This is a genomic window from Sphingomonas sp. 3-13AW (assembly GCF_049311085.1).
In the GTDB taxonomy this organism is placed as follows: domain Bacteria; phylum Pseudomonadota; class Alphaproteobacteria; order Sphingomonadales; family Sphingomonadaceae; genus Sphingomonas.
Window position 1 is genome coordinate 57672 of sequence record NZ_JASNVZ010000009.1, and the last position, 92639, is coordinate 150310.

105 protein-coding genes, 1 tRNA gene and 1 pseudogene (1 of these 107 only partly in view) are annotated in these 92639 nt (G+C 67.2%); 61 read left to right on the plus strand and 46 right to left on the minus strand.

The features are described from left to right. The 4 genes in view from QP045_RS11390 to QP045_RS11405 are tightly spaced (at most 45 nt apart) and all read left to right on the plus strand, a layout consistent with a single transcriptional unit that may run on beyond the window. Positions 1–366, plus strand: the 3' portion of a protein-coding gene (locus QP045_RS11390; protein WP_422515102.1) for an FAD binding domain-containing protein. It extends 612 nt beyond the left edge of the window; the window shows 366 of its 978 coding nt (coding positions 613–978); its start codon lies off the left edge, out of view; the stop codon is at positions 364–366. After that, positions 363–2585 (plus strand): xanthine dehydrogenase family protein molybdopterin-binding subunit, encoded by a 2223-nt coding sequence (locus QP045_RS11395; protein WP_422515103.1) that lies wholly within the window; start codon positions 363–365, stop codon positions 2583–2585. The genes QP045_RS11390 and QP045_RS11395 overlap by 4 nt, the downstream gene beginning before the upstream one ends. 45 nt (positions 2586–2630) lie before the next feature. Beyond that, the gene (locus QP045_RS11400; RefSeq protein WP_422515104.1) at positions 2631–3554 is read left to right on the plus strand and encodes an XdhC family protein; all 924 of its coding nucleotides are present in this window, start codon (positions 2631–2633) and stop codon (positions 3552–3554) included. Next, positions 3541–4167, plus strand: coding sequence for a nucleotidyltransferase family protein (locus QP045_RS11405; protein ID WP_422515105.1), 627 nt, complete (start codon positions 3541–3543; stop codon positions 4165–4167). Before QP045_RS11400 ends, QP045_RS11405 begins: the two co-directional genes overlap by 14 nt. On the opposite strand, the gene QP045_RS11410 is transcribed toward QP045_RS11405, so the two are convergent. The 5 genes from QP045_RS11410 to QP045_RS11430 all read right to left on the minus strand — a co-directional run bounded on the left by QP045_RS11410 (position 4136) and on the right by QP045_RS11430 (position 10737). Further along, the gene (locus QP045_RS11410; RefSeq protein WP_422515106.1) at positions 4136–5344 is read right to left on the minus strand and encodes an ABC transporter permease; all 1209 of its coding nucleotides are present in this window, start codon (positions 5342–5344) and stop codon (positions 4136–4138) included. The genes QP045_RS11405 and QP045_RS11410 overlap by 32 nt on opposite strands. Further along, positions 5344–6069, minus strand: a complete 726-nt coding sequence (locus QP045_RS11415; protein WP_422515107.1) for an ABC transporter ATP-binding protein — start codon at positions 6067–6069, stop codon at positions 5344–5346. The genes QP045_RS11410 and QP045_RS11415 overlap by 1 nt, the downstream gene beginning before the upstream one ends. Continuing rightward, positions 6059–7438: an efflux RND transporter periplasmic adaptor subunit gene (locus QP045_RS11420; RefSeq protein ID WP_422515108.1), complete on the minus strand. Its 1380-nt coding sequence runs from the start codon at positions 7436–7438 to the stop codon at positions 6059–6061. The genes QP045_RS11415 and QP045_RS11420 overlap by 11 nt, the downstream gene beginning before the upstream one ends. Beyond that, complete coding sequence (locus QP045_RS11425; protein WP_422515109.1) at positions 7438–8958, minus strand: efflux transporter outer membrane subunit; 1521 nt, start codon at positions 8956–8958, stop codon at positions 7438–7440. Before QP045_RS11425 ends, QP045_RS11420 begins: the two co-directional genes overlap by 1 nt. A 132-nt stretch (positions 8959–9090) precedes the next feature. Continuing rightward, a complete protein-coding gene (locus QP045_RS11430) occupies positions 9091–10737 on the minus strand; it encodes a peptide MFS transporter (RefSeq protein ID WP_422515110.1) in 1647 nt (548 codons plus the stop codon). Between the two features lie 111 nt (positions 10738–10848). Here QP045_RS11430 and QP045_RS11435 point away from each other — a divergent pair, with 111 nt between their 5' ends. From QP045_RS11435 to QP045_RS11450, 4 genes are all read left to right on the plus strand, one after another. Further along, the gene (locus QP045_RS11435; RefSeq protein ID WP_422515111.1) at positions 10849–11430 is read left to right on the plus strand and encodes a nitroreductase family protein; all 582 of its coding nucleotides are present in this window, start codon (positions 10849–10851) and stop codon (positions 11428–11430) included. Between the two features lie 38 nt (positions 11431–11468). After that, the gene (locus QP045_RS11440) at positions 11469–11819 is read left to right on the plus strand and encodes a GntR family transcriptional regulator (protein WP_422515112.1); all 351 of its coding nucleotides are present in this window, start codon (positions 11469–11471) and stop codon (positions 11817–11819) included. Positions 11820–11880: 61 nt separating this feature from the next. Beyond that, a complete protein-coding gene (locus QP045_RS11445) occupies positions 11881–12105 on the plus strand; it encodes a hypothetical protein (RefSeq protein WP_422515113.1) in 225 nt (74 codons plus the stop codon). 55 nt (positions 12106–12160) lie between these two features. Beyond that, positions 12161–13111 (plus strand): L-threonylcarbamoyladenylate synthase, encoded by a 951-nt coding sequence (locus tag QP045_RS11450; protein WP_422515114.1) that lies wholly within the window; start codon positions 12161–12163, stop codon positions 13109–13111. A gap of 29 nt (positions 13112–13140) precedes the next feature. Here QP045_RS11450 and msrA read toward each other — a convergent pair whose 3' ends face one another. After that, positions 13141–13689 (minus strand): peptide-methionine (S)-S-oxide reductase MsrA, encoded by a 549-nt coding sequence (gene msrA, locus QP045_RS11455; RefSeq protein ID WP_422515115.1) that lies wholly within the window; start codon positions 13687–13689, stop codon positions 13141–13143. A gap of 168 nt (positions 13690–13857) precedes the next feature. Between msrA and galE the strand changes: the two genes are divergently transcribed. Further along, positions 13858–14859, plus strand: a complete 1002-nt coding sequence (gene galE, locus QP045_RS11460; protein ID WP_422515116.1) for a UDP-glucose 4-epimerase GalE — start codon at positions 13858–13860, stop codon at positions 14857–14859. On the opposite strand, the gene QP045_RS11465 is transcribed toward galE, so the two are convergent. The 3 genes from QP045_RS11465 to folK all read right to left on the minus strand — a co-directional run bounded on the left by QP045_RS11465 (position 14836) and on the right by folK (position 16285). Next, positions 14836–15570 carry a phosphatase PAP2 family protein gene (locus tag QP045_RS11465; protein WP_422515117.1) on the minus strand — a complete coding sequence of 245 codons (735 nt, stop codon included), beginning with the start codon at positions 15568–15570 and terminating at the stop codon, positions 14836–14838. The two genes, galE and QP045_RS11465, sit on opposite strands and share 24 nt — an antisense overlap. A gap of 82 nt (positions 15571–15652) precedes the next feature. Continuing rightward, positions 15653–15728: transfer RNA gene (locus QP045_RS11470), tRNA-Lys, on the minus strand. Between the two features lie 62 nt (positions 15729–15790). Next, entirely contained in the window at positions 15791–16285 is a 495-nt protein-coding gene (gene folK, locus QP045_RS11475; RefSeq protein WP_422515118.1) for a 2-amino-4-hydroxy-6-hydroxymethyldihydropteridine diphosphokinase, read from the minus strand. Positions 16286–16308: 23 nt separating this feature from the next. On the opposite strand from folK, the gene QP045_RS11480 reads away from it, so the two are divergent. Further along, the gene (locus tag QP045_RS11480; protein WP_422515119.1) at positions 16309–16971 is read left to right on the plus strand and encodes a uracil-DNA glycosylase; all 663 of its coding nucleotides are present in this window, start codon (positions 16309–16311) and stop codon (positions 16969–16971) included. A 10-nt stretch (positions 16972–16981) separates the two neighbouring features. Here the strand turns inward: QP045_RS11480 and aguB are convergent, their stop codons facing one another. The 5 genes from aguB to rpsD all read right to left on the minus strand — a co-directional run bounded on the left by aguB (position 16982) and on the right by rpsD (position 21747). Next, positions 16982–17830: an N-carbamoylputrescine amidase gene (gene aguB / locus QP045_RS11485; protein WP_422515120.1), complete on the minus strand. Its 849-nt coding sequence runs from the start codon at positions 17828–17830 to the stop codon at positions 16982–16984. 79 nt (positions 17831–17909) lie between these two features. Beyond that, on the minus strand, positions 17910–18884 hold the full coding sequence (locus QP045_RS11490) for an agmatine deiminase family protein (protein WP_422515121.1): 975 nt from the start codon (positions 18882–18884) through the stop codon (positions 17910–17912). Between the two features lie 42 nt (positions 18885–18926). After that, positions 18927–19331 (minus strand): NUDIX hydrolase, encoded by a 405-nt coding sequence (locus QP045_RS11495; protein ID WP_422515122.1) that lies wholly within the window; start codon positions 19329–19331, stop codon positions 18927–18929. An 8-nt stretch (positions 19332–19339) separates the two neighbouring features. Continuing rightward, positions 19340–20977 (minus strand): M28 family metallopeptidase, encoded by a 1638-nt coding sequence (locus QP045_RS11500; RefSeq protein ID WP_422515123.1) that lies wholly within the window; start codon positions 20975–20977, stop codon positions 19340–19342. A 155-nt stretch (positions 20978–21132) separates the two neighbouring features. Further along, a complete protein-coding gene (rpsD, locus tag QP045_RS11505) occupies positions 21133–21747 on the minus strand; it encodes a 30S ribosomal protein S4 (protein WP_422515124.1) in 615 nt (204 codons plus the stop codon). A 204-nt stretch (positions 21748–21951) separates the two neighbouring features. Between rpsD and QP045_RS11510 the strand changes: the two genes are divergently transcribed. Further along, the gene (locus QP045_RS11510) at positions 21952–22251 is read left to right on the plus strand and encodes a chorismate mutase (protein ID WP_422515125.1); all 300 of its coding nucleotides are present in this window, start codon (positions 21952–21954) and stop codon (positions 22249–22251) included. Between the two features lie 23 nt (positions 22252–22274). On the opposite strand, the gene QP045_RS11515 is transcribed toward QP045_RS11510, so the two are convergent. From QP045_RS11515 to rpiB, 5 genes are all read right to left on the minus strand, one after another. Next, entirely contained in the window at positions 22275–22994 is a 720-nt protein-coding gene (locus tag QP045_RS11515) for an RNA methyltransferase (RefSeq protein ID WP_422515126.1), read from the minus strand. 57 nt (positions 22995–23051) lie between these two features. Continuing rightward, positions 23052–23513 carry a transcriptional regulator NrdR gene (nrdR, locus tag QP045_RS11520; RefSeq protein ID WP_422515127.1) on the minus strand — a complete coding sequence of 154 codons (462 nt, stop codon included), beginning with the start codon at positions 23511–23513 and terminating at the stop codon, positions 23052–23054. After that, positions 23514–23681, minus strand: a complete 168-nt coding sequence (locus QP045_RS11525; RefSeq protein ID WP_422515128.1) for a hypothetical protein — start codon at positions 23679–23681, stop codon at positions 23514–23516. Position 23682: 1 nt separating this feature from the next. After that, positions 23683–24993 carry a serine hydroxymethyltransferase gene (gene glyA / locus QP045_RS11530; protein ID WP_422515129.1) on the minus strand — a complete coding sequence of 437 codons (1311 nt, stop codon included), beginning with the start codon at positions 24991–24993 and terminating at the stop codon, positions 23683–23685. Positions 24994–25088: 95 nt separating this feature from the next. Beyond that, positions 25089–25535, minus strand: a complete 447-nt coding sequence (gene rpiB, locus QP045_RS11535; RefSeq protein ID WP_422515130.1) for a ribose 5-phosphate isomerase B — start codon at positions 25533–25535, stop codon at positions 25089–25091. 90 nt (positions 25536–25625) lie between these two features. Between rpiB and QP045_RS11540 the strand changes: the two genes are divergently transcribed. The 4 genes from QP045_RS11540 to QP045_RS11555 all read left to right on the plus strand — a co-directional run bounded on the left by QP045_RS11540 (position 25626) and on the right by QP045_RS11555 (position 29974). Further along, the gene (locus QP045_RS11540) at positions 25626–26099 is read left to right on the plus strand and encodes a hypothetical protein (RefSeq protein WP_422515131.1); all 474 of its coding nucleotides are present in this window, start codon (positions 25626–25628) and stop codon (positions 26097–26099) included. Between the two features lie 83 nt (positions 26100–26182). Beyond that, complete coding sequence (ileS, locus tag QP045_RS11545) at positions 26183–29056, plus strand: isoleucine--tRNA ligase (protein ID WP_422515132.1); 2874 nt, start codon at positions 26183–26185, stop codon at positions 29054–29056. Between the two features lie 2 nt (positions 29057–29058). Then, positions 29059–29574 (plus strand): signal peptidase II, encoded by a 516-nt coding sequence (gene lspA, locus QP045_RS11550; RefSeq protein ID WP_422515205.1) that lies wholly within the window; start codon positions 29059–29061, stop codon positions 29572–29574. Beyond that, complete coding sequence (locus QP045_RS11555; RefSeq protein WP_422515133.1) at positions 29567–29974, plus strand: DUF3035 domain-containing protein; 408 nt, start codon at positions 29567–29569, stop codon at positions 29972–29974. Before lspA ends, QP045_RS11555 begins: the two co-directional genes overlap by 8 nt. Before the next feature lie 105 nt (positions 29975–30079). Here the strand turns inward: QP045_RS11555 and QP045_RS11560 are convergent, their stop codons facing one another. The 4 genes from QP045_RS11560 to QP045_RS11575 form a co-directional block, all read right to left on the minus strand. Beyond that, positions 30080–30892 carry a TorF family putative porin gene (locus QP045_RS11560; RefSeq protein ID WP_422515134.1) on the minus strand — a complete coding sequence of 271 codons (813 nt, stop codon included), beginning with the start codon at positions 30890–30892 and terminating at the stop codon, positions 30080–30082. Between the two features lie 167 nt (positions 30893–31059). Continuing rightward, the gene (locus tag QP045_RS11565; protein ID WP_422515135.1) at positions 31060–31521 is read right to left on the minus strand and encodes a RidA family protein; all 462 of its coding nucleotides are present in this window, start codon (positions 31519–31521) and stop codon (positions 31060–31062) included. A 32-nt stretch (positions 31522–31553) separates the two neighbouring features. Further along, a complete protein-coding gene (locus tag QP045_RS11570; RefSeq protein ID WP_422515136.1) occupies positions 31554–32180 on the minus strand; it encodes an HAD family hydrolase in 627 nt (208 codons plus the stop codon). Further along, positions 32177–32452: a DUF3572 family protein gene (locus tag QP045_RS11575; protein WP_422515137.1), complete on the minus strand. Its 276-nt coding sequence runs from the start codon at positions 32450–32452 to the stop codon at positions 32177–32179. Before QP045_RS11575 ends, QP045_RS11570 begins: the two co-directional genes overlap by 4 nt. Before the next feature lie 38 nt (positions 32453–32490). On the opposite strand from QP045_RS11575, the gene QP045_RS11580 reads away from it, so the two are divergent. Continuing rightward, entirely contained in the window at positions 32491–32895 is a 405-nt protein-coding gene (locus QP045_RS11580) for a response regulator (RefSeq protein ID WP_422515138.1), read from the plus strand. 30 nt (positions 32896–32925) lie between these two features. Here the strand turns inward: QP045_RS11580 and rpmG are convergent, their stop codons facing one another. Beyond that, the gene (rpmG, locus tag QP045_RS11585) at positions 32926–33093 is read right to left on the minus strand and encodes a 50S ribosomal protein L33 (protein WP_019516727.1); all 168 of its coding nucleotides are present in this window, start codon (positions 33091–33093) and stop codon (positions 32926–32928) included. Here rpmG and QP045_RS11590 point away from each other — a divergent pair. The 5 genes from QP045_RS11590 (at position 33092) to QP045_RS11610 (ending at position 36821) form a co-directional block, all read left to right on the plus strand. After that, a complete protein-coding gene (locus tag QP045_RS11590) occupies positions 33092–33619 on the plus strand; it encodes a hypothetical protein (RefSeq protein ID WP_422515139.1) in 528 nt (175 codons plus the stop codon). The genes rpmG and QP045_RS11590 overlap by 2 nt on opposite strands. A gap of 12 nt (positions 33620–33631) precedes the next feature. Next, positions 33632–34198, plus strand: coding sequence for a TMEM165/GDT1 family protein (locus tag QP045_RS11595; protein ID WP_422515140.1), 567 nt, complete (start codon positions 33632–33634; stop codon positions 34196–34198). Between the two features lie 85 nt (positions 34199–34283). Continuing rightward, positions 34284–34781, plus strand: a complete 498-nt coding sequence (locus QP045_RS11600) for a Dps family protein (protein WP_422515141.1) — start codon at positions 34284–34286, stop codon at positions 34779–34781. Positions 34782–34858: 77 nt separating this feature from the next. Beyond that, positions 34859–35044 (plus strand): DUF1328 domain-containing protein, encoded by a 186-nt coding sequence (locus tag QP045_RS11605; protein WP_422515142.1) that lies wholly within the window; start codon positions 34859–34861, stop codon positions 35042–35044. A 160-nt stretch (positions 35045–35204) separates the two neighbouring features. After that, positions 35205–36821, plus strand: a complete 1617-nt coding sequence (locus QP045_RS11610; RefSeq protein ID WP_422515143.1) for a cisplatin damage response ATP-dependent DNA ligase — start codon at positions 35205–35207, stop codon at positions 36819–36821. Positions 36822–36834: 13 nt separating this feature from the next. Here the strand turns inward: QP045_RS11610 and QP045_RS11615 are convergent, their stop codons facing one another. Together QP045_RS11615 and QP045_RS11620 are read right to left on the minus strand one after the other, a co-directional pair. After that, positions 36835–37638: a glutaminyl-peptide cyclotransferase gene (locus QP045_RS11615; RefSeq protein ID WP_422515144.1), complete on the minus strand. Its 804-nt coding sequence runs from the start codon at positions 37636–37638 to the stop codon at positions 36835–36837. Between the two features lie 57 nt (positions 37639–37695). Further along, positions 37696–38529, minus strand: a complete 834-nt coding sequence (locus QP045_RS11620) for a cold-shock protein (RefSeq protein ID WP_422515145.1) — start codon at positions 38527–38529, stop codon at positions 37696–37698. 362 nt (positions 38530–38891) lie between these two features. Between QP045_RS11620 and QP045_RS11625 the strand changes: the two genes are divergently transcribed. From QP045_RS11625 to rpoN, 5 genes are all read left to right on the plus strand, one after another. Continuing rightward, the gene (locus tag QP045_RS11625) at positions 38892–39512 is read left to right on the plus strand and encodes a ribonuclease D (protein WP_422515146.1); all 621 of its coding nucleotides are present in this window, start codon (positions 38892–38894) and stop codon (positions 39510–39512) included. A 6-nt stretch (positions 39513–39518) separates the two neighbouring features. Further along, entirely contained in the window at positions 39519–40157 is a 639-nt protein-coding gene (gene lptC / locus QP045_RS11630; RefSeq protein WP_422515147.1) for an LPS export ABC transporter periplasmic protein LptC, read from the plus strand. A 5-nt stretch (positions 40158–40162) separates the two neighbouring features. Then, positions 40163–40705, plus strand: coding sequence for an LptA/OstA family protein (locus tag QP045_RS11635; protein WP_422515148.1), 543 nt, complete (start codon positions 40163–40165; stop codon positions 40703–40705). A 135-nt stretch (positions 40706–40840) separates the two neighbouring features. Next, positions 40841–41623: an LPS export ABC transporter ATP-binding protein gene (lptB, locus tag QP045_RS11640; RefSeq protein WP_422515149.1), complete on the plus strand. Its 783-nt coding sequence runs from the start codon at positions 40841–40843 to the stop codon at positions 41621–41623. 77 nt (positions 41624–41700) lie between these two features. Further along, positions 41701–43200, plus strand: a complete 1500-nt coding sequence (gene rpoN / locus QP045_RS11645) for an RNA polymerase factor sigma-54 (protein ID WP_422515150.1) — start codon at positions 41701–41703, stop codon at positions 43198–43200. Positions 43201–43207: 7 nt separating this feature from the next. Here rpoN and QP045_RS11650 read toward each other — a convergent pair whose 3' ends face one another. Next, on the minus strand, positions 43208–44206 hold the full coding sequence (locus QP045_RS11650) for a ligase-associated DNA damage response exonuclease (RefSeq protein WP_422515151.1): 999 nt from the start codon (positions 44204–44206) through the stop codon (positions 43208–43210). Between the two features lie 131 nt (positions 44207–44337). Here QP045_RS11650 and QP045_RS11655 point away from each other — a divergent pair, with 131 nt between their 5' ends. Genes QP045_RS11655 through pdeM form a run of 3 tightly spaced genes read left to right on the plus strand, consistent with a single transcriptional unit; the run spans position 44338 to position 47692 of the window. Further along, positions 44338–44523 (plus strand): hypothetical protein, encoded by a 186-nt coding sequence (locus QP045_RS11655; protein WP_422515152.1) that lies wholly within the window; start codon positions 44338–44340, stop codon positions 44521–44523. A 35-nt stretch (positions 44524–44558) separates the two neighbouring features. Beyond that, positions 44559–46988 (plus strand): ligase-associated DNA damage response DEXH box helicase, encoded by a 2430-nt coding sequence (locus QP045_RS11660; RefSeq protein ID WP_422515153.1) that lies wholly within the window; start codon positions 44559–44561, stop codon positions 46986–46988. 41 nt (positions 46989–47029) lie between these two features. Beyond that, positions 47030–47692 carry a ligase-associated DNA damage response endonuclease PdeM gene (gene pdeM / locus QP045_RS11665; RefSeq protein ID WP_422515154.1) on the plus strand — a complete coding sequence of 221 codons (663 nt, stop codon included), beginning with the start codon at positions 47030–47032 and terminating at the stop codon, positions 47690–47692. Between the two features lie 3 nt (positions 47693–47695). On the opposite strand, the gene QP045_RS11670 is transcribed toward pdeM, so the two are convergent. The 7 genes from QP045_RS11670 to QP045_RS11700 all read right to left on the minus strand — a co-directional run bounded on the left by QP045_RS11670 (position 47696) and on the right by QP045_RS11700 (position 54035). Then, positions 47696–48382 carry a head GIN domain-containing protein gene (locus tag QP045_RS11670; RefSeq protein ID WP_422515155.1) on the minus strand — a complete coding sequence of 229 codons (687 nt, stop codon included), beginning with the start codon at positions 48380–48382 and terminating at the stop codon, positions 47696–47698. A 49-nt stretch (positions 48383–48431) separates the two neighbouring features. Further along, a complete protein-coding gene (locus QP045_RS11675; protein WP_422515156.1) occupies positions 48432–49136 on the minus strand; it encodes a GIN domain-containing protein in 705 nt (234 codons plus the stop codon). Positions 49137–49247: 111 nt separating this feature from the next. Then, positions 49248–49781 carry a CarD family transcriptional regulator gene (locus tag QP045_RS11680; protein ID WP_125959091.1) on the minus strand — a complete coding sequence of 178 codons (534 nt, stop codon included), beginning with the start codon at positions 49779–49781 and terminating at the stop codon, positions 49248–49250. 248 nt (positions 49782–50029) lie between these two features. Beyond that, complete coding sequence (fdxA, locus tag QP045_RS11685; protein ID WP_422515157.1) at positions 50030–50371, minus strand: ferredoxin FdxA; 342 nt, start codon at positions 50369–50371, stop codon at positions 50030–50032. 45 nt (positions 50372–50416) lie between these two features. After that, positions 50417–50698, minus strand: a complete 282-nt coding sequence (locus tag QP045_RS11690; RefSeq protein WP_422515206.1) for a S4 domain-containing protein — start codon at positions 50696–50698, stop codon at positions 50417–50419. Positions 50699–50723: 25 nt separating this feature from the next. Continuing rightward, positions 50724–53231, minus strand: coding sequence for a helicase-related protein (locus QP045_RS11695; RefSeq protein ID WP_422515158.1), 2508 nt, complete (start codon positions 53229–53231; stop codon positions 50724–50726). 363 nt (positions 53232–53594) lie between these two features. Then, positions 53595–54035, minus strand: coding sequence for a hypothetical protein (locus QP045_RS11700; RefSeq protein WP_422515159.1), 441 nt, complete (start codon positions 54033–54035; stop codon positions 53595–53597). 395 nt (positions 54036–54430) lie between these two features. On the opposite strand from QP045_RS11700, the gene QP045_RS11705 reads away from it, so the two are divergent. Beyond that, a complete protein-coding gene (locus QP045_RS11705) occupies positions 54431–55837 on the plus strand; it encodes a M23 family metallopeptidase (protein WP_422515160.1) in 1407 nt (468 codons plus the stop codon). A 37-nt stretch (positions 55838–55874) separates the two neighbouring features. Here QP045_RS11705 and QP045_RS11710 read toward each other — a convergent pair whose 3' ends face one another. The 5 genes and pseudogenes from QP045_RS11710 to QP045_RS11730 form a co-directional block, all read right to left on the minus strand. Then, the gene (locus tag QP045_RS11710) at positions 55875–57527 is read right to left on the minus strand and encodes an ATP-binding protein (protein ID WP_422515161.1); all 1653 of its coding nucleotides are present in this window, start codon (positions 57525–57527) and stop codon (positions 55875–55877) included. Positions 57528–57608: 81 nt separating this feature from the next. Further along, positions 57609–58376, minus strand: coding sequence for a TIGR02186 family protein (locus QP045_RS11715; RefSeq protein WP_422515162.1), 768 nt, complete (start codon positions 58374–58376; stop codon positions 57609–57611). Beyond that, positions 58373–59287 carry a sulfite exporter TauE/SafE family protein gene (locus QP045_RS11720; protein ID WP_422515163.1) on the minus strand — a complete coding sequence of 305 codons (915 nt, stop codon included), beginning with the start codon at positions 59285–59287 and terminating at the stop codon, positions 58373–58375. Before QP045_RS11720 ends, QP045_RS11715 begins: the two co-directional genes overlap by 4 nt. A 40-nt stretch (positions 59288–59327) precedes the next feature. Continuing rightward, positions 59328–60368, minus strand: coding sequence for a hypothetical protein (locus QP045_RS11725; protein ID WP_422515164.1), 1041 nt, complete (start codon positions 60366–60368; stop codon positions 59328–59330). Next, positions 60365–61114: pseudogene (locus QP045_RS11730) on the minus strand (glycosyltransferase family 2 protein); the annotation flags it as partial. The gene QP045_RS11725 and the pseudogene QP045_RS11730, both read right to left, overlap by 4 nt. 189 nt (positions 61115–61303) lie before the next feature. On the opposite strand from QP045_RS11730, the gene QP045_RS11735 reads away from it, so the two are divergent. Beyond that, positions 61304–61576, plus strand: coding sequence for a hypothetical protein (locus QP045_RS11735; protein ID WP_422515165.1), 273 nt, complete (start codon positions 61304–61306; stop codon positions 61574–61576). 19 nt (positions 61577–61595) lie between these two features. On the opposite strand, the gene QP045_RS11740 is transcribed toward QP045_RS11735, so the two are convergent. The 5 genes from QP045_RS11740 to QP045_RS11760 all read right to left on the minus strand — a co-directional run bounded on the left by QP045_RS11740 (position 61596) and on the right by QP045_RS11760 (position 65303). Next, positions 61596–63170, minus strand: coding sequence for a recombinase family protein (locus QP045_RS11740; RefSeq protein ID WP_422515166.1), 1575 nt, complete (start codon positions 63168–63170; stop codon positions 61596–61598). Between the two features lie 129 nt (positions 63171–63299). Further along, positions 63300–63815 carry a hypothetical protein gene (locus QP045_RS11745; RefSeq protein WP_422515167.1) on the minus strand — a complete coding sequence of 172 codons (516 nt, stop codon included), beginning with the start codon at positions 63813–63815 and terminating at the stop codon, positions 63300–63302. Positions 63816–63950: 135 nt separating this feature from the next. Further along, entirely contained in the window at positions 63951–64103 is a 153-nt protein-coding gene (locus QP045_RS11750; RefSeq protein ID WP_422515168.1) for a hypothetical protein, read from the minus strand. 112 nt (positions 64104–64215) lie between these two features. Continuing rightward, positions 64216–64494: a hypothetical protein gene (locus tag QP045_RS11755; protein ID WP_422515169.1), complete on the minus strand. Its 279-nt coding sequence runs from the start codon at positions 64492–64494 to the stop codon at positions 64216–64218. Positions 64495–64598: 104 nt separating this feature from the next. Further along, positions 64599–65303, minus strand: a complete 705-nt coding sequence (locus tag QP045_RS11760; RefSeq protein ID WP_422515170.1) for an XRE family transcriptional regulator — start codon at positions 65301–65303, stop codon at positions 64599–64601. 72 nt (positions 65304–65375) lie between these two features. Between QP045_RS11760 and QP045_RS11765 the strand changes: the two genes are divergently transcribed. Next, the gene (locus QP045_RS11765) at positions 65376–65639 is read left to right on the plus strand and encodes a carph-isopro domain-containing protein (RefSeq protein ID WP_422515171.1); all 264 of its coding nucleotides are present in this window, start codon (positions 65376–65378) and stop codon (positions 65637–65639) included. Between the two features lie 182 nt (positions 65640–65821). On the opposite strand, the gene QP045_RS11770 is transcribed toward QP045_RS11765, so the two are convergent. Next, the gene (locus QP045_RS11770; protein WP_422515172.1) at positions 65822–66058 is read right to left on the minus strand and encodes a hypothetical protein; all 237 of its coding nucleotides are present in this window, start codon (positions 66056–66058) and stop codon (positions 65822–65824) included. A gap of 98 nt (positions 66059–66156) precedes the next feature. On the opposite strand from QP045_RS11770, the gene QP045_RS11775 reads away from it, so the two are divergent. The 23 genes from QP045_RS11775 to QP045_RS11885 all read left to right on the plus strand — a co-directional run bounded on the left by QP045_RS11775 (position 66157) and on the right by QP045_RS11885 (position 83582). Further along, on the plus strand, positions 66157–66603 hold the full coding sequence (locus tag QP045_RS11775) for a hypothetical protein (RefSeq protein ID WP_422515173.1): 447 nt from the start codon (positions 66157–66159) through the stop codon (positions 66601–66603). Next, on the plus strand, positions 66600–66872 hold the full coding sequence (locus QP045_RS11780; protein ID WP_422515174.1) for a hypothetical protein: 273 nt from the start codon (positions 66600–66602) through the stop codon (positions 66870–66872). The genes QP045_RS11775 and QP045_RS11780 overlap by 4 nt, the downstream gene beginning before the upstream one ends. Next, the gene (locus QP045_RS11785) at positions 66872–67426 is read left to right on the plus strand and encodes a hypothetical protein (protein WP_422515175.1); all 555 of its coding nucleotides are present in this window, start codon (positions 66872–66874) and stop codon (positions 67424–67426) included. Before QP045_RS11780 ends, QP045_RS11785 begins: the two co-directional genes overlap by 1 nt. Further along, positions 67408–68541: a DNA polymerase III subunit beta gene (gene dnaN, locus QP045_RS11790; RefSeq protein WP_422515176.1), complete on the plus strand. Its 1134-nt coding sequence runs from the start codon at positions 67408–67410 to the stop codon at positions 68539–68541. Before QP045_RS11785 ends, dnaN begins: the two co-directional genes overlap by 19 nt. A 54-nt stretch (positions 68542–68595) precedes the next feature. Then, positions 68596–69048 carry a DUF2312 domain-containing protein gene (locus tag QP045_RS11795; RefSeq protein ID WP_422515177.1) on the plus strand — a complete coding sequence of 151 codons (453 nt, stop codon included), beginning with the start codon at positions 68596–68598 and terminating at the stop codon, positions 69046–69048. Beyond that, the gene (locus tag QP045_RS11800; protein ID WP_422515178.1) at positions 69045–69662 is read left to right on the plus strand and encodes a hypothetical protein; all 618 of its coding nucleotides are present in this window, start codon (positions 69045–69047) and stop codon (positions 69660–69662) included. Before QP045_RS11795 ends, QP045_RS11800 begins: the two co-directional genes overlap by 4 nt. Continuing rightward, a complete protein-coding gene (ssb, locus tag QP045_RS11805; protein ID WP_422515179.1) occupies positions 69659–70123 on the plus strand; it encodes a single-stranded DNA-binding protein in 465 nt (154 codons plus the stop codon). Before QP045_RS11800 ends, ssb begins: the two co-directional genes overlap by 4 nt. A gap of 72 nt (positions 70124–70195) precedes the next feature. Further along, entirely contained in the window at positions 70196–72988 is a 2793-nt protein-coding gene (locus tag QP045_RS11810) for a phage/plasmid primase, P4 family (protein WP_422515207.1), read from the plus strand. Positions 72989–73230: 242 nt separating this feature from the next. Then, positions 73231–73740, plus strand: a complete 510-nt coding sequence (locus QP045_RS11815) for a hypothetical protein (protein ID WP_422515180.1) — start codon at positions 73231–73233, stop codon at positions 73738–73740. Positions 73741–73910: 170 nt separating this feature from the next. Next, complete coding sequence (locus QP045_RS11820) at positions 73911–74261, plus strand: HNH endonuclease (protein ID WP_422515181.1); 351 nt, start codon at positions 73911–73913, stop codon at positions 74259–74261. A gap of 74 nt (positions 74262–74335) precedes the next feature. Continuing rightward, positions 74336–74791, plus strand: a complete 456-nt coding sequence (locus tag QP045_RS11825; protein WP_422515182.1) for a hypothetical protein — start codon at positions 74336–74338, stop codon at positions 74789–74791. A gap of 92 nt (positions 74792–74883) precedes the next feature. Further along, complete coding sequence (locus QP045_RS11830) at positions 74884–76524, plus strand: terminase large subunit (RefSeq protein ID WP_422515183.1); 1641 nt, start codon at positions 74884–74886, stop codon at positions 76522–76524. An 8-nt stretch (positions 76525–76532) separates the two neighbouring features. Continuing rightward, a complete protein-coding gene (locus tag QP045_RS11835; RefSeq protein WP_422515184.1) occupies positions 76533–77846 on the plus strand; it encodes a phage portal protein in 1314 nt (437 codons plus the stop codon). Further along, complete coding sequence (locus tag QP045_RS11840) at positions 77843–78742, plus strand: S49 family peptidase (RefSeq protein WP_422515185.1); 900 nt, start codon at positions 77843–77845, stop codon at positions 78740–78742. Before QP045_RS11835 ends, QP045_RS11840 begins: the two co-directional genes overlap by 4 nt. Positions 78743–78833: 91 nt before the next feature. Next, the gene (locus tag QP045_RS11845; protein ID WP_422515186.1) at positions 78834–80141 is read left to right on the plus strand and encodes a phage major capsid protein; all 1308 of its coding nucleotides are present in this window, start codon (positions 78834–78836) and stop codon (positions 80139–80141) included. Positions 80142–80198: 57 nt separating this feature from the next. After that, positions 80199–80651 (plus strand): hypothetical protein, encoded by a 453-nt coding sequence (locus QP045_RS11850; RefSeq protein WP_422515187.1) that lies wholly within the window; start codon positions 80199–80201, stop codon positions 80649–80651. Positions 80652–80654: 3 nt separating this feature from the next. Continuing rightward, the gene (locus QP045_RS11855; protein ID WP_422515188.1) at positions 80655–81224 is read left to right on the plus strand and encodes a head-tail connector protein; all 570 of its coding nucleotides are present in this window, start codon (positions 80655–80657) and stop codon (positions 81222–81224) included. Continuing rightward, positions 81224–81589: a head-tail adaptor protein gene (locus tag QP045_RS11860; protein ID WP_422515189.1), complete on the plus strand. Its 366-nt coding sequence runs from the start codon at positions 81224–81226 to the stop codon at positions 81587–81589. The genes QP045_RS11855 and QP045_RS11860 overlap by 1 nt, the downstream gene beginning before the upstream one ends. After that, complete coding sequence (locus QP045_RS11865; RefSeq protein ID WP_422515190.1) at positions 81589–81999, plus strand: HK97-gp10 family putative phage morphogenesis protein; 411 nt, start codon at positions 81589–81591, stop codon at positions 81997–81999. Before QP045_RS11860 ends, QP045_RS11865 begins: the two co-directional genes overlap by 1 nt. Next, on the plus strand, positions 81996–82388 hold the full coding sequence (gene gp17, locus QP045_RS11870; protein ID WP_422515191.1) for a tail completion protein gp17: 393 nt from the start codon (positions 81996–81998) through the stop codon (positions 82386–82388). Before QP045_RS11865 ends, gp17 begins: the two co-directional genes overlap by 4 nt. 14 nt (positions 82389–82402) lie before the next feature. Next, positions 82403–82861 carry a phage tail tube protein gene (locus QP045_RS11875; RefSeq protein ID WP_422515192.1) on the plus strand — a complete coding sequence of 153 codons (459 nt, stop codon included), beginning with the start codon at positions 82403–82405 and terminating at the stop codon, positions 82859–82861. Then, positions 82861–83283 carry a hypothetical protein gene (locus tag QP045_RS11880; protein WP_422515193.1) on the plus strand — a complete coding sequence of 141 codons (423 nt, stop codon included), beginning with the start codon at positions 82861–82863 and terminating at the stop codon, positions 83281–83283. The genes QP045_RS11875 and QP045_RS11880 overlap by 1 nt, the downstream gene beginning before the upstream one ends. A gap of 80 nt (positions 83284–83363) precedes the next feature. Beyond that, entirely contained in the window at positions 83364–83582 is a 219-nt protein-coding gene (locus QP045_RS11885) for a hypothetical protein (RefSeq protein ID WP_422515194.1), read from the plus strand. Here QP045_RS11885 and QP045_RS11890 read toward each other — a convergent pair. Then, positions 83566–83985 (minus strand): DUF4429 domain-containing protein, encoded by a 420-nt coding sequence (locus QP045_RS11890; RefSeq protein WP_422515195.1) that lies wholly within the window; start codon positions 83983–83985, stop codon positions 83566–83568. The genes QP045_RS11885 and QP045_RS11890 overlap by 17 nt on opposite strands. A 50-nt stretch (positions 83986–84035) precedes the next feature. Here QP045_RS11890 and QP045_RS11895 point away from each other — a divergent pair, with 50 nt between their 5' ends. From QP045_RS11895 to QP045_RS11920, 6 genes are all read left to right on the plus strand, one after another. After that, on the plus strand, positions 84036–87206 hold the full coding sequence (locus QP045_RS11895) for a phage tail tape measure protein (RefSeq protein WP_422515196.1): 3171 nt from the start codon (positions 84036–84038) through the stop codon (positions 87204–87206). Continuing rightward, the gene (locus QP045_RS11900) at positions 87206–87796 is read left to right on the plus strand and encodes a hypothetical protein (RefSeq protein ID WP_422515197.1); all 591 of its coding nucleotides are present in this window, start codon (positions 87206–87208) and stop codon (positions 87794–87796) included. Before QP045_RS11895 ends, QP045_RS11900 begins: the two co-directional genes overlap by 1 nt. A gap of 1 nt (position 87797) precedes the next feature. Then, positions 87798–88352, plus strand: a complete 555-nt coding sequence (locus QP045_RS11905; RefSeq protein WP_422515198.1) for a hypothetical protein — start codon at positions 87798–87800, stop codon at positions 88350–88352. Next, a complete protein-coding gene (locus QP045_RS11910; RefSeq protein WP_422515199.1) occupies positions 88352–88780 on the plus strand; it encodes a DUF6950 family protein in 429 nt (142 codons plus the stop codon). Before QP045_RS11905 ends, QP045_RS11910 begins: the two co-directional genes overlap by 1 nt. After that, on the plus strand, positions 88777–90768 hold the full coding sequence (locus tag QP045_RS11915) for a phage tail protein (RefSeq protein WP_422515200.1): 1992 nt from the start codon (positions 88777–88779) through the stop codon (positions 90766–90768). Before QP045_RS11910 ends, QP045_RS11915 begins: the two co-directional genes overlap by 4 nt. Before the next feature lie 88 nt (positions 90769–90856). Then, positions 90857–92639: hypothetical protein (locus tag QP045_RS11920; protein WP_422515201.1), on the plus strand; the 1783-nt coding region annotated here is incomplete at its 3' end.

The following is a 92639-nucleotide window of genomic DNA, read 5'->3' on the forward strand; positions in this document are numbered from 1 at the left end:
GTGCTGCATGCCGGCGAACTCATCACCCACATCGAGCTGCCGCCCCCTCCACCGGGTCGCCAGCTGTACCGGAAGGTCCGCGACCGGGCGTCCTATGCCTTTGCGCTCGTCTCCGTCGCGGCGGCGATACAGGTCGAGGACGGGCGGATCGCTGTTGCGCGCCTCGCGTTCGGGGGCCTCGCGCACATGCCGTGGCGAGATCCGGCCGTGGAGGAGGCGCTGGTCGGCCAGCCGCCGTCTGACGCGCTGTTCGCCGCCGCAGCCGATACGCTGCTGCGCGACGCCAAGGGCCATGGCCACAACGACTTCAAGATCCCGCTCGCGCGCCGGGTGCTGATCGCGACCCTGAAGGAGCTCACCGCATGAGCGACAGTATCGTGCTCAAAATGGACACGCCCGTGCCTTCCAGCCTGCTCGACACCGGTGCGCAGGGGCTGATCGGGCGGCCGCTGGACCGGATCGACGGTCCGCTCAAGGTCGCCGGCCGCGCCACCTATGCGGCCGAATATGCACTGCCCGACCTCGCCTATGGCTTTCTGGTCCAGGCAAAGGTCGGGTGCGGGCGCATCACCGACATCGACACTGCGGAGGCGCTGGCGATGCCCGGCGTCCTGGATGTCGTCGTCGACCTCGAAACCTTCATCCGGAACCCGCAGCAGGGCGGCTCCAAGAAGGCTCCGACCCAGGGTGTCGAGGAAGTCGCGTACTTCGGGGAGATCATCGCGATCGTCGTGGCGGAGCAGTTCGAGCAGGCGCGCGATGCGGCGGCGCGGGTCCGCGTGTCCTATGAACTGAAGGACGGACTGTTCGATTTCGACGGACGGCTCGATGACAGCCGCAAGCCAAAGGGCGGTTCGACCGAGCCGCATGTCGCGACCGGTGACGTCGACGCGGCGCTGGCGGAGGCGCCGGTGACGCTCGACGGCGTGTGGACCACCCCCAGCCAGAACAGCGCGGCGATGGAGCCGCACGCCTCCACGGCGGTGTGGGAGGACGATGCCCTCACCATCTACGGCTCCTACCAGATGCCGGCGAGCGACAAGCAGCAGCTCGCAAAGACGCTGGGGCTCAAGCCGGACAAGGTGCGGATCCTTTCCGCCTATGTCGGCGGCGGCTTCGGCTCGAAGCTCGGCATTTCGGCAGAGGCGGTCGCCGCAGCCATCGCCGCGCGCAAGCTCGGACGCCCGGTCAAGGCGGTGATGAGCCGCCAGCAGGTATTCGACGCCACCGTGCGCCGCTCCAACACCCATCAGCGGATCCGGCTGGGCGCCGGCCGGGATGGGCGCATCACCGCGATCGCGCATGAGACGCTGTGCAGCAACATCGATGGCGAGCAGTATTTCGAGCCGGCCGGGGTCTCGACGCACTTCCTCTACGCTGGGGAAAACCGCCTCATCACGCACGACCTGGTGTCGATGAACTGGCTGTTGTCGGGGTCGATGCGCGCGCCGGGTGAGGCCGCGGGGATGCTCGCCCTTGAAGGGGCGATGGACGAGCTGGCCGAGAGGCTGGGCATGGACCCGGTGGAACTACGCAAGATCAACGACCCCGAAGTCGACCCGCTGAAGGGGGTGCCCTTCTCCACCCGCCAGCTGACGCGCTGCCTGGACGAGGGCGCGGCCGCGTTCGGCTGGAGCGACCGCAGCCCGACGCCGGCTGCCCGGCGGGAGGGCGAATGGCTGATCGGGCATGGCATGGCGGCGTCGGCCCGGTCCAACCAGCTGCAGGAATCGCAGGCGCGGGTGTCGATCGGATCGGATGGCCGGGCCGTCGTCGAAACGGACATGACGGACATCGGAACCGGCACGTACACCATCCTCGCCCAGATCGCGGGAGAGTTGCTGGGGTTGCGCCCTGAATCGATCGACGTCCGCCTGGGCGACACGAACGCGCCGCCGGGCGCCGGCTCGGGCGGCTCCTGGGGCGCCAGCAGCAGCGGCTCTTCGGTCTATCTTGCGTGCGAGGCGCTACGTGCGAAGATCGCCGAGGCGATGGGCTGCACGGTCGAGGAACTCACGCTGAAAGACGGGCGCGCGATCGCACAGAATCGTACCGCCCTGCTGACCGAACTGGTCGGCGACGGCTTGTCGGCAGAGGGCACGATCAAGCCCGGCAAGCTGGAGGATGAGCGCCGTCAGGCATCCTATGGCGCGCACTTCTGCGAGGTACGGGTCAATGCCGTGACCGGAGAGGTGCGCGTGAAGCGGTTCGTCTCGACCTTTGCCGCGGGGCGCATCCTCAACGAGAAGACGGCGCGGTCGCAGTGCATCGGGGGCATCGTCTTCGGCATCGGCGCGGCCTTGACCGAGGAACTGGTGCACGATCCGCGCTCCGGCCGGGTCGTGAACCACGATCTTGCGGAATATCATGTCCCGGTGAACGCGGACGTGCCGCACATCGAGGTGCATTTTCTTCCCGAGCGCGACCAGTTCGCCAATCCCCTCCAGTCCAAGGGGCTGGGGGAGCTCGGCATTTCGGGCGCGGGCGCAGCGATCGCCAACGCGATCTACAATGCCACCGGCGTGCGTGTGCGCGATTTCCCGCTCACGCTTGACAAGCTGCTGGCGGGGTTGCCGGCGGTATGACGGACAGGCGTTGCACCGGCGGCGTCGATCTGCGAGCCATTGCACATGGCCGATAACGACAGCGTCCTTTCCGCCGCGCGCGCCTGGCAGGGCGACTCGCTGGCGCTCGCGACCGTCATCTCCACCTGGGGTTCCGCGCCGCGCCCGCGCGGCAGCCATATGCTGGTGCATGGCGACGGCCGGTTCGAAGGATCGGTTTCCGGCGGGTGCGTGGAAAGCGACATCCTCGCCACGGCCGCGGAGGTGATCGCGGGCGCCCCGTTCCAGCGCAAGCGCTATGGCGTCGCCGACGCTGCTGCCTGGGAAGTGGGGCTGCCCTGCGGTGGCGAGATCGAGGTGATGGTGCAGCCGGTCTCCGCGACCGGGTTCGACCCCGAGCTGTTCGATCGCATTGCCGAAGCGCGCGCCGAGGGCAGGTCGCTGACCGTGGAGACCAATCTTGAGACCGGGCACAGTACGCTCAGGGATGAGGGATCGGCCGAGGTATTTCGCAACCGCTATGATCCGCCGCGGCGACTGCTGATCGTGGGAGCGGTGCAGATCGCCCAGTCGCTCGCGGCACTTGCTACCACCCTGGGGATCGCGACGGTCGTGATCGATCCACGGGCGCGCTTCCTCACCGAAGAACGCTTTCCCGGCGTCACGCTCGATGACCGGTGGCCTGACGAGGCGGTCGCCGCGCTGCGCCCGGACCCTGCAACCGCCGTCGTCACGCTCAGCCATGACATCAAGATCGATGATCCGGCGTTGATCGCCGCGCTCGCCAGTCCCGCGCCCTATGTGGGAGCGCTGGGATCGAAGCGGAGCCATGCCGCCCGGCTGGAGCGGCTGGCGGCGGCGGGCGTCCCCCCTGATGCTTTGGCCCGCATCGATGGTCCGGTGGGGTTGTCGATCGGTGCGATCGGCCCCGGAGAGATTGCCCTGTCGATCGCAGCGGCAATGGTGCAGGCGTTCCATGATCCGCGCTGAGGACACCGGCCTCGTGCTGCTCGCAGCGGGCCGTTCCCGCAGGTTCGGCGGCGTGGACAAGCTTGCCGAGCGCTTTCTGGACAAGCCGCTCGCCTTCCATGTGGTGACGGCGTTGGAGGCAGTGCCGTTTCACTGCAGGATCGCGGTCGTTTGCGACACGAGCCTGGACTTTGCCGCGCGGGGCTACACCGTAGTGGAAAATCCGGGTGCGGCAGACGGGCAGGGCGGTTCGCTGCGGCTGGGGGTGCAGGCAGCGATGGATGCGGGTGCGTCGGCGGTGCTGATCGCACTGGCGGACATGCCGCGGGTTACCGCCGCGCACATCTACCGCCTGCTGGACTATGCCGATGGCCCGGATGCGGTGATCGCGTCGAGCAACGGCGTTCATCCGACGCCCCCCGCGCTCTTCGGGTCGAACCACTTTCCCGAGCTGCTCCGCTGCTCCGGGGACGAGGGCGCCCGCGCGCTCGTGCGTGGCGGGCACCATGTCATCACGCGCGCAGACGAGCTGATCGACATCGATACGCCGGCGGACCTGGCGGCCCTGCGCGCCGCCTATGGCCTCAAGCCGGAGGTCGCGGCTATTCGTGCCGCAGCGCGTCGATCGGATTGAGCGACGCCGCGCGCCGCGCCGGGAAATAGCCGAACACCACGCCGATCAGCGCCGCGATGCCGAACGCGACCAGGTTGATCTGCGGCTCGAACAGATAGGGCACCTGCATCAGCGGGGCGAGTATCAGCACCGCCAGCTGCGCTACGACCAGCCCGACGAGCCCGCCCAGGCAGGAAAGCGCGATCGCCTCGACCAGGAACTGCATCAGCACCTCGCGCGCGACCGCGCCGATCGCCAGGCGGATGCCGATTTCGCGGGTGCGCTCGGTCACCGACACCAGCATGATGTTCATGATGCCGATGCCGCCCACCACCAGGCTGATCGCGGCGACGGCCGTGACGATGCCCGTCAACAACGTCGTCGTGCCGGTCAATGTGGCGGAGATCTGCGCGGTGTCGAAGATGTTGAAGTCGTCTTCCTTGCCGCCCCGGATGTTGCGCCGCTCGCGCAGCAGGTCGGTGATCGACGCCTGGACGTTGCTGGCGTCATAGGCCGAATCGACGCCCACCAGGATCAGCCGGACGTCGCGGTTCCCCGTGAAGCGGCGCTGCACCGTCTTGATCGGCATGATGACCACATCGTCCTGGTCGCCGCCGAAGCCCGCCTGGCCGCGGGTCGAGAGCGTACCCACCACGTCGCAGGAGACATTGCCGATGCGGAAGCGGTGACCCACCGCCTCGCCGCCGCGAAACAGGTTCTGGCGCACGGTATTGCCGATGATGCACACCGCCTTGCCCGCCTGTTCCTCCGCCGGAAGGAAGGTGCGTCCCGACGTCAGCGTCCAGGGCTGGACGCGAAAGAAGTCGTTGGTGGTGCCGTTGATCGTCGTCGACCAGTTGGCGCCATTGTAGATCGCGGTGGCGGTCGCCTGCGCCTGCGGCGCGACGGCGGTGACGCCCGCGACCTGCTTGCGGATCGCCTCGACATCGGCTTCGTCGAAGTCGGCGGGGCGGGGCCCGCCGCCACCGCGACCAAAGCCTTGGCCCGGCCGGATCTGCAGGATGTTGGTGCCAAGTGCCGCGATCTGCGACTGGACTGCCGCAGTCGTCGCCTTGCCCAGCGTCACCATGGTGACGACGGCCGCGACGCCGATGATGATGCCCAGCGTCGTCAGGAACGAGCGCAGCTTGTGGCGCAGGATGGACCGAACCGCGAGGAGGATGGTGGTACCGAGCATCAGGTGACCGTTTCGCCCTGGTGATGGTTGCGGTCGATGCGTTCGACCAGCCCATCCCTGAAGTGGACGACGGTATGCGCGAACGCCGCCATCTCGGGTTCGTGGGTGACCATCAGGACCGTGATCCCGCTGTTCGCGTTGAGGTCGGTCAGCAATTCCATGATTTCCACGGAGCGCTCGGAATCAAGGTTGCCGGTCGGCTCGTCGGCGAGCAGCACGTCGGGCTGCGTGACGATTGCGCGCGCGATCGCGACGCGCTGCTGCTGGCCGCCCGAGAGTTCGGCCGGGGTATGGTCCCACCACTCCTCAAGCCCGACCTTGGCGAGCGCGGCCATCGCGGCTTCGCGGCGCTGGGCCTTCGCGTCGCCGCGATAGAGCAGCGGCAGCTCGACATTCTCGAGCGCGCTGGTGCGGGCGAGCAGGTTGAACCCCTGAAAGACGAAGCCCAGGTAGCGCCGCCGCAGCAATGCGCGCTCGTCGCGGCCCAGCGTCTCGACATGGTGGCCGCGGAACAGGAAGGTCCCCGCCGTCGGCACGTCCAGGCAGCCCAGGATGTTCATGGTCGTGGACTTGCCCGACCCCGACGGGCCCATCACGGCGACAAAGTCGCCGGCCTCGATATCCAGGTTGATGCCCTTCAGCGCCTGGAACTGGGTCGCCCCCTCACCATAGACCTTGGTGACGTTGCGCAGGCGGATGATCGGTTCAGCCGTTTCACTTGCCACGCGCGCCTCCACCGCCACCGCGCGGCCCGCCCGCGATCGCCTTTTCGCCCGCCGCCAGCTGCCCGGTGATGACCTTCATTCCCGGCTTCAACGCACCGCCGACCACTTCGGTCACCTGGCCGTTGGTGTCGCCCGTCGTGATCTGCACGGGCTGCGGCTTTCCATCCTCGCCCAGGATATAGACGGTCTGCTGGCCGCCGCGGGCCTGGGTCGCGCTCTTCTTCGCACCGCCGCGCCCGCGACGGGGGCCCGGCAGCAGCGCGCCGGCAATGCCGCTGCGCCCGCCGCTGCTGGCGCCCGCAGTGTCATCGGACGGGGTGAAGCGCAGCGCCGCATTCGGCACCAGCAGCACCTGCGGCCGCTCGACGGTCACGATCTCCGCCGTGGCCGTCATGCCGGGACGCAGCCGCAGCTCCGGGTTCTCGACGCTGAGGATCGCGGCATAGGAGACGACCTGGCCGGTCGTGCTGGTCGTGGTCGTCGACGAGGTGGAGCTGGTCGTCAGGTTCGACCCCAGGTCGACCCGGATGATCCGGGCCGGGAAGGTCGCGCCGGGGAATGCGTCGACGGTAAAGTCGGCGCGCTGGCCTTCCTTCACCTGGCCCACGTCCGCTTCGTCGATCGCGACTTCCAGCTGCATCGACGACAGGTCCTGTGCGATCACGAACAGGGTCGGCGTGTTGAACGAGGAGGCGACCGTCTGGCCCGGTTCGATCTGGCGGGCCAGCACCACGCCGTCCACGGGCGAGCGGATAATGGCCCGGGCACGCTGGGTCTGGTCCGAGCTCAGCTGCGCGCGGGCCGAGTTGACGTTTGCTTCGGCCGCACGGACAGACGCAGTCGCGCGGGCTGCGGCGGCGCGTGCCGTCTCCAGTTCGGTCTTGGCGGGCACGCGACCGCCCGAGAGACGGCTGACTTCCTCCAGCCGCGCCAGCTGAGCCCGTGCTTCCTGCTGGGTGGCCTTGGCCGTCGCCACGTCGGCGAGACGCGCGTTCACCGCCGCCTGGCTCTGCTTGATCGCGTCGTCGAGCCGCTGGGGATCGATCAGCGCGAGCGCCTGTCCGGCGGTGACGCGGTCGTTCACGTCTACCACCACCTTGGTGATCAGGCCCGACAGTTCCGAGCCGACCTCGATCTGGTTGGTCGGCGCGAGCTTGCCGGTTGCCGACACCGTGACCGTCAGCGCCCCCCGCTCGACCGGTTCGGTCGAATAGGACACGCCCTCGGGCCCGCGGAAGCAGCGCGAGAGCGCAAAGATCAGCAGCAGCAGGACGACTGCGACGACGACCCACTTGAGCCGCTGACGCCAGCGGGGCACCGGCTTGGCGCCCAGAAAGTCGTTGAGTTCGGTGGGGGTCGGTTCGGCCATCAGCGTTCCTGCGGGTTCTGGTCGATCGGGGCGACGGCGGGGAAGCTGCCGGTGATGCGGGGGGCGTCACGCGTGTCGCCGCTGGGAATGGCACCGGCATCCCAGGCGCCGCCAAGCGCCGTGAAAAGCTGCACCAGCGCGCTCGCCTGATCGGCCTGTGCCTGGACCAGGCCGTTGTTGGCGGAAAGCAGCGACGCTTCGGTCTGGTTGAGCGTCGTGATGTCGGTCAGGCCGGCGCGATACTGGCTGCGCGACAGAATCGCGCTGTTGCGGGAGGCATCTAGCGCTACCGCGAACTCCTGCGCGCGGCGTTGCGCTGCGCCGAGCGCGACAATCGCGTTCTCGACATCCTCCAGCGCGGCCAGGATGGTCCCGCGATAGCTGATGAGCGCACCCTCGGCCGCGGCCTCCTGCGACCGGACCTGCGAGCGCAGTCGGCCGCCATCAAAGATCGTCTGGGCGATGCCGGCGAACAGGCGGCCGGTGATCACATCCGCCAGGTCGCGAAACGCGGTGGCATTGCTGTTGATGCTGCCGCTGATCGAGAGCGAGGGATAGAGCTGCGCGCGCGCCACGCCGATCTGGGCGGTAGCAGCCGCTAGGCTGCGCTCCGCTGCCAGCACGTCCGGGCGTTGCCGCAGCGTATCGGCGGGGATGCCGACGCCGATGGGAGCGTTGGCGGCCGGGATCGGGCGCGTGGCGGCCATCACGTCCTTCAGCGCGCCTGGCGCGCGGCCGGTCAGCACTGCGAGCCGCGACACCGCCGAATTATAATTGGCCTCAATGTTCGGGATGGTGGCGGCGGTCTGGGCTCGCTGCGCGCGTGCCGACTCTTCGTCGAGCGAAGACACCAGCCCCGCCTGCACGCGGAAGCCCGCGATCTCGCGATTGTCTTCCTGCAGCGCCAGCGAGCTGCGGGCGTTGGCGAGCTGCGCCTGTGCAAGCCGCGCCAGGACATAGTTGCGGGCGATCTCCGCCTGCTGGGCGATCAGCACCGTCGCATAGTCGAAGCCGGCGGCTTCCTCGTTCGCGCGGCTCGCCTCGATGGAGCGGCGGACGCCGCCGAACACATCGGCCTGATAGCTCGCATCGGCACCTAGCGAGAAGTTGTCGCCCGTGCCCCGGCTGATGTTGGTGACGGTTCCGTCCGGCAGCGTCACGGGGGCGTTCCCGCCGCGCAAATTGGCGTTGCGCGAATAGCCGCCCGACGCCGAGATGCTGGGGAACAGGCTGGAGCGGGTCTGGACCAGCGATTCCCGCGCCTGGCGCAGGCGGATCACGGCCTGCGCGACATCCAGGTTGGTAGTCGCGGTCTCTGCCACCAGCTGCGACAGCAGCGGGTCGTCGAACCGCTCCCACCAGCGCGTGAGGTCTTCGCGCCGGCCCTGGTCCGAGGCCACGGAGTAGCGGTCGGGCACCCCAAGGTCGGTCGAAGAGGCGGGGCGATAGTCCGGCCCCGCCGCGCACGCGGACAGAACGACAGGGGCGGCGAGCAGTACGGAGAGACGCCGGATCGACATGGCGCCGACAAGAGCCGGGGAAGGCGGCTCCGTCCACTATTTTCTTGTCGCGATTTGTAACGAGCTCGCAATGGTCGCTCGCAACGGCCCCGCTAAAGGGACGGGGGCGCCTGTTGTGGCGCCCCGGTTGGATCAGCGCGTTTCGCTGGAGGTGTTGAACCCGGCGGCCTTGGGCTCGCCGATTTCCTTCTCGCCGGCGAGCGCATGGTCGACGTCGTCGCCCAGCGTGTCGAGGTGCATCAGCCGCTTCACGAATGGCGCCACCAGCAGTACCAAAACGCCGATGCCGATCGTCCACCAGCCGATCGTGTTGTAGACGGCCAGCGTCCCTTCCTTGGTCATGACGCCGCCTTCGCCGCCGGTGGCTTCACCGATCTTGCCGGCGACGAACTGGCCGACCGCGGTCATGTAGAACCAGGCGCCCATGATGAGGCTCGCCAGCGTCTTGGGCGCCAGCCGGTTCATGGCCGACAGGCCGACCGGGGAAAGGCAGAGCTCACCCGAGGTCTGGAACAGGTAGACCAGGAACACGAACAGCACCGGCGTCGCGACGCCCGGGCCGACCGAGTTGGCGCCCCAGACGAACACCAGGAAGGCGAAGCCGACCTGCAGCAGCGCCAGGCCGAACTTGGCCGGGGTCGAGGGCTCGAGCCCGCGCTTACCGAGCCACACCCACATCCACGCAAAGATCGGGCCCAGCAGCACGATGTAGATCGGATTGATCGACTGGAAGATCGATGCCGGCACGCCGCCGCGGTCGACGTAGCGGTCGGTGTAGAGGTTGAGCGAACCGCCCGCCTGCTCGAACAGGCCCCAGAAGACGGGGTTGAGGGCGATCAGGAACAGGATCACCCACAGGCGGTGCCGGGCTTCCCGATCGACCTTGAACGACTGGTAGAGCACATAGCCGAGCAGGGCGAAGCCGCTGACGGCCAGCAGGACTTCGATCACGCCGCGATACTGGATCAGCGCCCAGGCGACTGCGATCGATGCCAGGCCGAGTCCGTAGAGCACATGCTCGAAGCGGATGCCGGCGAACTTGCGGGCGAGCGCGGCCGGGTTCGGAGATTCGCCATGACCCATCAGCAGCGGCTTGAAACCGACGAAGACGATGAGGCCCAGCAGCATGCCGACGCCCGCGGCGCCGAAGCCATAGCTCCAGCCATAGGTCTCCCCCAACCAGCCGGCCAGGATCGTGCCCAGCGTCGCGCCGGTGTTAATGCCGATGTAGAAGATCGTATAGGCGCCGTCGCGACGCACGTCGGTGCGCGGATAAAGCTGGCCGACGATCACCGAGATGTTCGCCTTCAGGAAGCCGGTGCCGACGATGATGAAGGCGAGCGCCAGCCAGAAGATGTTGATGGCGCCATCGCTGTTGCCGCTGCCGTCGCCTTCGAAGCCCATCATCCCGTGGCCGATCGTCAGCAGGATCGCACCGAACAGCACCGCCTTGCGCTGGCCCAGGTAGCGATCCGCCAGATAGCCGCCGAGCACCGGGGTGACGTACACCAGGCTGTTGTAGGCGCCATAGATCAGGTTGGCTTCGCCATCGCTGAACAGCCAGTGCTTGGTGAGGTAGAACACCAGCAGCGCGCGCATGCCGTAGTAGGAGAAACGCTCCCACATCTCGGCGAAGAACAGGACGTACAGGCCCTTGGGATGACCTGCGAATTCGGGCTTGCTGCTCATCGCGATGGACGCGCCACCGATGAGCAGAACCAACAGAAAGGCAACGGCGATTGCCGGAATGACAGCCACAAAAATCCCCTTTGAAGCCATGGCGGCGCTCCGGGGAACCGGGCGCCAGGCGTGCATGGCGCGCGAGACTAGCGCAGAATCGCGGCGTGCCAAGCAGTTGTTGCCTCTACCAAGCGCCGCTAGGGCTTGAACATGACCTTCAACGATCGCTCGACGCCGCTCTCGCTGCTCGCCACCCGCCGCTCGGGAAAGCCGCGCGAGATGGTGGCACCCGGGCCGACCCCGGAACAGATCGACGCCATGCTGGCCCTTGCCGCGCGCACGCCGGACCATGGCAAGCTTGCGCCGTGGCGGTTCGTCGTGGTGCCCGCAGAAGCGCGCAACGCCTTCAACGCGATGCTGGTCGACGCCTATCGCGCCGAAAAGCCGGATGCCGGCCGGCTGGAGCTGGAGGCGATGGCAGGCTTTGGCGCTCCTGCGCCCGCGCTCGTCGTGGTGCTGTCTTCGCCGCGGACCGACAGTCATATCCCCTTGTGGGAGCAGCAGATGTCGGCAGGGGCGGCGACCATGAACCTGTTGCATGCGGCGCATGCGATGGGCTTCGTGGCCAGCTGGATCACGGGGTGGCCGAGCACTTCGCCAACCGTCCGCGACGCCCTGGGCGCGGAGCCCGAGCGGATCGTCGGCTTCGTGTTCATCGGCTCGCCCGGCAAGCCGCTGGAGGAGCGGCCGCGGCCGAATGTCGAAGCGCTGGTCACCCGCTGGCACGGCTGAGGGGTGGACGCAGCGCTCATCTGGTGTATTAAGTCAGCATGGCAGTGATCGAGAGCGACGACAGCCCCGTCTACCTGAAATTGCGTGCGATCGTGGCCGCGGCGATCCTTCGCGGTGAGTATCGCGCAGGCGATCAACTCCCCTCGGTTCGTGCCTTTGCCGCCGAACAGGGCGCCAATCCGCTCACCGTCGCCAAGGCCTATCAGACGTTCCAGGACGACGGCTATGTCGAGGTCCGCCGTGGTGTCGGCATGTTCGTCCTGCCGGGCGCTGCGGAGCGGCTGCGGCTCGCCGAGCGGGAGCGTTTCCTGTCGGGGACCTGGCCGCGCGTTCGGGAGCAGATCACGCTCCTCGGCCTCGACCTTCACGATCTGGTCGAACACGCGTAACGCCTGATCGGGAACTTGGCTCGTCTCACCGACGTTCTCCCCTGTTAACAAGGGGAATACCATGCGGCAGAGTAGCAGTATCGCAGCCGCGCGATCCGAGCATCGCGCCATGTACCGGTTGTCGGAGATCAACCACTGCCCGGGATGTGGCCAAAGCCAGTGGTTCGTCGGCCGCATGTCGGCTGAGTGCGCCTTCTGCCACACCGCGCTTCCCATCAGCGGCATTCACGCCATCGGCAATGTGGTGACGCGTACGTCGCCCCGTCCACCACTGCTCGCTGCCTGATCCCTCGTCGCGATCGGGCCTTGTAGGCGGGTGCGCCGCGCGATAGCGCCGCAGTGTGTCCCCGCCCGTCGCCCCGTCCGCACCCCGCTGCCTGCCCTATGGGCCTGAAGCGATTGCGGAGGCTGCGCGCGCCATCGCAACTGGCCAGTGCGTGGCGATCCCGACCGAGACGGTCTACGGCCTTGCCGCCGATGCGACGGACCCGGTCGCGGTAGCAGCCATCTATGCCGCCAAGGGGCGACCGAGTTTCAACCCACTGATCGTCCATCTTCCCGATCTCGCCGCGGCTGAGGCTCTGGCGACGTTCGATGATGCGGCGCGCCGGCTTGCGAAAGCGTTCTGGCCCGGCCCGATGACGCTCGTGCTTCCGCTGCGGGAAGGCTCGGGTGTCGCCTCACTGGTGACTGCCGGGCTTTCCACGGTGGCGCTGCGGGTGCCTGCGCATCGCGCGATGCAGGCGTTGCTGGCAGCTACCGGAAAACCGCTCGCGGCGCCCTCCGCCAATGCCAGCGGCGGCATCAGCCCGACTCGGGCCGCGCATGTCGTGGCGAGCCTGGCAGGCCGCATCCCGCTGGTGATCGACGACGGTCCGACCGAACGGGGCCTCGAATCGACGATCCTGGCATGCACCGACGGGACGGTGCGGCTGCTGCGCCCGGGCCCGATCTCCGCCGAGCAGGTGGCGGCTGTCACGGGCGTGATGCCCGGCCGGGGCGGGAGCGGGATCGAGGCGCCGGGACAACTCGCCAGCCACTACGCTCCGGGAAAGCCGGTGCGGCTTGAAGCGCTGGATGCAGCGCCCGATGAATGGCTGATCGGGTTCGGACCGGTGGTGGGCGACGACACGCTGTCGGCAAGTGGCGACTTGACCGAGGCGGCGGCCCGCCTGTTCGACTGCCTCCACCGCGCCGACGCGACCCGGAAGCCGCGAATCGCCGTCGCGCCGGTGCCGCGCAGCGGGCTGGGCGTGGCAATCAACGACCGGCTGACGCGCGCGGCGGCGTAGCGCGGCGCGGGGTAACCCGCGCCGTCGCGTCAGGCGGCGGCGGGTGCCGCTGCCTTGGACCGGGCGGCAAAGCTCTTGCGCAGCTTCTGCAGCTTGGGCGGAATCACGGCCATGCAGTACGGATTGCGCTGGCCTTCGCCTTCCCAATATTCCTGGTGATAACCCTCGGCCGGGTACCATTCGGTCAGCGGCTCGATGGTAGTGACGATCTTGTCGCCATTCTCGCCCGCACGCTCGATGCCGGCCCGCGCACGCGCCTCCTGGTCCGCATTGTGCGGGAAAATCGCTGAACGATACTGCGTGCCGATGTCGTTGCCCTGGCGGTTGAGCTGCGTCGGGTCATGAGTCGCAAAGAAGATGTCGAGCAGCGCGTCATAGCTGATCTGGTCGGGATCATAGGTGATGCGGATCGCCTCGGCATGGCCGGTGTCGCCGCCGCAAACCTGCTTGTACGTCGGGTTCGGCACCGTGCCGCCGATATAGCCGCTCTCGACCGATTCCACGCCGATCACGTCGCGAAACACCGCCTCGGTGCACCAGAAACAACCGCCCGCGAAGGTAGCGACTTCGGTAGCCATCAAACATCTCCTGAACAAAGCGAGGGCCGCGCGGGAAAGGGAACAGGATCGAAGGCGGTGCTTCCGACCGCATCCCACCGCGCGTTCGTCGCCTTAAGATAGGAAGGCGCTCGCCGGGCACAATCGCCGCTGCTACGCCTGAGAGGTCACGGCGAAGGGAAATTGTACATGCGCGACGGTTCGGTCCTGGTCACGGGTGGGGCGGGGTATATCGGCAGCCACGCGGTGCTGGCGTTGCTCGATGCCGGATGGCGTGTCGTGGTGGTCGACAATCTCGTGACCGGCTTCTCTTGGGCGGTAGACCCGCGCGCGACGCTGGTCGAGGCGGCGATCGAGGACGAGGCGGCCGTCCGCGCTGCCATGCGCGAGCACGGCGTGATCGCGGTGATGCACTTCGCCGGCTCTGTCGTGGTTCCCGAATCGGTTTCCGATCCGCTCAAATATTATCGCAACAACACCGCAGCCAGCCGTTCGCTGATCGAAAGCGCCGTCGCGAGTGGGGTGAAGCACTTCATCTTCTCTTCGACCGCGGCGACCTATGGCATCCCAGACCATGTGCCGATCCGCGAAGACGCCCCCAAGGCGCCGATCAATCCCTATGGCATGTCCAAGCTGATGACGGAGATCATGCTGAAGGACGTCGCCGCCGCGCATCCGATCAACTATTGCGCGCTGCGCTATTTCAACGTGGCGGGCGCCGACCCGCAGGGCCGCTCCGGCCAGTCTACTGCCGGCGCCACCCACCTCATCAAGGTCGCGGTCGAGGCGGCGACCGGCAAGCGCAGCCACGTCTCGGTGTTCGGCACCGACTTTGTGACCGAGGACGGTACCGGCGTGCGCGACTATATCCATGTGTCGGATCTGGCGGCGGCGCACGTCCATGCGCTCGACCTGCTGATCGCACGGCCGGTGGACAGCCACACGCTCAACTGCGGCTATGGCCGGGGCTATTCGGTCAACCAGGTTCTCGATGCGGTCGATCGCGTGACCAACCTGAAGATCGAGCGGCGGATGGAAGGGCGCCGCCCCGGCGACCCCGACGCACTGGTGGCGGACAATTCCGCGATCCTGGCGGCGCTGCCGTGGCGGCCGCAATATGACGACCTCGACCGGATCGTCACCGATGCACTCGCCTGGGAACGCGCCCTAGCCGAGCGCAGGCCCGCCTGACGCTGCGCGGTGCCGGGATCGGGCCATCAGCCCGATCTCCAGGCGCCAGCAGCCGAGCGCCCATAGCGCGCCGAAGATCCAGCCGGCGAGCACGTCGCTCGGCCAGTGCACGCCCAGATAAACGCGGCTGATCCCGATCAGGCCGACGATCGTCATCGTGGCCACGACCACGAACAGCCGCACATGCGCCTCCCGGATCATCGGGAACAACAGGGTCGCGATCGTCAGATAGACGATCGCGCTGTTGGCGCTGTGCCCGGACGGGAAGCTTGACGACGTCTCCCGCATCAGATGCTCGACCAGGTCGGGCCGCGCGCGCGCGAACAGCTGCTTGAGTAGCGACACCATGCTGGCGCCTCCGATCGTCGCGACAAGCGTCAGCGCGGCCGTCCGCCACATCCGCCGCATCAGCAGCAGCGCCGTTGCCAGCGTGACCACGAGCGTCAGCACGGTGCCGCTCCCAAGCGCGGTGATATCGCGCGCGATCGAGGGCAGCTTGGCGGGGCCGATCGGGATGTCCGGGTGGCCGGGCACCCGCATCGCCAGGATCAGGGTCCGGTCGAACGCCAGGGCGTTGCCGCGCGCGATCACGGAAGCCAGGAACAGGAGGGCAAGGAGCGCGATCGCCACGACTACGCCCGCGATCAGCACCCACGGCCGGCGGCCCGATGCCCGCGTTTCCTTGTCCATCGATACGAGAGTGGAATCCATGTCCGGCGTCTCGCAGCCTGAGGCGACAGAGGCAATGGCGGAGCGTCGCAGCCGCCGCGCGGCCCGTGCAACGTATCGGAAGTGGTGGGCTCGCCGGGATTCGAACCCGGGACCTACAGATTAAAAGTCCGTTGCTCTACCAACTGAGCTACGAGCCCGCACCGTTTCCAGCGTGTCGGGGATGAGCGGTTCGATCCGCGCACCACGCCTGCCGCGCGCCCTACGGAGCCGAAGCGATCCGGTCAACCGCCCGAGGCCGTCGAAGGCTGCACGCCAGCTGGCGGATCGTACTCCCGCTCACCGGATCGCGCCAGTCGGGGACCAGCCGGGCGAGCGGTTCCAGCACAAAGTCGCGCGTGCGGAATTCCTTATGGGGCACGATCAATCCGGGGCTCGCCCACGCGCCCTCCGACCAGAGCACCAGGTCCAGATCGATCACGCGCGTGCCCCAGCGGCGCCCTCGGCGTCGGCCGAAGCGGCGCTCGATTGCCTTGCAATGCGCGAGCATTTCCGGAGGCGACAGCGGGCTTTCGATCAACGCGACCGTGTTGGCGTAGCGGCGGAGCGAGGGGCCGAGCGGCGCACTGCGAACGACGGGCCCCACCGCCACGACGCCGCCCAGAGCCTTTAGCGCAGCCGCGACTTCCCGTTCCGGTCGGCCATGCCGCCCCGGGCGATTCGAGCCGATCGCGATCGCATAGCTTGCCCTGGCCATGCCAGCGCGCCTACCGCAGCGCCATGTCTGCTGCCAGCCCGCTTCGCGCCACCGAACCCTCCCACGATTGCCCCTTCTGCCCGCGCCTGGTCGCGTTTCGCGAGGCGTTGCGGCTGGAGTATCCCGACTGGTGGAACGCGCCGGTGCCGGCGTTCGGCGATCCCGATGCCTGGCTGGGCGTCATCGGTCTTGCGCCGGGCAAGCATGGCGCCAACCGCACCGGGCGGCCCTTCACCGGGGATTATGCCGGCGCGCTCCTCTACGACACGCTCGCCAAGTTCGGCTTGTCGGAAGGGGTGTTCGACGCGCGCCCCGACGACGGGCTCGAGCTCAAGGGCGTGATGCTCATCAATGCGGTGCGGTGCCTGCCCCCGGAGAACAAGCCGACGCCCGAGGAAATCCGCACCTGCCGGCCGTTTCTTGAGGCGCCGATTGCGGCGCTGCCGCGGGTGCGCGTTTTCGTGGCACTCGGCCAGATCGCGCACCAGTCGGCGGTGAAGGCGCTGGGCGGCAAGCTGCCCAAGGCGAAGTTCGGCCATCTCGCCGAACATCGCATGCCGGACGGCCGCATCCTCATCGATAGCTATCATTGCTCGCGTTACAACCAGAACACCGGCCGGTTGACCCAGCCGATGTTCGAGGCGGTGTTCGAGCGGGCGCTGCAGCTGCGCGACGGCGTCGCCTGACGCCGCCGCGTCAGATGTCCTGCGTCAGCCGGCCGTAGAGTTCCGGCCGGCGGTCGCGGAAGAAGCCAAAGGCCGCGCGGTGGCGTGCCACGCGGTCGAGGTCGAAGGCCGCGGTGATGACGCCCTCTTCCTCGCGGTCCAGCTCGGCCAGGATGTCGCCGCGCTCATCACAGATGAAGCTGGTGCCGTAGAAGGTCTGCCCGTGCTCGGTACCGACGCGGTTGGCGGCGATGACGGGGACGACGTTCGACACGGCGTGGCCGAGCATGGCGCGCCGCCACAGCCGCGCGGTGTCGAGGCTGGTGTCATGCGGCTCGCTGCCGATCGCGGTCGGATAGAAGAGCAGCTGCGCGCCCATCAGCATCATCGCGCGCGCGGTTTCAGGATACCATTGGTCCCAGCACACGCCGACGCCGAGCTTGGCGGCAGGTCCGTCCCAGACCTTAAATCCGGTGTTGCCGGGGCGGAAGTAGAATTTCTCTTCATAGCCCGGGCCATCCGGGATGTGGCTCTTGCGATAGACGCCCTGGACCTTCCCGTCGGGTCCGACCATCGCGAGCGAATTATAGTAATGCGGGCCGTCGGCCTCGAAGAAGCTGGTCGGGATATGGACCTTGAGCTCGGCGGCGAGCGCCTGCATCGCCAGGACGGCCTTGTGCTCGCCCAGGGGCTTGGCGTTCGCGAACAGCCCCTCATCCTCGACGCGGCAGAAATATTCGCCTTCGAACAATTCCGGGGGCAGGATTACCTGCGCACCCTTCGCGTGCGCCTCCCGCACCAGGCGGCTGACGTTGGCGATGTTGGCGTCGATGTCGTTGGAAAAGGCGAGCTGCAGCGCGGCGACGGTAATTTCGGTCATGCCGGCTATGTAGTCGAACCGCGCCGGGTTGCCAGTGCCGGATTTGGGCGCGGCAGCCACCTGCCGCGCCCCTCGATCCTCAGCGGCTCGGGATCTGCTGGCTGATGCAGTGGAAGCTGCCGCCTCCGGTCAGGATGTGGTCGGCGCGCAGCCCCACGACCTTGCGGTCCGGGAAGATCGCCGAGAGTGCCGCCACCGCGGCGTCGTCGCTCGGCTGGCCATAGACCGGCACCACCACCGCGGCGTTGCCGATGTAGAAGTTCATGTAGCTTGCCGGAATCACCTCGTCTTCCGACTCGACCCGGCCGGGGGAGGGGATGCGGACCAGCTCGACGCCGGCTGCCCGGGCGCGCTCGGCCGCATCGCGATACACGTCGGCATTGGGATCATCCTCGGCCGCTTCCGGGATCGCCAGCCGGTTCGGGCCGACGAAGCGCGCGAGATTGTCGACATGGCCGTCGGTGTGGTCGTTGAGCAGCCCGTCGCCCAGCCACAGGAAACGCGTGAAGCCGAGGTCCGCCCGCAGCAGCGCCTCCGCCTTGTCGCGGGTGAAGCCCTCGCCATTGCGGTTCGGGTTCAGCAGGCACTGCTCGGTGGTGACGACCAGGCCGGTACCGTCGCCGTCGATGGCGCCGCCCTCGATGATCCAGTCATGCGTTTCGGCGGCAATGCCGCGCTGGCGGGCGAGCCCGGCACCGACGCTGTTGTCGCCCGGCAGGTCGTACTTGCCGCCCCAGCCATTGAACGCGAAGTCATGGGCGCGGCCGTCGCCGTCCAGGATCGCGGCCGTGTCGCGCAGCCAGATGTCGCCGAAGGGCTCGACCACCACCTCGGCGGCGTCGCCCGCCATCGCGCGCGCGGCCTCGGCAGCATCCGCGTTCGCCGCGACCAGCAGCACGCGTTCACCGGCGCCATCGGCGTGGACGGCCCGGGCGAAGGCGACGACTTCCTCGCGGGCGGGTTCAAGGTCTTCGAGCCAGAGCTCGGGATGGCTGGGAAAGCCGATCCAGACGGCGTCGTGGCGGGCCCATTCGGCGGGGGGAGGCGTGATCATGGCCGCGTCCTTAGCGTCCGCCGCGCGCCCCGAAAAGGGTGGCTACCCGCGCCGCCGCCACGCATCAACGGCGATCCGCGTGGAAATGGTCAGTTGCTCGGGCAAGGCGTCGAGCGCGAACCATTCCACGCCGTCGTGCTTCTCCGGCTCGCAGTTCTCCGGCGTCCCCTCGAAGGATCGGACCAGGAAAACCGGCGCGATCCAGTGGGTACCGGCCGCGCGATCGATGTGATCGACGACACACAGCAGCGTGTCCGCCGTGATGGTGATGCCGGTCTCCTCCTTCACCTCGCGCTCGGTCGCGGCGGCGGCCGTCTCGAACAGGTCGATCTTGCCGCCGGGAAGGCCCCAATGCCCGATCTCGGGGGGACGCCGCCGCCGCACCAGCAGGATGCGATCGTCCAGGATGATGGCCGCGCCACAGCCGACGCGCGGTTCGGTGAACATCGCCGTTGTTACCGTACGGTGGCGCGGCTGCGGTCGCGGATGGCGCGGAATTCGTCGCCCTCTACCCAGTTCGGCCAGGCGCTGGTCGTCGCAAGCTCGCGGCCGACCTGATAATAGAGCGTCACGTCCTGGACGACGCCGTCCCAGTTCCAGTTCGGATCATATTCGTCCTTGGGCCCGTGGTAGCGGTTGTCGGTGTAGTCCTTGGCGGCAGCGGCGCCGGCGTCGGCGCCACCCTTCACCAGATCCTCGCCCGCCTCCGCATACAGCATCGGCACGCCATATTTGGCGAGGCTGAAGTGATCCGAACGATAGTAATAGCCGTTCTGCGGCGTCGGCTCGGGCGTGGCGACCCGACCCTGTGCGCCAAGCGCACGGTTGAGATAGTCGTCCAGCTCCGACTTGCCCTTGCCCACCACGACGATGTTGCGCGCCGGGCCGGCCATCGACATCGCGTCGATGTTGACGCCACCCACCGTCTTGGCGAGCGGGTAGATCGGGTTTGCACCGTAATAGGCGGAGCCGAGCAGGCCCGATTCTTCGCCGGTCACGGCCAGGAACACCTGCGACCGCGGCGTTGGCCCAGCCTTGGCATTGGCCTCCGCCAGCGCGACCAGCGCCGCCACGCCGTTCGCGTTGTCGACCGCGCCGTTGCAGATGTCATCGCCATCGGGTGCCGCCTCGCAGCGGCCGAGATGGTCCCAATGGCCGGTGTAGAGCACCACTTCGTCGGCACGCTCGGTGCCCGGCAGGATGCCGACCACGTTCTTGGACGCGTGGCGGCGAACCTGGTTGTCGAAGCTGACCGAAGCCTCCACGCCCGTGAGCGGCACCGCCTTGAAGCCCTTGCGCTTGGCAGCGGCCGTCAGCGTGTCGAGGTTCTGGCCGGCACCTGCGAACAGCCGGCGTGCGGCATCGAGCTGCATCCAGCCGATCGCCTTGGACTGGTCCATATGGCCGTTGGCGGCATCCGCCACCTGCTGCGGGCCGGTCCAGCTCGACTGGACGACGTTCCAGCCATAGGCGGCGGGCACCGTGTCATGGACGATGATCGCGGCAGCAGCGCCCTGGCGTGCCGCCTCTTCATATTTGTAGGTCCAGCGGCCGTAATAGGTCATCGCCTTGCCGTTGAACGGTCCAACGAGGCCGGGCGATTCGTAATCCGGGTCGTTCACCAGGATCACCACCGTCTTCCCCTTCACATCGACGCCGGCATAGTCGTTCCAGCCCTTCTCGGGCGCGTTGATGCCATAGCCGACGAACACGACGTCGCTGTTCTTCAGGTCGACGCGCGGGGCGACCTGATAGGTGGCGACCACCATATCGGGGCCGTAGCGCAGTGCGATGGGCTGGCCGGCGCCGGTGAAGGTCAGCGGCGACACGTTGCGCGCAGTGATCTCGACCAGCGGCACGTCCTGGAACCAGCTGCCGCCGTTACCCGGCTTCAGCCCGGCTGCCTGGAACCGTTCCACCAGATAGGCGAGCGTCTTTTCCTCACCCGCAGTCCCGGGTGCGCGTCCTTCGAACGCATCGGAAGAGAGGGTCTGGGTGACCGTCTTGAGCGTCTCGACGGAAACGGGCGTCGAAGGTGTTGAGGCGGAGCAGGCGGCCAGCGGCAGTACCGCGGCGAGCAGAAGTGCGCGCATGAATTCTCCGAAGATCGAACGTCGGGCGCCTTGTGGCACAGCCAGTCCCGGCGGGGCAAACCCGGGGCAGGGCCGAAACGAGAAAGGGCGGCCCGCAAGGGCCGCCCTTCTTGTTCTGGCGATGGTCCGCGGCGAAGGCCGCGGTCCGTACCGGATCAGCGCGAGTAGAACTCGACGACCAGGTTCGGTTCCATCTTCACCGGGTACGGCACCTCGTCGAGGGTCGGCACGCGGGTGAAGGTCACCTTGGCCGCACCGTCGGGAGCGACATATTCCGGGATGTCACGCTCGGAGAGACCCTGCGCTTCGAGCACCAGCGCCATTTCCTGCGCCTTGCTGCCCAGCGTGATCTCGTCGCCCGGACGGACGCGACGCGACGCGATGTTGCACTTCACGCCGTTGACGCGAATGTGGCCGTGGCTGACGATCTGGCGTGCGGCCCAGATGGTCGGCGCGAACTTGGCGCGATAGACCACCATGTCCAGGCGCTGCTCGAGCAGGCCGATCAGGTTCTGGCCGGTGTCGCCCTTCATGCGCGACGCTTCTTCGTAGGTGCGCTTGAACTGCTTCTCGGTCACGTCGCCATAATAGCCCTTGAGCTTCTGCTTGGCGCGCAGCTGGATGCCGTAGTCCGACATCTTGCCCTTGCGGCGCTGACCGTGCTGGCCGGGGCCATATTCACGCTTGTTGACCGGGCTCTTCGGACGGCCCCAGATGTTCTCGCCGAGACGACGGTCGAGCTTGTACTTGGCGCTATGGCGCTTCGACATAATAGATACCTTGCAACTGCAACAACGGTGATCACCCTGGGGCGATCGCGGATCCCGGTATTCGCTCTGCTGGGATCGGAAACCGACCGGCAGGGCTGCCGCTTCACCGGGGTGCGGAGCCAATTGCGAAGGCGCGCGCCTAGCCGAAGGGAGGCGGACGAGTCAAGCTGGACAGCCAAGGGCCCGCTCGCCTAGGCGCGCGGCATGACGATCCTTTCCGGTCCCGATTGCACCACCATGGCCGAAGTCCGCGCCGGCGTTGACCAGCTCGATCGCGAGCTCGTCGCGCTGCTCGCGCGCCGCTTCGCCTATATGGATGCCGCTGCCCGCATCAAGCCGGAGCGCGGCCACGTCCGCGACGAGGGCCGCAAGGCCGAGGTGATTGCCAATGCGCGGGCAGAAGCGGTGCGGCTGGGCGTGCCGGAGGATGTCGTCGGCGATCTGTGGGAACAGCTGGTCGAAGCCTCGATCGCCTATGAGCTTGCGGCGTTCGACCGGCGGTAACACGCCGGTCTGACTTGCGGGCGTTACCGCGCCCGCGGGCGGGCGAGGGTCGAGAGCACGCCGCGGACCGTGCGTACCTCCTGTGCGGACCAGCCGGGCTTCGTGAGCAGCGTCCGCAGCATCCGCCGCGTCGTGGGCGCGCGATCGGGCGGGAAGAAATAGCCGCCCTCCTCCAGCATCTGGTTGAGCTGCACGATCATGCCTTCCAGCTCCTCGTGCGGGGCCGGCGGGTCGATCTCCGTTTCGGGCGGGCTCGCAAGCGCGGCGCCCTTCGACCATTCATAGGCCACCAGGATCACCGCCTGGGCGAGGTTGAGCGAGCCGAACTCCGGGTTGATCGGCACGGTGATGATGGTGCGGGCAAGTGCCACATCGTCGGTTTCGAGCCCCGAGCGTTCCGGCCCGAACAGGATCGCTGCGCGACCGCCGTCGCTGCGGATCGCGCGCGCGGCTTCGTCGGGCGTCACGACCGGCTTGGTGACGCCGCGCTTGCGGACCGTGGTGGCATAGACGTGCGAGCAGTCCGCGACCGCCTCGGCAACGCTGTCGAACACGCGCGCCTGCTCCAGCACCACGTCGGCGCCGCTTGCCGCAGGCCCGGCCTGTGGATTGGGCCAACCGTCGCGCGGCGAGACGAGCCGCATTTCCACCAGTCCGAAATTGAGCATCGCCCGCGCGGCCTTGCCGATGTTCTCGCCCAGCTGCGGGCGGACGAGCACGATGACGGGGGGCGGTGTGGGCACGGTCTTTGTTCTTTCTGGCTTCGGGCTGGCAGGTGCCGCGCATGGGGGCGCTGGGAGCTAGTCCCGTCCCACTTCCGCGACGTTGCCGGCGAACGCCTCGAAGTCGCGGGCTTCCCGGAAATCCTTATAGACGCTGGCGAAGCGGATGTAGGCGACGGAGTCGAGCCCCTTCAACGCGTCCATCACCATCTCGCCGATGCGCTGGGACGGAATTTCGCTGTCGCCGGTCGTCTCGAGCTGCCGCTGGATGCCGGAGACGAGCCGTTCGATCTGCGACTGTTCGACCGGGCGCTTGCGAGTCGCGATCGCGACCGAGCGGAGCAGCTTGTCGCGGTCGAACGCTTCGCGGCGGTTCTCGCTCTTCAACACCCACAGTTCCCGCAGCTGAATGCGTTCAAAGGTGGTGAAGCGCGCGGCACAGGCCTCGCACTGACGGCGCCGGCGGATCGCCGCCCCATCTTCGGTGGGGCGGCTGTCCTTTACTTGGCTGGCATCATGTCCGCAGAATGGGCAGCGCATTCAGGTCCGCTTCTTGCCCTTGAGATAGGCATAGCCGGCGCCCGCCGCGGCGCCGATCACCGGGCCGACGAAGGGCAGGGGGATGGCGATCACGGCGCCGAGCGCACCCCATTTCGCCATGCTCTTGCCGAGCGCCTTCTTCTCCGGGTCCTTCGAGAAATCCGTCATGTCAGCCTCCGTAGATGGGGAACCGAGCACACAACGCGCGAACCCGCTCGCGGACCCCGGCTTCGACCAGCGGATCGCCCGCCTCGCCCTTGGCAGCCAGGCCGTCGAGCACGTCGGCGACCATGTTGCCGATCTCGCGGAATTCGGCGGTGCCGAAGCCCCGCGTCGTTCCGGCCGGGGTGCCGACGCGAATGCCGCTCGTCTTGACCGGGGGCAGCGGATCGAAGGGAATGCCGTTCTTGTTGCAGGTGATGCCCGAACGCTCCAGCGCCTCGTCGGCGTCACGGCCGGTGATGCCCAGCGGGCGCAGGTCGACCAGCGCCAGATGGGTGTCGGTGCCGCCCGCGATGATGTCGCTGCCGCGCTCCTTCAGGGTCGCTGCCAGCACCTTCGCGTTCTCGACGACGGCGGCGATATAGCTCTTGTACTCGGGGCGGAGCGCCTCGCCGAATGCCACTGCCTTGGCGGCGATGACGTGCATCAGCGGACCCCCCTGGAGGCCCGGGAACACCGCCGAGTTGATCTTCTTCGCAATCGCCTCGTCATCGGTCAGCACCATGCCGCCGCGCGGACCGCGCAGGGTCTTGTGGGTGGTGGTGGTGACGACGTGGGCGTGGCCGAACGGGGTCGGGTGGAGCCCCGCGGCGACGATGCCGGCGAAGTGCGCCATGTCGACCATGAACTTCGCGCCCACTTCGTCGGCGATCGCGCGGAAGCGGGCGAAGTCGATGTGGCGCGGGTAAGCGGAGCCGCCGGCGATGATCAGCGTGGGCTTGTGCTCATGGGCGAGGCGCGCGACCTGATCATAGTCGATAAGATGGTCTTCCTCGCGCACGCCATATTGGATGGCGTTGAACCACTTGCCCGACATTGCCGCCTTGGCGCCGTGGGTGAGGTGGCCGCCCGCATCCAGGCTCATGCCCAGGATGGTGTCGCCCGGCTTGGTCAGCGCCAGCATCACTGCGCCGTTCGCCTGCGCGCCCGAATGCGGCTGCACGTTCGCAAAGCCGCAGCCGAACAGCTGCTTGGCGCGCTCGATCGCCAGCGTCTCGACTTCGTCCGACGGGGCGCAGCCCTGGTAGTAGCGCTTGCCCGGATAGCCTTCGGCGTACTTGTTGGTGAATACCGAACCCTGCGCCTCGAGCACCGCCTTCGAGACGATGTTCTCGCTCGCGATCAGCTCGATCTGGGTCTGCTCGCGGTCGAGCTCATGCTCGATGCCGGCGAACACTGCCGGATCGACGTCGGCCAGGCCGCGGGTGAAGAAGCCGTCAGGCTGTACCTGATCGAGGGTCTGCGGGTTGCTGCTCATGGATGCGCCTCCTGGGGCCCGGCTGGCCGTTCGGCCGAGCCTTTAAGCCCCTGCGCCCGGGAAGGCTACCCGTTGCTTCCCAAAATGGGTGCAGCTCAGCCGAGCTGCGGCTGGGTCAGCTTGTCGATGCGGCGCTGATGGCGTTCCCCGCCAAAGGGCGTGGCGAGGAACGTCTCGATGCACGCCTTCGCCATCTCGATGCCGACCAGCCGCGCGCCCATGGCCAGCACGTTGGCATCATTATGTTCCCGGGCCAGCCGCGCCGACAGCGGCTCGCTGACCAGCGCGCAGCGGCAGCCGGTGTGGCGATTGACGGCGATCGAGATGCCGATGCCGGATCCGCACAGCGCAACGCCGAAGTCCGCGTCGCCGCCGCTCACCGTCCGCGCCAGGGCATAGCCATAGTCCGGATAGTCGACGCTCGCCGCGCCCTCTGGTCCCAGGTCGACGACGGCATGACCGGCCTCGCGCAGCCATTCCACAAGCGCGGCCTTCAGCGAAACGGCGGCGTGGTCGGAGGCGATGGCGATGCGATGGGGCATGGAACGGGCCTTGAAAGTCGGGAAGTGCTTGCTGCCTAGCCCTATGGCTTCGTGAAGGCTAGACAGGCTGCCCATGGCGGGAGGAACGCGATGCGCTCTACGATCTGGTTGACGACGCTCTTGGTGCTGACGGCTTGCGGACAGCGCGACGTGCGCCGGGCAGAAGGTGAAGCGGTAGAGCAGGCAGTGCGAAACAGCGGCCACGCCGCGCCCGCGGCCGCCCCTGTGGAAACGCCGACGCCGACGCCGCAGCGCACGACCGCCGCGAACACCGTAGTCACGGATGGCTGGATCGGGCGCTGGCGCGGGGTCGAGGGGCTCAACCTGGTGATCTCCGCGGACCCTGCTGCCGGGCCGGGTCACTATACGCTCGAGATGCAATATTCGCTCGACGACAAGGGCAGCTTTCCCGGAGTCGCCGACGGCGAGGTGATCCGCTTCACGCGTCCCGACGGTCCCCAGATCCTGACCGCCACCGATGGCGAGGCGACCGGGCTGAAGTGGCTGGCCGACAAGAAAGACTGCCTGACGGTGAAGCCGGGCGAGGGATATTGCCGCGATTGAGCGGTGCTTGTCCCGGCTGACGGACGCCGCCGGCCACTTCGCGCTTCACCCCCGGCCCCGCATCCTCTAATCGGCGCGGTTCCATGACCGACGAACCGAACGCGAAGCGCGACTGGCGCGACACCGTCTTCCTGCCGAAGACCGACTTCCCGATGAAGGCGGGCCTTGCCGCCAAGGAGCCTGCGATCCTCGATCGCTGGGCCCGCATCGGGCTGTACGATCGCCTGCGCCGCGAGCGCGCGGGGCGCGAACGCTTCATCCTCCACGACGGCCCGCCCTACGCCAACGGCGACATCCACATGGGCCATGCGATGAACAAGGTCCTGAAGGACATCATCGTCCGCTCGCAAACGCTGATGGGCAAGGACGCGCCCTACGTGCCGGGCTGGGACTGCCACGGCCTGCCGATCGAGTGGAAGATCGAGGAACAGTATCGCGCCAAGAAGCGGTCGAAGGACGAGGTACCCCCGGCCGAGTTCCGCGCTGAGTGCCGCGCCTATGCCGCGCATTGGGTCGAGGTGCAGAAGGGCCAGTTCCAGCGCCTGGGCGTGCTCGGCGATTGGGAAGACCCCTACCTCACCATGAAGTTCGAGGCCGAGGCGACGATCGCGGGCGAGTTGCTCAAGTTCGCCGAATCGGGCCAGCTCTATCGCGGCGCCAAGCCGGTGATGTGGAGCCCGGTCGAAAAGACCGCGCTCGCCGAAGCCGAGGTCGAGTATGAGGACATCACCTCGACCCAGATCGACGTCGCCTTCGAGATCGTCGAGGCGCCCAACGCGCCGGAACTGGTCGGCGCTCATGCGGTGATCTGGACGACCACGCCCTGGACGATCCCGGTCAATCAGGCTTTGGCGTACGGGCCGGAGGTTGAGTACGTTGCGCTGTCGCTAGGCGCGATCACTGCTGACTTCCTCCGGCATGGTCACCGTGCCCCGGTCGTTCTGATCGCACGCTCGTTGATGACGTCGTTCATCGATCGGATTGCGCCTGCATCGGATTTGGGTGTTAGCATCGTCTGGTCGGGCAAGGGCTCCGACCTTGCAGGCGCCGTCGCGCGTCACCCGATGCACGCGCTCGGCGGCTTCTTCGCCAAGCCGCGCCCGATGCTGCCGGGCGATTTCGTCACCACTGACGCGGGTACCGGCCTCGTCCACATGGCACCCGACCATGGCGAAGACGATTTCGCGCTGTGCAAGGCCTATGGCATCGACCCCGTGTTCGCGGTCACCGGCGACGGCAAATACCGCGAGGACTGGGCCTGGCTCGGCGGCCAGGGCAGCGTCATCAACCCCAAGTTCACCGCGTCCGGCAACGGCGGGAAGCTTGAGGAAGGGCCGATCTGTCGCGACCTGCGGGAAGCCGGCGCGCTGCTCGCCGCGTCGGACGACTTCCGCCACAGCTATCCGCACAGCTGGCGCTCCAAGGCCAAGGTGATCTTCCGCGCGACGCCGCAGTGGTTCATCCCGATGGACGCCGCCGCCACCGATGCCGTGGATGAGGGCGCGGAAACCGTCGCTGGCAACGGCGCCACGCTGCGCGAACTCGCCCTCGACGCGATCGAACACACCCGCTTTGTCCCCGAAAAGGGCCGCAACCGCATCGCGTCGATGGTGTCGGGCCGTCCGGACTGGGTGATCAGCCGCCAGCGCGCATGGGGCGTGCCGATCGCGCTCTACGTGCATCGCCAGACCGGTGCCTATCTGCGCGACCCGGCGGTCAACGCCCGCATCCTCGACGCCTTCCGTGCAGGGGGCGCCGATGCCTGGTTCCAGGCCGATCATCAGGCGCTGCTCGGCGCGGACTACGCGCTTGAGGACTATGAAGTCGTCACCGATATCCTCGACGTGTGGTTCGACTCGGGTTCGACTCACGCTTTCGTGGTCGAAGCGCGCTATGGCGCCGGCACCCGCGCCAACCTCTATCTCGAGGGTTCGGACCAGCATCGCGGCTGGTTCCAGTCGTCGCTGCTGGAAAGCTGTGGCACCCGCGGTCGCGCGCCCTATGAGGCGGTGCTGACCCACGGCTTCGCGCTCGACGGCAACGGCCGCAAGATGTCCAAGAGCCTGGGCAATGTCGTCGATCCGCTGAAGGTGATCGGCGAATCGGGCGCCGACATCCTGCGCCTGTGGATCGCGCAGACCGATTATTTCGAGGACGTCCGCATCGGCAAGGAAGTGCTTGCCGGGACCGGCGACGCGTATCGCAAGCTGCGCAACACCTTCCGCTACCTGCTGGGCGCGCTCGACGGCTTCACCGATGCGGAGCGGGTTGCGGTCGCCCACATGCCGGAACTGGAGCGCTATGTGCTCCACCTGCTCGGCAAGCTCGACGTGGAACTGCGTTCGGCGGCCGAGGCATATGAGTTCAACCGCTACGCGCGCGCCCTGATGGATTTCGCCAACGAGGATCTGTCGGCGTTCTTCTTCGATATCCGCAAGGACTCGCTCTACTGCGACGCGGCCGATGATCCCAAGCGCCGCGCGTATCGCACGGTGCTCGACCTGCTGTTCCACGCGCTGGTCCGCTATGCCGCTCCGATTCTCGCCTTCACGGCCGAGGAAGTATGGCAGGCGCGCTATCCCAGCGAGGATGGATCCGTGCATTTGCTCGAATGGCCGGAACTTCCGGCGCTGCCCGGCGATGATGCGGTGTCCACCAACTGGGAGGACGTCCGTCGCCTGCGCGAGCGGGTGACCGAGGCGATCGAGCCGCTGCGTCGCGAAAAGGTCGTGCGCTCCAGCCTTGAGGCGGAAGTCACCGTTCCCACGCTGCCGCTGGACGAGGCTGCCCTTGCCGAGGCGTTCATCGTCGCGTCAGTCGCCAAGGGTAAGACCGATGAGGATGGTGTGGGTGTCACGCGTACCCACAAACTGAAATGCGGCCGTTGCTGGCGCCACCTGCCCGAAGTTGCAGAGGACGATGCGCTGTGCCACCGCTGTGCCGAGGTAGTATCGTGACCATGCAACGTACCCGTCTTTACGGTTTCCTGCTCGCCGGCCTGATCTTCATCGTCGACCAGGTGGTGAAGTTCGTCGTGACCGGCCCGCTGGGCGTTTCCCAGCCGGGGGACGAACTCGTCCTGTTGCCGATCTTCGACCTGCGTTTCGTGCCCAATGTCGGCGTGTCGCTGGGTCTGTTGCCGGCCGACAGCAGCGTGATGCGCTGGGCGCTGGTGCTGCTGACTGCGGCGATCGCCAGCGGCGTCGCCTGGTGGATGCTGCGCGAAAAGAGCCGGCCCGACCTGTTCGCCCTTGGCCTGGTGCTGGGCGGGGCGCTCGGCAACATCCTCGACCGCGTCCGCTTCGGCTATGTCGTCGACTTCCTCGACCTGCACTTCGGAACGTGGCGTCCGTTCCTGATCTTCAATGTCGCCGATGCCGCCATCACCATCGGCGTGCTGATCCTGCTTGTCCGCGCCGTGCTGGTGCGCGACAAGCCTGCCGAAACGCCCGCTGGGGAGAAGGTAAATGCGTAAGGTCCATGCCGCCGCGAGCATCGTGCTCGTCGTTGCTCTGGCGGGTTGTGGCTCGTCGGGGCTCAATCGTGCCCGTCCCGATGAATTCGCGGTCGCGCGTCAGGCGCCGCTGATCATCCCGCCCGATTTCGCGCTCATTCCTCCGCAGCCGGGCGCGCCGCGTCCGCAGGAAGCCGGCGCTTCCACCCAGGCGCTGCAGGCGATGTTCGGTGGAGAGGCGCAGCGCAGCGCCGGTGAGCGTGCGGCCGTCAACCAGGCCGGCGGCAACGCCGCCGCCGCGGCGGGCGTCCGCTCCGGCCTCGCCGATCCCGACACGAACGTCGTCGACAAGGGCTCGACCACCCAGGACATCATCGCCGCACCCGAAGGCGACGGTCAGACCGCCCGCACCACGCCGTAAGGCGACACTCGGCGAAGCAAAAAGGGCCGCGACGCGAGTCGCGGCCCTTTTTGCTTGCCTCTCGGGTGCGGCTGCTGCTCCCGCACGCGCGGGAGCAGGGCTGCATCAGAAGGCTGCGGTAAGCGACACCACCACGGTGCTGCCCGCGATCGAACTGCCGTTCGTCGTCTTGCCGAAGCCGGACCCTAGATAGGCCGACTCGCGGCGGGAGATGTTGGTGTCGATATAGGCGACGCCCAGCGTGAGCTGGTTCCAGGTTGCATCGACGCCCAGCAGCCAGTCGAAATACTCGCCCGTCGGCGACAGGCTCGTGCCGTTGGGCCCAAGCCCCTTGTTGCCGTTGGAATAGCCGATGTGCGCCTTCGCGGTGAGCGGGGTGCTCGGAATGCCGACGGTGCCGTCTCCGGACAGGTAGAGGTTGTCGCCGCGATCGCCGTCCGGATGGACGAGGAAGTTGCCGAGCGACGTCTGCTTGGGCGCGTAGAAGACGCCCGCGGTCAGGTTGGCCGGGCCTGCGGTGCCGGAAAGCTTGCCGTAGAGCTCGACCACGTCGCTCTCGTCCGCACCGCCCGGATAGGTGTACCAGGTCACGCCGACGTCATAGGCGGCGTTGCCGGCCTCTCCTTTGAAGCCCGCCACCAGGTCGAGCTCGAGGTTGGCGCCGCCAAAGGTTCCCCACCCCGCGAGGTTGGAGCCCCAGGTCGCGACATAGAAGCCGCTTTCATGTGCAATGGTGATGCCGCCCTGGACCGCCACTTCCTTGTCGCTCTGCGATACACCGCGGAAGCGATAGTCGGAGGTTACCGTCGCGCTGCCGCTGACGGTGATAGGCTGGGGCGGATCGGTTTCCTGTGCCCAGGCAGGTGCAACGCTACCGACGGCGGCGAAGATCGAAAGAAGTAATCTGGAGAAGCGCATCGTGACCCCCTTGAGGTGATGGTTCTCCTCCTGCTTGCGCCCTGGGGTGTCGTCCGCACCCCCTGTGACGCGACACCAACGTGCCGGTCAGAGGGCGCGGATACAATGCTTGTTTCAGCAGCAATAACTTTTGTGACGGAATGTTGCGTCGCAGCAACAATACCGCGTTAACGAAGTTCCAGGATGGCGTCGACTTCGACTACGGCGCCCAGCGGAAGTACGGGCACGCCCACGGCACTGCGGGCATGTTTGCCGGCATCGCCGAATACGGCGACCATTAGCTCGGATGCGCCATTCGCGACCTTTGGCTGGTCGGTGAAGCTGCCCGCGCTGTTCACGAAGACTCCGAGCTTCACGACCCGCGCCACGCGGTCGAGGCTGCCGGCGGCCTTCTGTGCCTGTGCCAGCAGCATCAGCGCACACCGGCGTGCGGCCTCGACGCCGAATTCCAGGTCCCGGTCTTCGCCCAGGCGGCCGGTCATCAGCGCGCCGTCGCGGAACGGCAGCTGACCCGAGATGTGGAGGAGCCCGCCGGCCTCGACCGCGGGGACATAGGCAGCGACCGGCGCTGCTGCTTCGGGAAGGGTAAGGCCGAGTTGGGCCAGCTTTGCGAGGATGTCGGTTGCCATGGCGGAAGTCATCCCGCGCGGCCGGGCGGGGGTCAAGCCTCCGCCGGAACCCCTGCGTCAAAGCGTGCCGCGATCCACGTCTGGGCCACGCGCCAGTCGTCGATGCGGGCATGCGCTGCCGGTGCGGGCGGCACATGCGGCGCCAGGCTCGGCTCCGACACCATGTGCAGCCGGTGGACCCCCGGGGCATGCTGCGCCACCGAATCATGGTGGGTTGCCAGATCGTCGACGAACACGGTCACCGGGTTGCCGTGTTCCGCCGCCAGCCGAGCGACCGGCTCGCCCTTGGGACCCTGGTTGCATTCCACCCGGTGGACGATGCCGTGGCTGGCAAGCTGGCTGATCCGCGACTCGCGGCAATGGTCCCGCAGATTGGTCAGGACGACGATCTCGGCGCGCTCGGCGAGCGCCGCCAGCGCCTCCTGCGCGTGAGGCACCAGCGTCTGCCGCTCCATCTGCGCAGGGAAAAAGCCGTCGATCAGCGACCACATCGTCTCCCGCTTCACGACGTCGCCGCCCGGGCGATGGCGCATCGCTCTTTCAAAGCTGCCTTCCGCCAGGTGCAGCTCGATGTCGTGGTCGGTGTCGAGCCAGTCCCGGAAATGTCGCACCATGTGCAGCAGAACTTCGTCGCAGTCGCAGATCAGCAGTGGCTTCATCGTTGCTCCAGGACGCGGCGCGCGCGGGTAAGTTCCTCAGGTCCGACCTCCAGCGCCTCGGCGCAGGCGATCAGGTCGGGTTCGAAATTCTCGAGGTAGCCGATCATGGCCGCCAGGAACGCGGGCGCATTGGCGCGCGCACGCAGGATGTCAGGGGTGATCCCGGTCACGTCGAGGAACCGGCGGGTTCGCTCTGTATCGGCAAGCATCCAACCCAGTGCGCCGAGCGCCAGCGTGGCCGCTGCTTCGGCGTTTGTTTCGTGGGGCGGCATGCCGTAGTACCTCGGGGATCAACAAGCGGGTCTAGGGCGTGACAAAAAGGGTCGTCGTTGTCGAGGACAACGAACTCAATCTGAAGCTGTTTTGCGACCTGCTGCGGGTGCATGGGTTCGAGACAGAGCCGGTGCGCGACGCGCGGGAAGCGGTGGCGCGGGCACGCGCGTTCGTGCCGGACCTGATCATCACGGACATCCAGCTGCCGCACATGTCCGGGCTGGAGCTGATCGGTCGTCTGAAGCTGGATGCAAAGCTCCGGCACATCCCGATCATGGCGGTGACCGCCTATGTCGGACGCGAGGACGAGGAGCGAATCCGGGCGGCAGGCGCGAACGCCTATGTCACCAAGCCGATCTCGGTGGTGCGATTCGTCGAGGAGGTGCGGGCGCTGCTGCCGCGTCAGGCCGAGGAGACGGCGGACGCGGCGCTGGCCGGCTGAGGCCGCTCCGTCCAGCGGAGCGGCAGCCGCTTACTTGATCTTGGCTTCCTTGAAATCGACGTGCTTGCGCACGACGGGATCATATTTGCGGAAGCTCAGCTTCTCCGTCTGCGTGCGCGGGTTCTTCTTGGTGACATAGAAGAAGCCGGTATCGGCCGAGCTGACGAGCTTGATCTTGACGGTGGTCGGCTTTGCCATGACCCTGAAATCCTTCGGTTCGCAGTACCGGACAGCGTTGAAAAAACGAAAAGCGGCGCGCAAACCGCGGCCGCCCACAGGTTGGGCCGCATGCGTCACCTGCCCGCAGATGTCAAGGCTAACACGTCGCTTGCTGGCCTGCTCCCCATGTTTCATCGTTCCTTCACGCAGGCATGGCACCATGCCGCCGCAAGCCAAGGAGAGGGCCCAAGCGATGATCGAGGCAGTTGTAGGCGGCCCCACCGGATTCGAGGATGGTCTGGCGATTCTGCGCGGCGCCGGTGGGCGCGGCCCGGTCAGTCGGCTCGCTGCGGAGGTTGAGGACATCCGGCGAATGGCCGCGGCGCAGGGGCTGGTGGCGGCCGCACCGGTCATCCGCGCGATCGATGCGGCACTGGCCCGGGGCGAGCGCGGCGCACTGCTGCAGGGATTGGTCACCATCTTGGAAGATGCGCTGGCGCAGCGCGGCCCGGGCGATTCGGGGGCGGTCTATGCGGCGGCGTGCTCGGTGCGCCTGGCAGGCTGACCCGGCCCGCCGATGGAGACACTGGTTCCCGCGTTCGTAGCGGTGCTGCTTGCGCAGATCTTCGATCCACCAGCACGGCTGTCGGCCGTGCTTGCCGACCGATTCGGGCGCCGCGCAGGCGTGACCCTTGGTCTGGCGGTGGCGCACGTCATGGGCTTTGCGCTGGCGGCGGCCGGTGGCGCGGTGCTTGCGCCGGGCATGAGCAGCAATGCGCGCGCGCTGCTGCTGGGCGTGGCGCTGATCGCGGCAGGGGCGGGAGGATTCCCGCGGCCCAGGCTCGCGGATCGGCTCGCGGGCTGGCGGACCGGCAGTGTCACCACCGCCCTGCTGGGCATCTTCATCCTCGCCTTTGGCGATCGCAGCCAGTTCCTGGCGCTCGCCATCGCTGCCTGGGGTGTCGCGCCCGCGCTTGCGGCCGGGGGGGCGGCCGTAGCGGCGATCGCGGTCGGCGCGGTGGCTGTTGTCCTGGGAGAGCGCGCCTGGTGCGGCTGGCCACGGCGCCCCGCCCGACTTGCCGTTTCCGCGCTGTTCCTGATCGCCGGCGCATGGGTCGCCGTCCGGGCGCTTCGTCTCGGCTGAGTTTCCGATTGCTGGAGCGACCGGAACGGGAGCTATTCGGGGCTCACTTCGTTGCATTGCCGAATCAGTAACCCCGGAGGAATTCATGGCTGACACCAACCCGGCGCTCGACACCCCAACCGACCTCAACAGCAACAAGGTCCGCAGCGTTGCGGATGCGCTGAACGGGGCGCTGGCGGATTGCTTCGCGCTGTATCTCAAGACGAAGAACTTTCACTGGCACGTTTCCGGCCCGCATTTCCGTGATTACCACCTGATGCTGGACGATCAGGCTACGCAGATCCTGGGCGTCACCGATGTGATCGCAGAGCGTGTGCGCAAGACCGGCGGGACGACGCTCCGTTCCATCGGAGACATTGCGCGCCGCCAGCAGCTGGCAGACGATGACCGCGACTTCGTGGCGCCTGCCGAGATGCTGAGCATCCTTCGCGACGACAATCTGAAGCTCGTCGAGACGCTCCGTGCGGCGCGGGAAGCGGCCGAGAACGCAGGCGACACCGCGACCAGCAGCCTGGCCGACGAGTGGATCGATGCTGCCGAGGAGCGTGCGTGGTTCCTGTTCGAGGCTGGCCGCAAGGGCTGATACCCATTCGATGACCGGACGGAACGATCCGCCCCGCCGCTCGGTTGATGTCCCATAGCTATTGGAGAGGAAATGCCATGCTGCGTTGGGCCATCATCTTCCTGATCGCCGGGCTTGTACTCGGCGTTCTCGGCTTCGGCGGAATCGGCGGCGCGTTTGTCGACATCGCCAAGATCCTGTTCTTCATCGCGGTCGCGATTTTCGTCGTGCTGCTGGTGTTGGGTCTGATCGCCGGCAAGGGGATCAAGAACGCGATAGACTAGCGCGTCTTCGCGGCCGGTTCGCCGGCCGCGCCCCCTATGCCTGCCGGCTGGGCCGGTCTGTCGGCCGTCGATCCCCTGATCGGCGGCCGTTCTTTTGGCATGCGCCCGGCGGATCGTGACGCCGACGCAACCAAGCACGGCACCGGCGGGTTGATCCGGCATGCGTGCGTTCGCCGACCTGCTCGACCGGTTGATCTACACCCGTTCGCGCAATGCCAAGCTCCGCCTGATCGGCGATTACCTGCGCACGACGCCCGATCCCGACCGGGGATGGGCGATCGCGGCCCTGACGGGCGATCTCGACCTGCCCGCAGTCAAACCCGCCACCGTTCGGGCGATGATCGAGGCGCGGGTCGATCCGGTGCTATTCGGGATGAGCCGCGACTTCGTCGGTGACACGGCCGAGACGGTGGCGCTGCTGTGGCCGGAACCCGTCGCCGGCACCGCTGCCGCCCGTACCGCCGAGCCTCTGCCGCTCGCGCAGGTCGTCGACACCTTGGCGGCGCTGTCGCGCAGCGATGCGCCCGCAGTGCTGGCGGCAATGCTCGACCAGCTGGATTCGGATGAGCGCTTCGCCCTGCTGAAGCTTGCGACCGGCGGTTTACGCGCGGGCGTCTCGGCCCGGCTGGCGAAGACCGCGCTTGCCCAGGCGTTCGGACTGGACGTGGAGGCGGTGGAGGAGGTGTGGCACGGGCTGACACCTCCCTATGCCCCCTTGTTCGCCTGGGCCGAGGGGCATGCGCCGCAACCCGACAGCGCCAACCTGCCGGTGTTCCGCCCGTTCATGCTCGCCCATCCGCTCGAGGATGGGCGCGTCGATCTCGCCGACTATGCCGCCGAGTGGAAGTGGGACGGCATCCGCGTGCAACTGGTGCATGCCGGCGGCGAGACCCGCCTCTATAGCCGGGCGGGCGACGACATCACCGGCAGCTTCCCAGAAGTCGCCGCCGCCTTTGCGAGCGTCGGGGTGCTGGACGGCGAACTCCTGGTGAAGGGCGAGGCGCAGGGCCATGCCCTGGGCGGCGCCGATGGAGCGGCGAGTTTCAACGCGCTTCAGCAACGCCTGGGGCGCAAGACCGTGTCGAAGCGGATGCTCGCCGACTACCCCGCCTTTGTCCGCCTCTACGACATTCTCTTCGACGGCACACAGGACCTGCGTGCGCTCCCCTGGAGTAAGCGGCGCACCGCGCTGGAGCGGTTCACCACCGCGCTCGACCCGGAGCGGTTCGATGTGTCGAAGCTGATCGAGGCTCCCGACTTTACCGCGCTCGAGGCGGTGCGGGAGGGCGCGCGCGGCGCTGCGATCGAGGGCGTCATGCTCAAGCGCCGCGACAGTCCCTATGTGGCGGGCCGGCGCGTCGGCTTGTGGTACAAATGGAAGCGGGATCCGCTCACCGCGGACTGCGTGATGATGTACGCGCAGCGTGGCAACGGAAAGCGCTCGTCCTTCTATTCCGACTATACCTTCGGCTGCTGGACCGGCGATCCGGCCGAGGGCGGTGAACTGCTGCCGGTCGGCAAGGCATATTCGGGGTTTACCGACGAGGAACTCAAGTGGCTCGACCGCTTCGTCCGGACCAACACGGTCCAGCGCTTCGGCCCGGTGCGGGAGGTCGAGAAGACGTTGGTGCTGGAGGTGGCTTTCGACTCGATCCATGCCTCGCGCCGGCACAAGTCGGGGCTGGCGATGCGCTTCCCCCGCATCGCGCGCATCCGCCGCGACAAGCCTGCGGCAGAGGCGGACCGGATCGCGACGCTGCTGGGGATGGCGACCTAGCGCAGTCTCGCGGTCAGCCTGCCGGCTCCAGCGCGATCTCGAACAGCGTCGGCCACAGCTTGCCGGTAACGAACAGCCGGCGCTTCGCGGGATCCCAGGCGATCCCGTTTGCCACTGCCTCCGGGTCGGTTGCGGCGATCTCAGCCACCAGCGGCGAGAGGTCGACCAGCCCGGTTACCGCGCCGCTCTCCGGATCGATGCGAACGAGATAGTTGCGGTGCCAGACGTTCGCGTAAATGGCGCCGTCCACCACCTCGACTTCGTTGAGGTTGCGGACCGGCAGGCCGTTGGCGGTCACCGTCAGTTCCCGCCGCACCTTGAAGCTTTCGGGATCTCGGAATCGCAGCACGGGCGAACCGTCGGATTGCACGAGCATCCGGCCGTCGCTTGCCAAACCCCAGCCTTCGCCGGTGTAGCGAAAGCTGCCCAGGTGCCGAAGGGTCTTGGCATCCCAGCGATGGGCGATCCCCGTCGTCCAGGTGAGGCTGACCAGCGTGCCGTTCCACAGCGCCAGTCCTTCGCCGAACTGGTCGGCAGGCAGGGTCGCGCGGGCGAGCACCTTGCCATCCTCCAGCCGGACGCGGCGGACTTCCGAGCGACCTTCCAGCCCGATGCTCTCGTAGAGAGCGCCGTCGTGCCAGAGCAGCCCCTCGGTAAAGGCCTTGGGATCATGGGGGTAGCGCGCGACGATGCGCGCGGTGATCGGATAGACGAGCGCCGGAGCCGGTGCAGGCGCTGTGGGCGCTGCGACCTGGCTCGCTATGGCAATGCGGGGAGGGGCGCCCGAAACCAGTGTCGCCGCGACGGCAAGGACCATCGCGGCGACACGGTTGCGAAACCGCCGGGCCGTCAAGCGGCCTGACGGCATCCGGGATCAGCCCTTGGGCTGAAGGTTCACGGCGGCGTGCTTGCCGCGGCGATCCACCTCGAGCTCGAACTCGAGCTTGTCGCCCTCGTTGAGCGTCGGCATGCCCGCGCGCTCAACGGCAGAGATGTGAACGAACGCATCGGGCTGGCCGTCGTCGCGCTGAATGAAGCCGAAGCCCTTCATCGCGTTGAAGAACTTGACCGTGCCGGAAGCACGCTCACCAGTCAGCTGACGCTGCGGGCCACCCATGCCGCCACCCGCACGCGGGGCTGCATCACGGTCGCGCGGTGCGCCACCGTCTGTAACCGGCATCGGCTCGCCGTCGATCTTCAGCTCGGTAGCCGAGACGCGACCGCCACGATCCACCAGCGTGAAGCCCAGCGGCTGACCTTCGGCCAGACCGGTCAGGCCTGCCTGCTCGACTGCGGAGATGTGAACGAACACGTCCTCGCCGCCGTCATCGCGTACGATGAAGCCGAAGCCCTTCTGCCCGTTGAAGAACTTGACCACACCCGTGGCCTCGCCAACGACCTGGGGGGGCATGCCGCGACCACCGCCGCCGCCGCCACCGCCACGGAAGCCGCCGCCGCCACCGCCGAAGCGATCGCCGCCACCGCCGCCGCCGTAGCCGCCGCCACCGCCGAAGCGATCGCCGCCGCCACCACCGCCGCCGTAGCCGCCGCCACCGCCGAAGCGATCGCCGCCACCACCGCCGCCGTAGCCGCCGCCGCCACCAAAGCCACGGTCGCTATAACCGCCGTAGCTCTCGTCGCCAAAACTGTCGCGCTTGTCCTTGCCGCGCCCGCCGCGATCACCGCGGCGCCCTCGATCGAAACTCATTGCCCTGTTCGTCTTCCCGGCTCGCCCAAATCCTCACCATCAGAACCCAAGCGTCGGACGAATGACGCAGGTCTCTGGGCGCACAGGCAGATGCGCCACGTCGCCACCATAGCCCAAACGCCAACAGGCGGAAATGTTTTCGACATTTTTGCGGCAGCAGGTGCACGATCACGTCTTAACCGTGGCGAAGACGGCACAGCTTGCGCCTGATTCCGGGGGTTTAGGGGCTTGCAAAGGCATTGGCAGCCACTTCGCAGTTTCACGAAACGCCGCGATTCGGGTGCCGACTCGACCTCCTTCATCGCGCGGCGGGCTGCTCCGGCCCCATTGAGCATGCCTCGTGAAGCGTCTAGGCGTTCACGATGGCTGTTTACCTGCATGAAGAAGATCTGCCCGCCGATGTATTCGCGCCGGGCGCTGACGTCGCCGTGGATACGGAGACCATGGGCCTGCATACCCATCGCGATCGGCTTTGCGTGGTGCAGATCTCCGACGGGGGTGGGGACGAGCATCTTGTCCGTTTCTCCGCCGGCAGCGACTATGCCGCGCCGAACCTGCGCGCCGTCCTGGGCGACCCGGATCGCGTGAAGCTCTACCACTTCGCCCGGTTCGATCTCGCGGCGATCCGCCATTATCTCGATACGGTGGCCGCGCCGGTCTATTGCACGAAGATCGCGTCGCGCCTGATCCGGACGTACACCGACCGCCACGGACTCAAGGAACTGGTGCGCGAGTTGCTCGGGCAGGAGCTTTCGAAGGCTCAGCAGTCGTCCGACTGGGGCGCGCCGGTCCTGAGTGAAGCCCAGAAGGAATATGCTGCGTCCGACGTGCGCTATCTTCACGCGATGCGCGAAGAGCTCGACCGTCGCCTCGCCCGTGAAGGGCGGACTGCGCTCGCACAGGCCTGTTTCGATTTCCTGCCCCACCGTGCCGATCTCGACCTGGCCGGCTGGCCGGAAGTCGACATCTTCGCGCACATGTAAGCCCAGATGTCGGATATCGCCCGCCGCGAACGGACCCAGCGCCAGCGTTGGGCAATGCCCGGAGGTCGCCACGACCGGCTGATCCGCCTGTCGCTGGTGGCGCTGCCGCTGGGGATCGGCGTGCTCGCCGCTTTCCTCGTGCTGGCGCCGCTGTTCATGCGCGGCGACGTCAGCTTCGTGCTGGACAAGAACCGTGTGGAAGTCGCCAAGGAGCGGCTGCGCATCCAGGCGGCGCGCTATACCGGGCAGGATGCCAAGGGCCAGTCGTTCGCCCTCACCGCGGGTTCGGCCGTGCAGAAAAGTTCAGCCGAGCCGATCGTCCAGCTCGACAAGCTTGCGGCCGAGATCCAGCTCAAGGAGGGGCCCGCCCAGCTCGACGCCAATCATGGCCGCTACGATCTCAACACCGAGCAGGTTGCGATCGACGGGCCGATAGCGTTCCGGACGACGGACGGCTACCGTCTCGACACGCGGGATGCGACGCTGGACCTGAAGAGCCGCAAGCTGCAGAGCGCTGGCGCTGCCGAGGGTACGACCCCGCTTGGAACCTTCCGCGGCGACCGGCTTTCGGCGGATCTTGAGGCACGAACCGTGCGACTCGACGGCAATGCCCGCTTGCGCATCATGCCCGGGCAAACGAAGTAGGCTCCATGACACGTGTTTCGCACCTCCTGCTCGCCGCCGCGCCGCTCGGGCTGTTGGCGGCGTATGCTGCCCCAGCGCAGGTACGCCACGATTCGAACGCGCCGATCGATTTCAGCGCGCAGTCAATCGAACTTCAGGATCGCGCCAACCGGGCGATCCTGACGGGCGGGGTGACCATCCGGCAGTCGACGATGACGCTGACGGCAAATCGCGTAACCGTTTTATACACCGGTCAGATCACGTCCGGCTCGCCCCAGGCGTCGCGGCTTGATGCTGCGGGCGACGTCACCGTCACGCGCCCGGACCAGACCGCCAAGTCGAACTTCGCCGTCTATGACGTGAAGCGCAGGGTCGTCACGATGATCGGGAACGTATCCCTTACCCAGGGCACCAACCGGCTGCGCGGCGGGCGTCTCACGATCGACCTCGACACCGGTCGTGCCGTCATCGATGGTTCCGGCGTTGCGAGCAGCAGCGGGTCGGCCGGCGGCGTGCAGCAGCAGGGCGGCCGGGTAAGCGGGACCTTCTCGGTGCCCAAGCGCGACTGACGCACGGCCGGGCGGAGCGGCGGCACGCAAGCGCGCGTGCCCCCTTTCCCTTCCGGCCAGAATCATGCACGAACCTTGCCAGCTGCGAGCGTGTCCCAGGCCGATGCCTCTCGACCCGCCAGCAGGGAGCCCCGGATGGACGATGTGACCACGCTAGCGAGCCCCAATACGGCACCCCATGCGGAGCCGACGATCGCGCACGGCCTCTCCGTGGTGTCGATCGCCAAATCGTACGACAAGCGCGTGGTGCTGTCCGACGTGTCGATGTCGGTGGGCCGCGGCGAAGTGGTGGGCCTGCTGGGCCCCAACGGGGCCGGCAAGACGACCAGCTTCTACTCGGTGATGGGCCTGGTGAAGCCGGATGCCGGCCGGATCATGCTCGACGGCGACGACATCACCGCGCTGCCGATGTATCGCCGCGCGATCCTGGGGCTGGGCTATCTGCCGCAGGAAACCTCGATCTTCCGCGGCCTGACGGTCGAGAAGAACATCCTGGCGGTGCTGGAACTCGCCGAGCCGGACGTAAAGGCGCGCGGTGCCCGTCTGGAGCAGCTGCTCGATGAATTCGGCCTCACGCGGCTGCGCGATGCGCCGGCGATGGCGCTGTCAGGCGGCGAGCGGCGGCGTGCGGAGATCGCGCGTGCGCTGGCGGCGGATCCCTCGATCATGCTGCTCGACGAGCCCTTCGCCGGGATTGACCCGATCTCGATCGCCGACATTCGCGACCTGGTCGGTCAGCTCAAGGAGCGCGGGATCGGGGTTCTGATCACCGACCATAATGTGCGCGAGACCCTCGACATCGTCGACCGCGCCTACATCATCTACGACGGTCGCGTGCTGTTCACCGGATCGCCCGAGGAACTGGTGGCCGACGCCAACGTCCGTCGCCTGTACCTGGGCGAGAGCTTCTCGCTCTGAGCCATGGCACGCGCCGGCCGCCTCCCGCAACGCGAAGAGGTCCGGCAGGATGAGTGTGTTCGGGCGGGGCGGGGCTGATGTCGCTCGCGCCGCGTCTCGACCTCCGCCAGTCGCAATCGCTGGTGATGACTCCGCAGCTGCAGCAGGCGATCCGCCTCCTCGCGCTGTCGAACCTCGAAATCGAAGGCGTCATCGCCGAGGAGGTTGAACGCAACCCGTTGCTGGAATCGGGCGGCAGCGACGACGCTGCGGGTGGTGACGACCCCGGGCCCATCGAGGTCACGCTTACCCGCGATGAGCCCGCCGGCGCCGACGAGCTCGTGCTCATCGGCGAGGCGAGCGGCGAGGCCGTCGACATCGACGTGGCGGATGTCTTCATCGACGACGGTCCCGGCGACGCCATTGGCGGTCTCGACGGCGGGCTCGGAGCCGGGGGTGCGGGCGGATCGGCTCTGCCGGAGGACGGCTTCGACTTCGATGCGGTCGCAGCGGACGGCCCATCGCTGGCCGACCATCTTCTTGCGCAGGCAGGGGCGGCCCTTTCCGGGCCCGCCTTGTTCATTGCGCAGCAGCTGATCGACCAGATCAGCGAGTCCGGCTATTTCACCGGCTCGCTGCTCGATGTCGCGAACAGGCTGGGGGTTTCGCTCGCGGAGGTCGAGGCGGCGCTCGCGACGATCCAGACCTTCGACCCCACCGGGGTCGGCGCGCGCAACCTGGCGGAATGCCTGGCGCTGCAGGCGAAGGAGGCGGATCGCTACGACCCCTGCATGGCGCGGCTGATCGACAATCTCGACCTCGTCGCACGCGGTGCGCTGCCCCAGCTCCGCCGCCTGTGCGAAGTCGATGACGAGGATCTGGCGGACATGATCCGCGAGCTGCGCAGCTATGATCCCAAGCCGGGCTGCCGCTACGGCGGAGAGACGGCGGCCACGGTCGTCCCGGACCTGTTCGTGGCCCGCCGGGGCGGCGGTTGGGCGGTCGAGATCAACAGTGCGACGCTGCCGCGGCTGCTCGTCAATCGCGCCTATTATGTGGAGCTTTCCGGCGGTCGTCAGGACAAGGCCTCGCGCGCGTGGCTGACGGAATGCCTTGCCAGCGCCAACTGGCTGGTGAAGGCGCTGGATCAGCGCCAGCGCACCATCATCAAGGTCGCGGCCGAGATCGTGAAGCAGCAGGAAGGTTTCTTTCGCGAAGGCGTGGCGCATCTTCGCCCGCTGACGCTGCGCCAGGTCGCGGATGCGATCGAGATGCACGAATCGACCGTCAGCCGCGTCACCTCGAACAAGTATCTCAGCTGCGCGCGGGGCCTGTTCGAGCTGAAATATTTCTTCACCTCCGCGATCCAGGCGGCGGACGGGGGCGAGGCTGTCTCGGCCGCCGCGGTCAAGAACGCGATCAAGACGCTGATCGCGGCCGAGGACCCGCGCAAGATCCTGTCCGACGACACCCTCGTCGAGATGCTGAACGGCAAGGGCTTCGATATCGCGCGGAGGACAGTCGCGAAATATCGCGAGGCGCTGGGCATCGGTTCGTCGGTGCAGCGCCGCCGGCAAAAGGCGCTTCAGGGCGCGTAAGCGGCGCCTAGTCGTCCTCATCCTCATAGCCGACCAGGTCGAGCGCGCGGGCGCGGATCTGGCGCATGCTGCACCAGTGGACCAGCGCGTCCTCGCGGCCATGAGTCACCCAGACCTCCTGCGGCGCGATCTCCTCGATCGTGCGGGTAAGCTCGTCCCAATCAGCGTGGTCGGACAGGATCAGCGGCAGTTCGACGTTCCGCTGGCGGGCGCGCTGGCGGACGCGCATCCACCCGGATGCCATCGCCGTGATCGGGTCGGGCAGGCGCCGCGACCAGCGATCGTTGAGCGCGGAAGGGGGGGCGAGGATGATCCGTCCCGCCATCTCCGCCTTGGTCGCGCCGGTGGCGGGGCGAAGCTCACCCAGATCGACCCCGTGCGCGATATAGAGGTCGCACAGCCGCTGTAGCGCACCGTGCACATAGATCGGGTCGTCGAAGCCCATCGCGCGCGCCTCGGCGATCACGCGCTGTGCCTTGCCCAGGGCATAGGCGCCGACCACGACACAGCGCTCCGGCTCGGCATGCAGCGCGGCAAGCAGCTTGTCGATCTCGTCACGCGTTTCGGGATGGCGGAACACCGGCAGGCCAAAGGTCGCCTCGGTGACGAACACGTCGCAGGAAACCGGCTCGAACGGAGCGCAGGTCGGGTCCGACCGTCGCTTATAGTCGCCGGAGACCACCACGCGCTCGCCGCGATGCTCCAGCAGGATCTGCGCCGACCCGAGGACATGTCCGGCCGGGAAATAGGAAACCTCGATGTCGCCCAGCCGGACCGACTCGCCATAGGCGACCGGGCGACCGTTCTGCGCTCCATAGCGCGCGTCCATGATCGCGAGCGTCTCCGGCGTCGCCCACACTGTCTGGTGACCGCCGCGGGCATGGTCGGCATGGCCGTGCGTCACCAGGGCGCGCGGCACCGGTACGGATGGATCAATCCATGCGTCCGCGCGGGGGAGGTAGATGCCCTCGGGCTTGGGTTCGATCCAGTCGGCAAGACGCGGCATGAAGGGCAAACGCACGAACCGCGATTGGGAGCCGCAGCCCTTGCGTTCGGCCAAGTCATGGCGCCCGCGATGGATCGAAGCCGATGTTCCTGTCGTTTACCAGAACGTTCGCAGCAAAGAGGAGGCCAAGCATGATGGATGAAGTGAGCCTGTGGGGCCTGTTGACGATCCTTGGCCCGATCGTGTTGCTTGGCGTGATCATCTGGGTGGTGCTCAACAATCGCGTGTCGCGACAGCGGCATGAACAGAGCGAACGCGCTACTGCTCAGCTCTATGACGAGCAGGACCGCATCGACCGGGAGAAGGATACGCTCTGAACCTCGCCCTTCCCCTTGGCGGGGCGGATCGCCACATGCGCTCCGTGCCTGCCGGTTTTCCTGAACTTCCCCAGCCGATCGCCCGCTGGTTTGCCAGCCGTGGCTGGACGCCGCGTCGTCACCAGTTGGAGATGCTCGCCGCCGCGCGTGCGGGCAATCACGCGCTGCTCGTGGCCCCGACCGGCGCTGGCAAGACGCTGGCCGGTTTCCTCCCCACCCTGGTAGAGCTTGCAGAGGACCCGGGCGAGGGGCTGCACACGCTCTACATCTCGCCGCTCAAGGCGCTGGCGGTCGACGTGCAGCGCAACCTGCTAAATCCGATCGCCGAAATGGGACTCGACATTCGGGTCGAGACGCGGACCGGCGACACTCCTTCGGATCGCAAGGCGCGGCAACGCGTGAAGCCGCCCCACATCCTGCTGACCACTCCCGAGTCGCTGAGCTTGCTGTTGTCCTATCCGGATGCCGACCGCCTGCTCGGAAGCCTCCGGACGGTCGTGATCGACGAAGTCCATGCCTTTGCCGCCGGGAAGCGAGGGGATCTGCTGGCGCTCAGCCTCGCGCGTCTCCAGCGGCTGAACCCCAGCTTGCGACGGGTCGCGCTATCCGCCACCGTCGCCGACCCTGACGATTATCGTGCGTGGCTGGCACCGCATGGCGACATCGACACCGTCGCTGTCGTTCAGGGGGACCCCGGCGCCGAGCCGCAGATCGAGATCCTCTTGCCGCAGGGCCGCATCCCGTGGTCGGGTCATTCCGGGCGCTACGCAGCCCCGCAGGTGATGGCGCAGATCGAGGCGCACGAGACCACCATCGTCTTTTGCAACACGCGCAGCCTCGCCGAGCTGATCTTCCAGGATCTGTGGAAATCCAACGAGCATGGGCTGCCGATCGGCGTCCACCACGGCAGCCTTGCGGTAGAGGCGCGCCGCAAGGTCGAGCAGGCGATGGCCGACGGGCGGCTGCGCGCATTGGTCGCGACTGCCAGCCTCGACCTGGGTGTCGACTGGGGCAACGTCGACTGCGTGATCCAGATGGGCGCGCCCAAAGGATCTTCCCGGCTGCTGCAGCGGATCGGTCGCGCCAATCACCGCCTGGACGAGCCGTCGGAGGCGATCGTCGTTCCCGGCAACCGCTTCGAATATCTGGAGGCACGCGCCGCGCTGGATGCGGTCGAGGCGGGGGAACTCGACGCAGAGCTGTTTCGCCCCGGCGCCCTCGACGTGCTGGCCCAGCATCTGATGGCCTGCGCATGCGCGGAGCCCTTCGATGCTGCAGATATGCTGCAGGAGGTGCGTGCAGCATTGCCCTATTCCGCGCTCGATGCGGAGACCTTCGACCGGGTGCTCCATTATATCGCGGAAGGCGGATATGCGCTGAAGGCCTATGACCGCTTCAAACGCCTGACCCAGGGTGTCGATGGGCTTTGGCGAGTCAGCCATCCCCGCTTTGTGCAGCAGCATCGCTTGAATGCCGGCATCATCGTCGACGCGCCGACCTTGACGGTGCGCTTTCGCAACGGGCGCAGGCTGGGCACGGTCGAGGAGTATTTCGCCTCCACGCTCTCGACCGGCGACACCTTCTTCTTCGCCGGGTTGAGCCTGGAGGTGGAGAAGATCGAGCTGACGGACCTGATCGTCCGCGCCTCCAGCCGGCCCGCACGTATCCCGACCTATGTCGGCACGCGCATGGCGCTGTCGACCAACCTCGCCCAGCGTGTCCGCGCCTTCCTCCACGATCGCACGCAATGGGCGCGCTTCCCGGATGATGTACGCGAGTGGTTGGAAATCCAGGCGCGGCGCTCGCGATTGCCGGAGCCCGGGCAGCTGCTGGTGGAGACCTTCGCGCATGAGGGGCGCCACTATATGGTCGCCTACAGCTTCGAAGGGTGGAACGCGCACCAGTCGCTCGGCATGCTCATCACGCGACGGATGGAGGCGCTGGGCCTGAAGCCGATCGGCTTCGTCTCCAACGATTATGCGCTCGCCTGTTACGGGCTGGAGCCGATCGAGGATCCGCGCGCGCTCTTCTCACCCGATATTCTGGAGCATGAGTTCGTCGAGTGGGTGCAGGGCTCCAACCTGCTCAAGCGCGCCTTCCGCGAGGTCGCGGTGATCGGCGGCCTTGTCGAGCGCCAGCACCCCGGCAAGCGCAAGTCGGGCAAGCAAGTCACCTTCTCGACCGACTTGATCTACGACGTGCTGCGCAAGTACGAGCCGACCCACCTGCTGCTGCAGGCGGCGTGGGAGGATGCGCGGGCGCGCATGACGGACGTGGGCCGGTTGGCCACGCTGCTGGAGACGGCGAATGCGCGGATGCTCCACGTCCAGCTCGATCGCATCAGCCCCCTGGCCGTGCCGGTGATGGTGCTGATCGGGCGCGAGCATGTTCCGCAGGGGAGTGCCGACGATGCCCTTCTGACCGAAGCCGAGGCGATGGCCGCCGAGGCGATGCGGCTCGACTGACCGGGCTTGCAGCGACGACGTGGGCGCTGCATAGCGTTGGCATGGTTCGCTTTTCGTTCTCGGGGCATGAGCTGGTCGCGCTGGCTGCCGGGGCGCTCTACTGGCCCGCGCGCAAGGCGCTGCTGGTCGCCGACCTCCATTTCGAGAAGGCGAGCTGGTTCGCGCAGTTTGGGCAGATGCTGCCGCCCTATGACTCGCTCGCGACGCTTGACGCGCTTGAGGCGCTGACGGCCCGGTTCGGGCCGGAGGAACTCTGGTGCTTGGGCGACAGCTTCCATGATCCCAAGGGCTGCGCGCGGCTGCCGGCTGCGGCGCAGGCACGGCTGCGGGCGCTGACCGGTGGTTGCCGCTGGACCTGGATCACCGGCAACCATGATGCGGGCTTCACGACCTCATGCGGCGGGGCGGTGATGGAGGAGGCGGTGGTCGATGGGCTGGTACTCCGGCATGAAGCCGATCCTGCCGAACACCGACCGGAACTGTCGGGTCACTTCCATCCCAAGCTGCGCGTGACCGTCCGTGGTCGGACCATCGCGCGCCGCTGCTTCGTCGCGACGCCGACGAAGCTGGTGTTGCCGGCGTTCGGCTCGCTGACCGGCGGGCTGGAGCCGCATCATCCAGAGATCGTCCGGGCCGTGGGCCGCGGAGCCGAGGCGCTGGTCGCGCTCGAGGATCGGTTGCTGCGCTTTCCCGTCGCCGCCTGACGCTCAGCGCCCGGCGCCGCAGCGGATGACGGCGGTGCCGCGCACCTGGCATTTGGTCGTTCCCGCTACCTCCACGCTGCCCGCGCCACTGGCGGACACATCCGCGGTCCGTCGCGCGCGGTAGCGACCGTCGCCGGCGCCTTCGCTGCGCAGGATCAGCGCTCCCGCATCCAGCTCGGCGGCGTCGATGCTTCCGGAACCACTCGCGGCAAAGCGCGCGGTCGCAGCCGTGCCGGCGAGCGTAAGCGTCCCGCTGCCCACCAGCGTCCCCTTGAACTGCGAAGCCTTCACGGCCGCGATCGACAGCGTGCCGGTGCCGTTGAGCACCGCTTCCACCTGATCCGCTGCCATGCGGTCGATCTTCACGCGGGCACCGCCGATGACGGTCGCGGCCGTGATCGGCGCGGTGGTGTGAACGCGGATCGTGACCGGGCCGGGGCGGGCGCCAAAGCCGTCCTGGGTGGTTGCCGCCGGGCGGATCGTGAGCATGCCCGATTCGACCTGGACCGAGACTCGCTCGGCAGCGGCGCGATCCCCCTGGATCTCCGCACCGGTGCGGCCGCCGGTCACGACTTCGACCACATAGGGGCCACTGACGCGCAGTCGGTCGAAGCGGGTCAACATCACCGTGCGTGCAGGGGGTGCTGGCGCAGGGACATTCAGCGCGAGGAGAAGCGGCAGGAGCAGCATCTCTCGTGCATCGCACCCGCCCTGCCGGATTGGCAAGCGCGGGTCGGCGTCAGCCGCCGCAGCGGATCGTGCCGGAGCCTTTGTGGGCGCTCGTGCACTGCGCCATGTCGCCCAGGTCGACGCTGCCGGAGCCGGTAAGGCTGACGGTTGCCGGGCCGGCAACGTTCGCCTGGATTGCGCCGGATCCTTGCACCACGACTGCGGCTCGTTCGGCGCGCAACTGGGGGGCGACGATCTTGCCGGCGCCCTTCAGCTCAACGGCGAGCATGTCGACGGCCCCGGCGGCGGCGATGGTGCCGGAGCCGCGGTTGGCGAGGCTCGCCTGGCGTCCCTCCAGCATGCCGATGGTGAGGGCGCCCGAGCCGGTCGCGCGGCCGGCGAAATCCTCAGCGCGATCGAGCGTCAGCATGCCGGAGCCATCGACCGACGCCGCGCGGATGGCCGGCATCTCTACGGTGATCGTGGCAGTGCTGCGCAGCGGCCATTTCCAGCCTTCGACCTTGCGCGCGATCCTGAGGCTAGCGCCGTCGCGCTGTATCTCGAGCGCATCGAGTGCCTTGCGGTCGCCGGTTGCCGTGACGGCAAAATCGCTACCCGTGCGAACCTCGACTTCGTCCGGTCCCTCGAGCACTACCGCGGTGAAGTCCCGCACCGGGAAGGTGCGGCTGGCCGCATCGACAGCCGGATTGGCTGCAGGGCCGCTGCCGGAGCAGGCGGCGAGCGAAAGGGACGCCAGGACTATAAACGAACGCAATTCGAACCCTCAGGTTGTGAACGAGCCGGTGACGGTGCCGACGGGGGAAAGCCGCAACAAAAAAGGGCGGCTGTTAGGCCGCCCTTGTCTGGTGGGTCGAGAACCGGGGGGTCAGGCCGCGGTCTTCTCCTTGTTGTAGATCGCAGCCGAGGCACGGAGGATGTCGAGGATCTTGTCGAGTGCCTTGGGCTCCTCGACCTCTTCCATCGCTGCCAGCTCCCGCGCTAGACGGCTGGCGGCCGCCTCGAAGATCTGGCGTTCGGAATAGCTCTGCTCGGGCTGGTCGTCGGCACGGAACAGGTCGCGGACCACCTCGGCGATCGACACGAGGTCGCCCGAGTTGATCTTGGCTTCATACTCCTGGGCGCGGCGCGACCACATGGTGCGCTTTACCTTGGGCTTGCCCTTCAGGGTGTCGAGCGCCTCGCGCAGCGTCTTGTCGGAAGACAGCTTGCGCATGCCGACGCTCTCGGCCTTGTTGGTAGGAACCCGGAGCGTCATGCGCTCCTTTTCAAAACGAAGCACATACAGCTCCAGCTGCATGCCTGCGATTTCCTGCTTCTGGAGCTCGATGACACGGCCAACGCCATGCTTGGGGTAAACGACATAATCGCCGACATCAAAGGACAGCGCCTTGGCAGCCATTGGTAGCCTTTCGTGTACGGTTCGCCCCAGAAGCGCGCCTGGACGAGGAGGGGTCAGGCCGATCCGCGTCGGGCTGGGGCATTTCGTTAGGGTGCGTCTCCACGCGGCGGGCAACGAAATGCCGCCGTCGCGCAACTATATAGCGCCACTGCAGCAAAAATGCCAGTGGCGAGTTGCCCTTCCCGCGAAATCGCGCGGGAAAACCGCAGTTCTATGGGCGCTGGGCGGCGACGCCGGGCTGCCGGCGCTTAGTCGCCCTTGCCGGGTTCGGGCGAGAAGAACTGGTCATACTTGCCTTCGACACCCTTCATCGCGTCCGCGTCGGGCGGCGTCTGGTCAAGCTTGCGGGTGACGTTGGGCCACTGTGCCGAGAAGGTGTTGTTGAGCTCCAGCCACTTTTCCAGGCCCGGCTCGGTGTCGGGGAGGATCGCCTCGGCCGGGCACTCGGGCTCGCACACGCCGCAGTCGATGCACTCCGACGGGTTGATGACGAGCATGTTCTCGCCCTCATAGAAGCAATCCACCGGACAGACCTCGACGCAGTCCATGTACTTGCAGCGGATGCAGGCGTCGGTGACGACGTAGGTCATTGTGGAAAAGGCTCCAGGGGTTCGGACGGGGACGCGTTATGCGGGCTATCCCGCCCCGTCAACGGCCACGGTTCGGGCAGGTTCCAGCAAGACATAGCTGGCGGCGGCTTCCGCAGGCGGTCCGCGCCGCCTGGGAAGGGCGAGAACGCGCAGCACCAGCACGCGTCCGTCGCGCGGAAAGGCGACCACCACGCCCGGCCGAACCGGGCAGTGCGCGCGCTCGATCCGGCGGCCGTCGATGCGCAACAGCCCGCATTCGGCGAGCGCCTGACCGTCGCTGCGTGTCTTCACCAGCCGCGCGAACCAGAGGAACCGGTCGAGCCGCATCGATTCGGCGCCATGCGGCGTCGGATCAGCCACGGCGCAGGTTCAGCCCGGCGAGCACGGCGAAGGCGTTGCCGGGGCGCGGCACCACCGGTCCGCGCGGGGCGGGCGCACGCGGGCGGCCCCGCCAGGTCCAGCGCGGCTGGTCGCCGTCCGGCTTGGCACTGCGGAAGCCCAGCCGCCCCATGAGTCGCGCGATGGTATCCGGTTGCAGCCCGATCGAGGTCGCAAGCGCCGGATCGGGTGCGAACGGCTTGTTCCCTTCGCGAGCATCATGGGCGGCGCGGGCGATGCGTTCGACGAGGTCGACGCGCACCGCCTGCGTGCCCAGCCGGCGAAAGCCCCAGGCAAGCGTGTCGCCCGGCAGGACGGTGGCGCCCGCCGGCGACAGCGGCTCGACCGGCTGGCCGTCGCGGGCGGCCAGCAGCGCGGCGCGCCAGCGGGCCGCGGCGGGACGGAACAGCCGCGCGTCGAACAGGTCGAGGGTGCCGACGGTGACGCCTGCCTTGCGCAACAGCCGGCGGTCTTCCGGGGCCAGTGCGTCGAGCGCGGGATCGGCGCTTTCACGCGGGCTGATCCCGCCGACCTCGGCAAGCGCTGCCGCGACCGCACGCAGCTGCGCGCTCGCGACCGGATCCCGCGATAGGGCGGCAAGGCGCGCGAGCACCGGCGCCCGGCGCGCGATCTCCGCCTCGACCCATGCCGCGATGCGTTCGCGCACCGCGATCTGCCCGGCGCGGTCGAGGCAGTCCAGGCTGCGGTCGAGCTTCACCAGCGGGCGGTCGAGGGTCGGTCCGCTCGCGAGCGTCGCCACATGAATGCCGTCCCAGCGCACGCCGGGGCGGCCGCCGGTTTCGGCGTCGAGCGCAAAGGCTTCGTCGGCGGCGGCGGCGAGCGCGGCCCCGCGTCGGCGCAGCTCGCCCGCGAGCCCCTTTTCGGCGGCCGAGATCAGCAGCCGCTTGTCGGCCACTCGCGCCTCGGGCGCGACATGGAAGCGGAAGCCGTCGAGCCGGCCGAGCACATGCGCGTCGACGCTGACTTCGCCGTCCTCCGCGACATCGACCGGCAGGTTGCTGGCATCCGCACCGATCCGGCGCAGCAGCACGGTGGTGCGTTGGTCGACGAAGCGCTGGCGCAGCCGGTCATGCAGCGCGTCCGACAGCCGTTCCTCGATCGCGCGGGTGCGGTCGGCCCAATGGGCGGGCTCCTCCAGCCAGTCGGCGCGATGGGCGATATAGGCCCAGCTGCGTGCGGCGGCGATGCGGCCGGCGATCGTCTCGACATCGCCGCCGACATTGTCGAGTCGGGCGATCTCGTCCGCGAACCACTGGTGGGGGAGGTGGCCCTTGCCCTCGCTCAGATGCTGGAAGATGCGGCCGACGAAGCGCGCATGCGGATCGGCACCGAGCTTGCGGAAGTCGGGCAGGCCGCAGGCGGCCCACAGCCGCGCGACCATGCGCGGGTTGCGGGTGCGGGCGCGGACCCAGCCCTCCTCGGCCAGCCGCTTGAGCACGGCGAGGTCGACGGCCTGGGGCGCGGCGCGCAGAGCGGGGTGGCTGGGCTTGCGCTCCAGGCTTTCGATCAGCGCGTCGAGGCTGTCGTAGCTGGGGCTCCCCTCCCGCCAATAGAGCTGTTCGAGCGGCGGCACGGCATGGGCCTCGATCGCCATCACCTCTTCGGGAGTGAAGGCGCTCGGACCTTCCTCGACCAGCCCGCCGAAGGTGCCGTCGCGCTGGTGGCGCCCGGCGCGGCCGGCGATCTGCGCCATTTCAGAGATCATCAGCCGCCGCTGACGCCGCCCGTCGAACTTGCGCAGCGAGGCGAACGCGACATGGGCCACGTCCATGTTGAGGCCCATGCCGATCGCGTCGGTGGCGACGAGATAGTCGACCTCGCCCGACTGGAACATCTGCACCTGGGCATTGCGGGTGCGGGGCGACAGCGCGCCCATCACCACCGCCGCGCCGCCGCGCATCCGGCGGATCGCCTCGGCAACGGCGTAGACCTCCTCGGCCGAGAAGGCGACGATGGCGCAGCGGCGCGGCAGGCGCGAAAGCTTGCGCGCCCCGGCATAGGAGAGGGTGGAGAAGCGCGGGCGGTTGATGATCTCCGCATCGGGCACCAGCGCGCGCACCATCGGGCGCAGCGCCTCCGACCCCAGGATCATCGTCTCCTCGCGTCCGCGCGCGCGCAGCAGCCGGTCGGTAAAGACATGGCCGCGCTCGGGATCTGCGCCGATCTGCGCCTCGTCCAGCGCGACAAAGGCGACGTCGCGGTCGAGCGGCATGCTTTCGGCGGTACACAGGAACCAGCGGGCGCCCGGCGGGACGATCCGCTCCTCGCCGGTGATGAGCGCGACCTGGTGCGCCCCCTTGATCGCCACGACCCGTTCATAGACCTCGCGCGCGAGCAGTCGCAGCGGGAAGCCGATCATGCCAGAGGCATGGCCGCACATCCGCTCGATAGCGAGGTGGGTCTTTCCCGTGTTGGTCGGACCCAGCACGGCGGTGAGCGGACTACGCGCGAACTGGCTCATATCATTCGGAAACATCGGGCCTTGCGCGGCGAAGTGCAAGGGCGCCGTGATGGCGGTCCGCCGCCGCGATCCGCCGGCCCGGGCCGGGGTGGAAGGTCACGCAAGGGTGAGGCCAAAAACACCGGCGCAGGGCCCCGGGCGGCGGCGGAAGGTGAGGCTAAGGTGAGGCCAAGAACAGCGCTGCCGCGACACGCTCCGGCGCGGTTTTCACCCGAGGGTTCAGGATGTCCCCGCCCATGGTTTTCGCCTCCCGCGCCGGTTGGTCCAAGCTTTGACAGGGCGCGCGCGATTAGGACAGCCCGGGCGGAGTGGTGCGCGAGCAGTCGGGGGCGGCGCCGGGGACGGTCGGCGTCCAGGCTCTGGTCAGGGTATGGTGATTGAACCCCATCCCGGCGGAAGCGAACCATTTACGTTATCAATTACGTTAGAGCCGCAGGTCCAGATCTCAAACCGATCCGTCATCAAATCATATTCGCCGGTAGCAAACTTGTAGGGACGGTCGTCGATCATGGGCTGATAAGGCTCGACGAACCGCCAGCGCGATCGGAACTCGTATTTATTCGCTTCGTGGAACGTAAACGCGATGCTCATCGTATCGATGTACCGCATGCGCCCTTCCGCCCAACCCTTTTGATAATAGATCCTGTCCCATTTCGCGAGGGACCCGATGCAAGGATCGGTACCAAGAGCGCGTTCGATTCTCTCTATCACCTCCGCCGACGCCAGATCCTGATCAAAGTGGTTCTGTGATCCGGACAGGCTCAATATGGCTGCGCCGAGTTGCGGCAAGATCAAGAGTCGCATCCTGCGAAGTTTCGCCTGGATTCGTTTTGTGGCAAGTCAGAAGACTTGGGATTCCTGCACATTTTCCTGCGAATACTCGCCTTGCTTCGCGCGCGTTGCGCGAGAAAAGCGCTCACGCCCTGGAACATCACTGTCTGCGGCACTCAGCAGTAGCTGCGGGCCCGGTGCCAGTCTCTCTTTTGCCAGGGTCGCTGCCGCTGGCCGTTTGTGCGCCACAGCCGGTCGCGGGATGGCGCGACTCGGCCGGCGTTCATTTGACTTTAAGCCCTTGGTTGCAGAGGAAAGCGGCTCGGCCGGGTCGGGCGGTCGATACAGGGGGCGCGCTTTTCTTGTTCTTGCGCAGCGATCTTGAACTGCAATTTGCCGGGGGCGCCAATGCGCGCTCGTTCGGCCGCATGGATGCACCTGCGCGGGCAGTAACGCTCGCCGACCGGCTGCACGCCCGTTTCCCGAACTTTGAACTGGCGCCCGACCTGGGCGCGCAGATCGGTTCGCGCGAATGGTGGCGCGGGGCCGCGACCTGCGTTGCGCTGCTTTCGGTCGCCTGGATGCTGTCGCCGGGGATCGGGCGGCCGATCCGTGCCGCGGTGCCGGCCGCGCTCGACGGGCGCGACTGGGAGGAAGCCCGCACGCTGGGCTTCGGCGCGCGGGCGCTGGGCGCCACCAGCGGGATGCGGATGGCGGCGACGTCGAGCGTCCGCCCGCTTGCCGACACGCCGGAGCGCCCGATCATCCAGCTGACGGCGACGCTGGGAAGCGGCACGGCGCTGGCCGGCGTGCTGAAGCGGTCGGGCGTGGGCGCGGACGAGGCGGCGCGCGCGGTCGAACTGATCGGCAGCAAGGTCTCGGCAAAGGAGCTCAACCCGGGCACGCGGCTGGACATCACGCTCGGCCGGCGCGAGAGCAAGGAACAGCCGCGGCCGCTGGAGAAGCTGGCGTTCCGGGCGCGCTTCGACCTGGCGCTGGAGCTGGCGCGCGCGGACGGCGGGCTCGCGCTCAAGACCATTCCGATCGCGATCGACCACACGCCGCTGCGCATCCAGGGCCGGGTCGGCGGCAGCCTCTATCACGCGGCGCGCGCCGCCGGCGCCCCTCCCAAGGCGGTCGAGGCCTATATCAAGTCGCTGTCGTCGCGCGTGCCGATGGGGCAGGTCGGCGGCAACGATCGGTTCGACATCATCGTCGAGCGGCAGCGCGCGGAAACCGGCGAGGTCCAGCTGGGCAAGCTGCTGTACGCCGGGCTGGACCAGGGCAAGCGCAAGGTCGGGCTGCTGCGCTGGGAACAGGGCGGCAAGGTCCAGTGGTACGACCCCAAGGGCGTGGGCGAGCGGCGCGGCGGCATGACCATGCCGATCAACGGGCGGCTGACCTCCAACTTCGGCTGGCGCGTGCACCCGCTGCTGCGCTTCCGCCGGCTGCACAAGGGCCTCGACCTGGCGGCGCCGAGCGGCACGCCGATCCGGGCCGCCGCCGATGGCGTGGTGGCGCGGGCGGGCCGTGCGGGCGGCTATGGCAATTTCGTGAAGCTCAACCACAACGGCGGGCTCGCCACCGGCTATGGCCATATGAGCCGCATCGCGGTGCGGGCGGGCCAGCGCGTCAAGCAGGGCAGCGTGATCGGCTATGTCGGGTCGACCGGCATTTCGACCGGCCCGCACCTCCATTACGAGCTGTGGAAGAACGGGACGGCGGTGAACCCGCGGTCGGTGTCGCTGGCTAGCGTGCAGCAACTGAGCGGCCAGGACCTGCGCCGGTTCAAGGCGCTGTACGCGCAGCTGATGGCGGTGCCCAAGGGCGACTGAGGACGAGCGGTGGGGAGGGAAGCGGGGAAGGCCCCGGTTATTTCCCCGCGCGCCAGCGGTGGATGGTGCGTTCGAGGATGCCGTCCTCGCCCCCGGTTTCGCGCCACAATTCCGAGAAGAGCGGGTCGCTGGAGGCCGGGCGCTGGTGTTCGGCAAGCGCGTCGAAACGGACGCGGACCGGCGTCGTCACGCCTTCGCCCGAGATGATGCACTCGCGATTGCGCAGCGCCGGGATGGTGTCGAGGAAGCCGCGCGCCCCCTCTGGCATGGCGGCGCGCACGAACGCCTGGTCGCGATCGTTGTTGAGGCGCATCGCCAGGATGGTGCCGCATTGCGACAGCACCCCCTCCGCCAGGTCCGACGGTCGCTGGGTGATGAGGCCGAGCGAGACGCCGTATTTACGGCCTTCCTTGGCGATGCGGCTGAGGATGCGGCCGACCGAGGAGCCGTCGGCATTGCGCTCGTTGGGAACGTAGCGGTGCGCTTCCTCGCAGACGAGGAGGATCGGGCGCTGCGGTTCCGTGCGGGACCAGATCGCGAAGTCGAACACCATGCGGCTGAGCACGGCGACCACCACCGAGGTGATCTCGCTCGGCACGCCGGAGACGTCGATGATCGAGATGGGCTTGCCGTCCGAGGGAAGCCGGAAGACACGCGACAGGAACGCCGCCATCGTGTCCGCGACCAGCATGCCCGAGAACATGAAGGAATAGCGCGGGTCGCCCTTGATCTCGTCGATCTTGCTCTTGAGCCGCAGATAGGGCGCGGTGTCGCCGGCACGGTCCATCTTACCCATTTCCTGGGCGAGGATGTTGGTGAGGTCCGACAGCAGATAGGGGATCGGCGCGTCGACCGTGAGCCGGCCGAACTCCTGCGCCAGCCGGTTCTTGGCGCGGGCGGCGAGCAGGCATTTGGCGAGGATGTCGGCATCGACCTGCCGATCGGCGCCGGAGGCGGTGAGCAGCACCTCGCAATGCTCCTCGAAGTTCATCAGCCAATAGGGCATCTGGAGGTTCGAGACGTCGTAGAGCGCGCCGATCCCCGCGAAGGCGGCGGCATATTCGCCGTGCGGGTCGATCATCACGATATGGCCCTGGGGGGCGAGCTCGCAGATGCGGTGGAGGATGAGCGCGGCCGCCGTCGACTTGCCGGTACCGGTTGAGCCCAGCAGCGCGAAATGCTTGCCGAGCATGGCGTCGACCTGCAGCGCAGCGCGGATGTCGGCGGTGGGATAGACGGTGCCGATCTCGATATGGGCGCGATCGCCGGCGGCGTACATCCGGCGCAGGTCCGCGGTGCTGAGCGGATAGACCGGCGTCCCCGGCATCGGATAGCGGGTGACGCCGCGGCGGAAGTCGCGCAAGCCGCCGGTGGCGCGATCCTCCTCCGCCTCGCCCAGGAAATCGATAGTGGCGAGCGCCTGGCGCTCCTCGTCCGGGGCGGCGCACACGGCGCGGACATTGGCGATCAGCCAGTTGCCGCCGGCGCGGATCTTTACCTGGCTGCCGATCTGGCCGGCCGCGGCGATCGCGCTGTCGGGGTCGTTGGTAAGCGCGCTGACCGTTTCCAGGTTGAGCGCCATCTGGCTGCCCGATCCGGACACCTGCGTCACCGCGCCGATCGCGCGGGGCGGGGCAGCGCGGGTGGCGGCGCCATCATGGAAGGATCGCGCGCCCGTCACTTCTGTCACCTGAAAACTCCTCGGCCGTTGGGCGGGGCCATGCACCGGCGAGGGTAAAGAATGCGTTGGCGCCCGCGACGGCGCCGTGCGTCAGAACCGCCGCCAGATCGCGCCGGCGGCCCAGCCGAACAGCACCGACAGCGCCACCGCCACCAGGCCGTAGATCAGCGAGTGATGCTCGGCCGCCTGTTCGACGAAGCGCTCGAACCCGGACTTGCGGATGTCGATGTCGCGCACGGCGGCGGCGAGCACGCGCCCGTCGCGGATCAGGAAGGTCTCGGCCGTGAACCGCCCCACCGGCACGCGCGCGGGGATGTCGACGGCCGCGCGATAGAGCACGCCGTCGGTGATCTCGACCGCGCCCGGCGCCTCGTAATAGAGGCCGCTCCTGCGCTTCAAGTCGACCAGCCCGGCGGCGAAGCGGGCCTGTTCCTCGGTCGTGGCGCCCGAGGCCGGGGAAAGCTGGAGGCTGTCGAGGCCGAGCTCGTAGATGGCGCGGGTGCGGTCGTCGACCAGCTCGTCGATCGGCCGGGACGAGGCGATCGCGTAGAAGGAAGGGGCCGAGCGGAAGCGGGTGCGCGCGGCGTTGACCCAGATGCCGGCGACCTTTTCCTTTTCGCGCATCACGATCGACTGCGAGGGGCCCTTGACCACCACGACGACGTCGGCGGGATGCTTGCTGTCGGGCTCACGGCCGCCGGGATAGAGGATCGCGCCGAACAGCAGCAGCTCGGCGCCGGTGAAGCTGTAGGCGATCTGGATGTCCCGGCGCGAGACGTCGGGGACCAGCACCGGCTTGGCGACGGTCGCGCCCAGCAGCAGCGGGGCGAGCAGGAACAGGGCGAGCGCGCGCTTCACGACGACTGGATCGTGAAGATCTCGTCGGGGCGCCAGCCGAGCCCGAGCGCCATGCGGGATGCCACCGCCAGCACCATCAGCGCCAGGATCAGGCGCAGATATTCGGGTTTCACGGTCTGGGCGAAACGGGCGCCGATCTGCGCGCCGGTGACCGAGCCGAGCAGCAGTAGCACCGCCAGCACGATGTCCACCGCCTTGGTCGTCATCGCATGGACAAGGGTGGCAGAGGCGGTGACGAACAGGATCTGGAACAGCGAGGTGCCGACGACCACGCGCGTCCCCATGCCGAGCAGGTAGAGCATCGCGGGCACGAGGACGAAGCCGCCGCCGACCCCGAGCAGCATCGTCAGGATGCCGACCCCGAAGCCCAGGATCAGCGGCGCGAGCGGCGAGATATAGAGGCCCGAGGCGTAGAAGCGCCACCGCAGCGGCAGCGCGGCGACGAGCGGGTGGTGTCGGCGGCGCGCCGGGGGCGGGGGCTTTGCCCCGCGCAGCACGCGGATGCTGCTGACCGCTTCCTTGAGCATGAGGCCGCCGATCGAGCCGAGCAGCAGCACATAGATGAGCGCGATCACCGTATCGATCTGGCCGCTCGCCTGGAGCAGCCGGAAGATGCCGGCACCGGCGATCGAGCCGAGGACGCCGCCGACCGTCAGCACCGCGCCCATCCGGACGTCGACGCCGCCGCGGCGGAAATGCGCGAACACGCCCGACACGCTCGCGCCGGTCACCTGGCTCGCCGCGGATGCGGCCGCGACCGTGGGCGGGATGCCGTAGAAGATGAGCAGCGGCGTGGTCAGGAACCCGCCGCCGACCCCGAACATGCCCGACAGGAACCCCACGCCGCCGCCCAAGAGGACGATGACGAGCGCGTTGACCGAGAGGTTCGCGACGGGGAGGTAGAGATCCATTGGTTCGTCGATACCCGTTTGGCCGGGCGGGACAAAGCCTTCAGAAGTCGGTGCCGAGCGTCAGCGCCGGGCCCGAGCCCGGGGCGGCATTGCCGGCGACGCGCTGGCGCCATTCGGCGGCGACCCGCAGCGTCGGGCCCCCCGTCGGCACGGTCGCGACCACCGAAGGCCCGACGTCCAGCCGGCTGGCCCCGCGCTGCGCCCCGCCCCAGACGCCCGCACCCACCGCCAGCCGACCCAGGCGACCGCTCGCCACCGGCTGAAGCAGGCGCAGGGCGCCGTCGGCGTAGGGCTCACGACGGCGGCGCGCGACGACGCCGGCCTGGCCATAGCCCTCCAGCTCCAGCCGCGCGGCCACCCGCGTCGGGTTGATCCCGGTGATGGCGCCGAGCGCGGTGCCGCCCCGGCCGGCATCGAGCGCAACCCGGCGTTCGAGGAGAATCGAGAGCGGGATCTTGAGCGGCTGCCACTCGACCCCGAGGCCGGCTTCGCGCCCGATCCCGCGCAACGGCGCGGACAGGCGGCCGGAGAGCGCGAGCGTGCGGCCAAGCGCGTAGCGGATGCGGGCGCCGGCCTGGCTGCCGCCAAGCTGGGCGGGCCCGAAGGCGCCGTTGCCGGCCATGCTGCCGGCGCGCGCGACCAGCCACGCGCTCGCCGACCAGCGGCTGGGGCCGGGCGGCTGTGCGACCAGTGCGAGCGCGGGTTCTACGGGCACGCTTGCCGGCGCGGCGGGCGGGACGGCTTCCTGCATCCGGGCGGCGAGGGGCATCGACGGCTCCGGGAACGGGGCGGGGGCGGCAGATTCCCCGAAGCCGGTGTCGGTTAGTTCGAAGGGAAGCAGCGGCGGTATCGGCGCGCCCAGGGGCGTCATCGCCGCAGCAGCCGCTTCGGTCGGGGGCGGAAGCGGCTGCGCGAACGCGGAAAAGGCCGCCGCCGGCGCCGGGATTTCCGGCCCCGCGGATGCGGTCGCCTCCGCCGGAACCGCGAGCGGTGCGCCCGGCCACAGCAGCGCCGCGCGGGCTCCCGACCAGCCGAGCAGCACGATGACCAGGAACTTGAGCGGCCGGCCGACGCCCGTCATGCGACGGGTCCGGCGTGGAGATGGGGAAAGTGATGCGCGGTTTTGTCCCAGCGCAGTTCGGCTCCGCGCAGCATCGCGAGGTAGCGGAAGATCGCCCGCCTGGCCGCCAGCAGCGCCACGAAATTGGCGATCACCGCGCGCGGCATCGACCGCAGCCCCTCTTGCCAGCCATAGCGCGCGCCGACGAAATGCGCGCGCATCGCGACCCGCCAGACGAGCAGGCCGGTGTTGAGCATCAGCAGCAGGCGCATGGCCGGGGAAACCGGCATGCGCCCGGAGCCGGTGAGCCAATGGCCCACCTCCGAGATGCCCCAGCCGACCAGCGCCACATAGGCGGCGCCCAACACCGGCACGGCCAAAATGGTGCGACGGTCGCGCATCCGCATCCAATGGTCGGTCGCCCGCCAGCGTGCGGCCCAGCCGATCCGGTCCCAGCCGGCAAGCGCGATGCCGACCATCCAGCGCGCCTTTTGCCGCACGGCGGCGTCGAGGGTAGCGGGGAAGAAGGCGCGCACCCCGATCGGCTGGTCGCCGTCCTTTTCCCGCACGTTCAGGAACACGCCGCGCCCGCCCAGCATCGCGATGGTCAGGCCGAGCTCATAATCCTCGGTCAGGCTGGCGCCGTCGAACGGCGCGCCGCCCCGCGCGATCGCGATCCGCGCCAGCATCGGCACCGCGATCGCGCAGCCGGTGCCCGCAAGCGGCAGCCCGGCGCCAAGCGCCTGGCGCACCGGCATCAGCTTGCCATGCGCTTCAACGAACTAGGCGTTACCGCACCCAAACCGCCCTGTGCCTTTTTCGAACAGTAACGCCGTGAGTAGTCAGGACCTCAGCGTTTGCTGGGTGGACTCACGACGTAGTGGCCCTGATGATCATCGCCTGCGGCGTATCGTCTGAAGCAGTCAGATGTGCGGGGATGATAGAGGATTTTCAGCATGTCAGTATTGCTTGTGACGTACGACCTGAATCGCGAGGCAGTTCGGCCTAACATCACAAAGCGCCTCAAGGAGGGCTATCCTACTTGGGCGAAGCTGTCCGAGTCTTGCTATGCGATCAAGACGGCAAACACGCCGCGACAGGTTCAGGACTTTCTGAGGCCCATGCTGGATGCGAATGACGTCATCTACGTCATAACCCTTAACGCGCCGTACTCTGGCTGGGGGCCGAAGGAGGTCAATGAGTGGCTCGCGACCAACCTGCTCTCCTGAAGGAGGGCGGGGCAAATAGTCACCGCATCTGCGCTTGCTTAGGCTCGCACGCCAGGTTCAGAATCTCGTCGATCTGGCGGACGACCCTAAGGTCTACACCCGTCTTCGCTGCGCTCGGCATCACCTCGACGCGTGAGATCAGCTTGCGGAGGCGGGGGACCGCTTCCAACTGAGTGGCCTCATCGGACAGGTCCGCCTCCAGCGCCTCGATCGAGCGGCGGTACTGGTCGGCTAGGCCGGGGTGGAGGGTGAGCACCGGGAGCGCGTCCAACGACGCCAATTCGCGCGCGAGGCGGCCGCGTTCATCGCGTGCCTCGGCGAGCAGCTGGCGGATCTCGGCGAACTCGTTGCCGCCGTCGGCGACGGCGCTGACCAGGCGCTGCATCTTGCGCTCGGCCTCGTCGTGCCGACGCTGGAGGCGGTCGCGGTCGCGGGTGAGGGTTGCCGACTGCCGGGCATGCTCACGGTGGTATTCGCGCAAGTAAGCCGAGACGACGTCCGGCGCGAGCATCTGGTCGCGCAGCTCCTGCAGCACGCGATGTTCGTACTCGGCGCTCTTGATCTGCCGCGTGTTGGAGCAGGCGTTGCCACCCGCGACGTGCGAGCAGCCCCAGTAGCCGCCCCGGATGATCACCCATCTGCCGCCGCACACGCCGCACACGCCCAGCCCTGACAGCATGTGCTTGGGTCGGCGCTGTCGCTCCGGATGTGGGGACGCTCTGCGGGCGATCTCGTCCTGCACCTGATCGAACAGCGCTTGGTCGATGATGCGGAGGTGCGGGGCGCTGCCCTCGCGCGTGTCGCCGTCGCCAGGACGCATGCGGCGCTCGCGCGAGCGAGGATCCACGCTGCCCTTCGTGCGGCCGTACACAAGGCGGCCGACATAAACCGGGTTCACCAGCAAGCCGAAGCCAGTGGCGCGGTGGCCGATCAGGGTCGAGGCTCGCCAGATACCACCGCGGGGCGCGGGGATGCCTTCCGCGTTGAGGCGGGTTGCGATCGCTAGGGTGCTCTGGCCGCCCGCATATTCGCGATAGATGCGCTGCACGATCTCTGCCTTGTCCGGGTCGATCTCGCGAAGGCCCCGTATCGGCTCCCCACTCACGTCCAGGCGGATCACGCGTCGATACCCATAGGCGACGCCGGATGCGGCGCGGCCCTGTTCGATATTCCCGCGATGCCCGCGGCGGACGCGTGCAGCCAGATCCTTGCGCATGCGTGCATCGAACAGGCCCTTGATGGTGCCGGTGATGTCATCGACCTCACCGTCCATCAACGTGAACAAGCGGGCGCCGGCATACTGAAGCCGTTCGCGCACCGTGTAGGCATCGCCCTGGTGGCGAGCGATGCGATCCGTCGATTCGGTCAGGACCTGATCGATGCCGCCGCGCTCGACATGGGCGAGCAGGGCGTGGAGGCCGGGCCGTTGACCGCCGTCGATGCCGGCGGCGCCGCTGATCGCCTCGTCGTGGTAGATGCCTGCAATGCTCCAGCCCTCGCGCTCTGCCCGTTCGGTGCATGCGCCGATCTGGTCCGCGATGGAGCGCGGGTTCTGGAGCTGGCTAGAGTATCGAGCGTAGATCAGTGTTCGCACGGGCACGTTCCTTGGCGGCGGCAATGTCCCGCGCAACGTGCGCGCGCGCAAGCGCTTCCGCGAAAGCGATGACGTCTGGATCGGAGGCGCTTAGCGAGCGGCGGAAATCCGCTTGCCGGGGAGGGGCGGTCATGCTGCCGCGCTCCAACTAATGTCCGGGTTCGTGCTTTCGAGTATGAACTCGTCCGCGCGGGCGCGGGCGGCCTGGTTAAGCTTGTGGACCCCCTCGATGTGTGGACACTGGCCAGCGCCGAAGGGGCGCTGATGCCACGCGAGCGCGGCGATGTGGTCGGCGAAGACCTTCAAACGTTCGTCGCCGGGGTTGGCCGCTGCGCGTTCGGCCGCAATCATGCTGGCGCGGGCGAGATCCGTGCGCAACTCTACTTCCCCGGCGCCAGTACTGCCGTCGCCGAAGGCAAAGTCGCTTTCCGCGTCGTACCAGTCTGCGCGATCCACCACCGCCTGCCATTGCCGCACCAGCGCGCGGGCAATGCGCAGGCCGCGCTCGGCATCGGCCGACGTCATCCGGCCGCGCTCAACCTCCTGCGGATAGCGCTTTTCTCGCTGGGCGAGGATCGCCTGGGCGGTGGCGAGCAGGTCGGGCCAGCTGGTGATGCGGGCATAAGGTGGGGGCGTGTCGGTCATTGCGGCGGGTATCGCCGTACGAGGGCACCCCGCTGGGTGCAGCAGTGCGCCTGCTGCGCGAGATTATCCTCGGCGCGCTTGTGGAGTGCCGCTTCTGCCGGAGTTGCTGTGAAGAGAACGTCGCCGGTCATGGGCTCAGCTCGCGACGATCGACGCGGACGGGCCCTCGCGCAGCAGCCGCAGGATGCGGGTGCGCTGGGGCAGGACGGCGCCGAGGATTGTGGTGATCGCCACGCTGGCGCCGGTGGCGAACAGCGCGGCGGTGGCGACGGCATGGAGCGCGCCCATCAGTTCGACACCATCACGATGGTGACGATGACGGCGGCGGCGTGCGCCAGGCCGACGACTGCAATGGTGACGCGCAGGCCGGGCCAGCGTCGCGAGCGGGGCAGCTTGGCCATCATGCCGCCTCCGCCACGCGCTCTTCGCGGCTCAACGCCAGGAGTAAGCGATCAGGAAGGGCGATCAGATTTGGTGAGACGGCATGGAGGGCGAGGTCGGCCGCAAGCCTAGTCAGCTGAACGCCGAGTTGGTGTACCTCGGCCGGGCCCGCGACGGACGTGCCGACTTGCTTTCCATTCTGGTCGAGGAACTTGAGGGTAACGGTGGCGTCTATGCGCTCTTCCGTCTCGCTCCGGGCCGAGACTGCGACGCAATCGGTGAGGAACGCTGTCTGCACGATGGCTCTCCCGCCACCAATGCTTGCGGCGCTGGATGCGACGCGTCAGGTGGCGAGAGATTCATAACGCTACATATCATAGCGCGTCAACACAAAGCGTAGCGCTAGACTCGGCGGCCCACCCAGATCACTCGTCCGACGATATGGAGATCCTCCGCCGGAACGACGTGATCGCCAATTGTTTTGTTGTCTGAGCGCACTTCGACCATCCCGTCTCCGACCACCCTGAGACGCTTGATCATACCAGCCCCGCGATAAGCGCACGCCCAGATCCGATCCTGCATGTTCAGGATGCGCTGCGTGGTATCGATCACGACTTCATCTTCGTTCAGCAGAGTAGGGAACATACTGTCTCCGTCACCGCGCGCGACGAAGAGGCGGTCGGCGGTTGCTCGGGTAATCCGCCGGAGGAAGTTCGGATCGAAGAGGATGCGCTCTTCTTCCGGGTAGTCTTCCAGCGTCGTCCCATCCCCCATCGCGTAGCTTAGGTCCACCTGACGAACAGCGATCGCGCCGTCGCCGTCAGACGCCCCTCTAACTGGCGGCAAGTCGGGCCTGGTAGGGGGTGATGGCACCCGCAACGGTACATCGGGCGTCTCGCCTCCATGCATCAGCCAATCGGTAGAGACGCCTAGCTTCTTTGCGAACAGGCTTGCCAGCTTTGCGAAGCCATTCTGGCCATTCTCGTACGCGCGGTACGTCGTCGCGTGGATCCCGACCTCCCGCGCGAACTCTGCCTTGTCCGCGAAACCGGCGGCCCGGCGAGCATACTGGAGACGGGCGTGAGGTGTGTCGAGAGATTCGTCCATGGTTCGATCGTTGCACATCGTGGCGCTACAAATCATGTTGCTCTCGCGTGCTACGAATGATAGCGACACGCTATGAGCATCGACATCCACACTCATGCGGCGTTGATCGCCAAGCTTGGTGGCGCCGCGAAACTCGCCGCTTCCGACGCCGTTGATGCCACTCCCGTCAACGTGCGCGCTTGGCGCGCGCGGAATCGCATTCCGCCCGAGTACTGGCCCGGCATCATCGCGGTGGCTGATGCGGAGGGCATCGAGGTCGACGCCGAGTGGCTGATGCGGACCACTCCCGCCCGGGCTCGTCCGGGGCGGGAAGAGATCGCGGAGGCTTTGGCGTGAGCGCAGTCCATAGCTGCCCGATTACTGCGGCGGCGGGGCGCCCGTCATCGGGAAAGGCCCCCCATATTTCCCGCCTCCCGGCGTCGGCGAACGAGGCAGAGACCGTGCCCGTGGCCGAGCTCACCGGATCCGTCACAATTGCGCTGGAGGGTTCGGCGGAGGCAGCGGCCTCGTTCCGCTCGCTAGCGCCGCTTGTTGAGCTTCCGGACGAAGTCCTTGACCGCATCGGCGGCGTCCTTCTTCGCCGCCTCATACTGGGCGAGGATGGTGTCTGCCTGTTCCGGTGTGAAGCGCTCTGCGGCCCCACATACGGGGCACGTGAACTCCATCGTGTGCGGGTCGCGCCCAACAAGATCTACCTCGAACTCGTGGCCGCAATCTGCGCGGACCGGAACGTAGACGCGTCCTTCACTGCTCATGGTTGGCCGATCCTTTCCTGGTGCGACTCCGGTGTCGCCAGCCTAGCCCAAGGTCACGGCGCATGAACATCCTCGCTGCCCGTCCGGTGAGAGACCGGATGCTGAAGGTCCAGTTCGGCGAACTGCTAAGTCTTGTTGGCGGGATTGAAATTGCGGCGCGGTTCTGCCGCGTCGGGAAGTCGACGCTGGCACGTTATGCGTCGCTGTCGTTCGCCGACGCCGAATGCTTCGCACCAGTGGACGTGGTGCGGGATCTGGAGGCGCTGGCAGGGGTTCCGCGGGTTACCCGTCATCTGTCCATCGAGGCGGGCGGCATGTTCATGCCGGTGCCGGAGCGCTTTGGCGGCCGCGCCACCCTCCTCGAACTGGTTGCGCGCAAGGGCAAGGAGTCCGCCGAGCTGACGGCGGCGATCTGCGCGGGATTGGCGGATGGCAAGTTCGACGCGGCGGATGCTCGAAAGGCGCTGCCCGAACTCGACGACATTCTGGGCGTGCTCGCGACGATGCGCGGCGAGTTGCTCGCGATCTCCGAGGAGGAAGCATGAGTAAGCTGCACCTGGGCGCTACGGTGCCTAACGAGGGCGCGCGCCGTCTTGCGGCGTTCGTCGGAAAGCGGGGGTGGACGCCGGAGCAAGTGGCTGCTGCCGCGCGCGACGAAGCGATGACGATCCACCGGCTGATCGCGGGCGAGCTGACGCCGGGTGGTGACCTGGCGCACCGGATCTGGCTGGCGACGGACGGCGCAGTTGGTCGGCGTGAATGGGGCCGCCCGCCCGAGGGTGGCTGGTTCGATGCCGTGGTGGCGCGGGCGTGATGGCGGCGGGGCTAGCCGGCGAGGCGCCCGGCGTGGTCGCCAGCCCGGAGCGGCTCGCGGCCTGGTTGGCGACCGCCGCGAAGGGCGATGAGTTCGTGTACGCGACCCGGTGCGCACTGCCGGTGGGCTGTGCTGCTGCGCGGGTCGCGCGCGAGGCCTTCGAAGCTGGACTCGTGACGCTGTTCCAGCGCCGCCTGCGGGACCGGCCCGAACGGAACTATGTGGCGCGGCGGACCGCATCGCCTTTGCCGGTGCGCGGCGGCGGTGTCGCCCGGGCGGGCGAGCATGTGCACGTCGATAATGAGGCGGAGGTCCACGACCGGGTGCTGGTGCTGCTGACGCGTGCGGCCCGGTTCCAGCGGCCGTGCCCGACCAACGCGGCGATCGCCCGGCGGGCCGGGATCACACTCAACCAGGCGAAGGGCGCTGTGGCGATCCTGAAGAAAACCGGACTGATCCGTGTGGAGTGGGCGCCTGCGCCGACGCTGCGCCGGGTCACGATCGTGGGAACGGGGCTGAAGACGGGGATGGTTCGATGCCAAACAAACAGTTGAAGGTTTCAAGCGTCGCAGAGATCGACGTCAAGACGCTGCGTAGCGTCCTGAAGGACGTCGTCGGGGTCGTTGAGGCTCGGAATACGGTGCCGGTTCTCGCGGCAGTGCTGTTACGGGTTGAGACCGCGTCGCTGACTGTCGTCGGCACGGACCTCGACGTCTGGGTCGAGCGCCGGGCGTCGGCGATCGATACGCAGGACAGTTTCGGTGTCGCGGTCGATGCAGCCCTTCTCCACCGTATCGCGGGCAAGCTGCCGGAGAATGCCCAGGCGAAACTGAAGTTCGGGGAGGGAAAGCTGACAGTGTCTGCTGGCCGCTCCCGGTTCGAGCTGTCGACGCTACCGGAGGACGATTTTCCGATCATCCCGTTGTCAGCGGCTGCGCATCAGTTCGACCTGCCAGCCACGACCCTGGGTGGCGTGCTAGGGCGCGTCTCGCATGCGATCAGCACCGATGAAACACGGTACTATTTGAACGGCGTGTTCGTGCACGCTCCTGGCGAGGGCGATCTGCGCTTTGCGACAACCGATGGGCACCGGCTTGCCCGTATCGTTCTGCCGCTGCCGGAGGGCGCAAGCGGTATCCCCGACGTGATCCTGCCGCGCAAGGCTGCGCGAATCCTTGCCGGTCTGCTGGACCGTTTTGAGGGGCAAGTCGCTGTCGCTCTCTCGCCAACGCGCATCCGTTTCGAGGTCGGGGAGACCGTGCTCACGACCAAGGTGATCGATGGCGAGTTTCCCGATTACAATCGGGTGATCCCGGCCGAAAACGAACGCCTGATCGCGATTTCGCGAAGCGATCTTGCCGAGGCAGTCGGGCGCGTCTCGGTCGTGAGCTCCGACAAGACGAAGACGATCCGTGTCGAGGTCGAGCCTGGCAAAGTGATGCTGATCGCGCGGTCGGTTGAGCATGGGCTTGCGAGCGAGGAGGTGCCCTGCAGCTATTCGGGAGCGCCGCTGACGATCGGGTTCAACGGCAAGTTCATCGCCGACACGCTCGGACAGCTGAGTGCCGAAACGATCGAGATCCTGCTGTCCGACAGCGCCGGTGCGACGGTGTGGCGGGATAGGGAGGATAGTCCCGCCACCTTCGTCGTCATGCCGATGAAGGTCTGAGCCATGCGTGCTGACCGATCCCTTGCCGTTCAGGTGGCCGCTGCTGTCGGTGCGATGCTGGTCGGCCGCGAGGAGATCACGCTCGAGGAAGTCGAGCAGGGTCTCCCGGCGACGATCCGCTCCGGCCGGCCGACGCACAAGTCCATGACCAAGGCGCTGATCGCCGCCGGCTGGGTGGGTGTGCGGCGGGCTGGGGGCGCGATCGTCTATCGCGCCCCGGATGCGCCGAAGGAAGATGGCGGCGATCCGGCCCGCGGGATTGGAGACAACAGCACGCGCGAGCAGCTGCGGCTCTATTTCGAGCGGATCGAGCGGCTGAAGAAAGAGCACAAGGGCATCAGCGACGACATCAAGGACGTGTTTGCCGAAGCTAAGTCGATGGGTTTCGACACCACGGCGATGCGGGCGGTGCTGAAACGTCGTGGGACTGACCGCGAGAAGCGGATCGAGCTGGACGCGCTGGTCGATCTGTATGCCGCGGCGGGCGGTGTGGCGGACGTATCATGAAGCACAGCACGCTCAACAAGCGGCTGATGCTGGAGTGGATCCACGACTGCGCAGATGCCGGCTCCGCAATGCCAACCGATGCCGCGATCATGGAGCGGTTTGGGTTCGGCAGCGAAGAGATCGCCCGTACCCTGCTTGCCGATTTGGCAGATGCAAAGTCGATCCAGATCCGAGGCGCCGGACGGGACCGTGAGATCTTACTGCCTGAGAGCGTTGTGAAGCCGTTCCGAACTTCCTCTGTCGAGCGGCTACCTCGGACCGTGCGGCGCGCCGATCCGGAAGTCGAACGCCTTGCAGCGCTGATCGTAGGGGCTCGACGAGCCGGAGGCCCAACTCAGCAGGAACAAGCGCCTGTACCTAACAAGGAACCGATCATGGCCAAAGCCACGACGACTCGATCCGCGCCGCCACCCGGCCCGTCGCTCTCACTTGGTGAGGCGTTGAAGGACGCCGGTGGCTCGCTCGACGCCTTGTTCACCGGGCTACTGAAGCGTGCCGAGGACGCAGAGGCGAAGGCGGCCGGCGCGGCCAGTGCCGAGGAGCTGGCCGCGGCGCTCGCGCGTGCTGAGGCCGCTGAGAAGAAGATTGCGGCGCTGAAGGAGATGTTCGCGTGAGCAGCGTCAACAAGGTGATCCTGATCGGGCATCTCGGCCGAGATCCTGAATCGCGGAGCTTCCAGAACGGGGGCAAGGTGGTGAACTTCCGCCTCGCAACGTCGGAGCACTGGAAGGATCGGGCGAGCGGCGAGCGCAAGGAGCGGACCGAGTGGCATTCGGTCGCGGTCATGAACGAAGCGGTGGCCGAGGTCGCCGAGCGGTTCCTGCGCAAGGGCAGCAAGGTCTATGTCGAGGGTCAGCTTCGCACCCGCAAATGGCAGGACCAGCAGGGGCAGGACCGGTACACGACCGAGGTCGTGATCGGCGCCTTCAACGGCGCGCTGAAAATGCTCGACAAGCGCGAGGGCGATCCCGGGCGCCATGATTATTCCAGCTATGGCGACACGCCTGGCGGCGGCGGCGGGGCTGGCGGTAGCGGCGGGTTTGCCGACGATCTGGACCATGACGTGCCCTTCTGACTGAGCGCCACGTCGCGCTGACAGGCCGCGCCAGCCCGCCTGTCCCCATTTTCTGAGGGCTTGATCGTGAGCATGATTTCAACGGCGTCGTCGCAACTGGAGGCGGCGCTCCATTTCGCGCGTCGTGGCTGGCCGGTGTTCCCGTGTCGGCGGAGCAACAAGACGCCGCTAGTGGCGCGCGACCGCGATGCCGACGGCAAGCCGATCAACGGCACCGGTGGCGTCAGCAAGGCGACCTGCGATGAGGCCCAGATCCGCGCCTGGTGGGGCAAGTGGCCCCAAGCGATGATTGGGGTGTCGGTAGGTGTCGCTGGCCTGATCGTGATCGACTTCGATCCGCGCGTCGACGAGGTGCACGACGAGGAGACCGGCGAGGTCACCACGCGTGAATGGACGCTGGAAGAGCTGAAGGCGGCGGTGGAAGAGATGATCGGCGAACCGCTGCCGGTCAGCCTTGCGGTGCGCACGCCATCGGGCGGTGTCCACGTCTATTACCGGATGCCGGACGGTGAGCCGATCGGGAACAAGGGCAGCCTGCCGCAGCACGTCGATGTGCGTGGGCTCGGCGGCTATGTGATCGTGCCGCCGAGCCATTGCGACGGTGACGGGAGGAATGCGGCGGGCCCCTATCGCTGGTTGCGGGGCGATGCCGACGCGCAGATCGTCACCCTGCCGGCGTCCTTGGAGCGGGTGCTGCGTGCGCCGGCTGCGGGCCGGACAGTTTCGCATGGCCCATCGGCAGGGCCGTCTAGTTCGGCGATGTTTCAGCCGGATCTCGACGCTTCGCATCGGAAGTATGCGATGGCGGCGCTCGATCGCACCGCAGCCGAGCTGGCGGCGACGCCGCGGGGCGGCGGCAAGCACGGCGGCCGCAACAAGGCGGCCTATGCGGCTGCGTATAACCTGGGCGGGTTCGTGGCCACCGGGGTGCTGTCCGAGACGCTGGTGCGGCAAGTCTTGGTCGAGGTGGTGCGCGGGTTCGATCCCGCCGCTTTCGATCGGCATGTCGATGCGATCCAGCGCGGCATTGAGGGCGGCAAGGAGCGGCCTCACGACCTCAGCGCCGTAGGCGCGCGAACGGCACGCGGGCGCGACAGCGACCGCTCCGCAGATCAATCTTCGATTGAGGACCGGGAGGCGCCGCCGCTTTCCGCCTATGCCGAGGACTTCGGCGGCCATGCGCCCGCACCCGGCGCCGATGCCGGCGTGACGGGCTTCCATAGTGGAACCGGCGCCGAGACTTCCGCCACTCCGGGGGGTGGGGGGCGCATCACGCCGGATCGCAACGACGATCTGGACCGGAAGTGTGGTCTGTTCGCGATGACGGACCTTGGCAATGCGGAGCGGTTTCGGGCGCGGCATGGCTGGCGTTTCCGCTTCTGCAACGAACTGGGCTGGTTCGTGTGGGACGGCCGGCGTTGGGAGTTGCTGTCCGAAGAGAAGGACAAGGTGCCGGGCAAGGTCACCTTGGCCGTGTTCGACACTGTGCGGGCGATCGGCAATGAGGCCGACGCGATCGAGGCGAGCGGCGTGCCGGAGGACCTTGGGTCCGATGCAAGCGACAGCGAGATCGCCCTCAACAGGACACGGCTGAACCGCTTCCTGCGCTGGAAAGGATCCGGCGACAATGCGGTCGCGATTTACCTTGCGGACGAGCTGCGTGCGCATGCCAAGTCGAGCGAGGGCGCGCAGCGGATCGGCAGCGTGGCCAACTTGGCCAAGGCGTTCGGGGACGTGGCGATCCGCGCGGACGCGATGGACGTCGACCGAATGGCGATCAACGTCCTCAACGGCACGCTGCGCATCGAGCAGCGGGGTGACGGGTTCGCGATTCGGTTGCACAGGCATCGTCCGGCGGATCTGATCAGCAAGCTCGCCAACGTAATTTATGATCCGAAAGCGGAGTGCCCGATCTACGACCGGTTCCTCGAAACGGTGCAGCCGGAGGTCGGCATGCGGCGGTTCCTGGCGCAATGGGGCGGGCTGTCGCTGACGGGGGACATCGGCGAGCAGAAGCTGGTCTTCCACTACGGCATGGGCCGGAACGGCAAGTCGACGCTGAACGACCTGTGGGGCACGATCGCCGGCGACTATGGCGCGACCATCGCGATCGAGACGTTCCTCGACCAGGGGCGCGGTCGCAAAGGCGGGGAGGCCACGCCGGATCTGGCGCGGTTGCCCGGCGTGCGCTTCCTCCGGACCTCCGAACCCGAGAAGGGGGCGAAGCTCGCCGAGGCGCTGATCAAGCTGGTTACGGGTGGGGAGCCGATCGACGCGCGCCACCTGAACAAGGGGTTCTTCACCTTCCTGCCCAGCTTCAAGCTATCGGTGCAGGGCAACCACAAGCCGAAAATCACCGGGCACGATGATGGCATCTGGCGACGGATGCTGCTGGTGCCCTGGGCGGTGCAGATCGCGAAGGACCAGGTGGATGCCACGCTGCCGGAGAAGTTGCGCGGCGAGGCGTCGGGCGTGCTCAACCGGTTGATAGCGGGATTGCTGGACTGGCGGGCGAACGGGCTAGCGACGCCCGAGGAGGTGTTGTCGGCAACGGCGAAGTATCGCGAGCAATCGGACCAGCTAGGGCGCTTCCTGGCGGAATGTACGGCCGTGGAGGAGGGCGCACGCTCGAAATCGTCGGTGCTGTTCGCGCTATACTCCGCGTGGGTGAAGGCCAACGGCGCGGCAGAGTGGCAACAGGTCGGCTTCACCAAGGCGATGGAGGACCGAGGCTTTGAGAAGAAGACCTCTAACGGCGTCCAGTGGCTCAACCTGCGCATGGTGAAGACCGTGGAAGACTTCACCGAGACTAGTGCGAGCGGCGGCGATCCCGGACCCGATTACGACGACTATCCGCCGATCTAGGGCCGAATGGAAGGGCAGGGCCTTCCAAGTGGAAGGCGGGTTGGAAGGGCGTTTTTGGCGGTTTTCTGCGGCTTTGGAAGGGATGGAATAGCTTCGTTCCCCTTTGCCACACATGCATGCGCAGGTGCGCGCATGCGCGCACATGGAATACCCTGATATTCCCTTCCAACCCTTCCAGATGGTCTGAACAGACCATCACCAAACACGACAAACGGCGGAAATCCGCCACTTATGGAGACACAATGATGGAAGGGCAGGGCAACGACGTGGGGGTTCCGATGGAAGGGCAGACCCTTCCGCATGGCTGGACGGCCGAAGACGTGCAGGATCGGCTCGTCGAGGCGATGCTGACGTGCTGGCGCGACGCGGATCGGGAGCGCGGGTGGCTGCGCGTCCGCTCGCACTGGCCGGAGATCACCCGCGAGCAGTGGGACTATGACGCGCGCGGCGGGGACCACAGCAGCTCCGACGTATCGATCCGCCCCGCTGCGCTGACGCGGCGCGACGTGGCAGAGATGGAGGAAGCGTTCGGGTGGACGCTGGCAATCGACCCGACTGACCGCAAGCTGCTGGGGCTCGCTATTGCGCAGCTGGCGCGCGGCCAGCGCGAGGTGCAGTGGCGCCGGTTGTTGGGCCCGATGGGGCTTGATCGCGGCTCTGACGGGCTGCGGATGCGGTACGGACGGTCGATTGCGCGCATTGCGGCCGCTCTGAATGGCGGAAATCCACTGCGTTTCGTGTCAAGGGGGTGAAAGTGCAGCAGAAGCGATTTTACCTGTTCGTCTATCACGTGATTTGAGGCTATTTCTTGTCACACTGGGACGGGCCTTCGGGTACGGTCCAGCTTCCCCTCCCGAACCTCGAAGCGCCCCGCTTGGCCCCGTGCCCGGCGGGGTGCTTCGCATTTGGACCTGGTGCAAACATGGCCCGGTTGAGCAGTCTCAAGCCGCGGCTCGGTAAGCTGCGGCCCCGCATCGCCAGTGCGCCAATCGACCGGCAGACCTACGATCGGCAGCGCGACCAGCAGTCCTGGCGCAAGTGGTACAAGACGGCGCGATGGCAGAAGCTCCGCATGGTGGTGCTGGTGCGTGACCTGTTCACCTGCCAGCGCTGCGGAGTGATCGAAGCCGACACGTCGCAACTGGTGGCGGACCACAAGCGCCCGCATCGTGGCGACGAGGCGTTGTTCTGGGACGACAAGAACCTCTGGACGCTCTGCAAGTCGTGTCACGACAGCTGGAAACAGCGCGAGGAACGGCGGAGCGCCGGGTGACCCCGGGGGGGGTGAAAACCCTGCAAGGGACGCGGCCTCTAGACCGCTGTCTCTCCCACGCGGAGAATTTTTTTGTGGCTGATTGGGATTTGGACCTGCTGGGGGACCCGATCCCGGAGGGCTTCGGCAAGCGCGGGCGGCCGCCACATGCGCCGACCGACGAAAACCGACGCAAAGTCATACTCTTAGCTGCATTCGACAAGAACGAAGCTCAGATCGCGGCGGCGCTAGGGATCAGCGAACCGACGCTGAAGAAGCATTATTTTCGGGAGCTGCGTTCCCGCCTGGAGGCGCGCCTCCGCCTCGAAGGGAAGCTCCTGTCGGCGATGGCCCGCGAGGTCGACGCCGGGAACGTGTCGGCGATGGACAAGCTCTTCAAGCGGCTCGACCGGCACGACATGGTTACGGGCATGGTGCCGGGGAAGGCCAAGCCGGTCACCAAGCCAAAGCCGGGCAAGAAGGAGAAACTTGTAACCGACGCCGCGGAGGCGACGAAGAGTGGTGAATGGGGCTCGTTGTTGAGGCACTAGATCGCCGCCTGGCGGAGCCGGGCTGGTCGATCTTCGCCTGCCCGGATTGGGCGGATCGGCTCGCCGCCGGGCGCTCACTGATTCCGGACGCGTTGCGCGACCTGCTCGACCAAGCTGAGGCCGAGCGAGCAGTTGCGATCTTCAATAAGCTGCGCCTGCCTGACGTGCCGGGTCAGCCGACCTTGGCGGAGGCGGCCGGCGAGTGGCAGCGCGATATCGTCAGGGTGCTTTTCGGCACCCTTGATCCCGATACCAGGGCCCGCATCCTGCGCGAGATCTTCGCCCTAGTGCCGAAGAAGAACGCGAAGACTACGGGTGGCGCCGCCATCATGATGACGGCGCTGCTGATGAACGAGCGCCCGCGTGCGGAGTTCGTTCTGGTCGGGCCGACGCAGGAGGTCGCAGACACAGCTTTCCAGCAGGCGGCCGGGATGGTGGACGCAGATGACTTTCTGCGGACGCGGTTCCATGTCGCCGAGCACACAAAGACGATCACAGATCGGCTGACCAAGGCCCGGTTGAAGATCAAGACGTTCGACATGAAGGTCGCCACCGGATCGAAGCCTGCCGGCATTCTGCTGGACGAGCTTCATCTGATGGCGAGCATGGCCGACGCCGCGCGCGTGATCGGCCAGCTTCGAGGCGGCATGATCGCCAATCCGGAAGCTTTCATGGTGATCATCACCACGCAGTCCGACCGCCCGCCGGCAGGGGCTTTTAAGTCGGAGCTCGATTATGCGCGCGGTATCCGCGACGGGCGGATCGTGGAGGAAGTGGCTACCCTGCCGCTCCTCTACGAGTTTCCCGAGGCGATGCAGCGCAACGGTTCGTGGCGTGACCCCCGACACTGGCACATGGTGCTGCCGAACGCAGGACTTTCGATCACGATCGAGCGCCTCGCGGCGGAGTACAGGGCGGCGCGGGACAAGGGTGAGGAGGAAGAGCGGCGCTGGGCGTCACAGCACCTGAACGTTCAGATCGGCTTGGCGCTGCATACCGACCGATGGATCGGCGCGGACTATTGGGAGCGGCGAGCGGACAAGTCGATTACCCTGGCCGAGATGATCGTCCGGTGTGAAGTGATGGTCGCTGGCATCGACGGTGGCGGTCTGGATGATCTGCTCGGCGCGACGTTTGTCGGGCGGTGTCGCGAGACCAAACACTGGCTGTCGTGGTCCCGCGCCTGGGCGCAGCCGATCGTGTGGGAACGGCGTAAAGAGATTGCGGCGGAGCTGGACGGCTTCGTCGCCGACGGCGACCTCATCCGGTGCGAACGACCGACTCAGGATCTGGAGGAAGTCGCGGCGCTTTTGATCCTCGTGCATGAGGCGGGGCTTCTGCCGGAGAGTTACGCAGTGGGGCTCGACCCTCAAGGTATCGGCGCTCTGATCGATGAGTGTGTCCGGCAGGGATTGCCAGAGGAGATGATGACCGCGGTAGCGCAAGGCTTCCGGCTCTCCGGCGCCGTGTGGACGGCCGAGCGAAAGCTTGCTGATGGAACGCTGCACCATGCTGACCAGGCACTGATGATATTCTGTGTCGGCAATGCCCGGATTGAGCAGCGCGGCAACGCGGTGCTGATCACGAAGCAGACTGCCGGCAAGGCCAAGATCGACCCGCTGATCGCGTTCTTCAACGCGGTCTACCTGATGAGCCGCAACCCGCAGGCAACCGAAGGCCCCTCGGTTTACGAGGAGCGCGGCATCCTTGAAATCGAAGTGGACTATCTCTGATGGGCAGGATGGGCGAGGCTTGGCGCGCGCTGACCGGCGCGACCGCCCCGGCATCCGGCGAGGTTGAGGCCTCGGAACACTATGGCCCGTCGGCAAGCGCAGGCTCGCGAGATGGCTGGTTCATGCGGTGGATCGGCGGTGGAAAGACCAACGCGGGTCGGACGGTGTCCGAACACACGGCGATCTACGTGCCAGCAGTCTATGCGTGTGTGAATCGGATCGCGAACCCGATCGCCAATTTTCCGTTGGAGATCCGGCAGCGCCTTCCGGGAGGCGGCTCTGTTCGGGTCACCGAGCATCCTATGTCCGATCGCTTGGGTCTGCGGCCGAACGACTTCATGTCGTCGCGGACGCTACGGAAGACGACCCAGGCCCATGCCTTGCTGTGGGGCAACGGGTATCAGGAGATCGAGCGAAATGGACGTGGCGAAGCGGTGGGTCTCTGGCCGCTGCTACCGGGGAACACGCGGCCGCACCGCATCGGTGACCGCCTGGTGTACCGAACGAATATCGATGGCCGTACGTTCGAAGTCGACTGCGAGAACGTCGCGCACGTAATGGACCTGAGCCACGACGGGTACATCGGTTATTCGCAGGTCGCGATTGCGCGGCAAGCGATGGGCATGGCGCTGGCGCTGGAAGAGTTCGGGGGCAAGTTCTTCGCCAACGACATGAAGAGTGGTGGCTTCCTGATGCATCCGGGCAAGCTCAGCCCGCGGGCTCGGGAGAACGTCCGCGGGCCCGGTGGTGAACAGAAGGCGTCAGCGGAGAACCCGGCCTCGGCAGTGGAGAAGCAGGGCGGTCTCGACAACGCGCACCGGGTGAAAGTGCTCGAAGAGGGCATGAAGTTCATCCAGACGACGATCCCGCCCGAGGATGCCCAGTTCCTTGGGACCCGGGAGTTTCAGATCGCCGAGATCGCGCGCATGTACGACGTGCCGTTGGTGATGTTGCAGAGCCACGAGAAGTCGACGAGCTGGGGAAGTGGCATTGAGCAGCTGATGCTCGGCTTCATCCGTCAAACGGTGGCGCCCTGGGTCGAGGCGACCGAGCAGGAGTACAACTGGAAACTGTTCACGCCTGACGAGCGGGCGAACGGCCTGTTCGTGAAGTTCAACATGAACGCGATCCTCCGCGGCGACATGGCGGCGCGGTCGGCCTTTTACAAATCGATGTTCGAGCTGGGCATGACGATCAACCAGATCCTTGCCCTCGAAGATATGAACGGCATCGGCGCGGAGGGCGACCGCAACTTCGTGTCCAACAACGTGCAGACGCTGGATCGCGCGATCCGGGGCGAACCTGCTGGAGAACCCGCATGAAGTATCCGCACATCCTGGCGGCGTTCGCGTCCGAGTTCTGGGCAATGGAACCCGGCAAGCTGCTGGCGATCGTAGACCTGCTCGCGATGCAGGCTGACGGCGTGAAGTTCGGGGCTGAGGAGATCGAGGCGCGCATCTCGCCCGCCACCGCGAATGCGTTGGCGCGTCGGGAAGGCGCCGTTGCCGTCGTTCCGTTGCGCGGCATCATCTCGCCGCGCGTCAGCCTAACGCCGAATAGCTCAACCGGTGGCGGGGCGACGGCCGAAGGGTTCGCGAGCGCGATTGATCAGGTGGCGACCGACGATCGGGTGAAAGCGATTATCGTGGATGCGGACACGCCTGGCGGCAACGTGCTTGGCGTCGACGAAGCATCTGCCGCGGTAGCCGCCGTACGAGGCCGCAAGCCGATCGTGGTGCAAGTTACGGGAAACCTGGCGAGTGCAGGCTACTGGATCGGCTGCTCGGCCGATGAGATCGTGATGTCGCCCAGCTCGGCGGCGGGCGCGATCGGAGTTCGCACCGCCTACGACGATATGACAGCGGCGATGGAGAAGCAGGGTATCACCCGGGAGATCATCAGCGCCGGCAAATTCAAGGGTGAGGGTCTGCTTGGGCCGCTCTCGGACGAGACCCGCGCCTACATGCAGGGTCGGATCGATGAGTACTACGGCATGTTCGTCGACCGCGTGGCGGCCGGGCGCGGGGTAACCGCCGCTGCGGTTCGCGACGGCTTCGGCCAGGGGCGGATGCTCAGCGCGAAGCAGGCGGTGCGCGAAGGCATGGCAGATAGGATCGCCACGATGGCCGAGACGCTGGCGCGGTTCGGTGCAGGCGCTCCGTCCCCGGAGCGAACCTTCCCGCGAGAGCGGGAGAGGCGGGCGCTCGCGCTCGGCTGAACTCTTCTGAGACGAAACGAAATTCCCCGTCCGCGCGCCGGCGCGGGCGACGAAGGGACGTGTCTGCCGGCGAACCAGAACGGAGACGACAATGAACCTGCAGGCGCTGCGCGATAAGCGCAACAAGCTCGTCGCGGACATGCGCGGCATCATCACCTCGGCGGAGGGCGAGGATCGGGATCTGACTGCGGAGGAGATCGCATCCTACGACGGGATGAAGGCGGAACTCGACGCGCTCGACCAGCGCATCGGTCGCCTCACGAGTCAGGAAGCGGCAGAAGCGGCAGGTGCGGTCGTCGTTACCGCAGCTGCGCGCGGTGCGCGTGTGTCCACCATTCCCCCGGGCCCGCATGCGTCTCGAGAGTTCGAGAGCCTGGGCGAGTTCATGTCGGCAGTGCGGTTCAATCCGAACGATCAGCGGCTGAACTACGTGGAAGGCGTCGGCGATAACGCGGAAGACGGAACCGAGATCGGCGCCGAGCTGCGGATGGACGAGCATCAGACGGGTGGCGGCTTCCTGGTGCCGACCCAGTTCCGGCAGGAGATCATGCGCGTCGAACCGCAAGAGACGTTGGTGCGCCCGCGCGCGAACGTCATTCCTGCGGGCTCTCCGCCCGACGCGGCGCTGACCATTCCGGCGCTGGACCAGACCGGCGAAGGTGCGTCGAACATCTTTGGCGGCGTCGAGGTGCAGTGGATCGAGGAGGGCGGTGAGAAGCCGGAGACCGACGTCAACCTCCGCTCGATCACGCTGGAGCCAAAGGAAGTCGCGGGCACCATCGTCGTGACCGACAAGATGCTCCGCAACTGGGCGGCAGCGAGCCAGTTCTTGGAGAACCTGCTGCGAGGGGCGGTCTCGCAGGCGGAGGACTTCGCGTTCCTGCGGGGCAATGGCGTCGGGAAGCCGCTGGGCGCGATCAACTCGCCGGCCATGTACTATGTAAACCGGCGCGGCGCAGGGCAGGTCACCTATCTCGACCTGGTCGACATGGTCTCGCACCTGCTGATGCGTGGTGGCACCTCGCCGGTCTGGTCGATGCCGCAGGGGGCGCTGCCCCAGATCGCGACGCTTCAGGATCCGGAAGGCCGCTACATCTGGAAGCCCGACGCGCGTGATGGCTTCGCCGGCACGCTGCTGGGCTATCCGGTTCGCTGGAACAACCGCGCGCCGGTGCTGGGTACGAAGGGCGACATCACCCTGATCGACTGGTCGCAGTACCTGATCAAGGACGGCTCCGGCCCGTTCGTCGCGGCTTCCGAGCACGTGCTGTTCCGGCAGAACAAGACCGTCATCAAGATCTTCTGGAACGTCGACGGCAAGCCGTGGCTGACCGCGCCGATTCGCGAAGAAAATGGATGGCAGGTGTCGCCGTTCGTCGGGCTCGGTCTGCCGGCCTGATCGTCCGCCTTTGCCCCGGCGGCTGCGGGGGCGCCCCTCTCAGTGAATAGGTGAACCATGCGATATCTTGTGATCGCCGGCTGCGTTGACGTGCGCAGCGGCAAGGAATTTGCTGTCGGCGACGAGTTCCTGCCCGAACCCGAAGAGGACCAGGCCGAGCGCCTGATCGCCGCGCGATGCCTGCGGGTGATCCCGAGCGATGCGCCGGTCCTGCCCGGCACCGGCAGTGCGGACCGGAAGATCGTCGAGCTGGAGGCGGAGAACGCCCGACTGGCAGATGCCAACGAGGAACTGCGTGGCCGCGTGACGCAGCTCGCGATCGACGCCGGAGCGGCGCAGTCCGCGGCGGCCCGGCGGATCGCTGAACTGACCGACGCGCACGATGCGGCGCAGGCGCGGGTAGAAAACCTGCTGGCGGACCTTGCCGCCGCGACGGCCCCCAAGCCGGAGGGTGAGCAGGATGGCGGCGACGCGCCGCCTTCCAAGGCGTCGGCCAAGAGCAAGGCCTGATCCATGCGCGTCGTCGTCATCACTCCGCCGGTCCCGGTGGTCACGGCGGAAGAGGCTAGGCGCCACCTCCGCCTCGACGACGACGAGCAGGATATGCTGATCGAGGGGTACATCGCGGCGGCGACGGCGCACATCGACGGGCCGGACGGCTGGCTGGGACGTGCGATCGGCGAGCAGACGCTCGTCGCGCACGGAGATCTGTTCCGGGAGGATCCGGTGCGGCTGCCGTATCCGCCCGTCGTGTCGATCGAGAAGGCCGAGTATCAGGACGCGCAGGGCGCCTGGCAGACGTTGGATGGCGACGCATATGAGCTGCGCGGCGATCAGCTGGGCAGCAGCTGGGGAACGCGCTGGCCGACGACGCGCGCCTATCGAGGCGCGGCCGAGACGGTACGTGTGACGTACCGGGCGGGGTACGCCACCGTTCCACCGCCCGTCCGCGTCGCCATCCTGATGATGGTCGCCGATATGTACCGCAACCCTGGCGAGGCGGGCGGGGCCGCTACGGCCCAGAAGGCCGCCATTTCGACGCCGGTCGCGAAGCTGCTCGCGCCCTTCCGGGTATACAGCTGATGGCCGGTCTCGACGCAGGTCTGCTCGATCGACGCATCCGGATCGAGCGGGATGGAAAAGCGACGCATGACGGCTACCAGAACGTGCCTGGAAAGCCGGCCGTGCTCGCGAAGGCGTGGGCGCAGTACATCCCGTCGCCGGGCCGCGAGCGCTACGCCAATGCGGAGATTGCCGCCACGGCGCCCGCGCTGTTTCGCATTCCTTGGCAGCGCAAGCTCGATCCCGACGCGCCGGGCGGACTGAGCGTCAAGGATCGCGTCCGCTTTCCTGCTCGCGACGACGGTGCGCTCTACGAGATCGTCTCTGTGGTCGAGTACGGCCGCCGGGTCGGACTCGACATCGCTGTCGTTCGGAAGGCGAAGTGATGCGGACCGCAGAGGTCACAGTAGCCGGCTTCGACAAGCTCGATCGGCAACTCGCATCGCTGGAACAGGGCGTGCCGCTGCGCGAGATAGCTTCGGCGTTGATGGCGGGCGCTCGGGTCATCGGCGACGAGGAGCGGCGCCTGGTGCCGCGGCGCAGCGGCAACCTGCATGACAGCATCATCGAGACAATGCAGGCGAGCAACCTGCCGAGCGACGGTCTAACCGTCTACATCGGACCTCGGACGGGGCGGGGCGGGCCTGACGGTTGGTATGGCTTCCTGGTCGAGTACGGCCGCGCGGGCGTGGCGGCGCATCCGTTCGCGCGCGTGGCGTTCGACAACAAGGCGGAGACGGCGGCCGGCCTGGTCGTCACGCGCCTTTCCGCCCAGATCGTGAAGCTCGCCGCATGAGCTACGAGACCGCAACCACTCGCCGGCTTCTCGACGCGCCGGAGGTCACCGCCCTGGTGGAGCAGCGGGTCGATTGGGATCGGCGGGAGCAGGGGGCACCGCTGTCCGCGATCACGCTGGAGACGATCAACGATCCGCGACCGCAGCACTTCAAAGGCTTCTACGCCACGCGCGGAACGCGGGTGCAGGTCAACTGCTGGGCGGCTTCCCGTGCTGCCGCCGTCCAGTTGCGCGACGCGGTGCTTGCCGCCCTGGTTGGGCCTGCGGAAGCGGGTGGCGTCCGTTTTCAGCGGGCGCAGGACATCAGCATTCGGCCGACCTTCGAGCGCACGGAGACCGAGGAACTCTACCGCGAGATCATCGACATTACGCTTTGGCACAACGGCTGATCAGGAGCAGCAGAATGGACATGAACGGCAACAGCGAGGCCCAGATTGGCTGGGGTTCGGAGTTCTGGCTGGCGAACGCTCAAGGCGTGCTGGTTGAACTGGACGAGGTGACGGAGATTCCCTTCGCCGAGGAAACCGCCGACGATGTGGAGGTCACGCACTTCAAGTCGCCGGGGCGGCGCAAGGAATACAAGCCGGGCCTGATCGAGCCGGGTGATGGCACGATTACTCTCAACTACATCCCCGGCAGCGCTACGGATCTGCTGATCACTGAGGCCAAGAGCTCCGGCAAGGTGCGCGCTTTCCGAACGATCATCCCGGCGGGTGACGGCACCTGGCAGGTGGACGGCTTCCTCTACGTCAAGAGCCGCGGCCGCGCTGTTCCGATCGGCGACCGCATGACGCAAACGGTCAGCGTCCGCTTCACCGGCAATTCGACCGAAGGCGCCGGCCCTGATGGTGATGACGACTGATGAAGGGCGAAAAGACCTTCGACGCATGCGGTGAACGCTGGACCATGTTCTTCGGGAACGCGGCCCAGTGCTCGATCGAGGAAGCCTATGACAAGGGCTTCTTCGCGGTGATCCAGGACGTCATGCCGGGCGCTGATCCGGCATGGCTCCTGAACCCGGAGGCCTATGCCTCAGAGCTCGCCGCTGTCGCTCGTGAGATCCGCATGAAGGATCTGCGCGACCTCGCCTGGCATGGCCTGCGCAAGCATCACCCGGGCCTGTCACTTGATGACGTCAGCGACATCGCCGATGACCTTGGGCAGCAGGCGTTCGGGGAAGTGGTCGGGACTGCCATCCGTGCAACTCAGGACACCGCCGCTGAACCGGGGAAGGGCGGTGCGGCAAAAAAGCCCAAGACCCCGCGGCAAAAACGGACTGGCTGACGCTTCAGCGCAGTTGGACAGCCGCGGGGTTTGATGCCTCCACCTTCTGGGACCAGTGCCAAGCCACCTACGGCGCCGCGATGCGGGGCCGAGCGGACGCCCTGAAGCAAGACCGTGAGAGGGTCCTGTTTGCCGCCTGGGCAGGCGCGATGTTCACACGGCAGGAAAAGCTGAAGAGCTTCTCGCACTACGCCAAGGACATGCTGCCTCGCGAGCCGCAGACGAATGCTGGCAAGCTGGCAGCACTCCGGAACGTGCAGGCGGCGGGAGTACCGATGACGATCAAGCGGATAGCGTGACGTACAGGAACCATCCGACGAACAGGATAACGGCGCCCAGCAGTGCGATTGCACAACCCCTGCCCATTTCTGTAGGAGCTTCGGTGTCAACGAACGGCTCCCCGGTGATCCGCTCCATGAGAGCTGCCCGCACCGTCAAGAATGCAGACTGCTGATCAAGGCGGAACGACACGGCCTCGCGGTCATATGCCTTGGGCGTTAGGTCCGAAGATCCCGACGATCCCTTTGTCACAAGCTTGATATAGCCCGACTCCCATGCGCTCGCCCGGCGAAAATCGACACCCGCGATTTCGTCTACCCGGATTGAGCGGGTGTCGTCTGTCGAACCCAGAAGTTTCCGTCTGCGGATCGTAACCAAACCCTCAGTGACCGTGATTTTCCCGGTCGCTCCTTCTGCTTCCATTTGTTCCCTCCCGACAAACACGGGAGCGTTGCACCAGCAAGGAAACGCGCATGCAAGCACTGCTCGCATCTCTGGTTGTTTCGATTGGCGTCAAGGATGCAGCCTTCAAATCGGGCATGGCAACCGCGCGTGCGGAAGCAAAGCGCACCGGGCAGGAATTCCAGCGCTCGTCCAAGACGATGGAAGGCGCGATCCAGAACGCTGCTCGCGAAATCAACCACGCGATGGTTCGGATCGGCGAGAGCGTGGCCGAGATGGGCGAGAAGATCCGCCGGGCTGGTGTCGGGTTGACCGTTGGCCTCACGGTCCCGCTTGGGCTCGTCGGCAAGTCGACCAAGGATACGGCGGCTTCGTTTGAGCAGAGCATGAACCGTGTCCGCGCGGCACTGCTCAGCACCTCTCCCGAGGACATCAACAAGCTTTCTGAGGCGGCGCTTCGTCTAGGCCCCTCGATGGGCCGCAGCGCGATCGAAGCGGCAGGTGCCGTGGAGATGCTGGCAAAGAACGGCATGAGCGCCGCCCAGATCCTGGGAGGAGGCTTGGAGAGCGCCCTCAAGCTGGCCGTCGTCGGGCAGAGTGACCTAAGTTCTGCCGCCGACCTGACGACCGATGTTCTGGCGCAGTTCGGCAAGCGAGCGTCTGATCTACCCGACATCACCAACAAGGTCGCCGGCGCGCTCGATGCGACGAAGCTGTCGTTTAACGACTATCAGCTGGCGGTAGCCCAAGCGGGCGGCGTCGCGGGTGGCTTGGGCTACGAGTTTGACGACTTCAACGTCGCCCTCGCTTCCACCGTCTCGCTGTTCGGTTCTGGCTCCGACGCGGGCACTGCGTTCAAGACCTTCATGACCTCGCTTTCGGGAAACTCCGATGTAGCGAAGGAACGCATAAAGCAACTCGGCTTGGAGTTTTACGATAGCTCTGGAAGGGCCAAATCACTGGCCGAGGTGGCGGACGAACTAAATACTAAACTTAAGGACCTAAGCGATGTTTCCAGGAGCAAGGTTCTAACGGACATATTCGGCAATGACGCGATGCGCACTGCCATCTCGCTGATGAACCAAGGCTCGCAGGGAATTGCGGATCTCAAGCAGCAGATAGACGGTGTCGCCGCCGATCAAAAGCTTGCGGAACTGCTAAGGGGCGATGCCGCCGCAAGCGAGCAGTTGTCCGCCGCCACCGAGAAACTATCGATCAAGCTCGGTTCTGTGCTGCTGCCGATCTTCACGTCCGTGAAGCAGGCAATCGCATCGGTGGTCGGTGCGCTCGCGAACATGCCTCCATGGTTCTACACGGCAGTCGTGTCTGTTGGGGCGCTTGCCGCCTCCATCGGGCCTCTGGTTCTCGCAACAACGATGATCGCGAAAGTGGCGCTGCCTCTGCTGCTTCTGCGCCTCGGGCCTGTCGCGCTTGCTTTTGCTGCTGTGGTCAACCCGGTCGGCGTGCTGATCCGTCTGCTCGGCCAGCTAGCAATCGCTGCCGGGGCATCGACCGCGCTCGGGCTGCTCGGCGCGCGCATGGCCGCGTTCGCCGGTCCGATCGGAATTGCGATCACGCTGCTCACCATTCTTGTGCCGTTGCTGATGCAGACGGCGAAGCAGTCGGAGGCTTTGTCGAAGGCGCAGGACGATCTCACAAAGCGTCAGGAAGAGGCGCGCAGTGTTCTCGATCGCCTCGCCACCGCTCAAGGAAAGGTGCGTGAGGAGGCCCTAAAGACGGCCAAGGCGCAGCGTGACGCCGCGCGCGACGCATTTCTCTATGCTCGCGCTCAGTTGGCCGCTGCGCGGGCTGCCGCGATGACTGCGATCCAAACCGCGGAAAAAGCCAACGAGCTACCCACCGGCCTGGTCGGCACGTTCCTGCGCATTCGCGGAGGCATGAACGCCAAAGCCAAGAACGATGAATATCAAAAGTTCGTTGAGGTCCAGCAGAAGCAGGCCGATCTCTACGCCGAGCTCGACGCAGGGATCCGGGCTGCCGAAGCCGCCGGTAACGGCAGCGTCAACATCGAAGACCCCGAGAAGACGCGGCGTGGCCGGAAGACCCGCGAGCGCGACGCAGCCCGTGACGAGGCAAGCTATCAGGATGAGCTTGGCCGCCTCCGCGTCGCTGAACTGGAGGCACGCGCCGACCTGACCGAGAGCATCGACGGTCGCTACAAGGCGGCGACGGTGGGTCTGGCGGAGGAGCGCGCCGCCTTTGCCCGCTCTGTGGCGCTCGATGAAGGTCTGAACGACGCTAAGCGGGCGACGCTGCTGGCTGCGAAGGACGTCGAGCTCGAACAGCGCAGGGGCATCGCGGAGCGCGAGCGTTTCAATGCCCTCGCTCAGCAGCAGTATGACATGGAGAGCGACGCCCGCAACGCGGAGCAGGAGGCTCTTCGTGATCGGATGGATTTAGCCGATAGCATGGCCGAGCGTCGCGACATCGGCCTGCGCCTCCTGGACCTTCAGCGGAAGCAGGAGGAGGCGGAAATCGAGCTGATCCTCGCGACCAAGGCGAGCACGACTGCCGAATGGGAGAATGCACGGGCCCGAAAGGATCGCCTGGACGCCGATTACGCTCGCTTGCGTGAGGGCGCGGTGCGCGACACCGAAGGTCCGGCAGAAGGCTACATGCGCGATCTCAACAGGTCGGCGGCCGCGCTTGGTGAGACGATGGAGAACACCGCCGTCTCCGCATTCCAGCGGTTGAACGATGAGCTGGCGGACTCGCTCACGGGGTTCCTGAAGCTCAAGGGCGCGGCGGGATCGTTCGTGTCCACGATCGTCAGCGGCATCGCCCGCATCGCGATCGAGCAGAGCATCATCAAGCCGATGGCGGGTGCGTTGTTCGGGGGTGGCGGCTTCCTCAAGGGCCTGTTCGGTGGCGCCACGGCTGCCACTTCCGCCTTCAGTGGGGTCGACTTCAGTGCGGATCTCGCAGCGGCCGGGGGGCTCAGCTACGGGGGCGGCAAGGCATCTGGCGGCCGCGTGTCTCCGGGAAGTTGGTACACGGTCGGCGAGAGCGGGACGGAAGCGTTTGTCCCGGACAGCGCCGGCACGATCCATCCAAACAGCGCCCTTCGTGGTGGCCAGGCTGCCCCGGCTATAATTCAGATTGTGGGCGAGGAAGGGGCGACCTTCACCCAGCGAGTGGCCGGTATTTCGGGCAACGTCTCCGTCGAGACGGTGCGCAGCGCAAACATGGCGAACGCACGTCGCGCAAGGCAGCGCCTCTAATGAGCGTCGATCTCACCGCGCTAGAGGTAAACGGCGACGAGATCATGCCGCTCGACTTCGGGGGCTTCATGCCTTCGGCGCTCGGCGGGTCCACCTCTCGCTTCGGACGGATGGGTGACCGCTACGCCGCACAGGTCTCGACGCCGTCGATGGAGATTGAGCCGGACGGGCGGCGCTGGTCGGCCAAGCTGCTTCGGGCGCGCAAGGAAGGCGGGATCGTAATGATTCACCAGCCCGGCTTTCGTGTCGGGGCGCCGGGGAGCCCTATCGTGCCGGAGGCTGTGTCGAGCGGTCGCCAGATCCCGCTGGCCGGCCTGACGCCCGGGTACTCGATCCGCGAAGGTCAGTGGTTCAACCTTATTATCGACGGGCAGCGCTACCTCGACCAGGTCGAGAGCGGGATTATCGCGAGCGCAACCGGCACCGCCACGATCACGACGCAGAACCTGATCCGCGCGCCGCTCACCGCCGGCGTGAAGGCCGACTTCGTGCGCCCATGCATCGAGGGCTGGATCGAGGGCAACTTCAGCATCCCGCGCGCGACCGACGGCTTCACCTCCTTCAGCTTCACGATCAGCGAAAAGGCCTGACATGACGCAGCGGATCATCCTTGCGGGGTTCCTCCTCTGGAGCACCCCGGCAGGAGACGTGCGCCTTGCCGATGGCGGCACGCTGTCGTTCAACGGCGAGCAGTATCGTTCGTCCCATCCGGTGTTCGGCTCGATCTCCGGCTTCCAGCCTATCAACGAGGGGGTGGGTGACGAGGCGCCGGCGGGCACGCTGACGTTCTCTCCTGCCCCTGATGCCGACCCTTCGATCATCAACGCTCCGGAGCTCCAGGGTTCGCGGATCCGCATGTGGATCGGCGAGGTCGACGGGGACACCGGCACGCTGACGGGCCCCCCGGATTTGATGTTTGACAGCGTTGTGGATGTGAGCCGGCTGAAACTGGCGCGCGGCTCGCGGCAGCTGGAAGTCGACATCGTCTCCCGCGCCGAGCGGCTGTTCCTGGTGAATGAGGGCAACGTCCTGTCGGGCGAGTTTCACCGCAGCATCTACCCGGGCGAGCGCGGCCTGGACAACGCGATCGGCGTTCCCACGGTTGTAGCCTGGGGTGTTGCCGGGCAGCCGCGAGGCACCGCCTGATGTCTGTGATCGCTCCCCTCAATCCGGTCGAGCGCGCAGCTGCGACCAAGGCAACTGCTGACAAGTTCCGGGGTCGGCCGCTCGACTTCTCGGCGGGCGTTAGCTGTCTCCACCTCCTGCGCGAGCAGATGCTGGCCTTCGGATATTCGCCGCCGGAGATCCCGGCATTCGCCGACGTGCTGGGGGCCAAACGCGCGTTGCGGAAGGCAGGCCACCGGACGTTGAAGGGGCTGCTGAACAAGCATCTGACGCCGATCCCGCCATTGCAGATGCGTGTAGGCGACGTCGCGCTCCTCGCGGGCGAGCCATTCGACGCGATCGTGATCTCCGCCGGCGGCAAGCTGCTGGGCTGGCACGAGGGCGGCCGGGCTGGTCTCGTAAACCTCGTACCCATTGCCCCTCTCATCGCTGCCTGGAGGATCGTATGAGCGGCACGCTGGGCAAGGTGGCGATGGTCGCAGGCATGGTTGCCCTCGCGGCGACGGGCGCTGGTGCAATCGCAGGTGCTGGCTGGGGTATCGCAGGCGTCGGCAGCTTCTCGGCTATTGCACAGGCAGCGTCGGTCGCCGCCGTGGCGGCCAGCACAGCCGCTTCGATGACCGTGAAGAAGCCTACCGCGCAGGGCTCCAGCACGGACATCACGATCGGCGCCAACATGCCTTCGCCGATGATCCTGGGCGAGAGCTACTACGGCGGCAGCCGCGTGCATCTGGTCGGCTACGGCAGCGAGAATGACGTCCCCAACAGCTATCTGTGGGCGGTGGACGTCTATGGCGTTGGCGGCCCCTATGAGGCGCTGGTCGGCACCTACATGGACTTCACGCCGGTCAGCTTCGGAGGCACCGGCCAGGCACTCGGCTACTATTCCAACAACGTACTGTATCGCGATTATCAGCTTGGCCTGACGCCGGAGCCTGATGCGTTAGTGCCGCATTGGCCCGGCGCGCCGAACTGGGGCGCTGCCTACAAGCTCTCTGGCAAAGCGGCGATCGGTTGGAACGCGCGCTTTCCGAAGGACGGCAAGCGGTTTGGATCGGGCTTCCCGCAGACCGGCGCTGTGTGGCGCGGCATCAAGCTCTACGACCCTCGGCTCGACAGCACCTTTCCCGGTGGGGCCGGCTCGCAGCGTTGGGCAGATCCTGCCAACAGGTCCGCGTTCGCCGCTGCCAAGGCAACATGGATCTACAGCCGCAACCCCGGCCTTCACGCGCTGCGGTACGCGCTGGGCACATGGGAGCGCGACGAGAGCAACACGGCGGCCGAATACAAGAAGACGTTCGGCATCGGGCTCTCGCTGGACGGCATCATCATCGAGGACTTCATCCACCTCGCCAACGTCTGCGACGACAATGGCTGGACCTGCAACGGCGTCATCTCCGAGCCGGGGGATAAGTGGGCGAACCTCAAGTCGATCCTGCAGGCGGGCGGCGCCGAGCCGTGCTTCCGCAACGGTCAGCTCGGCCTCCGCATCAACGCCCCGCGCGTGGCGCTCGACACGATCACGGTCGATGACCTGGCGGATGGTGAGAACGTCTTCCCGGCGATGCAGAGCTATCGCGACCGGCTGAACACGATCATCCCGAAATACCGGGAGCCGGCGCAGAAATGGGAATACGTCGCCACCCAGGAGCCGGTGCAGGTCACGCAGTTCGTCACCGAGGACGGCGAGGAGAAGTCGGCAGAGCGGCAGTACAACCTCGTCACGAACCCGAACCAGGCAGCCCAGCTTGCAGGCTATGACCTGATCGGCGGGCGCGAGGTTGGCCCAGTCGAGTTGGTCTGTAAGCCGCGGCTCCGGAAGTACGGCCCGGGCGACATGCTCACGCTGAACATCCCGGAGGCCGGCGAGATGTTCACCGACCGCGACTTCGTCATCATCAACCGCACGGTCGATCCTGCAACCATGACGGTGTCGCTGACGCTGGTGAGCGAAAACCCGAACAAGCACGCCTTTGCGCTGGGGCTGACGGGCAACTCTCCGCCGGCAATCCGCATCCCCGGTCCGGATGAAGCCGACGATGTGGCCGGCTCGCGCCGGAATGAGCGCGCCGCCCACCGGCTCGTAGCGCAAGCCGTCCCTTACCCGCTCAACAGCACCGCGGACGCTATCGCGATCACGGCAATGGCGGGCAACGTCATGGATGACGGCAGGATCATCGACCTGCCCGACGGGAGCCTCCCCGGCCTCACCGCAGGCACGCAGTACGGCGTGTTCTGGAACCTCACGGCAGGGTTTTACGAAACCTATCCCTCTCCGGCCGCCGCCGCGATGGCGGCGAACGACAACATCTTCCTGGGCTGGGTCACCACGGCGAACGCTGATGGCACCTATCCGGCGGCCCCGACCCCGCCGGGCGGCTGGGGTGGCAACGGATCAAGCGGCGGAGGGTATCAGCCTCAGATGCCCGACGCATGACGATGACGACCCCGGCCCTGGCGCTGCTCAGCAGCTACACGATCACCGCCCGCCTGCGTCGCCTGAACACCTGACCGGAGCACCCTTCATGACGAAGCCCATCACGGCTCGCCACGATCTGACGATCTGGCGGAACGACGACTATTATGAATATCCGATCCGGGTCGTCGGCGTCGACCTGACGAATACCGCTTTGGCGATGGAAGTACGTCTCGGCGGGGACGTGCCTGGGCCCGCAATCATCGCGCTCGGTAAGGTCGTGCCCAACCTCGGCGGCGCGGACTATGAAACGGAGGGCGTCCAGTTCCGCGGCGTCTCGGTCGTGGACGGCACCCAGGTAAGCGACGTCCGGATCCGGATGCATCGCGGGACCCTGCAGGGGCTGCCCTACTTCGGTGAAGTCGGCGATCCGGCCGAGTTCGAATATGCGCTCGTGATGGGAGGCCGCACGCGGCTCAGCGGGCGCGTTGTCCTGCCCGCGCACCCCTATCGTTCGGACAGCGCGCCCGCGAGCCGTGTGTCAGGCTACGGTTCGCGTTCCGCGGTGCGCGCGGCGTCTCCAGATGCGGGCGTAACCCTGACGATCGCTAAGGACGGCGGCGCGACGGTCGTGATTGACGGCGCGGACCTGATCGGCGGGCTGCGCGAGGGCGTAGAGGAAGCGCGCATTGAAACCGTCGCAGCGGCGCGGCGCACCGAGGCGATCGCCAGCACCAGCTACCGCGCAGTTGCTACCTATGGGGCGCGCGAGGGCATCCCGCTCGATCAGCGCGGCGCGGGCATGCGGGTGCATGTGTTGGAAGCGGAGCGGACGTTCGAATGGCGCTCCGACCTGTTCGCGCCGGGCGCATGGGTGGGCTTGCGCACCGAGGAGGAATTGTCCCGCCTCGACTTGATGCACGGCGGCTTGTCCCAGGAGAAGGTCTATGGCCTGCTGGGCACCCTCGACGCTCTGCGGGAAGCAGATTCTGCGGCCGTTGCGGTCAAGATCCTCTCGCCGCGTGCGGTCGCGCTCTCCAGCGCGGCCAACCCGCGCGGCTATGTGGAATGGGCAACGGCAGGGCAGCCGACGTCCCACGTCGTCTCCTGGGGCGGCCGCGCGATTACGCTCGACGGCCAGGCGCGGCGAATGGATTTCCCGAGCTACTCGCTCGAGCAGCCGTTCGCCTTCATCGGCAACAGCCTCTCCGATCCCACCGACGTCACCGATCGCTGGACGCAGCAACTGGCGGCTCGCTACGGCCAGCCCTTCACCAGTGTCGCGCGCTATTCGTCCGACGCGCGCATGGTATACCGCAGCGGCGCCAAGCCGATCGTGCTGACGCTGGCGGGCGCGCTCCCCGCGAGCGGCTCGGTCGCTGTCTCGCAAATCAACGGCGCCCCGATCGACGGCAACAACCCGGCCGCGTTCCTCACCACCGGGGATGCGGGCCTCACCACCGGCATGAGCATGAGCGGCCTTGTCGCGCGTAACGGCGTCAGCCGCCGCGTGACGGTCTCTGCTCCGAACGGTGGGAGCTTTGCCTATCGCGTCACCCAGGAGCCGGGGCAGGCTGCGATCACGTTCGACGGGCCGGTGACGTTCGTTCCCGACTTCGCCCTGTCGGTCGCCGGCCGGACGGCCGTCGTCTGGATCGGCAACAACTACTTCTACAGCGGCGTCCCCAACGAATACGGCGACCACACCAACCCCCAAATGTGGGTCGACCTGAAGCTGATCGTCGCTTTCCTTCAGGCGCGCGGCTGCCGGGTGCTGCTGCTGCCGATCCTCCCCAACGCCGACTGGACGGAGCGCGGGCCTGGCACGTCCTATGACGCCCATGTTGCCGGCAACGTGCGCACCGACGCGCTATTTCCTGGTCTCGTCGCGC

Bases quoted from the DNA above. Each gene is read 5' to 3' on its own strand.
- QP045_RS11810 (WP_422515207.1), top strand. From the start codon at position 70,196: ATGATTTCAACGGCGTCGTCGCAACTGGAGGCGGCGCTCCATTTCGCG.
- QP045_RS11910 (WP_422515199.1), top strand. From the start codon at position 88,352: ATGTCTGTGATCGCTCCCCTCAATCCGGTCGAGCGCGCAGCTGCGACC.
- rpsD (WP_422515124.1), bottom strand. From the start codon at position 21,747: ATGTCGAAGCGCCATAGCGCCAAGTACAAGCTCGACCGTCGTCTCGGC.
- QP045_RS11725 (WP_422515164.1), bottom strand. From the start codon at position 60,368: ATGACGGGCGTCGGCCGGCCGCTCAAGTTCCTGGTCATCGTGCTGCTC.
- QP045_RS11565 (WP_422515135.1), bottom strand. From the start codon at position 31,521: ATGGCAACCGACATCCTCGCAAAGCTGGCCCAACTCGGCCTTACCCTT.
- QP045_RS11850 (WP_422515187.1), top strand. From the start codon at position 80,199: ATGCGATATCTTGTGATCGCCGGCTGCGTTGACGTGCGCAGCGGCAAG.
- QP045_RS11745 (WP_422515167.1), bottom strand. From the start codon at position 63,815: ATGACCGACACGCCCCCACCTTATGCCCGCATCACCAGCTGGCCCGAC.
- QP045_RS11405 (WP_422515105.1), top strand. From the start codon at position 3,541: ATGATCCGCGCTGAGGACACCGGCCTCGTGCTGCTCGCAGCGGGCCGT.
- QP045_RS11570 (WP_422515136.1), bottom strand. From the start codon at position 32,180: ATGAAGCCACTGCTGATCTGCGACTGCGACGAAGTTCTGCTGCACATG.
- galE (WP_422515116.1), top strand. From the start codon at position 13,858: ATGCGCGACGGTTCGGTCCTGGTCACGGGTGGGGCGGGGTATATCGGC.
- QP045_RS11695 (WP_422515158.1), bottom strand. From the start codon at position 53,231: ATGAGCCAGTTCGCGCGTAGTCCGCTCACCGCCGTGCTGGGTCCGACC.
- QP045_RS11635 (WP_422515148.1), top strand. From the start codon at position 40,163: ATGACACGTGTTTCGCACCTCCTGCTCGCCGCCGCGCCGCTCGGGCTG.
- rpoN (WP_422515150.1), top strand. From the start codon at position 41,701: ATGTCGCTCGCGCCGCGTCTCGACCTCCGCCAGTCGCAATCGCTGGTG.
- QP045_RS11605 (WP_422515142.1), top strand. From the start codon at position 34,859: ATGCTGCGTTGGGCCATCATCTTCCTGATCGCCGGGCTTGTACTCGGC.
- lptB (WP_422515149.1), top strand. From the start codon at position 40,841: ATGGACGATGTGACCACGCTAGCGAGCCCCAATACGGCACCCCATGCG.
- nrdR (WP_422515127.1), bottom strand. From the start codon at position 23,513: ATGCGCTGCCCATTCTGCGGACATGATGCCAGCCAAGTAAAGGACAGC.
- QP045_RS11890 (WP_422515195.1), bottom strand. From the start codon at position 83,985: ATGGAAGCAGAAGGAGCGACCGGGAAAATCACGGTCACTGAGGGTTTG.
- QP045_RS11410 (WP_422515106.1), bottom strand. From the start codon at position 5,344: ATGCTCGGTACCACCATCCTCCTCGCGGTTCGGTCCATCCTGCGCCAC.
- QP045_RS11510 (WP_422515125.1), top strand. From the start codon at position 21,952: ATGACGATCCTTTCCGGTCCCGATTGCACCACCATGGCCGAAGTCCGC.
- QP045_RS11770 (WP_422515172.1), bottom strand. From the start codon at position 66,058: ATGAGCAGTGAAGGACGCGTCTACGTTCCGGTCCGCGCAGATTGCGGC.
- dnaN (WP_422515176.1), top strand. From the start codon at position 67,408: ATGCCAAACAAACAGTTGAAGGTTTCAAGCGTCGCAGAGATCGACGTC.
- QP045_RS11555 (WP_422515133.1), top strand. From the start codon at position 29,567: ATGCGTAAGGTCCATGCCGCCGCGAGCATCGTGCTCGTCGTTGCTCTG.
- QP045_RS11430 (WP_422515110.1), bottom strand. From the start codon at position 10,737: ATGGCTTCAAAGGGGATTTTTGTGGCTGTCATTCCGGCAATCGCCGTT.
- QP045_RS11880 (WP_422515193.1), top strand. From the start codon at position 82,861: ATGAAGGGCGAAAAGACCTTCGACGCATGCGGTGAACGCTGGACCATG.
- QP045_RS11820 (WP_422515181.1), top strand. From the start codon at position 73,911: ATGGCCCGGTTGAGCAGTCTCAAGCCGCGGCTCGGTAAGCTGCGGCCC.
- QP045_RS11875 (WP_422515192.1), top strand. From the start codon at position 82,403: ATGGACATGAACGGCAACAGCGAGGCCCAGATTGGCTGGGGTTCGGAG.
- QP045_RS11615 (WP_422515144.1), bottom strand. From the start codon at position 37,638: ATGGTCCTTGCCGTCGCGGCGACACTGGTTTCGGGCGCCCCTCCCCGC.
- ileS (WP_422515132.1), top strand. From the start codon at position 26,183: ATGACCGACGAACCGAACGCGAAGCGCGACTGGCGCGACACCGTCTTC.
- QP045_RS11655 (WP_422515152.1), top strand. From the start codon at position 44,338: ATGATGGATGAAGTGAGCCTGTGGGGCCTGTTGACGATCCTTGGCCCG.
- QP045_RS11900 (WP_422515197.1), top strand. From the start codon at position 87,206: ATGAGCGTCGATCTCACCGCGCTAGAGGTAAACGGCGACGAGATCATG.
- folK (WP_422515118.1), bottom strand. From the start codon at position 16,285: ATGGCCAGGGCAAGCTATGCGATCGCGATCGGCTCGAATCGCCCGGGG.
- QP045_RS11765 (WP_422515171.1), top strand. From the start codon at position 65,376: ATGAGCATCGACATCCACACTCATGCGGCGTTGATCGCCAAGCTTGGT.
- QP045_RS11495 (WP_422515122.1), bottom strand. From the start codon at position 19,331: ATGTTCACCGAACCGCGCGTCGGCTGTGGCGCGGCCATCATCCTGGAC.
- QP045_RS11540 (WP_422515131.1), top strand. From the start codon at position 25,626: ATGCGCTCTACGATCTGGTTGACGACGCTCTTGGTGCTGACGGCTTGC.
- QP045_RS11465 (WP_422515117.1), bottom strand. From the start codon at position 15,570: ATGGATTCCACTCTCGTATCGATGGACAAGGAAACGCGGGCATCGGGC.
- fdxA (WP_422515157.1), bottom strand. From the start codon at position 50,371: ATGACCTACGTCGTCACCGACGCCTGCATCCGCTGCAAGTACATGGAC.
- QP045_RS11800 (WP_422515178.1), top strand. From the start codon at position 69,045: ATGAAGCACAGCACGCTCAACAAGCGGCTGATGCTGGAGTGGATCCAC.
- QP045_RS11620 (WP_422515145.1), bottom strand. From the start codon at position 38,529: ATGAGTTTCGATCGAGGGCGCCGCGGTGATCGCGGCGGGCGCGGCAAG.
- QP045_RS11775 (WP_422515173.1), top strand. From the start codon at position 66,157: ATGCTGAAGGTCCAGTTCGGCGAACTGCTAAGTCTTGTTGGCGGGATT.
- QP045_RS11720 (WP_422515163.1), bottom strand. From the start codon at position 59,287: ATGGATCTCTACCTCCCCGTCGCGAACCTCTCGGTCAACGCGCTCGTC.
- QP045_RS11845 (WP_422515186.1), top strand. From the start codon at position 78,834: ATGAACCTGCAGGCGCTGCGCGATAAGCGCAACAAGCTCGTCGCGGAC.
- lspA (WP_422515205.1), top strand. From the start codon at position 29,059: ATGCAACGTACCCGTCTTTACGGTTTCCTGCTCGCCGGCCTGATCTTC.
- QP045_RS11525 (WP_422515128.1), bottom strand. From the start codon at position 23,681: ATGACGGATTTCTCGAAGGACCCGGAGAAGAAGGCGCTCGGCAAGAGC.
- QP045_RS11905 (WP_422515198.1), top strand. From the start codon at position 87,798: ATGACGCAGCGGATCATCCTTGCGGGGTTCCTCCTCTGGAGCACCCCG.
- gp17 (WP_422515191.1), top strand. From the start codon at position 81,996: ATGAGCTACGAGACCGCAACCACTCGCCGGCTTCTCGACGCGCCGGAG.
- aguB (WP_422515120.1), bottom strand. From the start codon at position 17,830: ATGACCGAAATTACCGTCGCCGCGCTGCAGCTCGCCTTTTCCAACGAC.
- QP045_RS11840 (WP_422515185.1), top strand. From the start codon at position 77,843: ATGAAGTATCCGCACATCCTGGCGGCGTTCGCGTCCGAGTTCTGGGCA.
- QP045_RS11750 (WP_422515168.1), bottom strand. From the start codon at position 64,103: ATGGGCGCGCTCCATGCCGTCGCCACCGCCGCGCTGTTCGCCACCGGC.
- QP045_RS11865 (WP_422515190.1), top strand. From the start codon at position 81,589: ATGCGGACCGCAGAGGTCACAGTAGCCGGCTTCGACAAGCTCGATCGG.
- QP045_RS11590 (WP_422515139.1), top strand. From the start codon at position 33,092: ATGACCCTGAAATCCTTCGGTTCGCAGTACCGGACAGCGTTGAAAAAA.
- QP045_RS11835 (WP_422515184.1), top strand. From the start codon at position 76,533: ATGGGCGAGGCTTGGCGCGCGCTGACCGGCGCGACCGCCCCGGCATCC.
- msrA (WP_422515115.1), bottom strand. From the start codon at position 13,689: ATGGCTACCGAAGTCGCTACCTTCGCGGGCGGTTGTTTCTGGTGCACC.
- QP045_RS11670 (WP_422515155.1), bottom strand. From the start codon at position 48,382: ATGCTGCTCCTGCCGCTTCTCCTCGCGCTGAATGTCCCTGCGCCAGCA.
- QP045_RS11560 (WP_422515134.1), bottom strand. From the start codon at position 30,892: ATGCGCTTCTCCAGATTACTTCTTTCGATCTTCGCCGCCGTCGGTAGC.
- rpiB (WP_422515130.1), bottom strand. From the start codon at position 25,535: ATGCCCCATCGCATCGCCATCGCCTCCGACCACGCCGCCGTTTCGCTG.
- QP045_RS11595 (WP_422515140.1), top strand. From the start codon at position 33,632: ATGGAGACACTGGTTCCCGCGTTCGTAGCGGTGCTGCTTGCGCAGATC.
- QP045_RS11395 (WP_422515103.1), top strand. From the start codon at position 363: ATGAGCGACAGTATCGTGCTCAAAATGGACACGCCCGTGCCTTCCAGC.
- QP045_RS11895 (WP_422515196.1), top strand. From the start codon at position 84,036: ATGCAAGCACTGCTCGCATCTCTGGTTGTTTCGATTGGCGTCAAGGAT.
- QP045_RS11610 (WP_422515143.1), top strand. From the start codon at position 35,205: ATGCGTGCGTTCGCCGACCTGCTCGACCGGTTGATCTACACCCGTTCG.
- QP045_RS11420 (WP_422515108.1), bottom strand. From the start codon at position 7,438: ATGGCCGAACCGACCCCCACCGAACTCAACGACTTTCTGGGCGCCAAG.
- QP045_RS11885 (WP_422515194.1), top strand. From the start codon at position 83,364: ATGCGGGGCCGAGCGGACGCCCTGAAGCAAGACCGTGAGAGGGTCCTG.
- lptC (WP_422515147.1), top strand. From the start codon at position 39,519: ATGTCGGATATCGCCCGCCGCGAACGGACCCAGCGCCAGCGTTGGGCA.
- QP045_RS11915 (WP_422515200.1), top strand. From the start codon at position 88,777: ATGAGCGGCACGCTGGGCAAGGTGGCGATGGTCGCAGGCATGGTTGCC.
- QP045_RS11795 (WP_422515177.1), top strand. From the start codon at position 68,596: ATGCTGGTCGGCCGCGAGGAGATCACGCTCGAGGAAGTCGAGCAGGGT.
- rpmG (WP_019516727.1), bottom strand. From the start codon at position 33,093: ATGGCAAAGCCGACCACCGTCAAGATCAAGCTCGTCAGCTCGGCCGAT.
- QP045_RS11500 (WP_422515123.1), bottom strand. From the start codon at position 20,977: ATGCGCGCACTTCTGCTCGCCGCGGTACTGCCGCTGGCCGCCTGCTCC.
- QP045_RS11650 (WP_422515151.1), bottom strand. From the start codon at position 44,206: ATGCCGCGTCTTGCCGACTGGATCGAACCCAAGCCCGAGGGCATCTAC.
- QP045_RS11785 (WP_422515175.1), top strand. From the start codon at position 66,872: ATGGCGGCGGGGCTAGCCGGCGAGGCGCCCGGCGTGGTCGCCAGCCCG.
- QP045_RS11780 (WP_422515174.1), top strand. From the start codon at position 66,600: ATGAGTAAGCTGCACCTGGGCGCTACGGTGCCTAACGAGGGCGCGCGC.
- QP045_RS11425 (WP_422515109.1), bottom strand. From the start codon at position 8,958: ATGTCGATCCGGCGTCTCTCCGTACTGCTCGCCGCCCCTGTCGTTCTG.
- QP045_RS11575 (WP_422515137.1), bottom strand. From the start codon at position 32,452: ATGCCGCCCCACGAAACAAACGCCGAAGCAGCGGCCACGCTGGCGCTC.
- QP045_RS11660 (WP_422515153.1), top strand. From the start codon at position 44,559: ATGCGCTCCGTGCCTGCCGGTTTTCCTGAACTTCCCCAGCCGATCGCC.
- pdeM (WP_422515154.1), top strand. From the start codon at position 47,030: ATGGTTCGCTTTTCGTTCTCGGGGCATGAGCTGGTCGCGCTGGCTGCC.
- QP045_RS11480 (WP_422515119.1), top strand. From the start codon at position 16,309: ATGTCTGCTGCCAGCCCGCTTCGCGCCACCGAACCCTCCCACGATTGC.
- QP045_RS11445 (WP_422515113.1), top strand. From the start codon at position 11,881: ATGCGGCAGAGTAGCAGTATCGCAGCCGCGCGATCCGAGCATCGCGCC.
- QP045_RS11435 (WP_422515111.1), top strand. From the start codon at position 10,849: ATGACCTTCAACGATCGCTCGACGCCGCTCTCGCTGCTCGCCACCCGC.
- QP045_RS11625 (WP_422515146.1), top strand. From the start codon at position 38,892: ATGGCTGTTTACCTGCATGAAGAAGATCTGCCCGCCGATGTATTCGCG.
- QP045_RS11760 (WP_422515170.1), bottom strand. From the start codon at position 65,303: ATGGACGAATCTCTCGACACACCTCACGCCCGTCTCCAGTATGCTCGC.
- QP045_RS11400 (WP_422515104.1), top strand. From the start codon at position 2,631: ATGGCCGATAACGACAGCGTCCTTTCCGCCGCGCGCGCCTGGCAGGGC.
- QP045_RS11815 (WP_422515180.1), top strand. From the start codon at position 73,231: ATGATGGAAGGGCAGGGCAACGACGTGGGGGTTCCGATGGAAGGGCAG.
- QP045_RS11600 (WP_422515141.1), top strand. From the start codon at position 34,284: ATGGCTGACACCAACCCGGCGCTCGACACCCCAACCGACCTCAACAGC.
- QP045_RS11860 (WP_422515189.1), top strand. From the start codon at position 81,224: ATGGCCGGTCTCGACGCAGGTCTGCTCGATCGACGCATCCGGATCGAG.
- QP045_RS11680 (WP_125959091.1), bottom strand. From the start codon at position 49,781: ATGGCTGCCAAGGCGCTGTCCTTTGATGTCGGCGATTATGTCGTTTAC.
- glyA (WP_422515129.1), bottom strand. From the start codon at position 24,993: ATGAGCAGCAACCCGCAGACCCTCGATCAGGTACAGCCTGACGGCTTC.
- QP045_RS11700 (WP_422515159.1), bottom strand. From the start codon at position 54,035: ATGCGACTCTTGATCTTGCCGCAACTCGGCGCAGCCATATTGAGCCTG.
- QP045_RS11490 (WP_422515121.1), bottom strand. From the start codon at position 18,884: ATGATCACGCCTCCCCCCGCCGAATGGGCCCGCCACGACGCCGTCTGG.
- QP045_RS11705 (WP_422515160.1), top strand. From the start codon at position 54,431: ATGGATGCACCTGCGCGGGCAGTAACGCTCGCCGACCGGCTGCACGCC.
- QP045_RS11690 (WP_422515206.1), bottom strand. From the start codon at position 50,698: ATGCGGCTCGACCGGTTCCTCTGGTTCGCGCGGCTGGTGAAGACACGC.
- QP045_RS11855 (WP_422515188.1), top strand. From the start codon at position 80,655: ATGCGCGTCGTCGTCATCACTCCGCCGGTCCCGGTGGTCACGGCGGAA.
- QP045_RS11735 (WP_422515165.1), top strand. From the start codon at position 61,304: ATGTCAGTATTGCTTGTGACGTACGACCTGAATCGCGAGGCAGTTCGG.
- QP045_RS11440 (WP_422515112.1), top strand. From the start codon at position 11,469: ATGGCAGTGATCGAGAGCGACGACAGCCCCGTCTACCTGAAATTGCGT.